Source organism: Streptomyces sp. NPDC088812, from assembly GCF_044750285.1.
GTDB lineage: Bacteria > Actinomycetota > Actinomycetes > Streptomycetales > Streptomycetaceae > Streptomyces.
This window is the reverse complement of record NZ_JBIVJP010000005.1, coordinates 1-115343: the sequence shown is the minus strand read 5'-3', so window position 1 is coordinate 115343 and position 115343 is coordinate 1. Positions and strand designations below refer to the sequence as shown.

Sequence of the window (115343 nt, the reverse complement as noted above, 5' to 3'; positions counted from 1 at the left end):
GGTCGTCGAGGAGCAGCGGGCCCGGCTCGCCTCGCCGTGGGACACCCCGGCGGTGGTGGAGGAGCTGAAGGCCGAGGCGCGCCGGCAGGGGCTGTGGAACCTCTTCCTCCCCGACTCCGAGTACGGCGCCGGGCTGACCAACCTCCAGTACGCCCCGCTGGCGGAGATCACCGGCCGCAGCCCGCAGCTCGCGCCCACCGCGCTGAACTGCTCGGCGCCCGACACCGGCAACATGGAGGTGCTGGCGCAGTTCGGCGACGAGCGGCAGCGCAAGCAGTGGCTGCAGCCGCTGCTGGCCGGGGAGATCCGCTCGGCGTTCGCGATGACGGAGCCGGAGGTGGCCTCCTCCGACGCCACGAACATCACCACGCACATCGAGCGCGACGGCGACGAGTACGTCGTCACGGGCCGCAAGTGGTACATCTCCGGGGCGATGGACCCGGACTGCGCGATCTTCATCGTGATGGGCAAGACGGACCCGGACGGGGCGGACATCCGCCGCCAGCAGTCCATGGTGCTCGTACCGCGCGACACCCCGGGGGTGACCGTGCGGCGCGCGATGAGGGTCTTCGGCTACGAGGACCACTACCACGGCGGCCACGCCGAGGTGGTCTTCGACCACGCGCGCGTGCCGGTGACGAACCTGATCGGCGAGGAGGGCGGCGGCTTCGCCATCGCCCAGGCCCGGCTCGGACCGGGCCGCATCCACCACTGCATGCGCCTGATCGGCATGGCGGAGCGGGCCATCGAGCTGATGTGCCGGCGGGCGGTGTCCCGCACGGCGTTCGGCAAGGCGCTGGCGCAGCAGGGCGTGGTGCACAACTGGATCGCCGACGCGCGGGTGACGGTCGAGCAGCTGCGGCTGCTGGTGCTGAAGACGGCCTGGATGATGGACACGGTCGGCAACCGGGGCGCCCACACGGAGATCCAGGCGATCAAGATCGCCACTCCGCGTGCGGTGGTCGGCATCATCGACCGGGCGATCCAGCTGCACGGCGCGGGCGGGGTGAGCCAGGACTTCCCGCTGGCCGAGCTGTACGCCGGGGCGCGGACGCTGATGCTCGCCGACGGGCCGGACGAGGTGCACCAGCGGTCGCTGGCGCGGCGGGAGCTGAAGAAGTACGTGTGACCGTGCCGGTGGCGACCGTGCCGGTGGCGACCGTGCCGGTGGCGACCGTCCCGGGGGCGACCGTCCCGGGGGCGGCTGGGGGCGGCTGGGGGCGGCCGGGGGTTCCTCGCCCCCGCCGCCCCTACCCGTCCCGTACCTGGGGGCTCCGCCCCCAGACCCCCGTTTCGGCCCTGGACGGGCCTCGTCCTCAAGCGCCGGACGGGCTGTATGCGGACGGGCCTCGTCCTCAAGTGCCGGACGGGCTGTATGCGGACGGGCCTCGTCCTCAGACGCCGGACGGGCTGTACGGCCCCCGGTTACGGGCGCAGGGCGCGCAGCAGGAGGTCGGCCAGGTGGTCGGCGACCTCCTTGGGGCTCATCGGCCCGTCGGGGCGGTACCAGGTCGACAGGTGGTGGACCGAGCCGAAGTGGTAGTCCACGACCAGGTCGGCGGGGGTCGCCGTGGAGAACACCCCGGCCTCCTGGCCCTCCTCGACCAGGGCGCGGAAGCGTTCGTGGTAGCGGCGGCGCTCGGCACGGACCTGCTTGTTCTTCTCGGGGCTCAGGTGGTGCATCGAGCGGAAGAAGATCGACGCGTCGTCGAGGTTCTCGATCGTCGTGACGACGACGTCGGCCGCCGCGTCCCGCAGCCGCTTCTCGATCGGCTCGTCGGCGCCGGCGAAGGCGTCCAGTCGCTCCTGCTGGACGCGCAGCACGCGCGCGTACACCTCGTGCAGGAGGTCGTCCTTGGAGCCGAAGTAGTGGTAGAGCGCCCCCTTGGTGACGCCGGCCGCCTCGACGATCTCCTGCACGGAGGTGCGGTCGTAGCCCCGCTCGGCGAAGAGCCGGGTGGCGGCGGCCAGCAGCCGCTGCGGCACGGGGGTCCCGTCACCGTCCGTCGTCCTGGGCACTGCCGCCACCTGCCTTTCTCGATGCTGTCCCGGCGTCTGGCTCACCGGCTGTCGTGCGCGCGGGAACGCAGTTCCCGACGGAGGATCTTGCCACTCGCCGTCTTGGGCAGGTCGGGCAGGATCTCCACCTGTCGCGGGTACTTGTAGGCGGCCAGTCTCTCCTTGCAGTACACCGCGAGTTCATCCGGGTCCGTGTCGGCGCCCGGGCGCAGGCTGATGTACGCCTTGACGGTCTCCCCTCGGTAGCCGTCGGGCACCCCGACGACGGCCGCCTCGCGCACCGCCGGGTGGGTGTACAGCACGTCCTCGACCTCGCGCGGCCAGACCTTGAAGCCGGACGCGTTGATCATGTCCTTCTTGCGGTCGACGACGTAGAGCCAGCCCTGTTCGTCCATGAAGCCGATGTCGCCGGTGCGCAGTTCGCCGCCGGGGAAGGTGTCGGCGGTGGCGTCGGGGCGCCGCCAGTAGCCGGGCACGACCTGCGGCCCGCTCACGACGATCTCGCCCTGCTCCCCGAAGGGCACCTCCTCGCCCCGGTCGTCGACGATCCGTACGACCGTGTCGGGGCCGGGCACCCCGACCGCGAGCGTCCCCGACACCGGGTCGACCGGCGCCTCCCGGTGCGGCGGGACGGAGGCGCAGGGGGCGGTGCACTCGGTCAGGCCGTAGCCGTTGCGGATGTACGGCCCGAAGCCCGCCCGGAACTTCTCCACCAGGGCCGGCGGCAGCGGGGCGCCGCCGGAGGAGATGTTCACGAAGGAGGAGAAGTGGTCGCGGGTGACGTCCGGGTGGGCGGCCAGCGCCATGAACGCCGTGGAGGGGCCGACGGTGTAGTGCGGGCGGTGCTCGGCGAACGCCTCCAGGACGACGCCCGCCTCGAACCGGTAGGTCAGCACCAGCGTGCCGACGCTGTTCACGCAGGCGGCGAGCTGGCAGACCATGCCGGTGATGTGGAAGAGGGGCGCGAGCGCGTAGTAGACGGGCGCCTCGGGCAGGCGCAGGCCGGTGCGCTGCCGTTCGGCGTTGTGCATGATGTTGGCGTGGGTGTTGACGGCGCCCTTCGGGGTGCCGCTGGTGCCGGAGGTGTAGCTGATCAGCGCGGCGTCGGAGGCGGCCGGGGCGCGGTCCTCGGGCGCCCGGTGGCCGGCGCGGGCGACGGCGGTGAGGTCGTCGGCGTCCGGTGCCTGCGGAAGCCGTTCGAAGGTGAGCACGCGCGTGTCGCCCCGGGTCTGGAAGTCCAGCTCGCAGCCCGTGAGCACGATCCGCACCGGCGAGCCGGCGGCCGTGTCGCGCAGGTACGACTCCCAGGCGCGGTGCGAGCAGACCAGCGCGGTGACCTCGCCGTCCCGCAGGACGTGGGCCACCTCCCCCGCCTTGTACATCGGGTTGACCGGGACGACGGTCGCGCCCGCCTTCCAGGCGCCGAGGACGGCGAGGACGAAGTGCGGGGAGTTCTGGAGCAGGACGGCGACCCGGTCGCCGCGCTCCAGGCCGCGGGCGGCCAGGTGGCCGGCGATCGAGTCGCTCAGCTCGTCCGCCTCGCGGTAGCCGATCCGTCCGTCGAAGTAGGTGAGGAAGGTGCGCTCCGGGGCCTCGGCGACGGCCCGGCGCAGGGCGTGGACCAGGGACGCGTCGGGGTCGACGGGGGCGCGCTGGGCCTCGTCGAGGAGGGCCAGCCAGGGCTGGGCTGCGTAGCGTGACGCGGTCACCGTGCGGTCTCCCACTTCTGCTGGATGTGGTTCATGGTCGCCAGCCAGCGCTCGGGGTCGGCGGCGCGGGCCTGGTAGTACCCGGCGACCTCGGGGTGCGGGAGGATCAGGAAGCGGTCCTCCTCGATGCCCTGGAACAGGGCGTCGGCCACCGCCTGTGGTGCGATCGCGGTCGGCCTGAGCACCAGGTCGCCCGCGCTGCCGGCGGCGTCGAGCATGTCGGTGCGCACGCCCTGCGGGCAGATGGCGTGGACCTTGATCCCGCGGTGGCGGTAGGTCAGCGACAGCCACTCGGCGAAGGAGTACGCGCCGTGCTTGGTGACGCTGTAGGCGGCCGCGCCGATCATGGTGAGCAGTCCGGCGGCGGAGACGGTGGAGACGAAGCGGCCGGCGCCGCGCTCCAGCCAGTCCGGGAGCAGCGCGTGGGCGGCACGGACGTGGGCCATGACGTTGACGTCCCAGGACACCGTCCAGGCGCGCTCGTCGAGCGGCGCGCCGGTGTCGGCGCCGTCGAAGGCGACGCCCGCGTTGGCGCAGTAGACGTCGACGGTGCCGCCGAGGGCGTCCCGGGCCTCGGGGACGATCGCGGAGGCGTCGCCGGGGAGGGCGGTCCCGCCGATCTCGTCGGCGACCGCCTTCGCCCGGTCGGCGTCCAGGTCGTTGACGACGACGCGGGCTCCCTCGGCGGCGAAGCGGCGGGCGAGGGCGGCGCCGATGCCGCCTCCCGCTCCGGTGACGACGACTCCGGCACCCTGCACGGCTTGCACCATCGGTCTCCTTCGGCGCGACTGCGACACGACTGCGGCACGACTGCGGCACGACACGACTGCCGCACTGCACGGCACGGCACGACTGCCGCACTGCACGGCGCACCCGGACGGAGGTACGCGGCGTGGGGTGCGTCGGCCCTGCTGCGGCGTCAGACTAACCGGTCGGTATGTTGCAGGGAAGGGTGGACGCGGGACACATACCTCCATGCGCCTCTCCCGACGGGGTCTCCTCGCCGCCACCGCCGTGGCGTCCCTGCCCGCGTCCGGCGCCGACGCCGCCGCCGAGCGCCACGGGCGACCGAGAACCGGTTTCGAACGCCTCGCCGACGACGGGTACGCCCTGCTGCACGGAGCGCGCGTCGGTGTGGTCACCAACCCCACCGGTGTCACCCGTGACGTCCGGCACGTGGTCGACGTGATGCACGCCGACCCCCGTGTCCGTCTCACGGCCGTCTTCGGCCCCGAGCACGGCTTCCGGGGCACCGCGCAGGCGGGCGGCTCCGAGGGCCGGTACGACGATCCGGCGACCGGGCTGCCCGTGTACGACACGTACCTCAAAAGCGGCCGGCCGCTCGCGGACGTCTTCGCCGCGTCCGGCGTCGACACGGTGGTCTTCGACGTCCAGGACGTCGGCGCCCGCTTCTACACGTACATCTGGACGCTGTACGACTGCATGGCGGCGGCGCGCCTGGCGGGCCTGCGGTGCGTGGTGCTGGACCGGCCGAATCCGGTGACCGGGCGGGCGGCGCTGGGGCCGGTGCTGCGGCCGGAGTACGCGAGCTTCGTCGGGCGGCGGCCGATCGCGCAGGCGCACGGCATGACGGTCGCGGAGCTGGCCCGGCTGTTCAACGGGGAGTTCCTGGAGGCGCCGGTGGAGCTGGACACCGTGGAGATGACCGGGTGGCGGCGGTCGCAGTGGTACGACGCGTCGGGGCTGCCGTGGGTGCCGCCGAGCCCGAACATGCCGACCCCCGACACGGCCCTCGTGTACGCGGGGACCTGCCTGTTCGAGGGGACGAACCTGTCGGAGGGACGGGGCACCACCCGGCCGTTCGAACTGCTCGGCGCGGAGGGGATCGACGGGCGGTGGGCGGCCGCCGTGAACGGGCTGGAGCTGCCCGGGGCGGACTTCAGGGAGGCGTACTTCACGCCGTCCTTCTCCACGTTCCAGGGCCGGACCGTGGGCGGGGTGCAGATCCATGTGCGCGACCGGGACGCCTTCGACCCCGTCCGCACCGGTGTCGCCCTGCTGGTGACGGCCAAGCGGGTCTGGAGCGGCTTCGCGTGGCGCCCGGACCACTGGATCGACCGGCTGACGGGGTCCGCCCGGGTGCGCACGGCGATCGACGCGGGCGCGGGCGTGGACGAGGTGGTGGCGGACTGGCAGGAGGAACTGGCCGCCTTCCGGCGGCTGCGGAAGGAGTACCTGCTGTACGGGTGAGCGGGCCGGGTCCGTACGGACCCGGCCCGGCGTGGGTTCAGCGGTGCGTGGTGAACTCCACGACCTGCTGGTAGGTGGGCCGGTTCTGCCAGCCGACGGCGCCGTGCTCGATGCCGCCGAGGGCGCGCTGGACGATCGAGTCGGCGCACCACTGGTCGCCCGCCGCGCAGAGGTCGTCACCGGGGTAGACCTGGGCCGCGGTCCGGCCGGCCGCCGTCTTCAGCGTGCTGATCAGGACGTCCCGGCAGGCGCTGAGGCTGCCGCCGCCGCAGTACGTGCGCGCCAACGGGCCCTGCACCGGTTCCCCGAGCACCGCCCGGATGTCCTTGTCGACGTAACTCCACCAGCCGTACTGGAAGGCGCTCCCGGCGTGCGCGCCGGTCGGGCCGTGGGCGGCCGACGGGGTCTCGTCGACGGGCAGGTTGGCGGTGAACGCGGTGTACAGCCCGGTGCCGAGACCCGGTTCGAACGCGGCCCGCACCAGCAGCGGCCACCAGGCGTCCAGGACGCGGATCGCGTCGGCGTCGGCGTACGTCTTCGAACCGGCCGTGGTCTCCGTGCGCTTACCGCCGGCCGTCAGCCAGGCCTGGAGCTTGCTCACGGCCGACGCGGCGGTGGTGTCGGTGACCGGCGAGCTGTTGATCAGTTTCAGCAGGTCGGGCAGGACGTCCTCGGCGCGCAGGTCGGTGAGGGCCGCGTCCGCCATGGCCTTCACCAGGGCGGCACGGGTGACGCCGCCGGCCTGGACCAGCTTCTTCACCCGGGTCTCCAGAAGGTTGCCACGGTGCACGGACCCGTCGCCCCAGGGCGCGGTCGCGTAGTCCTCGGCCTGTTTGTTGTTCCAGGAGATGTAGTAGTCCTGGTCGATGGAGTGGGGGTGCGCCGAGGCAGGTGTGTACTCGGCCGTGTTGGTCGCCGGGTCCCAGTTCCGCCACTCGTACGCGGACCGCGCCCAGGCCGGGAGATCGGCGTCGACGCCGGTCGCGCGCACCGGGTTGTCGCCGCTGTTGTAGTACGCGGTGTGGTCGGCGTCGGCGTAGAACCAGTTGAAGGTGTAGTTGATGTGCTGCACCGCGCTCTGGAAGGTCTGCGGGCTCGTGACGTGGTCCGGGTCGTTCAGCATCTGGAAGCCGATGATGGAGTCGACCTCGTGCAGGAAGGACGAGCGCAGGGTGGTGTAGGCGACCTTCGTGCCGCCGACCGTCGCCCGGTGGGTGACAGGGCCGTACGCGGTGCGCCAGACGCGCATCGTGTACGAGCCGGCCGCGGTGCCGTCGGCCGTGGTCGGCGTCCAGGTGTTCTTCTGTTCGACCTTCTCCATCGCCGTGCAGGTGCCGCGGTACAGGTAGTGGTGGTCGTCCTGGCACAGCTCGACGGCGTAGGTGTCGATGACGTCCTGGCCCGAGGTGGTGGCGCTCCACGCGTAGTCCTGGCCGCGGCCGAGCTCGACGTACATGCTCAGGCCCGCGAAGGAGGCGCCGCGGGCGCTGATGCCCGGGCCCTGGAGTTCCTGGAGCAGCAGCAGTTGGGGGGCGAAGTAGCCGGTCTGCGGGCCGAAGACGGCGATCGGGTGGCCGCTCGCGGTGTGGTCGCCGCTGACCACGAGGGCGTTGGACATGCCGCGCCGGGCGGAGGTGAGGGCGGTGGCGGCGGCCGTGGCGGAGGCGGTCGTCGCGCTGGCGGCGGCCGCGCTGCCGGTGCGGTCGTAGACCAGCGGCTCCTCGACCACCGAGCCGGGGTCGGGCAGCGCCAGTCCCTGCGGGTCGTCGGGCCGGACGGCGTAGGGGAAACTGCTGCCGTCGTGGAGGGTCGTGACGGCCTCGGGGTCGTCGCGTTCACGGAAGGACTCCCAGACCTCGGTGCCCTCCTCCACGCCGTACCGTTCCTGCGCCGCCAGCAGGGAGATCGCGTTGGCGACCTCGCCGCCGCCGCCGGAGCCGAAGAGGGCCCCGACCACCGAGGCCAGCGCCACCAGGTCGGTGACGGTGAACCGGGCGATGGTCCCGGCGTTGGTGATGGAGTCCTTGTGGCCGGTCAGGACGTATTCACCGGGGAAGTAGCGGCCGCTGTCGGAGGCGTCGATGTAGGCGTTGATGCCGTCCAGGTAGGCCTTGGCGTCGGCCAGGGCCTGCTGTCCGCGGGCGCCGTTGCCGGCCACGGCGTCGTCGATCTGGGCCTGGAGGTCGGCCTCGGTGTAGGGGGCGTTGCGCCAGAACTGCTGCTCCAGGCCCTGGTTGGAGGCGGCGCCGCCCGCGAAGGAGGTGAGCTGACCGCGGCCGACGTGCCGCAGGACGTCCATGAGCCACAGCCGGTCCTCGGCTGCGGCATAGCCGGCACCGAACTCGGTGCCGTACCTGGTGGTACCGGTGATGTGCGGGACGCCCGTCTTCTTGTCGCGGACGATCGTGACGTCGCCGCGGCCGGCGGGATGGACGGTGGAGGCGACTTGATCGGCGGGAACCCCGAACGACGCGTCGTTGAAGAACGTGTTGATCGTGGCGTTGGTGAGCGTGGAGTGGCCCTTGGCCAGAGCGGCGTAGGGGCCGAGCTGGTCCTCGGCGTGCGCGGGCTGGGTGCCGAACGCCTGGTTGAGAAGGATCTGGGCGAGGGTGGCGTTGCCGTTCTCGCCGGGCGGCAGGATGTCGGAACACTGGCCGCCGCAGTGGTCGTTCGCGGCCGCGGCCACGGCCTCGGTCTCGGCGGCAGCGGCGGAGCGGGGTGCCCCGGCGGCGGCCGCCGCCGGGGAAAGAGGTGTCAAAAGACCGGCCAACAGGACGCATACGGATGCGGTCTTCAGGAACCCGGGGAATCTGCCGGGAGTTCTCAGTTCGTCGAGGGCGGTGCGTGGGATTCGCCGTGGCATCGGCAGCTCCTCGCGACGGGGGTGGCCGGAAGGTTACCGCCGGTATCCCCGGGATTGAAGATGAACATGCGTCACTTTTGGGAGTCGCCTCATCCGGCTTGTGGGACGGCATCGGACATCGGATGGAGCCGAGGGGAGCCGAATCGCGTGTCGATACGTCTATTCGACGACGTCGTGCGAAGTCCGCGCGATGAACGCCGAAGTGACCGAAGTGCAGGTGCAGATGTGACGGAGGTGCAAGGCGATGGCCGGTTTCCGGAGTCTGGCGAGACAGGTGCGCGACCCGCGGTGCGACCTGGCGCTGCGGCGGTATTCACTCCGCAAGTGCCTTGAACGGTTCGCCCCTTACGGGCACAGGGCGACCTGGGACCATCTCTGCTCCCGGGCCGGTTTCGGCCCCGAGGACCGCTCCCCCGATCCGGCGCGGCTCGTGGCCGCGCTGGAGGAGCTGGAGGAGGCGCGGGCGGTGTGGCTGGCCTACGAGGGCGAGTTCGCCGAGCGCCGCAAGAAGGAGAAGCACGACGGGCTGCGCAGGCCCGGCAGTGTGGACGACTGGCACCGGCTGACCTGGGGCGGCTTCGGTGTGGCGTGGTGCGACGACCCGCGGGTCCACCCCCGTGAGCCGCTGGCCGAGGTACTGCGCCGGCTGATCACCGCGCTGGAGCGCGCGCCGGGCTCCGGCTGCCCGGTGTGCGGCGGCGAGCGGCTGGTGTGGAAGTACGGCCTGGACCACGAGCCGTCGGCGGGTCCGGTCTGCACGGACTGCGGGATACTCGTGCCGCGGCCCGTGCTCACGCCCGACGCGCTGGCGTACGCCCGGCGCGGCGGACGACTGCTGGTGTCGGCCTGAGAGGACGACGGGGGTGCGTCGGGGATGCCGCACCCCCTGTGTCACCGTCCGGCATGTCACCCCGCGGCCCCTCGCCGCCGGTCCCCGCCCGGGGTGGCTGTCACCCTCGGGACATGGTGCAGGTATGTCTGAACGGGACGCGGGGCGCGGCCGACGGCACGGCGGTACCGTGGCCCGTGCTGCGGCTGGCGGGACGGCTGGGACTGGCGACCCGGATCGGCCTGGAGGACACCCTGGTCCTGCCGGACGGCCGACGGGCCCTGTCCAACGCTCAGTTGGTGACGGCGGCGCTGCACCGGTACGGATGCGCCCGTCGCCCGTCGTAGGCCAGGACGAGGAGCGCGGAGCGGACCACGAGGCCCTCGAAGACGGTGTGCCGACGCCGGCCAGGACGGCGGCGAGGGTGGCGGCGATCGCGGTGCCGGTCGAGGAAGTCGGTTCCCCGTCGGCACTCCGTGCGCGGCGGCGCGGGCGGCGGCGGAGGGCACCGGCTTCGCCGAGCGGCTCGGTGCGCGGCGGCGGGGTTCGGGGCATCGCGCGGCCCGGCGCCGACGGGGTACCGCCCGCGCCGGACCGCGCGCGTTCGCGCCCGGGTGTGGTGCGGGCTCGCGCTGTCAGGCGCAGCCGTTCGTGGGGGGTGGGGCGGTGTCCGGGGTGTTCTTCCCGCGCTTCTCGGTGTCCGTGGGGCCCACCAGCAGGCTGGAGCCCGACCGGCGTTGGCCGAAGGTGTCGTCGGGGTTGGACAGGACGCAGGTGTCGAGGGAGAGACAGCCGCAGCCGATGCAGTCGGTCAGGTGGTCGCGAAGGCGGTTGAGCCGCTTGATGCGCTCGTCGAGTTCGGCCCGCCAGGCCTCGGAGAGACGGGCCCAGTCCTCGCGGGTGGGGGTGCGCTCCTCGGGGAGTTCGGCAAGGGCCCCGCGGATCGTGGCGAGGGGGATGCCGACGCGTTGGGCGGCCCGGACGAAGGCCACGCGGCGGAGCGTGTCGCGGGAGTAGCGCCGCTGGTTGCCCGGGGTGCGGCGGCTGCTGATGAGCCCCTTGGACTCGTAGAAGTGCAGGGCGGAGACGGCGGCGCCGCTGCGGGCGGCGAGCTGGCCGACCGTGAGTTCGTGGACCTTCTCTGGGATCTGGGGCACCTCTCGAAGCCTACCGACCCGCCGGGCGGCACCCGGGTCCGTTGACAGGTCCCTTCCGACCTACCATGCTAAGCAGTCGCTTAGAGGTGACTTCGTGACGCGAGAGAGGCCGCAGACATGGCAGAGCCGAGGATCTTCACGTCCGCCGACGACCTGAGGGCGGCGGTCGGCGAGCGGCTGGGGTACACGGACTGGCTGGAGATCGACCAGAAGCGGATCGATCTCTTCGCCGAGGCCACCGGTGATCACCAGTGGATCCACGTCGAACCGGAGAAGGCCGCCGCCGGGCCCTTCGGCACCACCATCGCGCACGGCTATCTGACCCTCTCCCTGCTGCCGCTGTTCGGACCGCAGCTGATCTCGGTCGAAGGCGTGAAGATGGGCGTCAACTACGGGACGAACAAGGTGCGTTTCCCCTCCCCCGTCCCGGTCGGCTCCCGGCTGCGGGCCACCGCCGCGGTCACCGCCGTCGACGACGTCCCCGGCGGCGTCCAGGTCACCGTCGCCTTCACCGTGGAGCGCGAGGGCGGGGACAAGCCGGTGTGCGTGGCGGAGTCGGTGTCCCGCTACTACCTCTGAGCCCCCCGCGACGGCTCCGCCGCCCCCACCATCCGCAGCACGAGGTCGGCGTAGAGCGCGCCGACCTCGTCGGGCGTGCGCGGGCCGTTCACGTTGAACCAGCGGGCCACGTCGATGCACAGGGACAGCACGGCGAGGGTGGTGCCGTGCACGTCGAGCACCTCGAACTCGCCCGCCGCGACCCCTTCCTCGATGATCCCGCGCACCTCGGCGTCCACCTGCCGGCGCAGCGCGAGGATCTCGGCACGGGCGTCCGGCCCCAGGGCCTCCAGCTCGTACTGCACGACCCGCGCGGTGGTGCGCCGCCCGGCGTGCCAGCGGACGAAGGAGCCCACCGCGTCCGCGAGCCGCTGCGCCGCACTGCCGTCACCACGGGCCGCGGTGCGCAGGATGTTCAGCGCACGGTCGTGGCCGATGCGGCTGATGCGGTGGAGGAGCTCTTCCTTCGTCTTGTAGTGGATGTAGAGGGCGGCCGGGCTCATGCCCGCGCGCCCCGCGATGTCGCGGGTCGTCGTCGCGTGGTAGCCACGCTCGGCGAAGGCCTCCACGGCGGCGACGAGCAGTCGCCGGGCCGCGTCGGGAGTGACCTCCTCCCACGGCTCGACCTCGCCGCCGGCCGTCTCCTGAGCCGTACTCATCGCTCGTTCGCCCCTCTCGGTACAGGAGCTCCACCATACCGCCGAAGGTGAGCGGTTGCTTAGTGTGCCCGTGTGTGCCGCGGGGGGCGGGACCGGGGTCAGATCTTCTCGGTGAACGGGTCGTGCTCGGCGAGGAGCTTCTCCAGGCGGGCCTGGTCGACGCGGCTGACGATCCGGCCGGCCTCCTGCCGGTCCCGGACCACCTTCGCCAGGGTGAAGGCGGAGGTCACCAGGTACAGGACCGCGATCGCGAGGAACGCCCGCACCCAGGCGTCCGTGTCCAGCCGGTAGATGCCGAGGGCGGTGGCCGCCATGGCGATGGCGAACGAGGCGACGGCCTGGCCGTAGAAGGCGGCCGTGCTCTGCTGCTTGACCGGTGTGTCACTCATGGGGAGAAGCCTCGGCGGACGCGGCCCGCGGCCGCATCCGCCGTCGTACTCAGACGGTGACGAAGGCTACTCAGAAGGCCGAGACCCCCGTCAGCGCGCGGCCGATCACCAGCTTCTGGATCTGGCTCGTGCCCTCGTAGAGGGTCATCACGCGGGCGTCGCGCAGCAGCTTGCCGGCCGGGTACTCGTCGATGTAGCCGTAGCCGCCGAAGACCTGGAGGGCGTTGTTGGCGGCCCGGACGGCGGCCTCCGAGGCGAAGAGCTTGGCCTTGGAGGACTCGACGGCGAACGGCAGCCCCCGGTCGATCAGGTCCGCGACCCGCCAGGTCAGCAGCCGGGCGGCGTCCACGTCGACCGCGATGTCGCTGATCAGCTCCTGCACGAGCTGGTGCCGGGCGATGGCCTTGCCGAACTGCTCGCGCTCACCCGCGTACCGCACGGCCGCGTCCAGCGCGGCCTGGGCTATCCCGACGCAGCCCGCCGCGACCGACATACGCCCCTTGGCCAGCGCCGACATGGCGACGGAGAAGCCCTTGCCCTCCTCGCCGAGCAGCGCGGAGGCGGGCACGCGCACGTCCTCGAGGACCAGCTCGGCGGTGGCCTGGCCGCGCAGGCCGAGCTTGCCGTGCAGGGTGCGGCGGGTCAGGCCCGGGGTGTCGGCCGGCACCAGGAAGGCGGAGACGCCCTTGTGGCCGGGGGCGTCGGTGGAGCGGGCGAACAGCAGCACGACGTCGGCCCAGGTGCCGTTCGTGATGAACATCTTGGTGCCGTTCAGGACGTAGTCGGCGCCGTCGCGGACCGCGCGGGTGGTCAGGTTCCCCGCGTCGGAGCCGGTGCCGGGCTCGGTCAGGCCGAAGCAGCCGACGGACGCGCCGGAGGTGAGCCCCGGCAGCCAGCGCCGCTTCTGCTCCTCGTCCCCCCAGGCCGCGATCGACTTGGCGACCAGCCCCAGGGACACGGAGACGATGCCGCGCACCGACGAGTCGCCGCGCCCCAGCTCCTCCGTGACCAGGCAGTACGCCAGGTGGTCGCCGCCGGAGCCGCCGTACTCCTCGTCGATCGTCAGACCCAGGAAGCCGACCTCGCCGAGTTTCTTCACGATGCCCCGGTCGACCTCCTCGGCGCGGTCCCAGGCGACGGCGTGCGGGGCGATCTCGCGCTCCACGAAATCGCGGGCGAGCCGGCGCACGGCCTCCTGCTCCTCGCTGAGCCCCAGGTACACCACGAGACCACCTCACTTGAAACCCGTACATTTAAATTAGCGCTGCTAGTTTTTGGGTGCAGCCCTACTATGTGCGCCATGGCCCGACCGCGCAAGCCCCTCCTGAACACCGACCGCATCGTCGAGGCGGCCCGCGCGCTCGTCGACGCGGAGGGGCTCGCGGGCCTCTCCACACGGCGGCTCGCCGCCGAGCTGGGGGTGAGCGGGCCCTCGCTCTACAACCACTTCCGGACCAAGGACGAGATCCTCGAGGCCGTCGCCGACTCCGTGAGCGCCCAGGTCGACCTGTCGATGTTCGAGGACGGGCGGGAGTGGCGGACCGCGCTGCACGACTGGGCCGTCTCCTACCGGGCCGCCCTGCGCGACCACCCCAACATCGTCCCCGTCCTCGCGCGCGGCCCCGGCCGCCGCCCGGCCGCGCTGCGGCTCGCCGACGCCGTCTACGGCGCGATGGTCGACGCCGGCTGGCCGCCCGCGCAGGCCACCTCGATCGGCGCGCTGATGCGGTACTTCATCATGGGTTCCGCGCTCGGCTCCTTCGCGGGCGGTTTCGTGGGCGACGCGAGCGCCTACGACCCGGCCGACTACCCCCACCTCGGCCAGGCCCACCTGCTGGCCGAGCAGCAGGAGAAGATCGACGAGCGGGCCTTCGAGGCGGGCCTCACCGCGCTGCTGGACGGACTGGCCCAGCAGTACGAGCAGGTGCGGCGGACGGCGTAGCCGCGGGGCGCGCCGCCGCTCACCGGACAAGGGCGCCCCGGAGAGCGCGGCGGCGGGCACGCTGCGGCGCACGCCGAACCGTCCGTGTCCCATGCTGGGAGCCATGACCACCAGGGACCCCCGGGCACCGCTGCTGGCCCGGCTGGCCGGGCTGATCGCCGACGAGACGCGCGCGGCGTGCCTCCTCGCGCTGCTCGACGGCCGGGCCTGGACCGCGGGCGAACTGGCCCGGCACGCGGGCGTCGCCGCGTCGACGCTGAGCGAGCACCTCGGCAAGCTCGTCGCAGGCGGCGTGCTCACCGAGGAGCGGCAGGGGCGGCACCGGTACGTACGGCTGGCCGGCGCGCGGATCGCCCAGCTGGTGGAGGACCTGGCCGCGCAGGTCGCCCCCGGCGACGTCGCGGGGCCCCGGAGCCTGCGCGCGTCGAGCGCCGGGTCGGCGATGGCCCGCGGCCGCACCTGCTACGACCATCTGGCCGGCCGGCTCGGCATCGCGGTCACCGACGCGCTCACCGCGCGCGGGCTGCTGCTCCAGGACACCGGGTTCGCGCTGACGGACGCGGGACTGCGGTGGTTCGAGGGGGCCGGCATCGCCCTCGACCGCGCGGGCCGCCGCCCGCTGGTCCGGGCCTGCCTGGACTGGACCGAGCGCCGGCCGCACCTCGCCGGCACCGCGGGCGCGGCCCTGTGCCGGCACGCGCTCGACACGGGCTGGTGCGAGCGCATCGGCTCCGAGCGGGCGGTGCGGGTGACGCCGGAGGGCGAGCGCGCGCTGGCCGAACTGCTGGGCATCGACGCGGGAGCACTGCGCTGACGGCGGCATCGCCGACCCCCACCGGCGGCACCGCCCTCTCCGCCCCCGACCGAAGCACCTGGGCGGACCCCACCGGCCCCCGGCGACCCCGGCCCGATCCCACCGACCACTCCGCCCGCCCCCACCGACCACTTCGGCCGCCCCCACCGACCACTCCGCCTGACCCCGTCGACCACTCCGCCTGGCCCACCCGACCACTCCGGCCCGGCCCCACCAGCCCCCGGCGCCCCCGGCCCGATCCCACCGACCTCTCCACCCGACCCCACCGACCTGTCCGCCCGACCCCACCGACCACTTCGGCCCGACCCCCACCAGCCACTCCGGCCCGGCCTCCGGTGGCTCTGGCGCGCTCCATCGGGAGGACCGCACCGAACGGCCCGACCGGGGAGGAGCCGGACCAGCCGTCCGTACCCCGCCGGCCGCCCCATCCCCGGCTTCCTCACCTCAGGAGCGTGATGAACACCTCTCGTCGTCCGGAACTGCTCGCCGCCGGTGCGGCCACGGTCACCGTCGTGCTGTGGGCGTCGGCCTTCGTCTCGGTCCGCAGTGCCGGGCACGTGTACTCCCCGGGCGCCCTGGCGCTCGGCCGGCTGCTGGCCGGGGCGCTGACGCTGGGGGTGATCTGTCTCGTACGGCGGGAGGGGTGGCCGCCGCGGGCGGCGTGGCGTGGGATCGGCGTGTCGGGCGTGCTGTGGTTCGGCCTGTACATGGTGGCCCTGAACTGGGGTGAGCGGGAGGTGGACGCGGGGACCGCCGCCCTGGTGGTGAACGTCGGGCCGCTGCTCATCGCGCTGCTCGGGGCGCGGCTGCTGGGCGACCGGCTGCCGCCGCGGCTGCTGGCCGGCATGGCGGTGTCGTTCGCGGGCGCGGTGACGGTGGGGCTGTCGATGTCGGGCGGGGGCGGTTCCTCACTGCTGGGGGTGGCGCTGTGTCTGCTGGCCGCCGTCGCGTACGCCTGCGGGGTCGTGGCGCAGAAGCCCGCGCTGGGCTCGGCGAGCGCGTTGCAGGTGACGACGTTCGGGTGCCTGGTGGGGGCGGTGGTGTGCCTGCCGTTCGCCGGGCAGCTGGTGCGGGAGGCCGCCGACGCTCCGGTACAGGCCACGCTGAACATGGTCTACCTGGGCGTCTTCCCGACCGCGCTCGCCTTCACCACCTGGGCGTACGCCCTGGCCCGGACGACGGCGGGCCGCATGGGCGCGACGACCTACGCCGTGCCGGCCCTGGTCGTGCTGATGTCGTGGCTGACCCTGGACGAGGTGCCCGGGCCGCTCACGCTGGCGGGCGGGGCGCTGTGCCTGGCGGGGGTGGCGGTGTCCCGTTCGCGGGCGCGGGCGGGAAGGGCCGCGGCGCGGGAGCCGCGGCCCTCCGAGGAGTCCGACGTGGCGCCGTGAGCACCGGGGTGGGCCGGTGAACCGGTGTGCCCGGTGAGCCGGAAGAGCGGGTGCACCCGTGTACCGGGTACACCCGCGCACCTGGTACCCCCGGTGAGCCCGGGGTGGCCGCGGGCATCCGGCGAGCCGTAGGCGCGGCCGGGCTGCGCGGGGCCGGGCCCGGACGGCGGTCAGAACACGACCAGCGCCCGGCCCCCCTTCCCCGCCAGCATGTTCTCGAACGCCGCCGGGATGCCCTCCAGGGCGATCCGCTCCGTCACCAGCGAACCCAGGTCCAGCCGGCCCGCCCGGACGTGGTCGGCCAGGACCGGCAGGTCCCGGACGGGATCGCAGTTGCCGTAGACGCAGCCGGAGAGGGTGCGGCCCCAGTGGAAGAGCTCCAAGGCGTGGAAGGTGACCTGCTGGTCCTTGCCGCCGATGCCGACGACCGTGGTGCGGCCGCCGCGGCGGGTCGACTCCCAGGCGGTCCGGATGGTGACCGCGCGGCCCACGCACTCGACGGCCACGTCCACGCCCTGCTTGCCGGTGAGGGCCCGGATCTCGCGGGCGGTGGTCGCGGAGGCGACGAGGTAGTCGGTGGCGCCCGCCGCGCGGGCCAGGTGCTCCTTCTCGGGGGAGACGTCGACGGCGACGATCGTGGACGCGCCGGCGATCCGGGCCGCCTGGACGGTCGCCAGGCCCACCCCGCCGACGCCGAACACGGCCACCGTCTCGCCGGGCCGGACCTTGGCGGAGTGGTGGACGGCGCCGTAGCCGGTGAGGACGGCGCAGCCGAGGAGGGCCGCGTCCGTGAGGGGGATGCCGTCCGGCAGGGGCAGGGCGCAGGAGACGGGGACGACGGTCTCCTCGGCGAACGCGCCGACGTTCAGCCCGGGGTGCAGCACGGTGCCGTCGTGGGTGCGGGCGTGCACGGCGGCGGACCCGCTGAGGGCGTCGGCGCACAGCCACACCTCGCCCAGCCCGCAGGCGTGGCAGGCGCCGCAGGACGGCGCCCAGTTGAGGATGACGCCGTCGCCGGGCGCGAGGTGGGTGACGTCCTCGCCGACGGACACGACCGTGCCGGCGCCCTCGTGGCCGAGGACGGCGGGGACGGGGACGCGCATGGTGCCGTCGGACAGGGACAGGTCGGAGTGGCAGACCCCGGCGGCGGCGAGCCGGACGCGGACCTGTCCGGGCCCGGGGTCGGGGAGGTCGATCCCGGTGATCTCCAGGGGAGCGCCCACGGCGGGAAGGACGGCGGCTCGAACCACGGAAAAGCTCCTCAGAACTGGAGGGACTTGGTCTGGAGGTACTCGGTGAGGCCGTGCGCGCCGAGTTCACGGCCGACGCCCGACTGCTTGTAACCGCCGAAGGGCGCCAGGGGGTTGAAACGGCCGCCGTTGATGTCGACCTGCCCGGTGTCCATACGGCGGGCGAAGGCCACCGCCTCCGCCTCGTCGCCGGCCCAGACGGCCCCGGCCAGGCCGTAGACCGTGCCGTTGGCGATGCGCAGGGCGTCGTCCTCGTCCTCGTAGCGCAGGACGGACAGCACGGGGCCGAAGATCTCCTCCTGGGCGATGGTCATGTCGGGGGTGACGTCGGCGAAGACCGTCGGGCTGACGAACCAGCCGCGCTCGCGCGGGGCGTCGGGGCCGCCCGCGACCAGGCGGGCGCCCTCGGCGACGCCCTTCTCGATGTACCCCCGCACCCGCTCCTGCTGCCGGGCGCTGACGACGGGGCCGATGCGGTCGCCGTACTTCGCGGCGGCGGCCGCGGCCAGTGCGACGGCCTCGTCGTACCGGTCGCGGTGGACCAGCATCCGGGTCCACGCGCTGCACGTCTGCCCGGAGTTGGACATCACGTTGGCGACGCCGACGTTGACGGCCCGGGCGAGGTCGGCGCTCGGGAGGATGACGTTGGCGGACTTGCCGCCGAGCTCGAGGGCCACCTTCTTGATCGCGGCACCGGCCGTGGCGGCGATCCGCCGGCCGACGGCCGTGGAGCCGGTGAACGAGACCAGGTCGACACCGGGGTGTTCGACGAGGGCCTGCCCGGCGACCGTGCCGAGGCCGGTGACGAGGTTGAAGACACCGGCCGGGACGCCCGCATCGTGCACCGCCTCCGCGAAGAGCTGGGCGGACAGCGGGGTGTTCTCGGCGGGCTTGAGCACGACGGTGCAGCCCGCGGCGAGGGCCGGGGCGACCTTGGCGACGATCTGGTGGAGCGGGTAGTTCCAGGGCGTGATGGCGCCGACCACGCCGATCGGCTCCTGGTACACGGTCGAGTTGCCGACCTTCTCCTCGAAGGGATGGGTCGCGGCCAGCTCGGCGTAGGAGCCGGCGACCGCGATCGGCACGGCCGCGTGGACCGCCTGGGAGAAGGGCAGCGGCGAGCCGAGCTCGGCGGTGACCGTCTCGGCGATCTCGTCCTTGCGGGCCGCCAGCACGTCCCGCAGGGCGGCCAGGCGTGCGGCCCGCTCGGCCGGCGGGGTCGTGGCCCAGGCCGGGAGGGCGGCGCGGGCCGCCCGTACGGCGGCGTCCACGTCCTCGGCGGCGCCGGCCGGGACGCGGCCGACGACCTGCTCGTCCACCGGGTTGACGACCTCGATCACGTCCTGGCCGGCGGCGGGGCGCCAGGCACCGTCGAGGTAGATGCCGTCGTGTGCCTTCATCGTGTTCCCTCCGGGCGGTCGTCGTCGTCCGCGCCCTAAACTAGCGCCGATAGTTTTTGGGCACCAGGGGTACCCTCCGTGCGACGCCTCACGGTGGCACCGGGGGTGCGGCGGTGTCACTTCTGGGGAAGCGGACGGACGGCGATGCCACTCCCAGGGGTGTCCCTTCAGGGGGCGGACGGCGGGCGGACGGCGGGCGCCGGGTCCGGCGGCGTCACTCGTCCAGGTCCGGCAGCCGGTCCGGCGCCGGGCAGATCCGTTCGCCGTGGCGGTCGAAGACGAGCAGACGGGCGAGGTCGACGAGAAGGGGGACCTGCGCGCCGCGCCGCAGGTCGAAGTCGGGGGTGGTGCGGACCACGAGGTCGCCGGGCAGCCGCCCCTGCGGGGAGGCGACCGCGGGATCGGGCGCGGGCAGCGCGTCGAGCGCCGCGCCCGGCCCGGCCGGTGGTCCGCCCGCCCGCCCCGCCCTCGCCCGCAGCCGGTCGAGGACCCCGCTCTCCCGGCGGCGCCGCCGGACCGGCCGGGGCTGCGGGCGGGGCGCCTCCAGCTCGGGCACCACGGCGGGGCGCGATCCGGTGTCGAAGTGGACGAGCGCCTCGTGGCCCTGGAACTCCACGTGCTCCACCAGCCCGGTGATGAGGGTCTCCCCGGGGCGCGCGTCGGCGGACCGGCCGACGCGGACGGCCTCCGACCGCAGCCCGACGATCACCTCCCGGCCCTGCTGCACACGCAGCAGCTTGTGGTCCAGGGACAGGGGTTCGGGCAGCCGCAGCGCCTGCTTGCCGAGGCTGATCGTCATCGCCCCGTCCAGCGGGGCGCGGACCGTGCCGCGCAGGAGGTTGATGCGCGGGGTGCCGATGAAGGCGGCGACGAAGACGTTCCGGGGCAGGGCGTACACCGTGCGGGGACTGTCGAGCTGCTGGAGCACTCCACCGCGCAGGACGGCGACCCGGTCGCCGAGCGACATGGCCTCGGACTGGTCGTGGGTCACGTACACCGTGGTGACTCCCAGCGCGCGGGTCAGGCCGGCGATCTCGGCGCGCAGGTGGTTGCGGAGCTTGGCGTCCAGGTTGGACAGCGGCTCGTCCATCAGGAAGGCCGAGGGGTGGCGGGAGATGGCCCGGCCCATGGCGACGCGCTGGCGTTCCCCGCCGGAGAGCTGGCCGGGGAAGCGGTCGAGGAGGTCCTCGATGCCCAGCATCCGGGCGGTGGCGTCCACGCGGGGGCGCGGATCGGCGCCGGGGTCCTCCAGGCGCAGCGGGAAGCCGATGTTGTCCCGGCCGCTCATGGTCGGGTAGAGGGCGAAGTTCTGGAAGACCATCGCGATGTCCCGCCCGGCGGGCGGCAGGTCGTTGGCGTACTCACCGTCGAGTCGCAACTCCCCCTCGGTGATCCGCTCCAGGCCGGCGATCATGCGGAGCACGGTGGACTTGCCGCAGCCGGACGGCCCGAGCAGCACCAGGAACTCGCCGGGCGCGATGTCCAGCGACAGCCGGTCCACCACCCGGACGCCCTTGTCGAAGACCTTGCTCACGTCGTGCAGGGAGATGGCGCGTGTCATGGGCGGTGTCCCCGGGGGCTCGCTCGGGCATAGGTCCTGTCGTCAAACTCCCGTCGTCCGCCCGAAGGGCGGGCCTGGCGGCGTCAGGTGCGTGCTCCGGGGGTCCCCCCGGCCGAGGGCTGGGGGAGTGCCGGGCCCTGACCCTCGTACTGGATGTACTCGGGTCAGGGCCCGGTGCGGCGAGTGGGGGCACCGCCCACGCCGTTCAGGCAGTGGGGGAGCGTGCATGGCGTCGCAGGGCAGACGGGAATGTGACGACAGGGCCTAGTGCGCGGTCGGGAGCCCCGTACGGTGTCGTACGGGGCTGTGGGTCACGGAAGTTAACGGACCGTGCGCACCCGGGGGAAGACACGGGACGGAATCGGACACGCCGGTCCGCTGAGCGCGGAAACGGACGCGGTGGTTCAGCGGGGCCCCGGCGGGTGGCGGGCCCGGTCCCGGGTGGGCGGGTCAGCGGGTGGGCGGGTCAGCGGATGGCCAGGGCAGCGAGTGGGCGGGTCAGCGGATGGCCGGGACAGCGAGTGGGCGGGTCAGCGGGTGGCCGGGGCAGCGGGTGGCCGGGGCAGCGGGTGGCCGGGTCAGCGGGTGGCGGTCAGGTGGGCGAAGACGACCACGTTGCTGGTGTAGCCGGTCCTGCGGTGGAAGTATCCGCCGCAGGTGAGCACCCGTAGTTCGGGGCGCTTGCGGGCGCCGTACACCTCCTTGTCGGGGAAGCGGTCCTTGTCGAAGACCTCGACCCGGTCGACGGTGTAGACGGCGGTGCGGCCGTCGGCGCGCCGGGCCTCGATCCGGCTGCCGGGGGGCACGCGTTCCAGGCCGGCGAAGACCGCGGGGCCGGTCCGGGTGTCGCGGTGGCCGACGGCGACGGCCGTGCCCGGTTCACCGGGGGTGGGGCCGTCCTCGTACCAGCCGACGAGCCCGGGTCTGTCCAGCGGTGGGGTGCCGAGCTCCCGGCCGGGGCCGAGCCGCAGTCCGACGAGCGGCGCGTCGATCCCCAGGGACGGTACGCGCAGGGTGGTGGCCCGGGAGCGGGGCAGCGGACTCGGCGGGCGTTCCGGGGCCGCGCGGCCGGCCCGGCGGGACCGGCCCTCGCCGTCGGCGGCCGGGCCGGCCGGCCCGTCGTTCCCCCCGCACTGGACACCGACCGCCACCAGGACGGCCACCAGCGCGGCCGTCCTGGTGAGCCGGAAGGCCCGCGTCCGGAACCAGGGCCTGCGTCCGCGCCTACGCGGCACCATGCGTGCGTCGGCGGATCAACCGGACGTAGACCGCGCCGCCGACGGCCACCAGCCCCACGGCGGCGGCCGCGCTCAGCGGCGTGAAGGCCTGCGCGGTGTCGACGAGACCGCCGCCACCGGCGTGGACGCCGCCCTTCGGGGCCTCCCCGCGGCCGCCGGAGCCCTGCCCGTCCTGGCGGTCCTCGATCGGACGGCCCGGGTCCTCCCCCCTGCCGCCGGTGCCGCTCTGCTGCTGGCTCTCGGGGCCCTGCCCCTGGCCCTGCCCTTGACCCTGCCCTTGACCCTGGCCCTGGCCCGGGCCCCCGCCCTGTCCCTCGGCGCCCTGGCGGGGGTCGCCGCAGTCGACGCGGAAGACCTTCTCCCTGGGCCCGGTGCCCCCCGCGACCGTCCACACGAGCCGGTACTGGCCGTCGGCCAGCCCCAGCGTGTCGGTGTGCCCGGCGCCTCCGGCGAGGGTGATGGTGCCGCTCACGGTGGCGGCGGTGGGCAGCGGGGGCTGGGCCTGGATGGTGTACGCGACGCTGGTCACCTCACCGAAGTTGGCGGCGTCGAGGTAGAACCGGCAGACCACGGGGTCGTCCTTCGACACCCCGTAGGGCACGCGCTCATTGTGGACCCTGATGTCGGCGCCGTCCCCGGGAGCGGCCGTGGCGGCCGGTGCCGCGAGCCAGGTGGCCCCGGCCGCGGTGAGGGCCGTGAGGGCGGCGACGCCGAGGCGGCTGCCGGCGGCGTGCGGGAGCATCAACGTGGACATGGACATTCCTCCGAGTCAGACGATTTTCATACAAATCGCGCTTTCACCTGACTCTCTTTCACATCCGGCCCGCGCCGTGCCGGAGCACGGCCCGACGCGCCGTCAGGCGTCCCCCGTCCGGCCCACGCCGGTCCCGGACCGCCGCGGCCGCGGGACGGCCCTGGGCTCCTGACCGCCCCGCGGGCCGCCCGGCGAGCGCAGCGCGACCCCCGACGACAGCAGCAGCAGCGCCCCGAGCATCACGAAGGGCGCGGCCACCCCCGCGACACCGGCGACCAGACCGGCCGCGACGGGCGCGGCGACCTGGCCGAGCCGGTTGCCGGTCAGCCGCAGCGCCAGGGCGGTGGAACGGGCCCCGTCGGGGGCTGCCTGGACGACCGTCGTCATCGACAGCGGCTGCCCCACCCCGAGGCAGAAGCCGAGGGCGACGAGCAGCACGGCGAGCCCCCACACCGGTACCGGCAGCGCGATCCCGGCGCACAGAAGGGCAGCCAGCAGACAGGTCACGGTGAGCAGGGCCCTGCGCCCGAGCAGCCGCAGCAGGGACGTGAGCACCAGGCGGCAGGCGATGGTGGCCGCCGCCCGCAGGCTGAGCAGGACACCGACGACGGCGGGCGCGATGCCCCGGTGTTCGCCGACCACCGGCAGGTAGGCGGTGAGGATGTCGCTCGCGGAGAGCACGGCGAGGCTGACCAGGATGCCGGCGGGCACGCCCCGGGCGCGCAGGATGCGCGCGACGGGCACCCGGTCGCCCGGCCCGGTACGGGACCCGGGTGCCGTGGCGCGGTGTTCCAGGCGCCACAGCGAGGTGAACGCGACCGCGGCGACCGCGCCCGCGCAGAGCAGTGCGAGGGCGCTGCTGCCGGCCATGTCCGGGCCGCCGACGACGAGACCCGCCGCGATCGGGCCGATCAGCTGGCCGAGGGAGGCGCCGATGGTGAAGTGGCCGAAGTTGCGGTCCTGCTCGTGCGGGGCGGACCGGCGGGCCACCAGCGACTGGGCGCCGATGACGAAGCAGAGGTGGCCCAGGCCCATGACCCCGCTCCACAGGGCCATCGTCCACAGGGAGCCGGCCGCGCCGCTGAGCGCGCAGCCGCCGGATATGAGCACCACTCCGACGGACAGCAGGGGCGTGCACCGGCCGTGGTCGGTACGGCGGCCCAGCGGGACCGCGGCGAACAGCGGCAGCAGCGCGTAGACGCCCGCGATGACGCCGACGGCCCGTTCGTCGGCGCCCAGGGCGAGGGCCCGGTAGGAGACGGCGGGCCGGGCCATCGACACCGCCCCCTGCGCGAAGACGAAGGAGATGACAAGGCGGAGCAGCCAGCCGCGGTGCGCGCCGGGCCTCATGGGACGTCCTCCAGGAAGTCGATCAGATGGTGCCGAAGAGGAACGCCGCCCCGAGCACCACCGCCGAGGTCAGCGCCGCCCACTTGACCACGAACCGGGTGTGGTCGCCGAACTCGACCTTCGCCATGCCCACGAGCACGTACACGGCCGGGACCAGCGGGCTCGACATGTGCAGCGGCTGGCCGACGATCGAGGCGCGGGCGATCTCCAGGGACGATACGCCATGGGCCTGTCCCGCCTCGGCGAGGACCGGGAGGATGCCGAAGTAGAAGCCGTCGTTGGACATGAAGTACGTGAACGGGATGCTCAGGACGCCGGTCACGAGCGCCATGTGCGGGCCCATGCCGTCGGGGATGTTGCCCACGACCCACTCGGCCATGTGGTCCACCATGCCGGTGCCCTGGAGGACGCCGGTGAAGACGGCGGCGGCGAAGACCATGCCGGAGACGTTGAGGACGTTCTCGGCGTGGGCGCCGAGCCGGGCCTTCTGGTCCGGCATGTGCGGGAAGTTGACGGTGAGCGCGAGCGCGGCGCCGAGGAGGAACAGCACCGGGATCGGCAGCCACTCCATGATCATGGCGGTGAGCAGGGCCACGGTGAGCAGCGCGTTGAACCAGTACAGCCTGGGGCGCAGGGTGGGCCGGTCCGGGTCGAGGACCCGCACGCCGCCCTCGGGCCCCTCGTCCGCCGCGCCGGTGCCGGGCTGTTCGTCCGCCGCGCCGGTGCCGGGCTGCTCGTCCGCCGCGCCGGTGCCGGACTCCTCGTCCGCCGCGTCGATGCCGGGGCCGGCGTCCGCGCCGCCGGCGGGCGCGCCGGCCCCGCCGGAAGCCTGGCGGGAGGTGTGCGCCGTGCCCGTGCCGGAGGCGGCGCCCACGAGGACCGTCCCGGTCTGCTTCTCCTCCACCAGCACCTCGTCGAGCGTCAGCACGCCGAGCCGCCGGCGTTCGCGCAGGCCGAGCGCGTACGCCAGGGCGAGCACGAAGACCAGGCCCGCGCCGAGGGCGGGGATCATCGGGACGAAGATGTCACTGGCGTCCAGCTTCAGCGCGGTGGCGGCGCGGGCGGTGGGGCCGCCCCACGGCAGGGTGTTCATCACGCCGTTGGCCATGGCGGCGACACCGGTCATCACCACCAGGCTCATCTTCAGGCGCTTGTAGAGCGGGTACATCGCCGAGACCGTGATCATGAATGTGGTCGATCCGTCACCGTCCAGCGAGACGATCGCGGCGAGGACGGCGGTGCCGACGACGATCCGCAGCGGGTCGGCCTTCGCGAACCTCAGGATGCCGCGCACGACGGGATCGAAGAGGCCGACGTCGATCATCACACCGAAGTAGACGATCGCGAACATGAGCATCGCCGCGGTGGGGGCGAGGCTGGTGACGCCGTCGATGACGTAGTCACCGAGCCGGGCGCCCTTCCCGACGAGCACGCAGAACAGTGCCGGGATCAGTACCAGCGCCGCGATCGGCGACATCTTCTTCAGCATGATCAGGACCAGGAAGGTCGCGATCATGGCGAAGCCGAGGATGGTCAGCATGAGTGGAGTACCTAACGTTCGCCCTTGAACATCCCACCTGGGGGTCGGCGGTGCGTTGACGTTAGGACCGCTCGCAGGGTGTTAACAAGATGTCGACGTGCGAGCAATAAGCGCAAAACTCCAGGTCACAGCTTTGCTCAGGTCAGCGGCTCAGGTCCTTCGGCCACCGGGACGAGCTCGACGGGCACTCCGTTGAGGACCGCGTTGCCCGACAGCGGGTCGAGCAGACTGCCGTCGAGGAGCTGGTTGACGTTGACGCCGGGGTCGGCGGCGGCATGGACCGTCCGGGTGCCGGGCCGGTCGTGGCCCCAGCCGTGCGGCAGGCTGACGACGCCCCTGCGCACGCCGTCGGTGATCTCGGCCGGGGCGGTCACCTCTCCCCCGGCGCCCTTCACCCGCACCGGGGAGCCGTCCCGGACGCCCAGCCGCTCGGCGTCCTCGGGGTGGATGTGCAGGGTGCAGCGGTTGGTGCCGCCGGTGAGGGCGGGCACGTTGTGCATCCAGCTGTTGTTGGACCGCAGATGGCGGCGCCCGACGAGGACGGGCCCGGCGGACGGCGCCCGGAGCGCCCGCCGCAGCCGGGGCAGGTCGTCGGCGATCGGCCCGGGCAGCAGCTCGATCCGCCCGCTGCGCGTCCTGAGCGGCTGCGGCAGCCGCGGGCGCAGCGGTCCGAGGTCGATGCCGTGCGGGTGCTCCAGCAGCCGGGCGAGGCTCAGCCCGTCGGGGCGCGCGCCGAAGCCGTCGCCGTAGGGGCCGAGGCGCAGCATCAGGTCCAGCCGGCGTTCGGGGCCGTTCTCCCCGGTGAGCCGGGCGGCCAGCTCCCGCGGGTCGCGGCCGTGCACGGGTGAGTGCGGCTCCTGGACCGCCTTGCCGAGGGTCCGGCCGATGGCCAGGTCGTCGACGGCGGACGGGTCGGCGCCGTGCATCCCGGTCACGGCGAGGATCAGCCGGGCGTGGATCTCGCTCTCGGCCCTCCGGCCGGGTTCGAGGGGGACGGCGGGCCGGGTGTAGCGCACCTGGTGGCGCACGGCGAGGGTGTTGAGCGCGAAGTCGTGGTGCGGACTCTGCGAGGGCGGGGGCGGCGGCAGGACGACATGGGCGTGGCGTGTGGTCTCGTTGAGGTACGGGTCGACGGCGACCATGAAGTCGAGGGAGATGAGTGCCTTGTCGAGCCGGTCTCCGTCGGGCGCGGACAGCACGGGGTTGGCGGCCACGGCGATCAGGGCGCGGACCGGTTCGCCGGCCTCGGTCGCGGTGTCGATCTCCTCGGCGAGCGCGGAGAGCGGCAGCTCGCCCTTGGCCTCGGGGTGCCGGCTCACCCGGGAGTGCCAGCGCCCGAGCGTGAAGCCGCGGCCCGGACCGGCCGGCCGGGGGGTGCGGTCGGTGGCGGCCTGCGGGAAGAGGGCGCCGCCGGGGCGGTCGAGGTTGCCGGTGAGGACGTTGAGGACGTCGACCAGCCAGCTGGCGAGGGTGCCGTGGGGGACGGTGCAGCTGCCGATACGGCCGTAGACGGCGGCGGTGGGGGCGGCGGCGAGGTCGCGGGCGAGGGCACGGGGCACCCCGGCGTCCACGTCGCAGGCCTCGGCGACGGCCTCGGGCGTGAAGTCCGCGAGGGCGGCGCGGAGTTCTTCGACGCCCTGGACGTGCGGCGTGAGTTCCCCGAGGTCCACGAGCCCTTCCTCGAACAGGGTGCGGGCCGTCGCCGCGAGCAGCAGGGCGTCCGCGCCGGGCCGGATCGCGACGTGCCGGTCGGCGAGCCGGGCGGTGCGGGTGCGGCGCGGGTCGATCACCGTGAGGGTGCCGCCGCGGGCCTTGAGCGCCTTGAGCCTGGCGGGGAAGTCGGGCGCGGTGCACAGACTGCCGTTGGACTCCAGGGGGTTGGCGCCGATGAGGAGGAGGTGGTCGGTGCGGTCGAGGTCCGGGACCGGGATGGCGTTCGCGTCCCCGAAGAGCAGGCCGCTGGAGACGTGCTTGGGCATCTGGTCGACCGTGGAGGCGGTGAACAGGCTGCGGGTGCCGAGTCCGGCGAGGAGCAGCGGCGGGTAGAGCGCGCCGGCCACGGTGTGCACGTTCGGGTTGCCCAGGACGACCCCGACGGCGTTCGGCCCGTATCGCTCGACGACCGGCCGGACACCGGCGGCGACCGCGTCGAAGGCCTCCTCCCAGGTGGCCTCGCGCAGTTCCCCGTCCCGGCGCACCAGGGGGGTGCGCAGCCGGTCGGGATCGCCGTCGACGGCCCCGAAGGCGGCGCCCTTGGGGCAGATGAACCCCTTGCTGAACACGTCGTCCCGGTCGCCCCGCGCGCCGGTGACCCGGGTTCCGTCGAGGGTGAGGGTCAGGCCACAGGTGGCCTCGCACAGGGGGCAGATGCGCAGGGCGGTGCGGGACACGGGTCCTCCCGGAAGAAGGCGGCGGCTGTGGCGCTCTCCTCCGGGAGCATACCGACCGGTACGCATGATGGGGAGGGCCCCGGACCGAAGCGACCGGCGGGCGGACGTCAGTCCAGGGACCGGGCGAGATAGGCCCGCAGCAGCTCCCTGGTCTCGCCGATCACCTTCGGGTCCCCCTCCGGGTCCATTCGGAAGGCCAGGTGGACGAGGGTGTCCGCGGTCTCCACGGCGATCAGGAAGGTACGGCGCAGGTCCTCGTCGGGTTCGCGGCCGAGGTAGCCGGAGAGCAGGTCGGTGAGGCGGTCGGCGACCCGGTGGTTGGGTTCGGCGCGGGCTCCGACCGGGATCTGGTTGCCGAAGTCGACGAGGGAGAAGCCGGGCGCGGTGCGCTTCATGGCCAGGTACTCGTCGAGCACGGCGTCCATGGCGGCCCGCCAGTCCCCCCGGCGCCCGGCCCCTCCCGGGCGGGGGCCGTCTTCGCCGCGGGGGCCGCCCTCGCCCGGACGGGAGCCGCCCTCGCCGGCCTCGCCGCTCCCGGCGGGGGCGGCGGCGCGGGCGCCGTTCAGCCGCTCGGTGACGCGCTCGGCGTAGCGTTCGAGGTTGCGCTGGGCCAGCGCGTCGGCCATCTGCCTCTTGTTGCCGAAGAAGCGGTACACGGAGCCGATGGGGACGCCGGCGCGCTGGGCGACCGCGCGGGTGCTCAGGTCGTCGTAGCCGACCTCGTCCAGGAGGTCGGCGCAGGCGTCGAGGATTCTGGTCAGCCGTTCGGCACTGCGCCGCTGCACGGGCGCACGGCGTAGCGATGTCGCATGGGGCACGGGGCTCATGATGCCTTTCCGCCGCGGTCGGGTGAACCTCGCCCCTCGGTACGGAGAAAGGTGCCCGGTGCACTCAGTGCGGAGAGGAGCCCGGCGGAGACGCCGGCGCCCGGCCCCGGGGACGCGCCGGCCGACTTCCGGGACGCGTTGCTCGCCCCGGGGGACGCGCCGGCCGGGCCCGGGGAAGCCCCGGTCGGCGCGGGGGCCGCGGGGGTCGCGCCGGTCGGGCCCGGGGAGGCGTCGTCCGGCTCCGACGCCGTGATGTCCGCCGTGCTCTCCACCGGCTCGCCGTCGACCGCCCACACCGTCCCGTCGTCCGCGTACAGGCGGGCGGTGACCTGGTGGGTGCCGTGCGGGAGGTAGCCGGCGGGGATGTCGTGGGAGGGGCCGCGCAGGTCGGCGACGGCACGGTCGTCCACGAAGAGCCGGGCGATGCCACGGCCGGCGACCGCCCGCGCCGCCGTCCCGGCCGGCGAGAACCGGAAGTTGCGCACCTCGAGCCGGACGTCCCAGCCGCCGCGGGCGTCGGGCTCGACCTCGACCCGTACGTCCGGCGCGTCCTTCTCCCCGACCTCCCGGTAGTGCCGCCCGTCGCCGTCGGTGTCCTCCAGCACCTCGCCCACCGGCTCCGGCGAGACCACCGCCGTCCCGGCCGCCCCGCCCCCCTCGGTGGCGTCACCGGAGCCGCAGCCCGCGGATCCGGTCACCAGCAGGACACAGACCGCGAGCGCGGAAAGGGAGCCACGCGTCCACGACATGCCGGGGAGCGTAGAACACCGGTACGACACACGGATCCCCCTGGGGTCGGGTTCTCGCCACCTCGCGATCACCCACCGCGCGGTCGCCCACCTCGCCATCACCCGCCGCGCGGTCGCCCCGCGCAGTCGCCACCGCGCGATCGTCCTCCGTACGGAGGAGCCCGTCCCCTTGCGCCCCCGAAACCCCAATCCTACGGTGATGCAGAGGAATAGGTGGCCGACAGGGAGCACGCATGGGCAGCGAGGACGCACGCAGGACGGCCGAAGGGCGGCTCCACCCCTCCGCACCTACCGGGCTCTCCGGGCTCTCCGGGCTCTCCGGGCTCTCCGGGCTCTCCGGCTTCGGCAACGAGCACGCCTCCGAGGCCGTGCCCGGCGCCCTGCCCGAGGGCCGCAACTCGCCGCAGCGCGGCCCCCTCGGCCTGTACGCGGAGCAGCTCAGCGGCTCGGCGTTCACCGAACCGCGCGCCCACAACCGCCGCTCCTGGCTGTACCGGATCCGTCCGTCGGCCGCGCACCCGGAGTTCACCCGCACCTCCAACGGCACGCTGCGCACGGCGCCCTTCACGCAGACGGTCCCCGACCCCAACCGGCTGCGCTGGAATCCCCTGCCGGAGCCCGCGCCGGGCACGGACTTCGTGGCGGGCCTGTGGACCCTCGGCGGCAACGGCGACGCCGCTCAGCGCACCGGCATGGCCGTGCACCTGTACCACGCCAACGCCTCCATGGACCGTGTGTTCGGCGACGCGGACGGCGAGCTGCTGATCGTCCCCGAGCGCGGCGGCCTGCTCCTGCGCACGGAGTTCGGGCTGCTGCGCGCCGAGCCGGGCCATGTCGCCCTCGTCCCGCGCGGCGTCCGCTTCCGCGTGGAGCTGCTGGACGAGACGGCCCGCGGCTACGTCTGCGAGAACTACGGCGCCCCGTTCCGCCTCCCCGACCTCGGCCCGATCGGCGCCAACGGGCTCGCCAACGCCCGGGACTTCCTCGCCCCGGTCGCCGCGTACGAGGACGTCGAGGGCCCGGTGGAGGTGGTCAACAAGTTCTGCGGCAACCTCTGGAGCGCGACGTACGACCACTCCCCGCTGGACGTCGTCGCCTGGCACGGCACCCACGTCCCGTACGTCTACGACCTGCGCCGCTTCAACGTGCTCGGCACGGTCTCCTACGACCACCCCGACCCGTCGATCTTCACGGTGCTGACCGCGCCGTCCGACACCCCGGGCCTGGCCGGCGTGGACTTCGTCGTCTTCGCGCCGCGCTGGCTGGTGGGCGAGGACACCTTCCGGCCGCCGTACTTCCACCGGAACGTGATGAGCGAGTACATGGGGCTGATCGAGGGCGCCTACGACGCCAAGACGGCCGGGGAGGGAGGCTTCGTGCCGGGCGGCGGCTCGCTGCACAACATGATGTCGGCGCACGGCCCGGACCGGGAGACGTTCGACCGGGCGAGCGCCGCCGAGCTGACGCCGCACAAGGTCGACGACGGGCTGGCGTTCATGTTCGAGACGCGCTGGCCGGTCGTCCTCACCCCGCACGCGGCCCGCGCCGACCACCGGCAGCAGCACTACGACGACGTGTGGTCAGGGCTGGAGCGCCACTTCCGCCCCGTGCGCTGAACGCCACTTCCGCACCATGCGCCGAACGCCGTTCCCGCCCCGTGCGCCGAACGCCACTTCCGCGCCGTGCGCTGAACACCGTTCCCGCACCATGCGCCGAACGCCACTTCCGCGCCGTGCGCCGAACGCCGTTCCCGCACCGTGCGCCGCACGCCGTTCCCGCACCATGCGCCGCACGCCGCTTCCGCCGCCCCTTGCACCGAGTGTGCTCTCCCGGTACGGATGGCCCCGTGACCTCCTTCGCCCCGGACTCGATCGTCCTCAACCGCAAACTGCCGCTCTGGTACCAGGTGTCGCAGTCGCTGCGCGCCTCGATACTCGGCCGCTCGCCCCGGGACCCGTTGCGCCTGCCCACCGAGGAGCAGCTGGCCGGGCACTACGGGGTGAGCGTGCTGACCATGCGGCAGGCGCTGAAGGAGCTGGAGGACGAGGGGCTGATCAGCCGGCACCGCCGGCGCGGCACGTTCATCGAGCCGGCCGCCCGGCGGGGCACGCCGGTGCGGCTGCTGGGCTCGGTCGACGCGATCGTGGCGCAGCAGTCCGGCATGGCGACGCGGCTGCTCGACCGGGGCACGGCGGCGACCCCGGCGGAACTCGCCGAGTACTTCCCGGACCTGGCGGAGGTGGCGACGTACCACCGGCTGCGCAGCGACGAGAAGACCGGTGAGCCGACCAACCACGCCCGCAACTACGTGCGTCCCGAACTCGCCGCCCTGATCGACCCGGAGGATCTGGGGCGCTGGCCGATGACCAAGGTGCTGCGGGACGTCGTGGGCGCGGACATCGGCCGCATCACCGACACGGTCGAGGCGCGGCTGGCGGACCCGGAGACGGCCCGGCTGCTGGGGGTCCCGCTGCTGAGCCCGATCCTGCACTACACCGGCGTCACCTACGACGCCGGCGGCCGCCCGCTGGACGTGGCCGTCATCCACTACCGCGGCGACCGCTTCTCCTTCACGGTGACCCTGGACGCCACCTGACCCGCGCGCGCGGAGTGCGTCGTACGATGCTCGGCGTGACGCCCGACGACGCTCCGCCGCTCGCGGACCTCATGCCGTGGTCCGTCGCACCGCCTCGGCTCGGCCGGTGGTGGCCGTTGGCTCCCGACCCGGCCGTGCTGAAGGACCGCTGGGCCGCGCTGATCGCGGCGGAGGGGCCGGACCGCGAGGCGCTGTTCGAGCCGACGCGCGCCCGCACCCTGCACACGGCGGTGGGGCAGCTGCCCGGCCGGAGCGCCGGCACGGGGAGGCTGGTCCGCGCCACGGGCCCCTGTCCCGAACCCGTCCGGGTCCTCGCCGCGCCCTTCGACGAGCAGTGGCTCATTCCCGACCATCGCCTCATCGACGCGGCCCGCCCCGAGCTGTGGCGGGTGGCGGACGCGCACCAGGTCTTCGTCGTGGAGAGCCCGGACTCCCCGTTCCCGACGGCCACCTCGCTGTTCCCGCTGCCGCGCGCGGGCCGGGTCCGCCCCCTGTTCCGCCGCCCGGGCGGCACGGAGCCGAACCTGGCGCCGGGGCTGCTGGACCACCTGGGCCACTCCGCCGACCCGCTGGACTTCCTGGCCTGGGTCCTCGCCGCCGTCCGCCCCGACGGCACGGTCCCCCTCACCCGGGACCCCGGGCTCTGGTCGCGGGGCGTGGAACTGGGCCACCGTGTGCTGTGGCTCCTGCGCCGCGACGGCGAACGCCCTCGGCTCCCCGGCGGGCGGCGCCCCTACGTCCGCGCGCCTCTGCCCTCCCTCCCCCGGTCCCACCCGGACGGAGGGACCCCTCTGCTCACCCTCCGCTACGACCGCGAGGAGGAGACCCTCCACCTCGACGGGGGCCGCGTCTCGCCGGTCCCGCCTCAGGCGTGGGACTTCGAGGTGGGCGGGGTCCGGGTCCTGGAGCAGTGGTGCGCGGTCCGGACGGCGGCGGCCGAACCGGGCACCCTGGCGGCGATCCGCCCGGCCGCGTGGCCGCAGAGCTGGACGTCCGAACTCCTCGAACTGATCACGGTGCTGGCCCTGCTGGCCGACGTGCTCCCGCGGCGCGGGGAGCTCGCGGCGGCCGGGCCGACGGCCCCGGTCACGACGGCGGACCTGCGCGAGGCGGGCGTCCTTCCGCCCCCGGCCCGCTCCCGCCGCCCGGCGTCGATCCTGGACCACGCGGAGGAGGGCCCGGAGGGCCAACTCGCCCTCCTCTGAGGGCGCGCGCGGCGCCACCGGGACGCCGACCCGTCGCGTGCGCGGCTGCGGATGCGCGGTGCCGCCAGGGCGCCGCCCTGGAGCGTGCCGCCGCCAGGGCCGGACCAGTGCGCCCGGCTGCCGGGACGGCTGCCGGTGCTCGGTGCCGCCGGAACGCAGGCCCGGCACGCGCAGCCGCCGGCGCGCAGGCCCGGTGCGCGGTGGTCGCGCGCGCCGACCCGGTGCGCGCAGCCGCCGGGGCGCAGGCCCGGTGCGCACAGCCGCCGGAACGCAGGCCCGGCACGCACAGCCGCCGGAACGCAGGCCCGGCACGCACAGCCGCCGGGGCGCCGACCCGGTGCGCGCAGCCGCCGGGGCGCCGACCCGGTGCGCACGGCTGCCGGGGCGCCAGCCGGGTGCTCGGTGCCGCCGGGACACAGGCCCGTGCACGCGCAGCCGCCGGAACGCAGGCCCGGCACACGCGGCCGCCAGGGCTCCGGACCAGTGCGCCCAGCTGCCGGGGCATCGGCCCGGTGCTCGGTGCCGCCGGAACGCAGGCCCCGCACACGCAGCCGCCGGAACGCAGGCCCCGCACGCGGTGGTCGTGTCGGCGGCGGAGCGCCGGTACCCGCGCTTGCGTGCATGACAAACCGCCGGACCGGGGCCATGATCCACCCCATGGACCAGCTCCCCCTGCCCCTGGAGGGCATCACGGTCGTCGCCGTCGAGCAGGCGGTCGCGGCCCCGTTCGCCACCCGGCAGCTCGCCGACCTGGGCGCCCGGGTCATCAAGGTCGAGCGGATCGACGGCGGTGACTTCGCGCGCGGCTACGACACCGCGGCCGGCGGCCTCGCCTCGCACTTCGTGTGGTGCAACCGCGGCAAGGAGTCCGTCGCCCTGGACCTGAAGGACCCGCGCGGCCTGGACACCGTCCGCCGGCTGGTCGCCGGCGCGGACGTGTTCGTGCAGAACCTGGCGCAGGGCGCGGCGGCCCGTCTCGGCCTGGACGCGGCGACCCTGTGCGCGGCACACCCACGCCTGGTCGCGGTGGACATCTCGGGGTACGGGGCGTCGGGGCCGTACGCGGGCAAGCGGGCGTACGACATGCTCGTGCAGTGCGAGGCGGGGCTGGTGTCGGTGACGGGGACGCCGGAGCGGCCTGTGAAGGCGGGCATCCCGGCGGCGGACGTCGCGGCCGCCATGTACGCCTTCTCCGGAGTGCTGGCGGCGCTGCTGCGGCGGGGTGCGACCGGGCGGGGCGGGCCGGTGGAGGTGTCGATGCTGGACGCGCTGGCGGAGTGGATGGGGCATCCGCTGCACCACGCGATGCACGGCGGGACCGCCCCGGCCCGCACGGGTCTCGCGCACGCGGTGATCGCGCCCTATGACGCGTACGTCACCGCCGACGGCGGACGGGTGCTGCTGTCGGTGCAGAACGACCGGGAGTGGCGCCGGCTGGCCGAACAGGTGGTCGGCCGACCGGAGTTGGGGACGGCCCCGGAGTACGCGACGAACGCGGCGCGGGTCGCGCGCCGGGAGGCCACGGACGCGTGGGTGGCGGGGGCGCTGGGCGCGCTGGACACCGACGAGGCGCTGGCGCGGCTGGAGGGCGCGGGCATCGCGTGCGCGCGCCTGAGGGATGTGCACGAGCTGGCGGAGCATCCGCAGCTGGCGGCCCGGGAGCGGTGGCGGGAGGTGGACTCGCCGGTCGGGCCACTGCGGGCGTTGCTGCCTCCGATCACACTGCCGGGTGGGGCGGAGGCACGGATGGGGGCCGTGCCCGCGCTCGGGGAGCACACCGGGGCGGTGCTGCGTGCCGTGGGGATGACGGACGACGAGATCGCAGCGTTGCGCCGGGACGGTGTGGCCGCCTGAGCGCGGGCCTCAGTGCCTGTTGCCGCCGAACAGCGAACGGCGGAGTCGACGCAGCGGCGCGAAGAGCGAGACCCGGCTCACTCGGGCACCCCTGGCGCTGCGGCGGTGGGCGGGCGAACGCGCCGTCAGTTCCCGCATCAGCGTGGTCGCCTCGACCGTCTCCCGCTGCGGTATGGCGGGACCCGCCAGCACCGAGAGATGGCGGTCGAGGCGCGAACTGGTCGCGCTGCTCCCGCAGGTGATCGCAGGGACCCTCGCCCTGCTGCGCACTGTTATCTGTTCCATGACACTCCCCACCCGTACGAGTCCACCCGGCCCGGGCAGGGTAACCCTATCGCCCCGTCGGAGCACCCGTGTATCGCGGTCTCAGGATTCACCTTCCCCATAAGGAGGTTGACGATGCCCGTTCGGTCACTCTCCGAATCCGACCGATTTCAGGGTGAGTTGGACAACCGGCTGCGTAGTGGGCTGCGGTGACCCTCCATCGGGTTCGACGGTCACGGCGAGTGACGTCGACGACTGGTCGAGACCGGTCGCGACCAAGGGCGTGTCGCGGTCGAAGAGCCCGAGGGAGCGCGGTTGCGCGTCAGGACGCATGACCCACAGCTGGTGGCCCTGTCCGCCGGGCGGATCGCCGTATCCGCTCAGCGTGACGACCGCTTCGCCCGCCGAGGCGGAGGCGATCACTCCGATCGTGCGTCCCCGGGCGTCCCTGCCGGTGCTCGCCCTGGCGTCCGGGGCCGCGAGAACGTGGGCGATCTCACGTGCCCGGTCGCGCTCGGCGCCCAGTTGGTCCCGGGTGCGCTCGGCCTGGACCGCGAAGAGCGCGGCGACGACGAGCGCGGCGGCGGCCGTCGCCGTGGCGAACGGCACGAACAGCGGACGGCGCGCACGGGGCGCACGGGTGCGCGGCGGCGGCTGCTTGCCCCAGACGTGCGGCGGCAACCGCGGCTCGTGCTCCCGCACCGGCGCCGCCGCGGGCTCCTGCGGAGTCGTCCGTACGGCGGCCAGGACCCGGTCGCGCAGCGCGGCCGGCGGCGGGGCGGCCGTCGACCAGGCGAGCCGGACGGCGTCCTCGGACAGCGCCCGCACCTCGGCGGCGCACCGGTCGCAGCGCGTCAGGTGCTTGTCGAAGCGCCGTCGTTCGTCGGGGTCGAGGGCGTCGAGCGCGTACGGCGCGGCCAGCGAGTGGAGGTCCTCGCGGCGGAACAGGGCGCGGACGCTCATGCGGCACCTCCCAGGCAGTCGCGCAGCCGCGTGAGTCCGTCACGCATCCGGGTCTTGACCGTGCCCAGCGGCAGGGAGAGCCGCTCGGCCACCTCACGGTAGGTGTAGCCGTCGTAGTAGGCGAGGGTGACGGACTGGCGTTGCAGGGCGGTCAGCCGGTCCAGGCAGCGGCGCACCCATTCGCGCTCCAGTCCGGCCTCGACCTCCTCGGTCACCTGGTCGAAGGCGGGGTGGTGGGCGCGCCGGGCCTCGCGCTGCTCGCGTTCGCCGGCCGCGCGGGCGCTGCGCACCCGGTCCACGGCGCGGCGGTGGGCGAGGGTGAGGATCCACGACAGGGCGCTGCCGCGGCGGGGGTCGAAGCGGCCCGCGGAGCGCCACAGTTCGAGCAGCACCTCCTGGGAGACCTCCTCCGACTGCGCCGGGTCCCGCACCACCCGCCGCACCAGACCGAACACGGGACCGGACACCAGCGTGTAGAGCTGTTCGAACGCCTTCTGGTCGCCCCCCGCCACGAGGAGCAGCAGCTCGTCCGCCTCCATCCGGTCCCCCTCCCTGCGGCCGCACCCGGGCCGTCCCGTCATACCAGGCATTCGCAACGCACACACCTCCGGCAGGGGTACGGATCGCGCGGCCCGGAACGCGGGTGGACAGGAGAGGAAAAGTTTTCGGGTTCCCACCAATCCGGCCCCGCACCCCGCTCCGTATCACTGTCCGTCAGGCAAGTCGGCACCAAGGACGGACGGCATGACAGCTATCTCCAGGAGCGGATCCGGCGGATCCGGACGCAGGGGCGTGGCCGCCCTCGTATGCGGTGCGCTGGCCGCCGGGGGGCTCGCGGCCGCCGGCGTCGCCGCGCTCGAACCCGTGGGGGCCGCCGCCTCCAGCCACCGGGAGGCCCCGCTCATCTCGGGAACACCGCAGTACGACAACACCGACGTGTACGCGTTCGTCAGCCCGGACAAGCCGGACTCGACGACCGTCATCGCGAACTGGACACCGTTCGAGGAGCCCGCGGGCGGCCCGAACTTCTACCCGTTCGCCGAGGACGCCCAGTACGACCTGCACATCGACAACGACGGTGACGCACAGGGCGACCTGCTCTTCCGCTACACCTTCAAGACGCACACGAAGAACGAGAAGACCTTCCTGTACAACACCGGGCCCGTCGAGAGCCTGGACGACCCCGACCTGAACGTGACGCAGACGTACGACCTCGAGCTGATCAAGCTGAAGAAGCAGAAGGCCGTCCACCGGACGAAGCTCGCGGACGACGTGCCCGTGGCGCCGTCGAACGTCGGCAAGGCGTCGATGCCGGACTACGCGGCGCTGCGCGACCAGGCGGTCTACAAGCTCTCCAACGGCGCGCAGACCTTCGCCGGGCAGGCCGACGACCCGTTCTTCCTCGACCTGCGCGTCTTCGACCTGCTGTACGGCGGGAACCTCTCCGAGGTCGGCAACGACACCCTCAAGGGCTACAACGTCAACTCGATCGCCCTCCAGGTGCCGACCGACCTGATCACGCAGTCCTCGCACCAGCCGATCGTGGGCATCTGGTCGACCACCCAGCGCAAGAACGCGCAGGGCCACTTCACCCAGGTGTCGCGCCTGGGCAACCCGCTGGTGAACGAGGTCGTCAACCCCATCGAGGACAAGGACGAGTTCAACGCGTCCGCGCCCTGGGACGACGCCCGGTTCCTGAAGAACGTCACCCACCCCGAACTGCCGAAGCTCATCGAGGCGATCTACCAGATCGAGGCGCCCGACGAGCCGCGCGACGACCTCGTCGACGTGTTCCTGAAGGGCGTCGAGGACCTCAACCAGCCGCCGCACGTGACGCCGTCGGAGCAACTGCGGCTGAACACCTCGATCGAGCCGGCCGCCGAACCCAAGCGGCTGGGCGTGCTCGACGGCGACACCGCCGGCTTCCCGAACGGGCGCCGGCTCACCGACGACGTGATCGACGCCTCGCTCCAGGTCGTCGAGGGAGAACTGCTCGGCGCCAAGAACGACCTGGGCGACGCGGTGGACGAGAACGACAAGGACTTCGAGAAGGCCTTCCCGTACGTCGCCCTGCCCACCGAGGGCTCGCGCGGCCCCCTCGCCGAGGGCACCGGCAGCGGGAACGACGTCCGCAACCAGCTCGGCGACGCCCTCCAGCCGGCCTCGTCCTGGACCGACGGCGACACCGGTCTGATCGCCGCCTCCGCGGGCGCCGGCGCGGCCGGGATCCTGCTGATCGGCGGCGGCCTGATGTGGTGGCGCCGGATGCGGGGCCGGGCCTACTAGGCCGTCGGGGCCTGCTCAGCCCCGGCCGGGGGGATCCTGCGCCCCCGGCCCGCACCACCCCCGACCGGCGCGGCCCGCGCACCCATTCCCCCACGGCGCGGGCCGCGCCTCCCCCACCCGCAGGACGGACCACCCCAGGCGACCGAGGAGAGGGCATGCCCCCGCGTACGAACGACCGTGAACCGGAGCGCGAGCGGCCGGCCTCCGGGCCGGGCCCCGGACACCCCGCCGAGCAGGACGGCCGGCCGGAGGGCCGGGCCGATACGGGCTCGTCCCACCCCGCCGAGCAGGACGGCCGGCCGGAGGGCCGGGCCGGTACGGGCTCGTCGCGGCCGACCGGAACCGGCGACGCCCCCGCCCCGGGCGACACCGGGGACCGCGACGCCGTCGGGGAGCCCCGGGGCACGACCGCCCCTCGGGACGCCGAGACCCGCGGGAGCGCCCGCGAGGGCGAAGGTGCCGTGGCCGGCCGGGCCGCCCCTGAGGGCGGCACCACCACAGCCGACGGAAGCACCCGCGAGCGCGGCACCGCCGAAGCCCACGAGAGCACCCGCGAAGGCCCCAGCGCCGAGGCCGACGAAAGCATCCACGAAGCCGGCACCCCCGAAACCCGCCAAGGCCGCACCCCCGAAACCCGCGAAGCCGGCACCCCCGAAACCCGCCAAGCCGGCACCGCCGAAACCCGCGAAGGGACCCGCGAAAGCGGCGACGTCGAGGCCGACGGCCCGGACCCGGCCGTCGGTTCCGGCGAGGTCGGTGTGCGGGTCGTCGCCGTGCGCCGGGTGGGGGCCGCGGGCCGCCGGTGGCGGGCCGTCCATCTGGGGGCCTGTGCGGCGATGCTGTCCGTCGCCCTCACCGCGGGGGCGGTCGCGTTCGGCGCGGTGCGCGACGGCGGCGGGCCCCCGGTCGTCGCGGCCGCCGCGGTCTCCCCGGGGCTGCTGTCCGGGGCCGGTCTCGACGCCGTCGTCGCCTCGCTCCAGGCCCACTTGCGCGCCCAGCCGCGCGACGCCGACGGCTGGGCCTCGCTCGGGCTCGCCTACGTCGAGCAGGCCAGGACCAAGGGCGACCCCTCCCGCTATCCGCAGGCCGAGCGGGCCCTGAAGCGCTCGCTGGAACTGCGGCCCGGCAACGACCAGGCCCTGTCCGGCCGGGCCGCCCTCGCCGCCGCCCGCCACGACTTCGACGGCGCCCTGAGGTACGCCGACCGCGCCCTGGAGCGGAACCCCTACGGCGAACGCGCCCTGTGCACCCGTATCGACGCGCTCGTCGAACTCGGCCGGTACGAGGAGGCGGCGCGGGCCGCGCGGACCGCCGACGAACGGCGGCCGGGCGTACCGGTGTTCACGCGGTACGCGTACGTCCACGAACTGCGCGGCGACGTCACCACCGCCCGCCGGGTGCTGGAGCAGGCCCTCACCGCCTCGGTCACGCCCGGCGACATCGCCTACGTCGCCACCCAGCTCGGCAACCTCTCCTGGAGCCAGGGCGACCACACCACCGCCCTCGCCCACTACGCCCGCGCCCTGGCCGCCGACGAGACGTACCTGCCGGCGCTGGAGGGCCGCGCCCGCGCGCAGGCGGCCGGCGGCCGACAGGCCGAGGCGATCGAGGGCCTGGAGGACGTCGTCGCCCGCTTCCCGCTCCCCGGTCCGCTCGTCGCGCTGGGCGAACTGTACGAGGCCCGCGGCGGGCAGGGCGACGCGGCGAAGGCGCGGGAGCAGTACGCGCTCGTCGACGCCTGGACGGCCCTCGCCCGCGCCAACGGCGTCGACGCCGACCTCGACACCGCGCTCGCCGCCGCCGACCACGGCGACCGGACGGCGGCCCTGCGCGCGGCCCGCGCGGAGTGGGCCCGCCGCCGCACCGTGCACACCGCGGACGCCCTCGCCTGGGCCCTGCACGTCAACGGCAGGGACGAGGAAGCCCTCCCCTACGCCCGCCGGGCCACGGCCACGGGCTACCGCAACGCGGTCTTCCTCCACCACCTCGGCATGATCGAACGCGCCACCGGCCGCACCGCCGACGCCCGCGCCCACCTCACGGCGGCCCTCGACCTCAACCCGGGCTTTTCCCCGCTGGGCGCCCACGAGGCCCGTGCCGCGCTGAAGACGCTGACGGCGCTGACGGCGCTGACGACACCGAAGCCGCTGAAGACAACGGAGGGCTACCGGTGATCCCCCGTCGTGCGTTCGCCTCCTGCGCGGCCGTCCTGACGGCCGGGTGCGCACTCGCCCTGGGCCCTTCCGCCACCGCGAGCGCACACCCCCTGGGCAACTTCACCGTCAACCGCTACGACGGTCTGATCGCCGCCCCCGGCCGGCTCCTCGTCGACCACGTCGAGGACCTCGCCGAGATCCCCGCGACCCAGGCGAGGCCGGACGTCGAGCGGCTCGGTCTCACCGAGTGGGCCCGGCGGCGCTGCGCCACGGCCGCCGCCGGCAGCGCGCTGACGGTGGACGGCCGCCCGGTCACCCTCACGTCCACCGCCGCCGAGGCGGCCGTGAGGCCGGGGCAGGCCGGTCTGGACACCCTGCGCGTGGAGTGCCGGCTGACGGCACCGCTGCCCGAGGACGGCACGGTCTCCGTCGGTTTCCGGGGCGCGGGCGGGTCCGCCGGGCCGGGCTGGCGGGAGATCACCGCGCGGGGCGACCGCATGACGCTCACCGCCTCGGACGTACCGGCCGAGTCCGTGTCCGGTGAACTCACGGACTACCCACAGGAGTTGCTCTCCTCCCCGGCCGACACCGCGACCGCGTCCCTGCGGGTGCGGCCGGGCGGCGCGGCCCTCGCCGACGGGGAGCGCGAGGCGCCCGCCGCGTCCGTCCTGCCGCGCGGCGCCGACCGCTGGACACGGGCCCTGGACCGGCTGGTCGCCCGGCAGGACCTCACCGTCGGTTTCGCCGCCCTGGCCCTGCTCCTCGCGGTCGGGCTCGGCGCGCTGCACGCGGTCGCCCCCGGGCACGGCAAGACCCTGATGGCCGCGACGGCGGCCGCCCGGGGCGGCCGGGCCCGGATGAAGGACGTCCTGCCGCTGGCGGCGTCGGTCACGGTCACCCACACCCTGGGCGTGGTCGCCCTGGGGCTCCTGGTCACCGCGGGTTCGGCCGCGGCCCCGTCGGTGCTCTCCTGGCTGGGTCTGGCGAGCGGCGCCCTCGTCCTCGGCGCGGGCGCCGTCCTGGTCCGCCGGGCCCGGCACGACCGGCGGCACGCGCCCACCGCTCCTCACCCCACTCCCCCCACCCACGAGCACGCGAAGCCACCCGTCCGCGCACTCGCCCTGTCCGGCGCCCCCACCCGGCACCCCCATGACGACCACGACCACAGCCACCACCAGGGGCACGAGCACACGCACGACGGCCACGACCACCACCATCACGGCCACCCCCACCCCCACCCCCACAACCACGACCATCACGGCCACCACCGCCGCACCCACACCCACACCCACACCCACGGCGGCTCCACCCACACCCACTCCACCGCCCCCACCCTGCGCGGCACGATCCTCCTCGGCTTCGCCGGGGGGCTCGTCCCCAGCCCCTCCGCCGTCGTCGTGCTCGTCGGCGCGGCGGCGCTCGGGCACGCCTGGTTCGGGCTGCTGCTCGTCGTGGCGTACGGCGCGGGCCTCGCGCTGACGCTCACCGCCGCCGGATTCGCCGTGGTCAGGCTGGGGGCGGCCGCGGCCCGGTTCCTGGACCGGAGCGCGCGCCGGCCCGCGCACCCGGTCGTGGCGCTGGTCCGCCGGAACGTGCCGCTGTGGTCCGCGCTCGTCGTCGTGGCCCTCGGGACCGCACTGGTGCTCAAGGGGGCCGCATCCCTCGTCGCCTGAGCTACGTTTGTGGGGGTGTCCGCCCGGATGCGAAGGGGGCGCGGTGTCCGAACGACCGGGCAGTGAACGTCTGATCGCGGGACGCTACCGGCTGCTGTCGCCGCTCGGCGAGGGCGGCATGGGGACGGTGTGGCGGGCCCGGGACGAGGTCCTGCACCGCGAGGTCGCCGTCAAGGAGGTGCGCGCCCCCACCGGACTGCCGGCCGCCGACGTGGAACGGATGTACGCCCGGCTGGAGCGCGAGGCCCGGTCCGCGGCCCGGATCGCGCACCGCAACGTCGTCACGGTGTACGACGTGGCCGTGCAGGACGGCCGGCCGTGGGTCGTCATGGAGCTGGTGCGGGGCCTCTCCCTCGCCGACCTGCTGGACGCCGAGGGCCCGTTGGAGCCGGCGCGGGCCGCGCGCATCGGCGCCGAGGTGCTGGCCGCGCTGCGGGCGGCGCACGCGGCGGGCGTGCTGCACCGGGACGTGAAACCGGCCAACGTGCTGCTGGCGAACGACGGCCGGGTCGTGCTCACCGACTTCGGTATCGCGACCGTCGAGGGCACTTCCGCGCTCACCATGACCGGCGAGCTCATCGGCTCCCCCGAATTCCTCGCCCCCGAGCGCGCGCTGGGGCGCACGCCGGGGCCCGGGTCGGACCTGTGGTCGCTGGGCGTGCTGCTGTACACGGCGGTCGAGGGCGCCTCCCCCTTCCGGCAGGACACCCCGCTGAGCACGCTGCGCGCCGTCGTCGACGAGGAACTGCCGCCGCCGCGCCGGGCGGGGCCGCTCGCCGCGGTGATCGAGGGGCTGCTGCGCAAGGAGCCGGCCGAACGGCTGCCCGCGGAGCGCGCCGAGCGGGACCTGAGGCTCGTCGCGGCCGGGGGTACCCCCTCCGGGGGAGGCGCCCCGTACGCCGGCACCGTCCGGGGGACGCCGTACGCGCCGACGGTGGCGGGCCTGCCGTCGGCGGCGGACACGGAACCGCTGCCGCCGCGGCGACCGGAGCCCCCCGCGCCCCCTTCGGGTACGGGCCCCGCGCCTGCCGCCCGGGACGAACGGGACGGCAACCGGCGCGCCGCGGGCGTCCTGGTGGCGGGCGTGGTGGCGCTCGCGCTGGCGGTCGCCGGGCTGACGTACGCGCTGCTCGACCGGGACGACGGGGGCGACGGCACCGGCGGTGGTGGTGCCACCGGTGCCACCTCCTCCGGCCGGTCGCAGGGCGCGAGTGCGTCCGCGTCAGCTCCCGCGTCGCCGGCGGAGAGCGGAAGCGGGGCGGAGTCCTCGCCGAGTCCCGACAGGAGCGGGAGCGAGGGCGGGAGCGGGCAGACCGCCGGGGAGACTCCGGCGCAGTCCGTCGCGGTCGGTGTCACGGGCACGCACACGGAGTACTCCGGTGCCTGTCCGCCGGGGGACGCGGGGGCGCCCGCCTTCACGGCGACCATCACGGTGGGCCGGCTGCCCGCGCAGGTGTCCTACCGCTGGGTGGCGGAGGAGGGTGAACTCACCGACTCGGGCTGGCGGACGCTCGACTTCCCGGCCGGCGGGGGCACCACGCGGCAGGACCGGGTGACCGTGACGACGTACGCGGAGAGCGGGACGTACCGGAACGCGATCGGGGTCGAGGTGCGCGCGCCGCTGCGGACGACGTCGAACTCGGTGCCGTTCTCGGTGACGTGCGAGACGGAGGCCCCGTCGGGCGAGGCCTCCCCCTCCGCGTCACCCTCGTGAGGGACCGCTCAGGCCGCGCCGTTGAGCACGGGCAGGTAGCCACCCGACTGACCGGACGCGGTCGGGTGGTAGGACTCGCCGATGTCGAGCCAGTTGACGCTGTGCAGCCAGGAGCTGCCGGAGCAGATCTCATGGCCGGAGAAGGTCGTGCGGACGTCACCGAAGACGAAGCCGTGGGCCGCGGCCCGCGCGGCGATGGCGGTGTTCAGCTGGTCGGAGGCGGCGTTGATGGCGGAGCGCTTGGTCTCGGACAGGCCGACACAGGTGGTGCCCAGCTTGTAGAAGCGGGGGTAGCCGATGACGACGACGCGGGCGTTGGGCGCCTTGGAGCGGATCGCCGAGTAGACGCTGTCGAGCTGGCCGGGGAGCGTGGAGTCGACGTACGCCCGGGCCGTGTTGATGCGGGACACGCACGTGCTGTCGGAGCTGGTGACGCAGGTGGTCATGACGTCGGCGAAGCCCGCGTCGTTGCCGCCGACGGTGAGGGAGACCAGCCCGGTGGCGGAGCTGAGCGGGCTGAGCTGACCTGAGAGGACGTCACCCGTCCGGGCGCCCGAACAGGCGGTGAACGCGAACGACGACGGGGCGTTGGCGGCGTTCCACAGGTAGGGGAAGGACTTGGTGCTGCGCTTGCAGTCGCCGCTGGAGCTGTCGTAGCTGCCGGCGCCGACTCCGGAGGAGTAGGAGTCGCCGAGGGCCACGTAGCCGCCGGTGGCGGCGAGTTGGGCGCCCTGCGCCGAGGTGGCGCCGGTGAGTGCGGCACCGGCGGCCAGGAGGAGGGAACTGACGATTACGGCAATTCGGGAACGTCTCATGGAACCTCCCTTTAGCAGCATCTCTGCCACAACCGTGGTAGCAGCTACGCGTGTTGACAGGAAGTGTTCATGCCAAGTCTTTTCGTGTCGTGTCGCGATTGATCACGCCCGATTTGTTACGTGGCCATGCCAAATTTGTTGACAGGCTTTCAAGTCCCTTGTTCTACCCCTGTAGATGACCCAAGCTTTGCAACAGCTGAGAGCGGTACGCCGCGACGCTCGACGCCGTGCGCGCGACTCCGCGCGCAGCCCCCACAGACGCGCGCCCCCATCCGGGCACGCGCCGCCTAGAGGAGGACTCCCTCGTAATGGCACACCTTCGCAGCACCAAGCTCCGCGTCACCGCCGCCGCCACCGTGGCGGCCGCCGCCCTCGTCGGCGGGCTCACCGCGCTCCCCGCCCAGGCCGCACCGGCCGAGGGCAAGGTCCTCGCGGCCGGCTCCCCCACCGCCGTCAAGGACAGCTACATCGTCACTTTGAAGAAGGACGCGGGCTTCAAGGCGTCCTCGGCCACGGGCAAGGACCTCGTCAAGGAGTACGGCGGCACGGTGAAGAAGACGTTCGGCGCCGCGCTGAACGGCTACACCGCCACCCTCTCCGCCGCCGAGGCCCGCAGACTCGCCGCCGACCCGTCGGTCGCCGCCGTCGAGCAGAACCAGACCGTCCAGCTCGCCGACACCACGCAGTCGAGCGCCCCGTGGGGCCTGGACCGCATCGACCAGGCCGCGCTCCCGCTCTCCGGCACCTACACCTACCCGGACACCGCCGGCGGCGGCGTGACCGCGTACGTCATCGACACCGGCGTCCGCATCACGCACTCCCAGATCAGCGGCCGCGCCTCCTACGGCTACGACGCCGTCGACGGCGACACCACCGCCTCCGACGGCAACGGCCACGGCACCCATGTGGCCACCACCATCGCCGGCTCCACCTACGGCGTGGCCAAGAAGGCGAACATCGTGGCGGTCCGGGTGCTGAACAACAGCGGCTCCGGCACCACGGCGGGCGTCATCGCGGGCATCGACTGGGTGACCGCCAACCACTCCGGCCCCTCGGTCGCCAACCTGTCGCTCGGCGGCTCCGCCTCCACCTCGCTGGACACCGCGGTCGCCAACTCCATAGCCAGCGGCGTCACCTACGCGGTCGCGGCCGGCAACAGCAGCGCCAACGCCTCCTCGTACTCCCCGGCCCGCGTCGCCGCCGCGATCACCGTCGGCGCCACCACCAGCACCGACGCCAAGGCCAGCTACTCCAACTACGGCTCGGTCCTGGACATCTTCGCCCCGGGCTCCTCCATCACGGCCGGCTGGAACACCAGCGACACCGCCACCAGCACCATCTCCGGTACGTCGATGGCGACCCCGCACGTCGCGGGCGCGGCCGCGATCTACCTGGCGAGCCACACCTCGGCCACCCCGGCCCAGGTCGCCTCGGCCCTGACGAGCGGCGCGACCACCGGCGTGGTGACCAGCGCCGGCACCGGTTCCCCGAACCGGCTGCTGAAGATCGTGCCCTGACGTTCCCCCTGCTCCTGACCCTGCTCTTCCCCCTGCTCTTCCCCCCGGCTCACGTCCCTTGAGACGGTGATGAGCCGGAGCCGTTCCCCGGAGGCCCCGCGCCTCCGGGGAACACTTCTGTCAGGCCCCTGACCACCTTTGTCGTCCCGCCGACCGGACGACCCGCTGTGTAACGGTCAAACGAACAAAAAGGTGAGGTCTCTTTCCAGGTCTTGCCATACGGGTGCAATCGTCAATACCGTCATACATCTCACCCGCATCGGACCGTCGGCAAGCGGCTCTAGGGGAGGGCTCAAGGACCGCCTCGACGGCGTCCGGCGCGGGAGCGCGGTAGGGGGGTGCCGAGCTCGGTCAGCGCATTGTGTGACCGGGCCGTGCCGCGCGGTCGGCCGCCGTTCTCCGGGGCCGTCCAGTTCTGCCAGCTCACCCGGCGTGCGCGGAGAAGTCCTCCGCCATGCCGTGCCGGACGTGTCGCGGAGAGGTCCTCCGTCGTGCCGTGCGGCCGCGGGTGGGAAACAACCCCCCTTTCGAACCGGACGTAGATCCGGGCCGCCCAGGGGCGGGCGGCCCACCGGACGAGAGGGAACCAGACTCATGAGTTCCGTGCTGCAGCCGGCGACATCGGGCCAGGATCTCCAGGCTCCGTCCACCGCCGGAAAGTACCGGCCCATCACCTCTCACCTGGCCATCACACCGCCGGTGAGCGTCGTGATCCCCGCGATGAACGAGGCCGAGAACCTCCCGTACGTCTTCAAGACCCTGCCGGACTGGATCCACGAAGTGGTCCTGGTCGACGGCAACTCCACCGACGGCACCGTCGAGGTCGCGCGTGAGCTGTGGCCCGGTGTCAAGGTCGTCGGGCAGCAGGGCCGGGGCAAGGGCGACGCCCTGATCACCGGCTTCGAGGCGTGCTCCGGCGACATCATCGTGATGGTCGACGCGGACGGCTCGGCCGACGGCAACGAGATCGTGTCGTACGTCTCCGCCCTCGTCTCCGGCGCGGACTTCGCCAAGGGCTCCCGCTTCGCCAACGGCGGCGGCACCGACGACATGACCTTCGTCCGCCGACTGGGCAACCGGGCCCTGTGCGCCGTCGTCAACCGCAAGTTCGGCGCCCGCTACACCGACCTGTGCTACGGCTACAACGCCTTCTGGCGGCACTGCCTGGACAAGATCGAACTCGACTGCACCGGCTTCGAGGTGGAGACCCTGATGAACATCCGGGTCGTCAAGGCCGGGCTGAGGGTGCAGGAGATCCCCAGCCACGAGTACCTGCGCATCCACGGCGTCAGCAACCTGCGGGCCGTCCGCGACGGGCTGCGGGTGCTGCGGGTGATCCTCGCGGAACGGTCCAACCGCCGGGCGCTGCGCCGCCGCGGACACCGGTCGCCGATGCTCGACACGGTCCGGGGAGAGGCGTCTTGAGCTCGAACGGCACCACGAACAGCAGCACTGCCGACAGCGCCGACGGCAGCATGAACGGCACACCGGCCGGACAGGCCGCGCGCGACGGCTCCGCCGGCATCTCGGTCGTCGTCTGCGTCTACACCGAGAACCGCTGGGAGGACATCCTCGCGGCCGTCGCCTCCGTGCGGGCGCAGACCCGGCCCGCCCTGGAGACCCTGCTCGTCGTCGACCACAACCCGGTCCTCCTCGACCGGCTGGCCGAGGAGTACCGGCAGGCGCCCGACGTACGGGTGCTGCCCAACGCGGGCCCGCGCGGCCTGTCGGCCGGCCGCAACACCGGCGTCGCGGCCTCGCACGGCGCGATCGTCGCCTTCCTCGACGACGACGCCGTCGCCGAACGGGACTGGCTGCGCCGCTTCGCCGACGCCTACGCGGACCCCCGGGTCATGGCGGTCGGCGGGCGGACCGTACCGGCCTGGTCCTCCGGCCGGCGACCCGCCTGGTTCCCCGAGGAGTTCGACTGGGTGGTGGGCTGCTCCTACCTGGGCCTGCCGCCCGGCCTGGTCCGGGTGCGCAACGTCCTCGGCGGCAACGCCTCCTTCCGGCGGGAGGCGTTCGCCGTCGCGGGCGGCTTCGCCACCGGCATCGGCCGCGACGGCGACAAGCGGCCGCTGGGCGGCGAGGAGACCGAGCTGTGCATCCGGCTCAGCCGCGCGAGACCCGACGCGGTCCTGCTGGTCGACGACCGCGCGGTGATCCACCACAAGGTGCCCGAGACCCGCGAGCACTTCGCCTACTTCCGCACCCGCACCTACGCCGAGGGCCTGTCCAAGGCGCTCGTCGCCCGCAGCGTCGGCGCCGGCAAGGGCCTGGAGTCCGAACGCCGGTACACCACCCGGGTACTGCCGGCCGGCGTCGTCCGGGGCCTGCGCGACGGGCTCCTGGGCCGCGCCGGGGGCGCCCGCCGCGCCGGCGCGATCGTCGCCGGCGTCCTGACCGCCGTCGGCGGCTACCTGGTGGGCACCGCCCGCGCCCGCCGCGACGGCACGACCTTCGCGGTGGTCCGGATCGCTGGGCCCGGGACGAGCGGCGCGCCTCCGGAGAGGCGGCCCGGAACGGAGGGCGCGATCAGGGACACCGGGACGTCCGAAACGGCCGACAGCGCCGCACCGTCCGGCGATCCCGGCGATCCCGGCGATCCCGGCGACCTGGGGGACCGAGGCGGCCGCGGGAGCGGCGGGGCGGCCGGCACGGCCACGGGTACCGGGGCGGCCTGCACGGCCACGGGTACCGGGGCGGCCGGTGCCGCCGCGGGTACCGGGGCGGCCGGTGCCGCCGTGGGTACCGGGGCCGCCTGCACGGCCACGGGTACCGGGGCGGCCGGTGCCGCCACGGGTACCGGGGCGGCCGAAACCGTCGGGGCCGTCGTGCCGTTCCGTGACGGCGGAAACCGCGGAAGCACAAGGGCCGGCGGCACGGTCGCGGACGCCGGAACGACCGATGCGGTCGCGGACGCCAGGACGGCCGGGGCGGTCGCCGACACCGCAGCGGCCGGTGCCGCCGCGGGTACCGGGGCGGCCGAAACCGTCGGGGTCGTCGTGCCGTTCGGTGGTCCCGGGGGCCGCGGGAGTGGCGGGGCGGGCGGCGTGGGTGAGGCCGGCGGTGGGCGGGGCGTGCCGCGGGCGGAGGGCGCCGTATGACGGAAGCTCGGGTTCCGATCCTGATGTACCACGCGGTCGCCGCCGAGCCGAACGGCGCCACCCGCGCCCTGTCGGTCACACCGGAGGCGTTCGCCGAGCAGATGGGGCTGATCGCGGACCGGGGGCTCACCCCCCTCACCACGGCCGGCCTGGCCGCCCGCTGGCGGTCCGGACGGCCCCTGCCCGACCGGCCCGTCCTGATCACCTTCGACGACGGCTACGAGGGCGTGCACCGCCACGCCCTCCCCGCCCTGGCCCGGCACGGCTTCCCGGCCACGCTGTTCGTGTCCACCGGCTGGATCCGGGGCGCGTACGACACCGGCGGCGGCCTGGACACCATGCTGGACTGGCCGCAGGTACGCGAACTGGCGGACGCGGGCGTCGAGATCGGCGGCCACAGCCACACCCACCCGCAGCTCGACCAGGTCGACGACGGCACGCTGCGCGCCGAGCTGACCCGCTGCCGGGACATCGTCGCCGACGAACTGGGCGCCCTGCCCGTCTCCTTCGCCTACCCGTACGGCTACTCCAGCCGGCGGGTGCGCACGGCGGTGCGGGAGAACGGGTTCGCCCAGGCCCTCGCCGTCGGCAACCGCCTCGCCCGCCGCACGCAGGGACCGTACGCCCTGCGGCGGGTGACCGTCCGGCGCGGCACGGGCGCCGAGGAGTTCGAACGGCTCCTCGACGGCCGGGCCGTCACCCGCGCCTTCGCCCGGGACCGCGCCCTGACCAGGGGGTACGCGGTGGTCCGCAGGACCCGGCAGATCCACCGCAGGGCCGTCGGGGCGCTCGTCTGAGCCGACGGGCTACGGCCGGGGCGGTCGAACCGCCCCGGCCGGGCCCGCGGTGCCGACGCGATACGCATCTTATGCACCCGATTGCCCTGAAACAGTCAGAAATGCTGTAGCCACCTCCGACACACCGCCGCGCAGTGCGGAAACCCGGTGCGCGCGGGCCCCGTGTGCCGGATCATGGCGGCATGTCCGCGCACCCACACGACGCCCTGCCGATCCGGCTCACCGTCGACGACTCCGACTCCCCGTCCGATGTCGTCGACGCGCTGTTCCTCGGCCGGTTCGCGACGGGCGAGCAGCCGTACTCGCACGCCGCGAACATCGACCGCGTGCGCTCCGGCGCGAACCTGATCCCGCCGGACGCACGCGTGCTGCGCGTCGCCCGGGACGACGACCGCAGCGCGACGCTCGCCGAGGGCGACGGCTGGACCCTGCTGGTCTCCCGCTGGAACCGCGGCGCCGACGTCACGGTCACCGCGACCAGCGCCGAACTGGCCACGAAGGTGCTCAACGCGGCCACCGACGGCGCGGCGGACGAGCCCGAACCCCAGCCGGAGAACGTGACCATGGGCTTCTGGTACGTCTCCCCGAGGCGCGGCCCGCACCGCACCACCCGGCAGATCTCCGCGGGCACCTGGGACGAGATCCGCCCCAACTACACGGCCCCGGTCGCCGAGGCGATGGACCATCTGATGGGGACGACCCCGGACGACATCGCCGGCCGGCTGCTGCTCCTGCACGGCCCGCCCGGCACCGGCAAGACCTCGGCGCTGCGCACCCTGGCCCGCTCCTGGCGTGACTGGTGCCAGGTGGACTGCGTCCTGGACCCCGAGCGACTGTTCTCCGACGTCGGCTATCTGATGGACATCGCGATCGGCGAGGAGGACGGCACCGGCAAGGGACGGTGGCGGCTGCTGCTCCTGGAGGACTGCGACGAGCTGATCCGCGGCGAGGCCAAGCACACCGCCGGCCAGGCGCTGTCGCGGCTGCTGAACCTGACCGACGGTCTGCTGGGCCAGGGCCGCAACGTCCTGGTGGGGGTGACCACCAACGAGGATCTGGAGCGTCTGCACCCGGCGGTGGTCCGCCCGGGCCGCTGCCTCGCCCGGATCGAGGTCGGCCCGCTGACCCGCCCGGAGGCGGTGGACTGGCTCGGCACCGACGAGGGGGTCGGCCGGGAGGGCGCGACCCTGGCGGAGCTGTACGCGCTGCGGCGGGGCACCTCCCCGACCTCACTGCCGGAGCCGCGGGGCGGGGCGGACGCGGGGCTGTACCTGTAGTGCTTTGATGGAGCCATGACCCTGTTCGTCGGCACCTCGGGGTGGCAGTACAAGGACTGGAAGGACGTCCTGTACCCGGCCGACGTCCCCGTGCGGCGATGGCTGGAGGAGTACGCGGCACGGTTCGCCACCGTCGAGATCAACAACGCCTTCTACCGGCTGCCCTCACGGGAGACCTTCGCGTCCTGGGGCGAGCGCGTGCCGCCGGACTTCGTCGTCGCGGTCAAGGCCAGCCGCTATCTGACCCACATCAGACGGCTGCGGGAACCTGAGGAGCCGGTGCACCGGCTGATGAGCCACGCGGCCGGCCTCGGCTCCCGGCTCGGCCCGGTGCTGCTCCAGCTGCCGCCGACCCTGCGCGCCGACCCGGGCCTGCTGGACACCTGCCTGGCGTGCTTCCCGGCCGGGACCCGGGTCGCCGTCGAACCCCGCCACGACTCCTGGTGGACACCGGCGGTCCGCGAGGTCCTGGAGTCCCGGGGGGCGGCCCTGTGCTGGGCCGATGTCCTCTCCCGCCCGGTCACCCCGCTGTGGCGGACCGCCGGCTGGGGCTACGTCCGCTTCCACCAGGGCCGCGCCCACCCCTCCCCGCACTACGGCCGCCGTGCCCTGGAGACCTGGCTCGACCGCGTGGCGACGACCTGGCCGAGCGACGCCGAGGTGTACGCGTACTTCAACAACGACCCCGGGGGCGCGGCCGTGCGGAACGCGGTCATGTTCGGCAGGACGGCGGAGCGGGCGGGCCTGCGGCCGACCCGCGTCCCCGACCGCCCATCCCTCGCCCATCGGTGACCCCCGCACCCCACACCCGCCCCGGCCCAGGTCACCCACCCGGCCCCGCACCCCCGCCCCCGGCCCAGGTCACCCACCCAGGGGCGCGGGGAACTGCGCGACCAGCCACGACGGCCCCGCAGCCGCCCGCCGGACCGGCAGCCCCCCGCACACGCGGCAGGCCACGCACACGTGGCAGACCCCGCACACGTGTCAATCTCGCCGCAAACGCCCATCACTCCTGGTAGGCGGCCCGCAAAGCGTCCCGGACCGCGGCCAGGGCCTCGTCCTGAGTGAGCCCCAGCCGCCGCGCCCGTTCCCCGTAGGCCCGCGCGGCAGCAGCCAGCTCGCGTGCCGCCGCCGAACCCGCGGCGGCGACGTACGTGCCGTGGCGGCCGCGTGTCTCGATCACGCCGTCCGCCTCCAGGGCCCGGTAGGCCTTGGCCACCGTGTTGGCCGCCAGCCCCAACGACTCGGCGAGGCCCCGGACGGTCGGCAGCCGGTGGCCCACGGGCAGCTCGCCGGACCGGGCCTGCTCGGCGATCTGGGCCCGCACCTGCTCGTACGGCGCGGCCCCCTCAGCGATGTGGATCTTCAAGGTCACGGACCCGATTGTCCCGCACCCGCCGGAAAAGGGGAGGCGCATCGAAGGCTTCCCCGCCTAGCCTGCGCCCCATGACCGTCAGCGTGCGCGACCTGCGCCCCGAAGCTGCGCAACGGAGGTGCGGTATGTCCGCGAACTCGACCGACCCCGCCGGCTCCCCGGGCCGGGTGGACGTGGTCCTCGTCAAGGGCGGCCGGACGAAGATCCGCTACCCCGCCGGGCTGCTGTCCGACGACGGCACCAGGATCGCCGTCCGGGCCGCCTGGGCGGGCGACGGCGTACGGGACTTCGGCTTCGTACGGTTCGAGCCGGGCGACGTCTTCACGGAGTACTACTGGCGCGACCGCTGGTACGCGGTGAAGGAGGTCCGCGACGCGTCGGGGGCGCTGAAGGGCTGGTACTGCGACGTCACCCGCCCCGCCACGCTCACCGGCACCGACCTGGTCGTCGAGGACCTCGACCTGGACCTGTGGTGCTCCGCCGACGGCAGCGACGTACGGCGGCTGGACGAGGACGAGTTCGCGGAGAGCGGGCTGGCCGAGCGGGATCCGGGGGCCGCGGCCGCCGCCCTCGCCGCCCTCGACGAGCTGGAGGTGTCCGCCGGCGCGGAGGGCGGCCTCGAGTCACTGCTGGCGTGAGGTCGTCACCTCGTCCGGTGTGAGGTCGTCACACCGTCGGGCGTACGGCGTCCCGCCGGCCGGCGGGAGGCGTCACACCGTCGCCACCACCGCGTACCGCTCGTCCCGCACGTCCTTCCCCCACAGCTCGGGGGCGTCGGAGAGCCGCTCCACGCGCGCGTGCCCGGTGAGCGGGGCCAGCAGGGCGGTGAGACGGTCCGCGGGTATGCCGACGGGGGCGACGGCGCCCCACACGCCCTCGACCAGCACCAGCCGTCCTCCGGGCCGCAGCAGCCCGCACCAGTGGCGCAGGGCGCGGGCCGGGTCGGGCAGGGCCCACAGCACGTGCCGGACGAGGACGGTGTCGAAGCGCCGGTCCCCGACCGGGGGTGCCGCAGCGTCGCCGAGGAGGACCACCGCGGCGCGTCCGGCGAGCTTGGTCCGGGCCCGGTCGACCATGGCCGGTGAGAGGTCGACCCCGGTGACGCGGTGTCCCTGCTCGACGGCGAGGAGGGACAGGCTGCCCGTGCCGCAGCCGAGGTCGAGCAGGTCACCCGGGGTCCCCGGCAGCCAGCCGCGCAGCCGCCCCGCCCAGGCGGCGCGCACATCGGGGTCGCGCAGGCCGTGGTCGGGCTCCTGGTCGAAGGCGGCGGCCGCCGCGTCCCAGTCGACACACGGCGAAGTCGTCCCGTCACTCCGGTTTGCCATGCCCCAAGGGTGACACCCACCACTGACAATCGAATCGTGACAGCCGCCACTGACAGAACAGGTGGCGATGAGGAACTCTCCCCTAACGGGTCTATCTCCGTGAAACCACGGAACTCGGTAGCACCCCGAGGAGGCAGCCATGCGCCGCACGACCGTGCAGAAGCCCCTGAAGAAGACGGACTCGCGCCGGATCCGCGAGGAGGCCGACGCGCGCCCCTCCGGACGCCCCGAGGTACGCAAGGACATCGCCCGCACCTGGTGGCCGGACGGGTAGGACCGGCCCGGCCGCCCGGCCGGAGCGCGCCTCGGGCCGGCCCGCCCGCCCCTGTCCGATCCCGGCCTGAGCGCTTCCTTCCTGATCCCAGCCTGAGCGCTTCCTTAAGGCGACCCTAAAGATCGTCCGCGACCGCCCTCAGCAGGCGTTTTCACGGTTTCTTGGTTCCGGCACACATCAGCACCGGTTCCTAGGAGACCTCCATGTCCGCACGCCGCAAGGCCGCCGCCGTCGCCGCCCTGGGCCTGACCCCGCTGGCCCTGACCGGGCTGTCCGCCGCACCCGCGGCCGCGCACGGCTCGATGGGGGACCCGGTCAGCCGGGTCTCCCAGTGCTACGCGGAAGGCCCCGAGAGCCCGACGTCGGACGCCTGCAAGGCGGCTGTCGCGGCCGGCGGGACACAGGCGCTGTACGACTGGAACGGCATCCGCGTCGGCGACGCCGGCGGCCGCCACCAGGAGGTGATCCCGGACGGCAAGCTGTGCAGCGCGAACAACGACGAGTTCAAGGGGCTCGACCTGGCCCGCGCCGACTGGCCGGCGACGAGCGTGAGCGCCGGCTCGTACACCTTCAAGTACCGGGTGACCGCCCAGCACAAGGGCACCTTCACGGTGTACCTCACCCAGGCCGGCTACGACCCGGCGCAGCCGCTGGCCTGGTCCGACCTGGACCTGGAGCACCCGGTGGCGACGGTCACCGACCCGGTCGCGGCGGACGGCTTCTACACGTTCTCCGGCGCCCTGCCCGAGCGCTCGGGCCGGCACGTGCTGTACGCGGTGTGGCAGCGCTCGGACAGCCCCGAGGCGTTCTACTCCTGCTCGGACGTCGCCTTCGGCGGGGACGGCAGCACCGGCACCACGGGGGAGAGCGACACCGGCACCGGCACCGGCACCGGCACCGGAGAGAGCGACACCGCCACCGGAGGCAGCGACACCGCCGAGCAGGACGACAGTGCCGCGCCCGAGGCGTCCGCTCCCTCCGACGAGCAGATCGAGGCCGGTGCCGACAAGTCGACGGTCGAGCACCACGGCCACGGCGACCAGGACGCCACCACGACGACGGACGCCACGCCCGCGAGCGAGGCGTCGCAGACCGCCGCGGCCGGCGGCGCCAACCGCCCGAAGGCCGCCGGCAGCACCACGAACCTCGCCGAGACCGGCGGCGACGGCAGCACGCCGTACATCGCGGTCGGGGGCGCCGGCGTCCTCGCGCTGGGCGCGGCCGTGCTCTTCGCGTCGGTCCGCCGGCGCGCGGTGAGCGGCGGCCGCCACAGCCGCTGAGCGCACGGACCCCGGGGCCTGAACGGCGGCTCAGGCCGGTCAGGCCCCGGCGCACGCCCCCGGTGACCGGCCGCCCGCCGGCACCCGGGAGTGGCGTACGCCGGGCCGGGACGGGATCGCGCCCCCCCCGAGCCGGCCTCCCCGTCGACGGGATCGCGTCACCAGGGCCGAACTCCCCGCGGCGCGCTCACGTCACCCATGGCGGGCCTCTCCGTCGACGGGCTCACGCCGCCAGCGTCCCCAGCATCACCGCCCTCGGGCCGAACTTCGCCCGTGCGCGGTCGGCGACCTCCTCGATGCGGCGGGCCTTCTCGTCCACCGGGTCGAAAGTGAGCTGGTGGGTGGCCTGTTCGGCGGAGGTGAGGCTCTCGGCGCGCAGGGCGAGCGCGCGGACGCGGGCGCGCTGGAGGCCGAGCGCCTCGTAGAGGTCGTACGCGGTCCGGGTGAGCTCCGGCGAGTGGGCGGTCGGCTCCCGCAGGGTGCGGGTGCGGGTGGTGGAAGAACGGTCGGCGTAGCGCACGGTGAGGGTGAGGGTGCGGCAGACCTTGTCCAGGGCGCGGAGCCGGGCGCCGAGTTCCCCGGCGGCCGAGAGCAGGGCGCGGCGGTGCCGGTCGGGGTTCAGCTCGTCGCGGGTGAAGGGGCGTTCGGTGGCCAGGATGGGGGTCCCCCCGCTCGAGCGAAGCCGAGAGTGGGGGAGCGAGACGCCGTTGGGGACGACCCGGCCCCGGTCGACGCCGTTCGCCCGCTCGTGCAGGTCCCGGCCCGTCCTCGCCCCGACCAGCCGCTGGAGCGTGGACAGGGGCGCGGCGGCGACCCGGCCGAGGGTGTCGAGGCCGTACTCGCACAGGATGCGGGCGGTCGCGGTGCCGATGCCGGGCAGGGCGACGACGGGCCTCCCGGCGAGGAACTCCCCCACCGCCTCCTCGGGCACGGCGCACGTCACGCCGGGCCGGGCCTCCCGCATCGCCATGCGGGCCAGCATCGGGCCCGGTCCGGCGCCGATCGCGCAGTCGACCCCGTGCAGCGCGAGGGCGCGGACGCGGATCACCGAGGCCAGTTCGACGGCGTCGCGCCCGAAGTAGCGTTCGGCGCCCCGCAGATCGGCCAGCGCCCCGTCCGGCGGCAGCGCCTCGACGACCGGGGTGAAGTCCTCCAGGAGCCCGAGCAGCCCCGGCAGGGCGGTCTCGTGCGCCGACGGCAGCTGGAAACGTACGCAGAGGATGGTCATCCCGCACTCCCCGGACTCTGGTGCCACAACTTCCTTCCCACCGCGGGCCCTTCGCCCGCGGGGCGCAGATCGGCCCAGGGGTGCATCCGGTACCCCGTGGGCATGCGGATGTGCCGCCGCTCCATCGCGTCCTGGGCCGCGGACCCGGCCGGCGCGGGCAGCCCGTCGGAGCCGGCGAGCCGTCTGCGTGCCGGGCCGTCGGCGCCGGCGGGCGCGGAGCCCTCGGCGGGCGTGGAGCCGCCGACCGCCGTGGAACCGTCGGCGGGCGCGGAGCCGTCGACGGGCGCGGAGCCGGCCGGTTCGGCGAGCCGGGCCGCGACGCCCTCCAGCCCCTCCTCCCGCCGTACCTCCAGCAGCTCGGCGAGGTTCCAGGCGGCGGCTCCCACCACGCTGAGGCTGCGCGGGCCGCGCCGCTGCACCACCCCGCGCACCAGCAGCAGCCAGGAGTGGAAGACGGTGTGGGCGCAGGCGTCGTGGGAGTCGTCGAAGAAGGCCAGGTCGACCAGGCCGGTGCCGTCGTCCAGGGTGGTGAAGATGACCCGTCGGCCGGAGCGGACCGGCGGGGTCTGGGTGGCCGCCTTGGCGCCCGCGACCAGCACCGTCCCGCCGTGCCGCGCCTCGCGCAGCCGACGCGCCGACACCACGCCCAGCTCGCGCAGGAACTCCCGGTGGTCGTCCATCAGATTGCGCGAGGCGTCCATGGACAGCACGCCCAGCTCGGCGCTGAGCCGCTCCTCGGAGGTGAGGTCGGGCAGCCCCGCCGGGGCCGTCCCGCGCCCGCCGGCCAGCGGGAGCTGGCCGCCGCCCGCGCCCCGGGAGCCGCGGTGCAGCTCGGTCAGGTGCAGTTGGAGGTCGCGCCGGTTGGCGCCGAAGTCGTCCAGCGCGCCCACCTGCGCGAGGCGCTGCGCGAGCGGCCGGCTGGGCCGGGCCCGTTCCCAGAAGTCGAGCAGCGAGGCGTACGGCTGCCCGTCCTCGATCCGCCGCGCCTCGGCCTCGCTGATGCCGTGCACGTCGGAGAGGGCCAGCCGGAGACCCCACCGGCCGGGGTTCCCCGGAATCCCCATGGACTCCCTGGATTCAGACACCAGTTCGATCCGGTGGGCGGCTCCCGACCGGTTCACGTCCAACGGCAGGACCGGCACCCCGCGCCGCCGCGCGTCCGCCAGCAGCAGCCGCTTCGGGTACATCCCGGGGTCGTGCGTGAGCAGCCCCGCGTAGAAGGCGGCCGGGTGGTGCGCCTTCAGCCACGCCGACTGGTACGTCGGGACGGCGAAGGCCACCGCGTGCGCCTTGCAGAAGCCGTACGAACCGAAGGCCTCGACGATCCCCCAGGTCCGCTGAATCGTTTCCGCGTCATAGCCGTTCGCCGCCGCGCGCTGCGCGAACCAGACCTTGATCCGCCCCTGCGACCCCGGGTCGGACAGCCCGCGCCGCACCCGGTCCGCCTCGCCCCGGCCGCAGCCCGTCATGACGGCGACGATGTCGATGACCTGCTCGTGGAAGACGACGACCCCGTACGTCTCCTTCAGCGGCCCCTCCAGGTCCGGATGCGGGTACCGCACCGGTGCCCGCCCGTGCCGCGCCGCGATGAACGGCCGCACCATGTCGGCGGCGACCGGCCCCGGTCGGAACAGCGAGATGTCGACGACCAGGTCGTGGAAGGTGCTCGGCTGGAGCCGCCCGACCAGGTCGCGCTGGCCCGGCGACTCGATCTGGAAGCAGCCCAGCGTCTCGGCGGACCGGATGAGCCGGTACGTCGCCGGGTCGCCCGGCGGCAGGGCGTCCAGGTCGACCTCGGCGCCCGTCGCCCGCCGCACCTCCGCGACCGCGTGCGCCATCGCCGACTGCATCCGCACGCCCAGCACGTCCAGCTTGAGCAGCCCGAGGTCCTCCACGTCGTCCTTGTCGAACTGGGACATGGGCAGGCCCTCGCCGCTGGTCGGCACCACCGGCGTACGGGTGAGCAGGGAGGCGTCGGAGAGCAGGACCCCGCAGGGGTGCATGGCGACACCGCGCGGCAGGGCGTCGAGGGCCTCGACCAGCTCCCACAGCCGCCCGTACGTCTCCTTCCGCTCGGCGAGCGCCCTGAGTTCGGGCAACTCCTCCAGCGCCGCGCGGGCGTCGCGCGCCCGGATGTGCGGGAAGGACTTGGCGAGCCGGTCGATCTCGGCGGGGTCCATGGACAGGGCCGCGCCGACGTCCCGGATCGCGTGACGGACCCGGTACGTCTCCGGCATCGCGACCGTCGCGACCCGCTCGGCGCCGAACCGGCCGATGATCGCCCGGTAGACCTCCAGCCGGCGTGCGGACTCCACGTCGATGTCGATGTCGGGCAGCACCACCCGCTCCTTGGACAGGAAGCGCTCCATCAGCAGCCCGTGCTCGACCGGGTCCGCGTGCGCGATGCCGAGGAGGTGGTTGACCAGAGAGCCGGCGCCGGAGCCGCGCGCGGCGACCCGGATGCCCATCTCCCGGACATCGTCCACGACCTGGGCGACCGTCAGGAAGTAGGAGGCGAAGCCGTGGTGGGCGATGATGTCCAGCTCGCGGTGCATCCGCTCCCAGTACGCACGCCGCCCGGCGTAGCCGTGCAGCACCATTCCCGCCGCCGCCCGCGAGGCCAGCGCCCGCTGGGCGGTCCGGCGTCCGGCGCCGACGAGGTGCGGCTCGGGGAAGTGGACGGTGCCGATGCCCAGGTCGTCCTCGGGGTCCACCAGGCACTCGGCGGCCGTCGCCCGGGTCTGCTCCAGCAGGCGGTGGGCGGCCTCGCGCCGGAAGCCGGCGGCCTCCACGATCCGCTCGGCCGCCCGCAGCATGGCGTCCGGGTCCTTCAGCCAGGCCTCGCCGGAGTCCCGTTCCCCTGCCGGGTCGATCGGCACCAGGCGGCGGGCGGCGTCCAGGACGTCGGCGACCGGGCCCTGGCCCGGGTCGGCGTACCGGACGGCGTTGCTGAGCACCGGGCGGATCCGCTGTTCGGCGGCGAAGCCGACGGTACGGGCGGCCAGGCGCAGGGAGCCGGGCCCGGTGCCGGCGCGGCCGTGCCAGACGGCCTCCAGCCGCAGGGCGTCGCCGTGGACCTCCCGCCAGGGGGCGAGGAGCCGCGCGGCGCGGTCCGGGCGGCCGGCGGCGAGGGCCCGGCCCACGTCGGAGTCGGGGCCGAGCAGGACGGTCAGGCCGTCGCCGTGCTGGTCCGCCCAGGACAGCAGGGGTGTGTCCGCCGCGGTGTGGGCGGCGGTGACGAGCCGGCACAGACCGGCCCAGCCCCGGGCGCCGTCCCGGGCGAGGAAGGTGACGCGGGGGGCCGACTCGTCGACGAAGGCGCCTCCGCGCACCGGGGTGCGGCGCCTCTCCCGCCGTACGGCCCCGTCCCCGCGGACCGGCTCGGGGGGCGCCACCGCCAGATCCACCCCGAACAACGGCCGCACGCCCGCCTTCGCGCAGGCCTTGGCGAAGCGGACCGTGCCGGCGAGGGTGTCGCGGTCGGTGAGGGCGAGGGCGTCCATGCCGCGTTCGCAGGCGCGCTCGGCCAGCCGCTCCGGGTGCGAGGCGCCGTGGCGCAGGGAGAACCCGGAGACGGTGTGCAGATGCGTGAAGTCCGGCATCCACACCTCCCGCTATCGAACATCAGTTCAAAACTGCCTCACCCCCACCATAGACCAATTCCCGAACACATGTACGACACCCGTTCGGACGCCGCCCACCTGCGCAAACGCCCGCCACCCCCGGGCCACGGGGACATGACACAGGCCACCGCCGCCCCCCACCGGGACCGGCGGCACGGGCCGGGTGAGGCCGCCGTCAGCCGATGCGGGTGCCCGTCGCCGACAGCGCCTCCGTCACCGGCTGGAAGAACGTCTCCCCGCCCGAGGCGCAGTCACCGCTGCCGCCGGAGGTGAGGCCGATCGCGCTGCCGCCGGAGAAGAGGGAGCCGCCGCTGTCGCCGGGCTCGGCGCAGACGTCGGTCTGGATGAGGCCGTCGACGATCTCGCCGTTGCCGTAGTTCACGGTGGCGTCCAGGCCGGTGACCGTGCCGGAGCGCACCCCGGTCGTCGAGCCGCTGCGGGTGACGCCCATGCCGACGGTGGCCTCGGCGGCACCCGTGATCGCCTGCGCCGAGCCGTCGTAGAGGTTCACCTCGCCGGGGTGGGGGACGCCGGCGGTGTACTTGACGAGGCCGTAGTCGTCGCCGGGGAAGCTGGAGGCCTCGGTCGTGCCGATGACGGTGCCGGAGGAGTCCGACCAGGTCGAGGCGGACTCGGTGCAGTGCCCGGCGGTCAGGAAGTACGGCTCGCCGCCCTTGACCACGTTGAAGCCGAGCGAGCAGCGACCGCCGCCGCCCGTGATGGCGTCGCCGCCGGCGACGAAGGGCGTGAACTCCCCCCGGGTGCGCCGGAGCCGTGCCGTGGGGCCGAGGCCCTCGACGACCTCGGCGAGCCGGGCCCACTCGGCGTCGGAGACCGTGCGGTCGGCGGTGACGACGACCTCGTTGGCGGTCGGGTCGGTCACCCAGGAGGTGCCGGGGACGGCCGCGTGCTTCCGGAGCGCCGTACGGGCGCCGCGCAGCTCGGCGAGGGAGTTCTCGACGAGTCTGGCCCTGGCGCCGGCCGCCTCGACGGTCCTGGCCGCGGCCTCGTCGAGCACGTTCACCACGAGGCTCCCGCTCTCGGCGTCGTAGTAGCTGCCGGCCGCGTCGGCGCCGAGGTCCGCACCGAGGGCCGAGGCGAGCTTTCCGGCCGCCGGGACGGAGAGCGGCCGGGGCTCGGGAGGGCCCGCGGCCTCACTCGCGTTCGCAGTCCGGAAGGTGACTCCCGCGACGACGAAGGCGACGACACCCGCTCCCGTGAGGACGGCCCGCCGTCCGGACATGCGTCGGTACTTCAACTCGCGTCCTCCTGTGGGGGGGCCGGGATGGTCGTGGAGACCGCCGCGAGCCGGAAGGACCCGGGCGACGGGCGCCCACTCTCCCGAACCCCCCAGGGAGCACACAAGGTCGCCTTGCCGACGCGCACACGGTGACCGCAACGCGCCCCACGCGCCTTCACCACCCCCCTCACGCCGCACGGTTCGCACTGCAAACGCCACGCGTGACGCACCGGACACCGGGCGGCGAGGTCCGGACCTGACGCGATGTCGCCGGTGCTCGCGGCATCACCGAGGGCGCCGTCGTGCGCTGCGGCGGACCGACCCGGCAGGGGTGAGCCCCCGCACGCCGTCGCGCGCGGGGGCTCACCCGCCGACCGGTGGCGGCCCGGGGCGCACACCTGGGCGGCCACGGGATCAGAAGACGCTGACCCCGTAGGCGTTCAGGGCCTCCACCACGGGCTGGAAGAAGGTCGTGCCACCGGAGGTGCAGTCTCCGCTGCCGCCGGAGGTCAGACCGTAGGCCACGCCGTTGGTGCCGTACAGCGAGCCCCCGGAGTCACCGGCCTCGGCGCAGACCGTGGTCTGGATCATGCCGTAGACGATGTCGCCGCTGCCGTAGTTCACGGTGGCGTTCAGGGCGGTGACGCGGCCGCTGTGGATGCCGGTGGTCGAGCCGTCGCGGTAGACCGTGGTGCCCACGCTCGGGGTGCCCGCGCTGGTGATGTCCGTGTTGCCGGCGGTGCCCGACTTGGTGACCGACGTGTTGGTGTACCGGACGATGCCGTAGTCGTTCGTCGGGAAACTGGAGCCCGCCGTGGTGCCGAGCGTGGTGGTGTGGGAGGAGTTGGACCACCACGTGCCCGCGCCGTCGGTGCAGTGACCGGCCGTCAGGAAGTAGTAGTTGCCCGAGCCGTCGACGACGTTGAAGCCGAGGGAACAGCGCCAGCTGCTCGCATAGATGGCGTCGCCGCCCGCGATGTACTTCCGGAACGTGCCCTCGGTGCGCTTGATCGTCAGAGCGTCGGCGTTGGCGCCGGCCTGCTCCTTGATCTTCGCGATCTCGGCCTGGGACACCGTGCTGTCGACGGTGACGACGACGCGGTTGGTCTTGCTGTCGACCGCCCAGGCGGTGCCCGGGACGTCGGCCTCGAGCACCGAGGCTCCGGCACTCTTGAGTTCGGCGGCGCTGAACGGGGTGGCGTCGGCCGCACTCGCGTGGGGCATGGCGACGGCCGCCGCGGCCACGAGTCCGGTGGCCACGGCGGTCAGCCGGGTCCGTCTCGTGATGCCGCTGGTGGGGGTGGTGCGCTTGATCCTCACGTTTCGTTCCCTCCCGGGGGAAGTCGGGGGCCCGCGTGGGGTCGGGGCCCGTGAGGCGCAGTCAAAGGGCGGCCCGGGCGTCCGGATTCCGGACACGCCGTGCCCCTGACAAGCGCTGAGGGGGAGTATTCGGCCGAACGGACGGTCGGCGCAAGGGCACCTTTCGGCCGTCAATCTTGGAACGGACTGTGCGACTTGGGCCTCATGAGCGTACGCGCCGAACCCCTGCGGCCCCGGCGAGGACGCGGCCGGGCGGCCCGGAAGTCGGCCGGACACCCGGGACCCGGCGATCGCCGTCCCCTCTTCCCGTTGTCCTGGGCCTTGGCGGTCACACCCGCCCCCGCACCCGCACCCGCCCCCGCACCCGCCCCCGCAGCCGCAGCCGCAGCCGCAGCCGCAGCCGCCTAACAGTCACACCCGCAGCCGTCGCAGCAACAGCCGTCACCGCAGCAGCCGTCACCGCAGTTCCCGCAGCAGTCACAGCACTCGCAGCAGTCGGAGCAGTCGTCGCAGCGCGAGCAGTACCCCTCTTTACGCTCCCGCGTCCACGGGTCGTCGTACTCGCCGCAGCACATCTGGCACGTGCAGGCGAGCCCCGCCCAGACCAGGCAGCCGGCGAGGAGGCCGCGCCGGTCGCGGTGCGGCGGCTGCGGGGGCGCGGGCGGGCCTCCGGGGCCGGAGGGCGCGTACGGATTGCCCGGCGGGGGCCCGTACTGCTGCGCCGGGTGCCCGCACGAGGTGGTGCCGAAGGCGCGGTCGACGGAGGCGCGCAGCTCGTGCACGAGCAGCACATGGGCCAGCTTCGTGTCGCCGAACTCGGCCTCGCGCAGGGCGAGCCGGATGCCGTGCACGGCGTCGTCGGCGAGCCGCCGGGCCTCCTCGAGCGGCGTCCCGGTCGCGGTGAGCGGGTTCCACGCCCCCGACGCGGCGTCGGCCGCCCTGTCCTCGACGGCGTCCAGGAGGTGCGCGAGCCGCCCGAAGAGGCGCCCGGCCTCGGCGAGGGGTTCGGCGTTGCCCGGCCGTCCGGCCAGGACCGCGGTGTGCGCGAAGGCCGCGGCCGTCGCGGTCTCGGTCGGTTCGGTGACCGTCAGGATCGGCGTGCCGGGCCCGGCGAGCGCCTCGAGGCCGACCTGCCGGTCGACGGCGTCGACGAGGACGGCGGTGTCGAACCCGACCGCGGCCCCGCTGCGGGCGCCCGCCGCGCCCCAGCTCGTGGCGACCCGGCGCGCGGCGAGCGCCACCGGCCGCCGGGCCAGCCAGCCGTCGCCGTCGGCGACGTGGTCGCGCACCTTGGCGGAGGCCAGCACCAGCGAGACGGCGGCCGCGAGCCGCGAGCCCTCGCCCTGCGCGACGGACGCGCTCCGCATCCCGCGCAGCGGGCACGGCCCGGCCGTGCGCCGCCCTCCGCCGTCCCCGCCGACGGCCTGAGCCTCCGTCAGGACGGATATCAGCAGTCCGTCGTAGTTGGTGACGACCCGCGCGAACTGTCCGTGGTCCCGGCGCAGCGCGAGGCACAGCCCGCACAGGTGTGCCATCCACTGGGTCCTGAGTCCCTCACCGAGCCGGTGACGGCACGGCCTGACGATTCCGAACACGACGATCCCCCCGTGGTCCGTACGACGTTGAGCTGCGACGACCTGCGGAGAACCACCGTGAACCGCAGCACGCCGCCGCATCGTATCGACGGATCATCACACTGGAGCGGCCCGCCTGATTCACTCGCACGGCCCGCCCCTCACTCGTACGCCATGAAGAATCATATTTCACTCTCAGTCAGCAGCCGTGTGGGGCGGGACCCTTGGGGCACACGGACTCTCGACGGATCGACTGTGCACCAGTACCGTCACAAACCCCCCGCGCGGCGTCTATCCACTTGGCGCGACATCCGCATCATGGACGACCATGGGGAAGCGGAACGGAAGAAAGACCGCTGTGAGAGGAGGCGTCCATGGGATCGGTACGCAAGGCGAGTGCCTGGCTTGGCCTCGTCGACGACAACGATGACGAGCGTTACTACGACGACGACTATTCCGAGGGGACCGACTCCGGGGACGCCTGGGTCACCGACCCGCGGGTGAGGGTCGCCGCCGACACGGCCGAGGAGAAGGGCCGGCGGATCGGCACGGTGACCCCGGACGGCTTCCGGGACGCGCGGGTGATCGGCGAGCTGTTCCGCGAGGGGGTTCCGGTCATCATGAACCTGACGGCCATGGAGGCCGGCGACGCCAAGCGCGTCGTCGACTTCGCGGCCGGGCTGATCTTCGGTCTGCGCGGTTCGATCGAGCGGGTGTCGACCCGCGTATTCCTTCTCACCCCGGCCGACACGGAGATCGTCAACGGCGATCCGGCCGCGCGCCGCACGGACGGCTTCTTCAACCAGAGCTGAGGCAGGGCCGTTCACCGGCCCTGCCCCCCGGGGTCAGCGGAAGGCGTCGAGTCCGGTGAGCGCCTTGCCCAGCACGAGCTGGTGCATCTCGACGGTGCCCTCGTAGGTGAGGACCGACTCCAGGTTGGTCGCGTGCCGCATGACGGGGTACTCCAGGGAGATCCCGTTGGCGCCCAGGATCGTCCGCGCCGTCCGGCAGATCTCGATCGCCTCCCGCACGTTGTTGAGCTTGCCGAAGCTGACCTGCTCGGGACGCAGGCGGCCGGCGTCCATCCGCCGCCCCAGGTGATGGGCGAGCAGGATCCCCTTGTGCAGTTCGACCGCCATGTCGGCGAGCTTGGCCTGGGTGAGCTGGAACCCCCCGATCGGCCGCCCGAACTGCTCCCGCGTCCGCGCGTACGCGACGGCGGCCTCGAAGCAGGCGCGCGCCGCGCCCATCGCCCCCCATACGATCCCGTAGCGGGCGTGCGACAGACAGCTGAGCGGGCCCTTCAGCCCGACGACCCCGGGCAGGACCGCGTCGGCGGGCAGCCGCACGTCGTCGAGGACGAGCTCGCTGGTGACACTGGCCCGCAGGGACCACTTGTGCTTGATCTCGGGCGCGGAGAAACCCGGGACGCCGGCGGGCACGACGAAGCCCCGGACCCCCTCCTCGGTCCGGGCCCACACCACGGCGACGCCGGCGACGGACCCGTTGGTGATCCACATCTTCCGCCCGGTGAGGATCCAGTCGGAGCCGTCCCGCTTGGCGTACGTCCGCATCGAGCCGGGGTCGGACCCGTGATCGGGCTCGGTCAGCCCGAAGCACCCGATGACCTCGCCGGAGGCCATCCGCGGCAGCCACGTCCGCTTCTGCTCCTCGCTGCCGAAGCGGTGCAGGGCGTACATGGCGAGGGACCCCTGCACCGAGACCAGGGACCGGATGCCGGAGTCGGCGGCCTCCAGCTCCAGACACGCCAGCCCGTACTGCACGGCGCTCGCCCCGGCGCACCCGTACCCCTCGAGCGACATCCCGAGGGCGCCCAGCGCGCCGAGTTCGCGGGCCAGCTCCCGGATCACGGGCAGCTCCCCCGTCTCGTACCACCCGGCCACGTGCGGCACCACCCGGTCCGCGGCCCACGCCCGCACGGTGTCCCGGACGGCGCGGTCCTCGTCCGTCAGCAGGTCGTCGAGGCCGAGCGGGTCGGCGGGGTCGAACGGGGGCAGGGCGGAAACGGACATCGAACCCTCCGGAACAGGAAAACTAGCACCGCTAGTCACGGACTCCGGCGCCCCACGTTACGGCGTTCTCCCCCGGGCGTCACGCGGTGACGCGGGCCTCCGTGGCCTCCCGGGGACCGGGCAGCTCCACCGGCGGGGTCTCGTACTGCATGGCCCGCGGCAACCGCAGCGCCATCACCGCCCCCAGCGACAGCAGCCCCGCGCTCACCAGCAGCGTGACGTGCAGCCCGTGCACGAAGCAGTCCCGGGCCGTGCGCCGCAGGGCGTCGCCCGCCGCTCCCCCGAGCCGACCGGCCACCTCGTACGCCTCGCCGAGCGAATGCCCCGCCGCGGCGGAGTCCGCGGCCGGCACCCCCGGCACCGAGGACAGTCCGGGCGCGTACGCCGCGTTCATGACACTGCCCAGGAGGGCGATCCCGATCCCGGCCCCCAGCTGGTACGAGGTCTCCCCGATCGCGGCCGCCCCGCCGGCCCGCTCCGGCGGGGCCTCGCTCAGCATCGACTCGTACGCCCCGAACAGCGTCGTCTCCAGCCCGAGGCCGAGCAGCACGAACCCGCACAGCAGCAGCCCCGCGTCGTCCGTGCCGCCCAGCGCGGTCAGCGTCACCACCGCGGCCGCCGTGAGGCAGAACCCGCCGCACACCATCCGCCGTGGCCCGAACCGCCGCAGCAGCCGCGCCCCGGCCAGCCCCGCAGCCATCGCCGCGACCGTCAGCGGCAGCAGCCGCAGCCCCGTCTGGAGCGGGGACAGCTCCAGCACCAGTTGCAGGTACTGCGCCGCGATCAGCTCCAGACCCACCAGCGCCAGCATCGCCAGCACGATGCACCCCACCGACGTGCTGAACGCCGGCCGGGCGAACATCCGCAGGTCCACCAGGGGATGCGCGCGCCGCCGCTGCCGCCGTACGAACAGCGTCATCAGCGCGGCGCCCGCGAGCAGCGGCAGCGCGGTGAGCGCGTCGGTCTCCCCGCCGCCCAGCCGCTTCACGCCCAGCACGACGCAGAACAGGCCGACGGCGGCCATCAGCGCGCCGACCACGTCCCACGGCCCGTCCCCCGCGCCGCGCGACTCCGGCAGCAGCAGGCGCCCCACCGGGAGGCTGACCAGCATCAGCGGAATGTTGACCAGGAAGACCGAACCCCACCAGAAGTGCTCCAGCAGGAAGCCCCCGAGCAGCGGCCCCACCGCCGCGCCGACCGCGGCCACCGCGCTCCAGACGCCGATCGCGACCGCCCGCTCCCGCCGGTCGGGGAAGACCTGCCGCAGGATCGACAGTGTCGCCGGCATGATCATCGCGCCGCCGACCCCGAGGAGCGCCCGCGCCACGATGAGCACCTCGGCGCTCCCCGCGAGCGCGGCCAGCGCGGAGGCGACGCCGAACAGGCCGTATCCGAGCAGCAGCACGCGTCTGCGGCCCACCTTGTCACCGAGCGTGCCGAAGAGGATCAGCAGCGAGGCGCACACGAGCGGATAGGTGTCGACGATCCAGAGCAGTTCGATGGCCCCGGGCCGGAGGTCCTCGGTGACGGCGGGCACCGCGACGTGCAGCACGGTCGCGTCGACGGCGACCAGGAGCAGGCTGACGCACAGGACCACGAGCACGATCCAGCGGTTGGCACCGGCCCCGGCCGCCCGACGGCGCAGCCCGACGGCGGCCGTGGTCGTCCCGGACATGTACGTACCTCCCAGGTGTTCCTCGGGTTCGGCGGGCTCGCGGGGCGGGGACTCCCCGCGACTCGGGCGGAGGGAAGCGGTGTCCCCCGGCCCGCGCGCGGACGAACGGCGAGAGACACGCAGCGTACGCGAGTTCGTGGCTCGTCCACGTGGCGGACCTCTCAGACCTCCGGGGAACCCGTGTGGCGTACACCACTCTTTCCACCGTCCCGGGCGCCCCGGCGCGCCCCGCCCCGGCGCGCCCGGCCGATAATCGGGCCCGTGACCGATCTTGGAACGCGCGGGGCGCTCCCCGGCTCCGCGGCCCTGCGCCGGGCGGCCCCGGCGCTGGCGGGGTACGCGGCCGCCCGCGCCGTGGGTCTGCTCGCCCTCACCGTGTGGAGCGCCGCACGGGACAAGAGTGCGTACACGTTGTTGACGGCGCGCTGGGACGCGCTGTGGTACACGCGGGTCGCCGAGCTGGGGTACGGCTACGAGGTGCGTCTGCCCAACGGTGACGTGCATTCCAACCTGGCCTTCTTCCCGCTGCTGCCGTGGCTGGAGCGCCTGCTGCACGCGGTGACGCCGCTGTCGTACGCCGGGGCCGGTCTCGCCGTCTCCCTGGTCGCCTCGCTCGCCGCGGCCTGGGGGATCTTCGCGGTCGCCGACCTGCGGTACGGGCGCCGGGCCGGCGTCTGCGCGGTGCTGCTCTGGGCGGTGCTGCCGGTCGGGGTGGTGCAGTCGATGGCGTACAGCGAGTCGCTGTTCACCGCGCTCGCCGCCTGGTCGCTGTACGCGGTGCTCACCGGCCGCTGGGTGAGCGCGGGCGTACTGGCGGCGCTGGCGGGTCTGACCCGGCCGGTGGGACTCGCCGTGGTCGCGGCGGTGTGGACGGCCGGTGCGTTCTCGTTCGGGGGACACCGGGGCGCGGAGCCCGGGGAGAGCGCGCGTGTGGAGGTGCGCGCCCCTAGGCCTTCCCCCCACCCCTTAACCCGGCGTGAACACACCATCAGGGGCGCGCACAGGACGAGACGCGCCCTCGGTCTTCTCCTCGCCCCCCTCGGGACGGCCGGCTACGTCCTCTGGGTGGGCCATCGCACCGGCCGCGGCCCCCTCGGCTATCTCGACGTCCAGGCGGGCTGGCGCAACGGCTTCGACGGCGGATACGCCTTCGCCCGCTTCATCATGGACAAGTTCACGTCCATTCCGTCGGCCGTCGCCGGTGTGGCACTGATCGCCGGCGTGGCCCTGCTCCTCCTGCTGTACGCCGTCTGCGTACGGCAGCGCCAGCCGCTTCCGCTGCTGGTGTACACGGGTGCGGTCCTGGCGCTCGCGCTGTGCGCGTCGAGTTACTTCGGCTCGAAACCCCGTCTGCTGCTGCCCGCGTTCCCCCTGCTGTTCCCCCTCGCCCCGGCCCTCGCCCGGTTGCGGACGGCACGGTCCGCGCTGGTGGTGACGGGTGCCGCGGTGGCATCCGCACTCTACGGGGCGTGGTGGCTGAACGGCTCCGGTCCTCCATGATCGACTCCGTACCGTCGGTGAGCGCGCAGTGAATGGACGGTCCGCCATTCGGTGAACCCATTCATAAGTTCCCTAAAACTACCCCCCAGAATGATCAAAGGAATTGAAGGGAACGGCACGGACGGATTGCGGAATCCGGAGGAATAAGAGCCGTCCTGAGAGCAATCCCACATCACATCGTCATCACAAACCCGTGGATTCGGCCGAGAACTGAGCTCACTCGCTGTAACGTCGATTGGGTGCGTACCGAACAAAACCTCACCCGTCTGGACCGGGTGTTCGCCAGGCTGGACCGCGAGCCGGAACGGCCGACCCACATCGACGTGCCGAGGATGAGCAGGCACCGGGTCGCGCTGTTCGCCGCGACCTTCGCCTTCTACCTGGCGATCGTGTGGCTCGTGGTGATCACCTCGTGGCTGGTCCGCCTCGACTGGCAGGTCATGTTCTTCCGGCCGTACCAGCAGTGGTCGGAAATCCACTGGTTCGTCGACTACTACGTGGTCCTCGGCCAGCGCGGCCCGACCGCCGTGATGGTGGCCGCCTGGCTCGGCTGGAGATCCTGGCGCCAGCACACCCTGCGCCCGCTCCTCACCCTCGGCACCTCACTGCTGCTGCTGAACGTCACCGTCGGCGCCGCGAAGATCGGCATGGGCCGCCTCGGACCGCACTACGCCACCACCATCGGCTCGAACGAGATGGGTCTGGGCGGCGATATATTCCCCAGCGGCCACACCGCCAACGCGGTCGTGACCTGGGGAATCCTGGCCTATCTGGCCTCCACGCCGAGAGCCCGCCGCTGGCTGTCCGCCCTCTCCGCGGTCACCTCCCTCGGCGTCGGGCTGGCCACGGTCTACCTCGGTACGCACTGGCTGAGCGACGTGGTCCTCGGCTGGGCCGCCGGTCTGCTGATCCTGCTGGCACTGCCCTGGTTCGAGCCGCTGATCGCCCGCGCCGAGGTGGGGATCCTCGCCCTGCGCGACCACTGGCGCGACCGCCGCACCGGCACGGTGCCCGTGCCCGCCCCGGTCCCGGTGCCCGTGCCGCTCAAGCCGCGCGCCGCGTCCCAGGACGAGACCACCGCCGCCCGCTCCCCCCGGACGCCGGTCTACCTCGCCCCCGGCCCGCACACCGTCCGCTCGGAGCGCACCCCGGTCACTCCCGTCGGCAGCCGCCGCCCACCGCACTCCGACCGGCTGCCGCGCGGTACGACCACGTCCACCACGGCCCGCCCGCTGACGGGCGGCTGACCGACCGCGGGGCTTCGCGGTACGCACAGACCCGCCCCGCACCCCGAGGGCCCCGGTTCCTGTCCCCAGGAGCCGGGGCCCTCGGCGTCGCGGCGCGGCGGGGGCGGCAGGAGTGCCGGGGGACGCGGTGGGGGCGGGGGCGGAGCGGGGGGGCGCGGCGGGGGCGCGGCGGGGGCGCGGCGGAAACCCCGCCGGGCCGCTCAGCCCTTCCAGGCCCGGCTGACGCGCCCGCCCCGCACCTCGAAGTTCAGCCGGCCCACCCGGTACTCCATGGTGATGACCGTCCCGGGCGCCAGCGAGCGCACGGTCGACCACCCCCGTTCCCGGGCGAGCCGCTCGGCGCGCGCGGCCTCGAGGCCGACATATCCGTCCGGATCGTCCTGGGGCTCCGCCTGCGGAGCGGGAATCGGTGCCATACCGCCACGCTAGGCCGAGGAGGCCGTCCCCGGAACCCCGGAACCGAGATGTGGATCACTCCGGTCACACTTCTGTCACAGGACCACGACAGGCGTTTCGGTGTATGTCCGTCACACGTACGAGCGGTTCACTACGCCTTCCGCGCGCATTCGAACGTAATTTCCGCGTGTCGTCCGGGCCCCTCGAATAACCCATCGGAAAGTTCCCGGAGAACCGTCCCCGGAACCCGTTCCTTTCCCCTCCCGCACCGCACCTCGAGACCTCGCATTCCATAGGAAATGCACTGCTCGCCCACACGGCCTCCGCACGCCCCCTGTCGGTGCGGCGGCGGCGCGAGCATCATGGCGGCGACCGGTGGGCACCCGTGCGGCGCGGGCACCCGTGCGCCGCGGGCACCCCTGCGGCACGGGCGGCGGCGGGCCCGGGGCGACGAGGGAAGGGCGAGCGATGGGGACGCAGACCGTACCGGCGGCGGCACGAGCCGTCCGGGCCAGACGGGGCGGCCGGGTGGTCGTCGACTGGCTGACCACCACCGACCACAAGAAGATCGGGCACCTCTACCTGATCACGTCGTTCGCGTTCTTCCTGGTCGGCGGTGTGATGGCGTTGATCATGCGGGCCGAGCTGGCCCGGCCCGGACTCCAGATCGTCGACAACAACCAGTTCAACCAGCTCTTCACCCTGCACGGCACGATCATGCTGCTGCTCTTCGCGACGCCGAGCTTCGCGGGCTTCGCCAACGAGCTGATGCCGTTGCAGATCGGCGCCCCGGACGTGGCCTTCCCCCGGCTGAACATGCTCTCGTACTGGCTGTTCCTGTTCGGCGGCCTGATCGTGCTGGGCTCGCTGCTGCTCCCGGACGGACCGGCCGCCTTCGGCTGGTTCGCCTACGCGCCGCTCAACGACGCCGCCCACTCCCCCGGCCTCGGGCCGGACCTGTGGATCATGGGCCTGGCGCTGGCCGGGTTCGGCACGATCCTCGGCGCGGTCAACTTCATCGCCACCATCATCGGGATGCGCGCGCCCGGCATGACGATGTTCCGGATGCCGATCTTCACCTGGAACACGCTGTTCACGTCGATCCTGATCCTGATGGCGTTCCCGGTGCTCGCGGCGGCGCTGCTGGTGCTGGAGTCGGACCGGCGGTTCGGCTCTCAGGTGTTCCAGGCGGCCAACGGCGGCGCCCTGCTGTGGCAGCACCTGTTCTGGTTCTTCGGGCATCCCGAGGTGTACATCATCGCGCTGCCGTTCTTCGGGATCATCACGGAGATCATCCCGGTCTTCAGCCGCAAGCCGATCTTCGGCTACCTCACGCTGGTCGGGGCGACGATGGCGATCACCGGCCTCTCGGTGGTGGTGTGGGCCCACCACATGTTCGCGACCGGCGCCGTGCTGCTGCCGTTCTTCTCCTTCATGTCGTTCCTGATCGCGGTGCCGACGGGGGTGAAGTTCTTCAACTGGACCGGCACCATGCTGAAGGGGTCGGTGTCCTTCGAGACGCCGATGCTGTGGGCGACGGGCTTCCTGGTGACGTTCCTCTTCGGCGGCCTGACCGGGGTGATCCTGGCGTCGCCGCCGATGGACTTCCACGTCACCGACTCGTACTTCGTGGTGGCGCACTTCCACTACGTCGTCTTCGGCACCGTCGTCTTCGCGATCTTCGCGGGGTTCTTCTTCTGGTGGCCGAAGTTCACCGGCAAGCTCCTCGACGAGCGGCTCGGCAAGATCCAGTTCTGGACGCTGTTCGTCGGCTTCCACACCACGTTCCTGGTGCAGCACTGGCTGGGTGCGGAGGGCATGCCCCGCCGGTACGCGGACTACCTGGCCGCGGACGGCTTCACCGCCCTGAACACCGTCTCCACGATCGGCGCGTTCCTGCTCGGCCTGTCGACGCTGCCGTTCCTCTACAACGTCTGGAAGACCGCCAAGTACGGCCGGAAGGTCGAGGTCGACGACCCCTGGGGCTTCGGCCGCTCCCTGGAGTGGGCGACCTCCTGCCCGCCGCCCCGGCACAACTTCACCGCGCTGCCCCGGATCCGCTCGGAGTCCCCGGCGTTCGACCTGCACCACCCGGAGTACGCGGCCGAGATCCCGCAGCCCGAGCCGAAGAAGCACCAGGCCCGCGGGTCGTCCTGACCGTCCCCGGGCGCGGTCGGCGCGCGGGGACGGAAAAGGGCCCGGGGAACGCGGCCGCGCTCCGCCCTTCCCGCACGACGGCGGGCGGCCCCGCCCGGCGGTTCTCACCCGGCGGGGCCGTCGGCGCGGGGCCGGGTCAGAGGCTCAGGCGCAGGCCCGGCATGATCAGATCGGGATTTCCGCCGATGGCGGCCCGGTTGGCGGCGTAGATCCGCTGCCAGGTGGTGCCGTGCCGGGCGGCGACGGTGCTGAGGGTGTCCCCCGCGCGGACCGTGTAGTCGCCGCCGGAGCCACCGCGGGAGACGCGGTCCGCCGAGCGACCGGACGCCGTCGCCGACGCCTTCGCCGACGTCTCCGCGGAGCCTCCGGCGGACGAGCCGGACCCGGTCGAGCCCGACCCGCTGGAGGCTGAGCCGCTGGAGGCCGAGCCGGACGAGGGAGCGTCAGGTGCGCCGCCGGACGCCCCGGCGCGCGCCGAGCAGGTGGGCCACGCGCCCCACCCCTGCGCCCGCTGGACCCCGGTGGCGACGGAGATCTGCTGCTCCCGGGTGGCCCGGTCGGCGGTGGGCGCGTAGGCGGTGCCGCCGTACGCGCGCCAGGTGGAGGCGGAGAACTGGAGCCCGCCGTAGTAGCCGTTGCCGGTGTTGATGTGCCAGTCGCCGCCGCTCTCGCACTGGGCGATGCGGTCCCACACCCCGCTGTCCGCCGCCGCGGCGTTGCCCGTCGCGGCCAGCAGTCCGAGGGGGGCGAGGAGCGCCGCCCCGGTGAGGACAGCCGTGGTCCGCGCCTTGCCGGCGCGGGTGTCGACGCGGTGGTCGACGCGGGTGTTGTCGGCACATTCGGACATGTAGATCCCTCTCTACGGACCCGGGCTCCCCCCGAACGGGGCGCGAACGTCCGCGCGGTCGCGCGGTCGTCGTGCTCCGTCCCGTCCGCCGACGGTCGTGCTGCGCGTTGTCTGGCTCTGCGCGGCCGGCGGACGTACCCGAGCGGTGCTCTGTGCACACGGCGGAGGAATGTAGGGATTTTGACGAACCGTTATCAAGCAACTTCCCGTTCCTCCAGGCCAGTTGCCTGTTACCGCCGGTAGCGACGAAATCCGGCCACCCACTTCATACGCCGATTTCCGGATTTGTCGACCCGCACCCGCGATGGACTGTGGCCCACCTCACGCAACCAACTTCCTTACGGCACTTCGGACTTGACAGTGAGTGCCCGATTCCGCACAGGTCGTGACCGTACGCGCAGGGCGATGCGATTCGGTTCACCGAGCAGCGTGACCCTGGCCACAGATCGCCCGTTGTCTTCTTCATGAGCCGGGAGCCACCCGGCCCCGCCAACGCACCGCATTCCGAGGGAGTCACCCGTGCCGCGCATGCTCGACGTCAGCGACGAGGTACGCGCCGAGATCGGCGACGAAGAAGCCAACCGGCTGCTCGCCGGAGAGAACGCCCCGGGCAGTTACGACTGCACGTCCTGCCGCACCCCGGGCGACTCCGAGCACGAGCGCACCAGCACCGTCCTGTTCATCGGGGACGAGACCGCGGTCCTCGCCTTCGCCCACGCCACCTGCCTGCCCTCCCAGGTCGTCCAGGTGACCGAGGAGCAGCTCCAGGGAGCCGTGCGCTCGATCAGCGGCGACACCGTCGACCTGGACCCCGCGAAGGTCGTGCCCGAGCAGGCCGTGCTGGGCGTCACCAGCGGACTCGTCCTGATCGCGGGGGAGCTGCACCCGGCCCTGGTCGTCGAGCCGACCGCCCCCATCGTGCGCCCCGGCACGACGGGCGCCGGCGACGACTTCCTGCCGCTCCTCATCGAGCAGGGCTTCATGCCGGTGACCGAGCTGTCCGAAGTGCCGCCGGTGCAGCACGGCTGGTCGGTGCTGCTGGCGATGGGCCAGCTGCACGCCGTGCTCCAGCCCTCGGCGGGCGGCGGCCAGCCGGTCGCGTGGTGGCAGGCGCACCAGCCGCTCCAGGTGACGGAAGGGTGGCGGGCGGCCGCCAACAAGCACCAGCAGGTGCTGATGTTCGCGGCGCCGGTGGGGTCGATCGGCCGCCAGCCGCGGGAGGACCTGCTGCGGGACGCGCTGGACAAGGCGGCGGCCGGCGGCAAGCTGGTCGGGGCGGCGCTGCCCCTCGCGGGCACCTGAGCAGCACCGCGACGGGGAGCTGCCGGCGACCGGCGGCCGCGGGAGGTCCGCGGCCCGTCGCGCCCGCGCGGCGGGCCGCACATCGACGCGGCCCCGCGCTCCTTCGGGGCGCCGCCCGGCCGCATCCCTTCCCGTCCGGCCTCGTTTGGACATACGTGCACACCTACGACGTTCCGCGCCGCCAGGCCTACCAGTCGCTCCCGTCCGCGCGGCCGGTACACGAACCCCAGGGCGGCCCCTCGGCCACGCCGATCTACGACGCGCTCTACGCCGAGTACGTCAAGTCGTTCCGTTCCCTGCCCGGGGACCGCAGCGGGGAGGACGATCTGGGGTTCACGGCCTTCGGGAACATCCCGCACGGTACGGGGTCGTTCAGCAGCTCGTACACCAGCACCTACAGCGCGTACAGCGCGGGCGCGCACAGTGCGCGCAGCGGGCTCGGGCAGCAGTCGCAGTCGCAGTGGCAGCGGGTCGGGCCGCTCGGTCCGGTGGGCCGGCAGCACGCGCCCTCGGGAACGCACCACGTCCCGGCGGCCCTGCCCCCGGCGCCGCGAAGAGGCCTGTGAGGCACGGCGGTTCCGCGGAACGTCCGGAGGGCGGCACCCCGTTGCGGGTGCCGCCCTCCGGACGTCGTGTCACTTCTTCTTGCCGCGCTTCTCGCGCACCCGCACCGAGATGTGGATCGGGGTGCCCTCGAAGCCGAACTCCTCCCGCAGCCGTCGCTCGACGAACCGCCGGTAGCCCGCCTCGATGAAGCCGGAGGCGAACAGCACGAACCGAGGCGGCTTGGTGCCGGCCTGGGTGCCGAAGAGGATGCGCGGCTGCTTGCCGCCCCGGATCGGGTGCGGGTGGGCCGAGACCAGCTCGCCGAGGAAGGCGTTCAGACGGCCGGTGGGGACCCGGGTCTCCCAGCCGTTCAGGGCCGTCTCGATCGCGGGGACCAGCTTCTCCATGTGCCGTCCGGTGCGCGCCGAGACGTTCACCCGGGGCGCCCAGGCGACCTGGGCGAGCTCGGTCTCGATCTCCCGCTCCAGGTAGTAGCGGCGCTCCTCGTCGAGGGTGTCCCACTTGTTGTAGGCGAGGACGATCGCGCGGCCCGCCTCGACCGCCATGGTGACGATGCGCTGGTCCTGGACCGAGATGTTCTCGGAGGCGTCGATCAGGATCACGGCCACCTCGGCCTTCTCGACGGCGGCCGCGGTCCGCAGCGAGGCGTAGTAGTCGGCGCCCTGCTGGAGGTGGACCCGCTTGCGGATGCCGGCCGTGTCGACGAACTTCCAGGTGACGCCGCCCAGCTCGATCAACTCGTCGACCGGGTCACGGGTGGTGCCCGCCAACTCGTTGACGACGACGCGCTCCTCGCCGGCGACCTTGTTCAGCAGCGAGGACTTGCCGACGTTCGGACGGCCGATGAGCGCGATACGGCGGGGGCCGCCGACCACCGTGCCGAAGCTCTGCTCGGGCGCCTCCGGCAGCGCCTCCAGGACGGCGTCCAGCATGTCGCCGGTGCCGCGGCCGTGCAGCGCGGAGACGGGGTGCGGTTCGCCCAGGCCCAGGTTCCACAGGTAGGCCGCGTCCGCCTCGCCGCTGGGGCCGTCGACCTTGTTGGCGCACAGCACGACCGGCTTGCCGGCCTTGCGCAGCAGGCGGACGACCGCCTCGTCGGTGTCGGTGGCGCCGACCTTGGCGTCGACGACGAAGACGACGGCGTCGGCGGCCTCGATCGCGTACTCGGCCTGCGCGGCGACGGAGGCGTCGATACCGAGGACGTCCTGCTCCCAGCCGCCGGTGTCGACGACCTTGAAGCGGCGGCCCGCCCACTCGGCCTCGTAGGTGACGCGGTCCCGGGTGACGCCGGGCTTGTCCTCGACGACGGCCTCGCGGCGCCCGATGATCCGGTTCACCAGGGTCGACTTGCCGACGTTCGGACGGCCGACGACGGCGAGCACGGGCAGCGGCCCGTGACCGGCCGCCTCGATGGCGCCCTCGACGTCCTCCAGGTCGAAGCCCTCGACCGCGGCGAGCTCCATGAACTCCGCGTACTCGGCGTCGCCGAGCGCCCCGTGATCGTGCTCGAAGGCGTCCGAGCCGTCGGGCTGGATGTGGTCGTTCATGAAGTCCGTACCTCGTCGTTCATTCGTGGTGGTCGGTGGACCGCCCGTTTTCCCCGGTCGATCCACTACTCGGTGTCGCCCGGCGCCCGTCGGGGTGCCGGGCGTTCTCGGCCCGCTGCCCGTCAGTCCCCGGCCGTCCGCCGGCCGGTGAGCCGTCTGGCGTGCTCCAGGTGTGCGGCCAGGTGCTTCTGGATGCGCTCGGTCGCCTCGTCCAGCGCCTTGCGCGTACGCCGTCCGCTGCCGTCGCCCGCCTCGAACGGGTCACCGAAGACGACGTCGACGCGGGAGCGCAGCGGGGGCAGCCCCTTCATCAACCGTCCGCTCCGCTCGGAACTTCCCAGAACCGCGACGGGCACGATCGGCGCCCCGCTGCGCACCGCGAAGTAGGCGAGGCCGGCGCGCAGCGAGGCGAAGTCGCCCTCGCCCCGGGTGCCCTCCGGGAAGATCCCCAGGACCCCGCCGCTCTCCAGCACGCCCAGCGCGCGGGTGATCGCCGTGCGGTCGGTGGTCTCGCGGTCCACCTTCAGCTGGCCGATGCCGGTCAGGAAGGGGTCGAGGGGGCCGACGAACGCCTCCTTCTTGATCAGGAAGTGCGTCGGCCGGGGCGCCACGCCCATCACCATCGGGCCGTCGATGTTGTGGGAGTGGTTGACGGCGAAGATCACCGGACCGGCCGCCGGCACCTTCCAGGCCCCCAGCACCCGCGGCCGCCACAGCCCGTACATCAGGCCGACGCCGATGCGCCGCCCGACCTCCGCGCCCCGCTCGGAAGGCAGCTCGCTCACCGCGCGGCCCGCTTCTCCTCGACGAGGGTGACGACGCACTCGATGACCTGGGCCAGCGTCAGCTCGGTGGTGTCCACCTCGACGGCGTCGTCCGCCTTGGCGAGCGGCGAGGTCTTGCGGGAGGAGTCGGCCGCGTCGCGCTTGATCAGCGCCTCGCGGGTGGCGTTGACGTCCACGCCCTTCAGCTCGCCGCTGCGGCGGGCGGCGCGGGCCTCGGGCGAGGCGGTGAGGAAGATCTTCAGGTCGGCGTCCGGCAGCACGGTGGTGCCGATGTCGCGCCCCTCGACGACGATCCCGCGCTCGGCCGAGGCCGCCAGCGACCGCTGGAGCTCCGTGATCCGGCTCCGCACCTCCGGGACCGCGCTGACCGCGCTCACCCGGGAGGTGACCTCCTGGGTACGGATCGGCCCGGACACGTCGGTGCCGTCCACCGTGATCGTCGGGTCCACCGGGTCGGTGCCGGAGACGATCTCCGGCTTGCCCGCGACGGCGGCGATCGCCGAGGGGTCCTCGATGTCGATCCCGTTGTGCACCATCCACCACGTGATCGCCCGGTACTGCGCCCCGGTGTCCAGGTAGCTCAAACCGAGCTGCGTGGCCACGGCCTTCGACGTGCTCGACTTGCCCGTGCCGGAGGGGCCGTCGATGGCGACAATCACGGGCTGGGCGGCGCCGTTTTCCACGGGGGGACACCTTCCTGGTGCGAGGCGGTGGGCTGCGGGGCGACACTGTGCCCCGCACAAGGTTACTGGGTGCGGGTCACTCGTCCGGCCGCACACCGATGCCGTGCCGACGCCGGTCAGGGCGGTTCAGCCCGTCCGGCGCCTGAGGACGGGGCCCGTCCAGGGCCGAAGCGGGGGCCCGGGGCGGCAGCCCCCGGCGAGGCGGTCCGGCAGGCAGGGCCGCTACTGCCGGATCGCCCAGCCCCGCTCCCGCAACGCCGCCGCCAGCACCACCGCGCTCTTCGGCTCGACCATCAACTGCACCAGACCGGCCTGCCGCCCCGTCGCGTGCTCGATCCGCACGTCCTCGATGTTGACCCCGGCCAGCCCCGCGTCGGCGAAGATCCGGGCCAGCTGCCCGGGCTGGTCGTCGATCAGCACCGCGACGACCTCGTACACCCGCGGCGCGGACCCGTGCTTGCCGGGGACGCGGACCTGCCCGGCGTTGCCGCGGCGCAGGATGTCCTCGATGCCGTCGGCGCCCGTGCGGCGCTTGTCGTCGTCGGCGGACTGCAGGGCCCGCAGCGCCCGGACGGTCTCCTCCAGGTCGGCGGCGACATCGGTGAGCAGGTCGGCGACCGGCCCGGGGTTCGCGGACAGGATGTCGATCCACATCCGGGGGTCGGAGGCGGCGATGCGGGTCACGTCCCGGATGCCCTGGCCGCACAGCCGTACGGCGGCCTCCTCGGCGTGCTCCAGACGGGCGGCGACCAGGCTGGAGAGCAGGTGGGGCATGTGGGAGACCAGGGCGACCGCCCGGTCGTGGGCGTCCGCGTCCATGACGACGGGGACGGCCCGGCAGTGCGAGACCAGTTCCAGGGCGAGGTTGAGCACCTCGGTGTCGGTGTCCCGGGTCGGGGTGAGCACCCACGGGCGGCCCTCGAAGAGGTCGCCGCTCGCGGCCAGCGGTCCGGACTTCTCCCGGCCCGACATGGGGTGCGTGCCGAGGTAGGCCGAGAGGTCGAGGCCGAGGGCCTCCAGCTCGCGGCGCGGTCCGCCCTTGACGCTGGCCACGTCGAGGTAGCCGCGGGCCGCTCCCCGGCGCATGGCGTCGGCGAGCACGCGGGCGACATGGGCGGGCGGGGCGGCGACGATCGCGACGTCGACGGGCCCGTCGGGGGCCTCGTCGGTGCCGGCGCCCAGCGCGGCCGCCGTACGGGCCTGCTCGGGGTCGTGGTCGTCCAGGTGGACGACGACGCCGCGCTGGGCGAGGGCCAGGGCCGCGGAGGTGCCGATGAGCCCGGTTCCGATGACGAGCGCGGTCCTCACTGGGCGATGTCCTTGCGCAGGGCCGCGGCGGCGCCGAGGTAGACGTGGCTGATGTCGGCGCGGGACCGGTCGGACTCGATGTGCGCGAGGACGCGCACCACCCGCGGCATGGCGCCCCGGATGTCGAGTTCCTGGGCGCAGATCAGCGGGACGTCGACGATGCCGAGCTTGCGGGCCGCGGCCGCCGGGAAGTCGCTGTGCAGGTCGGGCGTGGCCGTGAACCAGATGCTGATCAGGTCGTCGGTGCCGAGGGAGTTCCGCTCCATGATGGCGGTGAGCAGGGCCCCGACCTGCTCGTCCATGTGTCCGGCCTCGTCCCGCTCCAGCTGGACCGCTCCCCGGACCGCTCGTACCGCCACGGCACCGCTCCTTGCTTCCCGTACGTTTCGGCTCTTCGCGTCCAGCGTAGTCAGGCCGGGCCCCGGCGGTGCGCCGCGCCCGCCCGCTGAGACGGTGTGCGCAGGGGCGACGCCGCGATACGCCGCCGCACGCCGGGCGTGGATCAGACGGGTCGCAGGAGTGTTTTGTGGCAGTCTTTCCTGAATCGCCGATCCCGCATCGCTGATCCCGTGGGGCCGTCCGTACCGGGACACCGCCGGCCGGCCCCCTCGCCTCTGGTTCTTCCGCATCCTCGGAGTGACGACATGACCCACACCGCCTCGCGCCGGACGGTTCTCCTCGCGACGGGCGCGACGGCGCTCGCCGTCGGCTGCAGCGACAACGACGACAACGGCGGCTCCGCCTCCGCCACCACGTCCTCGGCCGCGGTGGGCGACGCCCGGGTGCTGGCGCGGACGGCCGACGTCCCCGTCGGCGGCGGCAAGATCTTCAAGGACGAGAAGGTCGTCGTCACGCAGCCGACCGAGGGGGACTTCAAGGCGTTCTCGGCGGTCTGCACCCACCAGGGGTGCACGGTCGCGAGCGTCGCCGACGGCACCATCAACTGCCCCTGCCACCGGAGCAGCTTCAAGATCTCCGACGGCGCGCCGACCGGCGGCCCGGCGACCACCCCCCTGCCCGCCGAGCGGATCACGGTCCAGGGCGACAGCATCGTGCTGGCGTAGGTCAGAGGTCCCAGAGCGCCCCGAGGGTCACCAGTTCCCCGCCGTACTCGATCCGGTCCGCCCACTGCGTCGGCCACGCCTCGGCCCCGGCGTGGGCGCCCGCGAAGGCGCCCGCCAGGCAGGCGACGGAGTCGGAGTCGCCGGACGAGCAGGCGGCCCGGCGCAGGGCGGTGACCGGCTCGTCGGGGAAGAGCAGGAAGCACAGCAGACCGGTCGCCAGTGCCTCCTCGGCGATCCAGCCCTCGCCCGTGGCCAGGCAGGGGTCGGTCTCGGGCGAGGGGGCGCGCAGGGCGTCCCGGAGGCGCTCCAGGACGGCCAGGCACTCGTCCCAGCCGCGCGCGATGAAGTGCTCGGGGGTCGGGTCCTGGCCGCGGGTCCACAGGTCGCCGAGCCAGCGCTCGTGGTAGCGGCTCCGGTTCTCCAGGGCGTACGAGCGCAGCAGTCCGACCAGCCCCCTCGGCTCGGCGCCCTGGGTGAGCAGCCGTACGGCGTGGGCGGTGAGGTCGGAGGCGGCGAGCGCGGTGGGGTGGCCGTGGGTGAGGGCGGCCTGGAGCTGGGCGGCGCCGGCGCGCTGCTCGTCGCTGAGGCCTGGGGCGAGGCCGAGGGGCGCGACGCGCATGTTGGCGCCGCAGCCCTTGGAGTGGATCTGGCTGGCGTCCTGCCAGGGGCGCCTGTCGTCCTCCAGCAGGCCGCAGGCGGTCAGGCAGGTCCGGCCGGGGGCCCGGTTGTTCTCGGGCGACCGGTACCAGTCCACGAACTCCGCGCGCAGCGGCTGCTCCAGCCGCTCCGGCAGCAGCAGACCGCGGTCCATGGCCGTGCGCAGGGCGCGGCCCACGGCGAGCGTCATCTGGGTGTCGTCGGAGACGAAGGCACGTGCCGGCAGGTCCATCTGCCGCCACGGTCCGCACTTGGCGAGGATCGACGGGACGTCGTCGAACTCCGTGGGGAACCCGAGCGCGTCCCCCAGCGCGAGGCCCACCAGGGACCCGGTCGCGGCGCGTTTCCTGACGGTGGTGGTGGTCATGCGGGGCGTCCTTCCCGGGGCGGTCGCAGCAGCGGCGGATGGAGGGTGGTGGCGGTGCCGGCGCGGTACAGGGCGGCCGGTTTGCCGCGGCCGCCGGTCAGGCGTGCGGCTCCGCCGGGGACGGGCTCGACGAAGCCCGGGGTGGCGAGCACCTTGCGGCGGAAGTTGGGCCGGTCCAGGCCCGTGCCCCACACGGTCTCGTAGACCCGCTGGAGCTCGCCGAGCGTGAACTCGGGCGGGCAGAAGGCGGTGGCGAGGCAGGTGTACTCGAGTTTGGCACCGACCCGGTCGTGGGCGTCGGCCAGGATCCGGTCGTGGTCGAAGGCGAGCGTCCGCACGTGGTCGTACGGCTGCCAGCGGGCCTGGGCCGCGTCGCCGCCGCCGTGCGGCTCGGGCGCGTCGGGCAGCAGTGCGGCGAAGGCGACGGAGACGACCCGCATCCGCGGGTCGCGGCCGGGTTCGCTGTAGGTACGCAGCTGTTCCAGGTGGAGTCCGGAGACGTCCGCGAGGCCGGTCTCCTCGGCGAGTTCGCGCCGGGCCGCGGTCTCGGCGGACTCGTCCGGCAGCAGAAAGCCTCCCGGCAGCGCCCACCGGCCGGCGTACGGCTCCTGCCCGCGCTCGACGAGCAGGACGTGCAGCGCGCCCGCGCGCAGGGTGAGGACGGCGAGGTCGACGGTGACGGCGAAGGGTTCGAAGGCGTACTTGTCGTAGCCCTGCATCCACCCCACCCCCCTTAATGGTCTTGACGACTATAAACCGCTCGGGGGTGCGGACACAACAGAGCGGCCGGTCCGGAGGTTCCGGACCGGCCGCTCCACGGGGCACGGCGCCCTACAGCTCGACCTCCTGCATCAGCATGCCGACCTCGGTGTTCGACAGCCGCCGCAGCCAGCCCGACTTCTGGTCGCCCAGGGTGATCGGGCCGAAGGCCGTGCGCACCAGCTTGTCGACCGGGAAGCCGGCCTCCGCCAGCATGCGGCGCACGATGTGCTTGCGGCCCTCGTGCAGGGTGACCTCGACGAGGTAGTTCTTGCCGGTCTGCTCCACGACGCGGAAGTGGTCCGCGCGCGCGTAGCCGTCCTCCAGCTGGATGCCGTCCTTGAGCTTCTTGCCCAGGTCGCGCGGGATGGGACCGACGATGTGCGCGAGATAGACCTTCTTCACGCCGTACTTGGGATGGGTCAGCCGGTGCGCCAGCTCGCCGTGATTGGTGAGCAGGATGACGCCTTCGGTCTCGGTGTCGAGCCGACCGACGTGGAAGAGCCGCGTCTCCCGGTTGGTGACGTAGTCGCCGAGGCACTGCCGGCCCTCGGTGTCCTCCATCGTCGAGACGACACCGGCGGGCTTGTTCAGCGAGAAGAACTGGTACGACTGCGTGGCGACGGTCAGGCCGTCGACCTTGACCTCGTCCTTTTCCGGGTCGACCCGCTTGCCCTGCTCCAGGACGATCTCGCCGTTGACCTCGACCCGCGCCTGTTCGATCAGCTCCTCGCAGGCGCGCCGGGAGCCGTAGCCCGCGCGGGCGAGGACCTTCTGGAGCCGCTCGCCCTCCTGCTCGGCGCCCGGGAAGGTCTTCGGCAGCTTGATGTCCTTCTTGCCCGCGTACCGCTCGCGGTTGCGCTCCTCGGTCCGTGTCTCGTACTCGCGCGAGCGCGCCGGAGCCGTACGGCCGCCCTGCTGGGGCCTCTTCGGGCCGCCCTTGGCGCCGCCGCGGGCCGCGCCGCCGCGCCCCGCCTTCGGGCCGTCCGGGGAGGCGCCGGGGCCCACGTCGTAGCGGCGCTCCTCGGGGCGGGGCTTGCGGGGACGGCCCTGGCCCTGCTTCTGGTCCCTGTCGTTGCCGGCTCCGCGGTAGTTACCGCGCCCACCGCTCTTGCCGCTACCGCTGCCGCTGCTTCGCATCAAAGTTCCGTCGTTGTCCTAATCGGGCATGTCCGTCGGGGGACCGTCGTCCGGCTCCGGGGCGTCCGGATCGAACGACGGTACGCCTTCCTGGGTCTCGGCCTCGATCGCCTCCGCCTCCGGGAGGAAGGGCGCGAGCTCCGGGAGCTCGTCCAGACCGCGCAGGCCCATCCGCTCCAGGAAGTAGTTCGTCGTCCCGTACAGGATCGCACCTGTTTCGGGTTCCGTGCCCGCCTCCTCGACCAGTCCGCGCTGGAGGAGGGTGCGCATCACACCGTCGCAGTTCACTCCGCGCACCGCGGAGACCCGGCTGCGGCTGACCGGCTGGCGGTAGGCGACGACGGCGAGGGTCTCCAGCGCGGCCTGGGTGAGCCGGGCCTGCTGCCCGTCCAGGACGAAGCGCTCGACGGCCGGGGCGTACTCGGCGCGGGTGCAGAACCGCCAGCCGCCGGCCACGAACCGCAGCTCGAAGCCGCGCCGCTGCACGGTGTACTCGTCGGCCAGCTCGCGCAGGGCGTCCGCGACCTGCCGGCGCGGGCGCTCCACGATCTTCGCGAGGTGCTCCTCGGTCGCGGGCTCGTCCACCACCATCAGGACGGCTTCCAGGGCGGGCTTGAGACCGAGGTCCGCGACGGTGCCCGTCGCGGCCGGTACCCCGGCGGTCTGCTCCCTCACGGTTTCCTCTCCTTCTCCGGCTGCTCGGGCGGCCGGTCGAACTCGTCGGTCACCCTCGGTGCCTCGTCACCCTCCCCGCCCGTCCAGCGCACGAGCAGCTCGCCGAGCGCGCTCTCCTGGTCGAGGGCGACGGCCTTCTCCCGGTACAGCTCCAGCAGGGCCAGGAAGCGCGCCACGACGGTGAGGGTGTCGCCGGTGTCCTCGACGAGCGTGCGGAAGCTGACCTCGCCGAGCTCGCGCAGCCGCGCGACCACGATCCCGGCCTGCTCCCGCACACTGACCAGGGGCGCGTGGATGTGGTCGACGTACACCTGCGGCTTGGCCCTGGGCTGCATCGCCTTGACCGCGAGCTTCGCGAACCCTTCCAGGCCGATGCTGATGACGACCTCGGGCAGCAGTTCGGCGTGGTGCGGTTCGAGGCCGACGGTACGGGGGTATCGGCGGGCCTCCTCGAGGAGCCTGCCGTGGAAGATGTCGGCGACCTGCTTGTAGGCGCGGTACTGGAGCAGCCGGGCGAACAGCAGGTCGCGGGCCTCCAGCAGCGCCAGGTCCGCCTCGTCCTCGACCTCCGCCTGCGGCAGCAGCCGGGCCGCCTTCAGGTCGAGCAGGGTCGCGGCCACGACCAGGAACTCGGTCGTCCGGTCGAGGTCCCAGTCCGGCCCCATGGCCCGGATGTACGCCATGAACTCGTCGGTGACCTTCGACAGCGCCACCTCGGTGACGTCCAGCTTGTGCTTGGAGATCAGCTGGAGGAGCAGGTCGAACGGGCCCTCGAAGTTGGCGAGCCGAACCTGGAAGACCCCGCCTGCGCCGGCCGCTCCGGCATCCGCCCCGACCGCCCCGGGCCGCCGCCCGCCCGCATCCGCTCCGGCGTCCTCTGCCGCGGCACTCCCGGCCCGCCCCTCGGCACCCGGCACGACGTCTGCCGAGCCGATGGTCCCCGCCCGTGCGCCGGCACCCGGCACAGCGTCCTCCCGCACGACGGTCCCAGCGGACCCGCCCGCCCCCGATCCGGCAGCCTCAGCGGACCCGTCCGCACCCGGCGCGACGCTCTCAGCCGGCCCCCGCGCCCCTGGTCCGACGGCCTCCGCCACCTCCGCCGTCCCGAGCCGCCCGCCCGCCCCCGATCCGGCAGCCTCAGCAGGCCCGTCCGCACCCGGCGCGACGCTCTCAGCCGGCCCCCGCGCCCCTGGTCCGACGGCCTCCGCCGCCCCCGCCGTCTGGAGCCGCCTGTCCGTCCGCGGTGCGACGGTTTCCGCCCCGGCCGCCGTCCTCCTGGCAGGCGCGGCCTCGGGCTCCGGCGGGTCGACCGGTACAGGCGGTGCAGAGGGCACCGGCGGTACGGGCTGTACCGGCGGTACCGGCTGTGCGGACGGCACCGGCGGTTGCTCGGGTCCCGCCACCGGTTCGGGCCGCGGCCCGTTCGCGCCCGGTCCTCGTCCCAGCGCGCGCCGACGGCCACCGGCTGCGGGGCCGGGGCCGGGAGCGGGAACGTCCTTCGGGGTCATGGCCCCCGCAGGCTACCGCTACCGCCCGCGCAGCCGTCGTACCAGGATGCTGGCGTCCCCGCGGGTCTCCAGGTCGGCGAGGACGACGGCGACCGCCTCGCGGACGATGCGGCCGCGGTCGACGGCGAGTCCGTGCTCACCGCGGAGCACCAGACGCGCGTGTTCGAGGTCCATCAGCTCCTCGGCGGACACGTACACCGTGATCTTCTCGTCGTGCCGCTCCCGGCCGCTGGGCCGGCGCGCGGACGACCGCCCGCGCTTGCGCGGCTGGGCGGCCGCGGCCGCCGCGGCAGAGCCTTCCGGCGCCTCCTGGCGCCGCGCGGCGCGCTCCGCGCCGGCGGTCCGGCTGCGGGACTCACCGGCGTCGGCCCGTTCGGTGTCCGCCGCCACGTGCTCGGCGCCCTCGCCGTCGCCGCCCTGCGCGGGCACCGCCTGCGGCACGTCCGCACCGGAGGCGGCCGCCACCGCGTCGCTCTCGCCCGCCGGCGCGGGCACCCGGGCTTCGCCGCCCGCCTGGCGCCGGGGTGCGGACGGCTGGAGCGCCGTCCCCCCTGTCGTACGGAAGAGTTCGTCGGCCCCCGGCAGACTCACTCGGCGTGACACCGGGCGAGCACCTCCCTGGCGAGCTGGCGGTAGGCGGCGGCGCCGACGGAGTTGGAGGCGTACGTGGTGATCGGCTCACCGGCGACCGTGGTCTCCGGGAAGCGGACCGTGCGCCCGATGACCGTGTGGTAGACGTGGTCGTCGAACGCCTCGACGACCCGCGCGAGCACCTCACGGCTGTGCACGGTGCGCGAGTCGTACATGGTGGCCAGGATCCCGTCGAGTTCCAGCTCCGGGTTGAGCCGTTCCTGGACCTTCTCGATGGTCTCGGTCAGCAGCGCCACACCGCGCAGGGCGAAGAACTCGCACTCCAGCGGGACGATCACCTTGTGCGCGGCGGTCAGCGCGTTGACCGTGAGCAGGCCGAGTGAGGGCTGGCAGTCGATGACGATGTAGTCGTAGTCGTCCATCAGCGGCTTGAGGGCACGCTGGAGCGTGGACTCGCGGGCGACCTCGGAGACCAGCTGGACCTCGGCGGCGGACAGGTCGATGTTGCTGGGCAGCAGGTCCATGTTGGGGACCGCCGTCTTCAGGAGCACCTCGTCCGCGGACATGCCCCGCTCCATGAGCAGGTTGTAGACGGTGAGGTCGAGCTCCATCGGGTTGACGCCGAGACCGACCGACAGCGCGCCCTGCGGGTCGAAGTCCACGAGCAGCACCCGGCGTCCGTACTCCGCGAGCGCGGCACCCAGGTTGATGGTCGACGTGGTCTTGCCCACGCCGCCCTTCTGGTTGCACATCGCGATGATCGTCGCGGGACCGTGGTTCGTCAGCGGTCCCGGGATCGGGAAGTACGGCAGCGGGCGACCGGTCGGGCCGATGCGCTCACGGCGCTGGCGGGCAGCGTCGGGCGCGAGCGTGGCCGCGTACTCGGGGTCGGGCTCGTACTCGGCGTCGGGGTCGTAGAAGTGCCCGTCGGGCAGTTCGTCGTAGTCGGCGAAATGGTTGTGGGGCGCGCCACTTCCGTCGCCGGCCATGGCGTTCACGTGATGGCCATCCATGCTCTGGTGTGCTGACAGAGCCGTATGGGGGCTTCTCTGGCTCTGATGGGCTGCGAAGGTTCGGACAGCGACGGAGCCGACAGCCTCGAGCCCCGTGGAGCCCTGGCCCCGCGTAGGCATTCCTGGTTGAGCACCCCCGGGAGCAAATGTCGACTCATTCACAAGTCGTCTTACCTCCTTGGTGACCAGGAAACTTCTAGACAAGGTCAGCGTGGCACCATGCCGACGACTGGCGACTCTATGGCGTGTCGGGCGTCCGCAGCAACACAATCCGCCGGACCCGGCCCGATGTGTCGGCAATGAAACAAGTCGCTGTCAAGGGCGTACGGCCGTCGCACAGCAGGTTTCACCGGTGTACGAATCGGTCGAACGGTTACGTTCGAGGCGAGTTGTCCGAGCATCGCAAAGTGACCATACACACATCCGGCCGGACCTTGTCGGGCAAGGTCCGGCCGGGTGCGCGCGGTTGACGCGCCGAGTTGACGTATCGCCTTTACGAAAAGGTGATTTGGCCGTACGGCGAGGTGTTCGGCCGGCGTGATCAGCCGAGGAGCGAGTCGAGCTCCACGTGCTCCAGGCCGTGCGCCTCGGCGACCTCGCGGTAAACGACCTTGCCGTCATGGGTGTTGAGGCCCTTGGCCAGCGCGGCGTCGCGGCGCAGCGCCTCCGCCCAGCCCCGGTTGGCGAGTTCGACGATGTAGGGCAGGGTCGCGTTGGTGAGCGCGTAGGTGGAGGTGTTGGGGACCGCGCCGGGCATGTTGGCGACGCAGTAGAAGATCGAGTCGTGGACCTGGAAGGTCGGCTCGGCGTGGGTGGTGGGCCGGGAGTCCTCGAAGCAGCCGCCCTGGTCGATCGCGATGTCGACAAGGACACTTCCCGGCTTCATGCGCGAGACGAGCTCGTTGGTGACCAGCTTCGGGGCCTTGGCGCCCGGGATGAGGACGGCGCCGATGACGAGGTCGGCCTCGAGGCAGGCCTTCTCCAGCTCGAAGGCGTTGGAGACGACCGTCTGGATCTTCGTGCCGAAGATCTTGTCCGCTTCCTTGAGCTTGTTGATGTCCCTGTCGAGCAGGGTCACGTGGAAGCCCATGCCGATGGCGATCTGTGCGGCGTTCCAGCCGGAGACGCCACCGCCGATGACGACGGCCCTGGCGGCCAGCACGCCCGGGACACCGCCGGGCAGGACACCGCGCCCGCCGTTGGCGCGCATCAGGTGGTAGGCGCCGACCTGCGGGGCGAGCCGGCCGGCCACCTCGGACATCGGGGCGAGCAGCGGCAGCGCGCGGTTCGCCAGCTCCACGGTCTCGTAGGCGATCGCCGTGGTACCGGACTCCAGCAGGGCGTCGGTGCACTCCCTGGAGGCGGCCAGGTGCAGGTAGGTGAAGAGCGTCTGGTCCTTGCGGAGGCGGTGGTACTCCTCGGCGATGGGCTCCTTGACCTTCAGCAGCAGGTCGGCGGCGGCCCACACCTCGTCGGCCGTCTCCAGGATCTGCGCGCCGGCGGCCAGGTACTCGTCGTCCGTGATCGACGAGCCGACACCGGCGTTGCGCTCGACGACGACCTGGTGGCCGTGGCGCACCAGCTCGTGCACACCGGCGGGGGTGATGGCCACCCGGAACTCGTTGTTCTTGACCTCGCGGGGGATGCCGACCTTCACGTCGATCACGGTCCTTGGCTCAGAGGGTGTGGGGGTATAGCAGCAGATACCCGGAGGCAACGGGCACACCGGGATACACCGCAGGAGAACGTGCGGCAGAGCCAGTCTAATGAAGGTGTTCCCGCTGTCTAGCCTTTCAAAGCATCAATCTTCAGCGGGTGTACTGCGGATTTCGTAGGCGTTAGCACGGTGTTCCAGCCCTGGATCACTGTCGGGGGCCTCCTCTCCCAGAATGCGCTCGGCCGCGCCCCGGTGCAGCAGGGCCGCCGCCGGGTCGCCGAGGTGCTCCAGGGTGTCGGCCAGCCGCAGCTGCACCGCGGCCTGCAGCCGTACGTCCTGCGCGCGCCGCGCCCACTCCACCGCCTCCTGGCAGGTGCGCAGCGACTCCTCCGGGCGGCCCGCGTACTCCTGGACCCGCGCCAGCTCGCTCAACGCCCGCGCGTAGGCGCCCAGATCGCCGTTCTTGCGGTGCCCGGCCGCCGCGGCCCGCCAGCCGCGCTGCGCCTCGCCGTAGCGGCCCGCGTAGGTCTGCGCGGTGGCGATCCGGCCGTACAGCCGGGCGGCGTCCGCGCGCTCGTCGCGGGCCAGCCGCTGGGCCAGGGCCCTGCCGAACCAGTCGGCGGCGCGCTCGTAGTCCCCGAGTTCCTGGTGCGCGCCGCCTACGGATTCCATCGCGCGCCCGGTCGCATACGGGTCGTTCGCCTCGCGTCCGGCGTCCAGCGCCGCCCGGTACCGCACCAGGGCGTCCGCCGTCCGCCCGGTCCGGGCGTCGACGTCGGCGAGGTTCAGCAGGGCCGCGGCCTTCTCGCGGGGCAGGTCGCGCCGCTCGGCCACGTCCAGGACGAGCTGGTGGACGCCGTACAGGTCGGGGGCGGCGCCCTGGGTGCCGAAGTGCGCGACCATCGCCCTGACCAGCTGGGACATCAGCCGCCTGGCCAGGGTGTCCAGCTCCCCGTCCGCGACCGCGAGACGTGCGGAGGCGAGCAGGGCCGGCCGTCGGACACGCAGCCAGTCGGCGGCCGCGCGGGGGCTCGAAAAGCGCAGGGCCCGGGGCATGCCCTGGAGCCTGCCGCGGGTCTCGGGGTCGTCGGTCTCCGTGATCGCCCGGCAGGACTGCAGCAGCCGTACCGTGCGCTCCAGCATGCGGGCGCGCGCCAGCTGGAGCTCGCCCGGGCGCTCGTGGGTCTCGGCGGCGGCCCGCAGCAGGGGGTGCAGACAGGCGGGGACCTCGTACTGCGGCAGCGGTGCTTCCACCACCCGCAGCAGGCCGAGGGCGACGAAGCCGTCCAGGGTGGTGCGGGCGGTGTCGATCGAGCAGCCGGCGAGCGCGGAGGCGGTGTGCGGGTCCACCAGGCCGGCCGGGGCGAGGGAGAGCAGGCGCAGGATCCGGGCGGAGGCCGCGGGCAGGGAGTCGTGGGTGAGCCGGAAGACGCGGCCGAGGGGACTGGTGTCGGCGCCGTCGTCGCCGGTCTCGGCGTGCATCTGTTTGGCGAGGTCGGCGACGGTCGCCTGGGAGCGGGCGGCGAGCCAGCCGCCCGCGAGGATCAGCGCGGCGGGATGGCCCTGGCAGGCCTCCACGAGCCCCTCCGCGGCGCGGGGGTCGACGGTGATGCGGACCGATCCGGTGTAGCGGGTGATCAGTTCGAGGGCGGACTTGGTGTCCAGGCCGCCCAGCGTGCAGGGACGCACGTCCGAGATCCCGGTGAGCGGGCCCGCGGAGACGGCGACGACCAGGCATTCCGGGGAGTCCGGGAGCAGCGCGTCGACCTGGTCGGCGCCCGCCGCGTCGTCGAGCAGGAGCAGCATCCGCCGCTCGGCGAGCGCCTCGCGCAACGTGGCCGAGAGGTCCTCCTCGCCGGCGCCCGGCGGGATGGGCAGGCCGAGGGCGGCGAGCAGGTCGCGGGCGGCGCGCTCGACGGGCACGGGGGTGCCGTCCGGCTCCCCGAGACGGGCGCGCAGCACACCGTCGCGGTAACGGTCCGCGACCTGGCGGACCAGTTCCTCGGCGAGCGCCGTGCGTCCGGAGCCGGGCCGGCCCGCGATGAGCAGCACGCGCGCGCGGGGCGCCTTCTTCCCGGACAGCGTGTCCAGCCCCGCGCGCGCGATGTCGGCCCGCAGTTCCTTCAACTCCCGGGCCCGGCCCAGGAAATGGCCCTCCGTCGCAGCGTGTCCCGACAGCTGCACGCCGTCTGTGTCCACTGCCTGTTCCGTCACGGGCCACACTCCCGTCCCACCGCGCGCGCAAGCCCGCCGGGTCTCCGGACCGGGCGATTCCAGAGCCTAGTTCACGCTCTGCGACGTTCCGGGAGGAGCACGGCGGTGGCGTCGCCCGATCGGATCAGGCGATCGTCACACTGGACGGTGGGGACTCACGGGCATCCTGCCGATCACGCCTCGAAGGGACGCGCCGGCCACGGCGCCTGAGCCGGCCGCAGCGCGTCGAGCCCGTCGCCGCCGCGAGCGGCGACCAGGGAGAGGACGCCGACGACGAGGCAGTTGTTGTGCAGGTCGCCCGCGAGCACGCCCCGGACCAGTTCGTCGAGCGGCACGCGCGCGTGCTCCATGTCGGCCTCCTCGTCCTCCACCGCGAAGCGCTCGCCGTCGGCCTCGGACAGATCGCGGGCGAGGAAGATGCGCACCGCCTCGTCACAGCCTCCGGCGGTCGTGTACACGTCGGTGAGAACCCGCCAGTCCTCGGCCTTGACGTGCGCCTCCTCGTACAGCTCGCGCTGGGCGGCGTGCAACGGGTTCTCGCCCGGCACGTCGAGCAGGCCCGCCGGGATCTCCCACAGCTTCTGCCGCACGGGGTGGCGGTACTGCTTGATGAGCAGGACGCGGTCGTCGGCGTCGAGGGCGAGGACGGCCACGGAGCCCGGGTGGACCTGGTAGTCGCGGCGGACCACCGAGCCGTTCGGCATGACCACCTCGTCCGTGCGGACGGAGGTCTTGTTGCCCACGAAGGGGGTCTTTGTCGCCCGGATCTCCCACGCCTCGGGGGTGTCCTTGATCGTCATGCCCTGTCCTTCCACACGTACGCGAGTGACCGGCCCGCACGCGGCGAAGGGACCGGCCGAAAGAGAACCGGGGTGCCCACCTTTGCAGGTATGCACCCCGGCCACCGTACAACTGGTGTGTTACTCCGCATTCGCCTCCGCGGCGACCTGCCGCTCCACGGCCGCCTTCACCAGGCCCGCGAACAACGGGTGCGGACGCGTCGGCCGCGAGCGCAGCTCGGGGTGCGCCTGCGTGGCGACCAGGTAGGGGTGGACGTCCCGCGGGTACTCGACGTACTCGACGAGCTTGCCGTCCGGGGAGGTGCCGGAGAACAGGATGCCCGCCTTCTTCTCCAGCTCCGCGCGGTAGGCGTTGTTCACCTCGTACCGGTGACGGTGCCGCTCCTCGACGTACTCCTTGCCGTCGTACACCTCGCGGACGATGGAGCCCTCGGCCAGCTTGGCCGGGTACATGCCCAGGCGCATCGTTCCGCCCATGTCGCCCTCGCCGGCGACGATGTCGAGCTGTTCGGCCATGGTGGAGATGACCGGGTGGGCGGTGGCCGGGTCGAACTCGGTGGAGTTGGCGTCCGAGACACCGGCGAGGTTGCGGGCCGCCTCGATCACGATGCACTGCAGGCCGAGGCAGAGGCCGAGCAGCGGGATCCGGTTCTCGCGGGCGTAGCGGATCGCGCCGACCTTGCCGAGCACACCGCGGTCGCCGAAGCCGCCGGGGATGCAGATGCCGTCGACGTCGGCGAGCTGGGCCGCGGCGCCGGCCGGGGTCTTGCAGTCGTCGGAGGTGACCCACTTGATCTTGACGCGGGCCTTGTGGGCGAAGCCGCCGGCGCGCAGGGCCTCGGTGACCGAGAGGTAGGCGTCGGGCAGGTCGATGTACTTGCCGACCAGGGCGAGGGTGATCTCGTGGTCGGGGTTGTGGACGCGGTCCAGCAGGTCGTCCCAGGTCGTCCAGTCCACGTCGCGGAACGGCAGGTCCAGCTTGCGGACCACATAGGCGTCCAGGCCCTCGCCGTGCACGGTCTTCGGGATGTCGTAGATCGAGCGGGCGTCGGGGCAGGCGACCACCGCGTCCTCGTCGACGTCGCACATCAGCGAGATCTTGCGCTTGATGGCGGTGGGGACCTCGCGGTCGCAGCGCAGCACGATGGCGTCCGGCTGGATACCGATGTTGCGCAGGGCGGCCACGCTGTGCTGGGTCGGCTTGGTCTTCAGCTCCCCCGAGGGGCCGATGTAGGGAAGGAGGGAGATGTGGACCACGAAGACGTTGTCCCGGCCGACCTCGTGGCGGACCTGGCGGACGGTCTCCAGGAACGGCAGCGACTCGATGTCGCCGACCGTGCCGCCGACCTCGGTGATCACGACGTCCACCTCGTCCGTCGCCATGCGGCGGATGCGGTGCTTGATCTCGTTGGTGATGTGCGGGATGACCTGCACGGTGTCACCCAGGTACTCGCCGCGGCGCTCCTTGGCGATCACCGTGTTGTACACCTGGCCGGTGGTGACGTTGGCCGAGCCGTCCAGGTCGCGGTCGAGGAAGCGCTCGTAGTGGCCGATGTCCAGGTCGGTCTCGGCGCCGTCGTTGGTGACGAACACCTCACCGTGCTGGAACGGGTTCATCGTGCCAGGGTCGACATTGAGGTACGGGTCGAGCTTCTGCATCACGACGCGCAGGCCCCGCGCCTTGAGCAGCATCCCGAGGCTGGAGGCCGTCAGACCCTTGCCGAGAGAGGAGGCGACACCCCCGGTGACGAAGATGTGCTTGGTCGTCGTGGATTTGGGCGGCATGGCCAAGAGGGGGCTCCCGTGGTCGCGGTCTGGGGGTGCGGTGCGGCGTCCGGAGGCTCTCACCAGCGGTTCGGGCCGGATTTCTCCGGGGGCGCCGTCGCTGCGGTTCGGGGGTTTCGAGCCCACCGGTCCACGGGCTACCAGGGTATCAGCGCCTCGGGGAGATGGCTTCCGGCCACGCTCCGCACACGTCCCGACACGGACTCGCGGGTCCACACTGGTTTCTCACCCGGTGCTCACCCGTTCGGCCCACCCGCGTTGCCCGGAGCGGCACACAGATCATCTACGTGCGTCGTATCCTGCTCGGACACTCGCTGCCGAGCCCGGCCGGCCGACACGGCACCACCCCCGTCCGTATCCACCGGAACAACGAGAGCTCGTCAGTTCGTTGAGCAAGAATTGGCGTTTTGCCAACACGGCTGAGCGACTGCTTTGCTTCACCGCTCAACGACGCAGGACAACAACCCCCTTGACCGCACTAGCGACAGCCCCCTCATGGGGGTGACGTGGCCGTTCGACTGGAGTTGCACGTGGCCGGGCGCATCGAAGACTACGCACTCATCGGAGACATGCAGACCGCCGCACTGGTCTGCCGTGACGGGACCGTGGACTGGCTGTGCCTGCCCCGCTTCGACTCGCACGCGATCTTCGCAGGGCTGCTGGGCACCGAGGAGCACGGCTTCTGGCGGCTCGGGCCCGCCTACGGCTCCGACCAGGAGCCACCCACCGCCGCCCGGCGCGCCTACCGGGGCGACTCACTGATCCTCGAATCCGAGTGGGACACCCCGCGCGGCACGGTCCGGGTGACCGATTTCATGCCCCCGCGTGACGGCGCCCCCCAGCTGATCCGCATCGTCGAGGGCGTCTCCGGCCGCGTCCCCATGCGCTCGGCCCTGCGGATGCGGTTCTCCTACGGGCGCGTCGTCCCCTGGGTGCACCGGCACGAGGGGCGCACGGTGGCGGTCGCGGGACCGGACTCCGTGTGGTTCGACACCGACTGCGAGACCTACGGGAAGTCGCTGACGACCTACGCCGACTTCACCGTCGCCCCCGGCGAGCGCATCGCCTTCACGATCTCCTGGCAGCCGTCGCACAAGGAGCCGCCGCCCCTGCCCGAGCCGGAGCAGTCGCTGGAGGCGACGGAGGAGTTCTGGCGCGAGTGGGTCGAGCACTGTACGTACCACGGCCCCTACCGCGAGGCCGTGATCCGCTCGCTGATCACGCTGAAGGCGCTGACCTACGCCCCCACCGGCGGGATCGTCGCCGCCCCCACCACCTCCCTCCCGGAGGACATCGGCGGCGTGCGCAACTGGGACTACCGCTACACCTGGCTGCGCGACGCGGCCATCACCCTGTCCTCGCTGCTGCGCACCGGCTACCGCGAGGAAGCCCGCGCCTGGCGCGAGTGGCTGCTGCGCGCGGTCGCCGGCGACCCGGAGAACCTCCAGATCATGTACGGCATCGCCGGCGAGCGGGAGCTCGGCGAGGCGGAGCTGGACTGGCTGCCCGGCTACGAGAACTCCGCACCGGTCCGGGTCGGCAACGGCGCCGCGCACCAGCTCCAGCTGGACGTGTACGGCGAGGTCACCGAGGCCCTGCACCTGGGCCACATGACGGGCCTGGCCCGCAACGACTACGCCTCCCTCCTCCAGCTGAAGCTGATCCGCTACCTGGAGAAGCACTGGGACACGCCGGACGAGGGCATCTGGGAGGTCCGCGGTCCGCGCCGGCACTTCGTGCACTCCAAGGTCATGGCCTGGGTCGCGGTCGACCGCACGATCAAGCTGATCGAGTCCGGCGACGCGGACGGCCCGCTGGAGCGGTGGCGCGAGCTGCGCGACGACATCCACCGGGACGTGTGCGAGAAGGGCTACGACAAGGAGCGCAACACCTTCACCCAGTCCTACGGCTCCAAGGAGCTGGACGCGTCCTTGCTGCTCATCCCGCAGATGGGCTTCCTGCCCCCGGACGACAAGCGGGTGATCGGCACGATCGAGGCGATCCAGCGGGAGCTGTCCACGCCGGACGGCTTCATCCTGCGCTATCCCACCCAGGGCGACCACGAGGGCGTGGACGGCCTCCCCGGCGACGAGGGCGCCTTCCTGGCGTGCTCGTTCTGGATGGCGGACGACCTCGCGATGATCGGCCGCGTGGACGAGGCCCGCAAGCTCTTCGAGAAGCTGCTCTCGCTGCGCAACGACCTCGGACTGCTCGCCGAGGAGTGGGACCCGCGCCTGCAGCGCCAGGTCGGCAACTTCCCGCAGGCGTTCAGCCACGTCCCGCTGATCGACACGGCGCTGCGCCTGACGGCGTCCGGCGCGTACGGCGGCTGAACCGGTGCCGGGCGGCTGAACCCGCCCGGCACGCCCCGCCCGCCTACGCTGGGAGGCATCGGCCCCGGCACCGGAAGGGGGCGCGGCCCATGGCTCCCCCGTCGAAGGCGGGCGCGGCCCTCGCCGCGCTGCGCGAGGATCTGGCCGGCGACGTGTTCGCCCCGTGGGACGTGGGGTACGACGAGGCCCGGACGGTGTTCAACGCGATGATCGACCGCCGTCCGGCGGTGATCGCGCAGTGCGTGGACGAGGCCGACGTCGTACGGGCCGTGCGGTTCGCCCGTGACCTCGACCTGAAGGTCGCGGTGCGCGGCGGCGGACACAGCGTGGCGGGCATGGCGGTGAACGACAACAACCTGGTGGTCGACCTGCGGCACATGCGCGCGGTCGCCGTCGACCCCGCGGCGCGGGCGGTGCGGGTCGCGGGCGGCGCCACGATGAGCGACCTGGACCGCGCCACCCAGCCCCACGGTCTGGCCACGACCGGCGGCCGGGCCTCCACCACCGGCGTCGGCGGCTTCGTCCTCGGCGGCGGCACCGGCTGGCTCGACCGCCGCTGCGGACTCGCCGTCGACAACCTGCTCGGCGTCGACCTCGTCACCGCCGACGGCGACCGGCTCCACGCGAGCCCCGACGAACATCCCGACCTGTTCTGGGCCCTGCACGGCGGCGGCGGCAACTTCGGCGTCGCCACCGCGCTCACCCTGCGGCTGCACGAGCTGCCCGAGTTCGCCATCGCGCTGCTGCTGTACCGCCCGGAGTCGGGCCGCGAGGTCACCCGCGCCTACCGCGACGTGATCGAGTCCGGCCCCGACGAGGCGGGCGGCGCCGTCCTCTACCTCACCGGCCGGCCCGCGGAGTTCGTCCCGCCGCACCTGGTCGGCACGCTGGTGTGCGCCGTGCTGCTGACGTACGCCGGGCCGGAGGCCGGTCTGCGCGAGGTGGCCGAGCCGCTGCTGGCGCTGCCCCACGAGGCGGAGATCGTCGGGCCGATGCCGTACGCCGACGTGCAGTGCATGATCGACGAACCGCCCGGGATGCGGAACCACTGGTCGGCGGAGTACCTGTCGGGCGCGCCCGACGACCTCGTGGACGTCTTCTGCGCCCGGGGGGAGGCGCTGCCCGTGCCGACCGGCTCGATGCACGCCCTGTTCCCGCAGGGCGGGGCGATCGCCGCCGGCCCGCACGGGTTCCCGGTGCCGTACCGGGACGCGCCGTGGGCCGTGCACCCCTTCGGGCTGTGGGAGGACCCCGCGGACGACGAGCGGTGCGTGCGGTGGGTCCGGGGCGTGCGGCCCGAGGTGGGGCCGTGGAGCACGGGCGCGGTCTACCTCAACTTCATCGGCGACGAGGGCGCCGGCCGGGTCGTGGCCGGTGTGGGCGCCGGGAACACCCGGCGGCTCGGGGACCTGAAGCGACGGTACGACCCCGACAACGTCTTCCGCTTCAACCACAACATCAGACCGATCTGAGCGACGCGTCCGTCCGGGACCCGGGGGACCGAGCACCGAGGGGGCGGCTCGGGGCGCGCGGCGTCCCCCGGCACACCCACACCCCGGAGGCCGCCGACGGTGATCGTCCCCGTCTCCGGCGGAGCTGTCGCCGGGACGTCTGCGCAGGTAGCGTCCGCTGCATGGACAGCCGCACGGACCACCGATACGACAGTCAGGGCGCCGGCATCACCGTGCGGCGCGCGCTGGAGCTGCCCGGCCTGCGCAGCGGGCTGCCGGAGATCCTCGCGGGCGCGGAACGGCTGGGCCGCACGGTGCGCTGGGTACACGCGGGCGAGGTCCCCAACATCGCCTCCCTGCTCAAGGGCGGCGAGCTGCTGCTGACCACGGGCTACGGCCTGGGCACCCGGCCGGCCGACCAGCGGGCGTTCGTACGGACCCTGGCCGAGCGGGGCATCGCGGCCCTGGTGATCGAGCTGGGCCCGCGCTTCACCCGCCTGCCCTCAGCGGTGGTCGAGACGGCGCGGACGGCGGGTCTGCCACTGGTCCAGCTCCACCGCGAGGTGCCGTTCGTGACGGTGACCGAGGAGATCCACACCGAGATCGTCAACGGCCACTACGCGCTGCTCCAGCGGGCGGAGGAGGTGCACCGCCGCTGTACGCAGGCCCTGCTGGGCGGGGGCGGGGTCCCGCAGGTGCTGGAGATCCTGGCGGAGTTCTGCGGCAACCCGGTCTTCCTGGAGACGACCGAGGGCCGGCTGCTGTACGCCGCCGGGGCCGGGCCCGCGGGAGCCGATCCGCTCCAGGTGTGGGAGGGGTTGCGCGGACCGCACAAGGACGCGCCGCCGCCCGCCGGTTCGGTGCTGGTGGACGTGCCCGGCGGCGGGCCGGGTGCGGGCTCGGTGCGGGCCCGGCTCGTGCTGCTGCCGGTGCGCGCCGCGCTGGCTCCGGTGCACCGCATGGCGGTCGAGCGGGCGGCCGGGGTCCTGGCCGTGGTGCTGATGCAGGCGCGTCAGGAGGAGGAACTGGCGGCGCGGGGCAGGGGCGACTTCCTGACCGACCTCGCCGAGGGGCGGATCGCGGCGCAGGACGCCCCGGCGCAGGCACGTGTGCTGGGTTTCAAGCCGGGCGACAGCCCGCTGCTGCCGGTCGTCATGCGGCTGGGCGACGCGCTCTCCCCGGGCGGGGGCTGGGCGGTGCTGGCGCGTGCGGTGGCGGAGGAGCTGGCGTCGGTCGGGGTGCCGGTCCTGCTCGGCGTACGCCCGGTGGAGGGCCGGGTGCCGCTGCTGCTCGGCCTGCGCGCGGAGTCGGAGCGATCGGCGGTGGCGGACCGGGTCGCGGCGGCGCTGCGGGCCGGCGCGGAGCGGGCCGGCATGCGGCGGCCGGGAGGCCGGCCGCCGGTCGTGGTCGTCGGCGTCGCGGGGGGCTGGGCGGCCGCGTCGGCGGGCCTGCGGCACGCGGCGGAGACGGCGACCGCCGCGCAGGGACTGTCGGACCGGCCCTGGTACGACGCCCGCCGCCTCGACATCGACCTGCTCCTGTGGCGCCTGCGCGACCATCCCGACCTGGCGGCCTTCGTGGACCGCGCGATCGGCCCGGTCCGTGACCACGACCAGCGCTCCAGGCCGCCCCTGCTGCCCACCCTGGAGACGTACCTCGCCCACGCCGGCCGCAAGGCGGAGACCGCCCGTGAACTCCACCTCAACCGCCAGACCCTGTACAACCGCCTCGCCCGCATCGGCGAGCTCCTGGGCACGGACCTGGACGACCCGCAGACGGTCCTGGCACTGAGCCTCGCCCTGCGGGCCCGCCGACTGGTGCCGTGAACCGTCCGGCGGGACGGCGAGCGCGGCAAACCGGCAGCGTGCCCCACCGTACCCTGCCGTGCCACCAGGCGGGATACCGCGCCCGGTGGCACCCCGCCGCGATCCGGTCGAGGCCGGCTCAGATCAACGGCTGGGGCTGCGTCAGCTCGTCGTAGACGCTGAGGACCTGGGCGACGGTCTCGTCCTCGGTGGGCCACATGGCCGCCTGCCGGGTGCCGAGGTCGCGGAGCCGCTCGCACCGTCCGGGGTCGTCGAGCAGCCGGGCGACGGCGTCGCCGAGCGCGTCCGCGTCGCCGGGCGGGACGAGTTCGGCGGCGTCACCGACGAGTTCGCGGACGCCGCCGGTCCGGGCGGCGACGAGCGGCACGCGCGCGTGGAGCGCCTCCTGCGCCGCGACGGACCGCGCCTCCTCCTCGCCCGCCAGCACGGCGAGATCGGCCGCGGCCAGCAGCTCGCCCACGTCGTCCCGAAGCCCGATGAGCCGGACGGGCAGTTCCTCGTCCTCGATGCGCCGCTGGAGATCCGCCCGCAGCGGTCCCTCCCCCACCACCACGACCAACGGCACGGGATCCAGCAGGCGCCACGCGCGCGAGGCGTCCAGCAGGACGTCGTAGCCGCGGTGGCGCTCCAGCGAGCCGACCGCCATCAGCAACGGGCGCCCGATCGCGCCGAGTTCGGCACGCACCTTGGCCCGCGGCCGCTCAGGGTCCTCCTCGGCGGGGCGGACTCCCGGCAGTGCCACGGGGGCGAGCCGCGCGTCCCGCGCACCCGTCCGGCGCGCCCGGTCCACCAGACCGGACGTCGTTCCCAGCACCACGGAGGCCGCCTTGGCCACCCTCCGCTCCAGCAGGCGCAGCAGATGGGCGCGGGCGCCCTCGGCGTACGCCCGGTCGTGCCAGGTGACGACGAGCGGGGTACGCCGGCCGCCGAGCGCCAGCACCGCCCGGAAGGAGGCGTGCAGTCCGTGCGCGTGGACGAGATCGGCGTCCGTGCAGGCCGCCCGCAGCACCTTCACGGACGCGGGGTCGCTGCTGCGCGGGACGGGCACGTGTTCGGCTCCGGTGCCCGTGAAGTCGTAGGTGTGATCGGCCTCCGTGGGGGCGCACACCGTCACCCGCACGCCCCGTGCGACGAGCCCCGCGGCCAGGGAGCGCACGTGCGCGCTGCTGGTGGCGTTGCCACCGCCCAGCACCTGCACGGTGCGCAGCGGCGACTGGCCGTGCGGTGAGTGGATGCTCACGTGGCCGGGGCTCCTGGTTCGGCGTCGGACGGTCACGAAGGAACGTGCGGAAGGGGGCCGGACGGAGGGGTGGACCGCTCGGGCTCCTCCCTCTCCTACGTCAAGGATGCCAGCACGTACGGGTGTTCCGTGCCGTCGAGCACCCGAGGCTCCGGCAACACGGCCCCGCATATCACTCACACGAGTGAAGGAGGTCGGGGTTCCGTTCGAGTGGGTCAGGCCTTCGGGCAGATCGGCGACCGTGTGCCCCCACTCCCCCGCCGCCCGCACGCACACCCACCACTCCCCCGCCGCACGCACGCACACCCACCACACCGACGGCGCACGCACGCACACCCACCACGCCGACGGCGCGCGCCGGTCCACGACACCCCCGCCCGCCCGTCGCCGGCCTCGACCGCCCCACCGGGAGCGCGCCCAGCACGTGCGCCGCGCGCCCCGCCGTCCCCGGGGACCCGCGCGAGCACCACGGCACCCACCCGGCCACGCACGAGGGGCGATGACCCCAAGGTCACCGCCCCTCGTGCGCTCCTCCGCCTCGCGGGACACGGGCCACGGCCCGGCCCCGGTCGGCCCGGCGCTACCCGTCCGCCCGCGCCGCCGCCAGCAGTTCCTCCGCGTGTGCCCGGGCCGTCTCGGAGTCCTCCTGTCCGGCGAGCATCCGGGACAGTTCCCGGACCCGCTCCTCGCCCTCGAGGACCTTCACGCCGGACCGGGTCACGGACCCGTCGTTCGTCTTCTCCACCAGCAGCTGCCGGTCGGCGAAGGCGGCGACCTGCGGGAGGTGCGTGACCACGACGACCTGCGCGGTCTTGGCGAGCCGCGCCAGCCGCCGCCCGATCTCGACCGCGGCCTTGCCGCCCACGCCCGCGTCGACCTCGTCGAACAGATACGTCGGCACGGGATCCGTCCCGGCGAACACGACCTCCACGGCGAGCATCACCCGCGAGAGCTCACCGCCGGAGGCACCCTTGGCGATGGGCCGAGGCGGCGCGCCCGGGTGCGGGGCGAGCAGCAGCTCGACCTCGTCGGCACCGGACGGCCCGTAGGCGACCGTCCGCCCGCCGACCGCCACGCCCTCGGGGTCCGGCGTCTGCCGGATCTCGAACGACACGCGCGCGTGCGGCATGGCCAGCGACGCCAGCTCGGCGGTCACGGCGGCGGCGAACCGCTCGGCGGCCTCGGCCCGCGCGTCCGTCAACGCCTGCGCCAGTCCGCCCAGTCCGGTCCGCAGCGCGTCCCGTTCGGCGGTCAGCTCGTCGATCCGCTCGTCGTCGCCGTCCAGCTCGGTCAGCCGCGCGGCACCCCGCTCGGCCCACGCGAGGACGCCGGCGACGTCCTCCCCGTACTTCCGGGTCAGCGCGGTGAGCGCGGCCCGCCGCTCCTCCACGGCGGCCAGCCGCAGCGGGTCGGCGTCGAGGTCGTCGGCGTACCCCGCGAGCTCTCCCGCCACGTCCCCCAGCAGGATCGCGATCTCCCCGATCCGGTCCGCGAGCGCGGACAGCGCCGGATCGTGTGCCCGCACCGCCTCCAGGGCCCGCTGCGCGCCCGCCACGAGCGTCGCGGCGTCGATGCCCTCGGGGTCCTCCGGATTGCCCGCCAGAGCGGCGTGGGCGGCCGTGGCGGCCGAGGACAGCGCCTCCGCGTGCCCGAGCCGCTCCGCCTCCTCCGCCAGCTCCCCGTCCTCCCCGGCGCGCGGTTCCACGCCGGCGATCTCGTCGAGCCCGTAGCGCAGCATGTCGGCCTCCTGGGCCCGCTCACGCGCGCGCGTGGTGATCTCGTCGAGCTCGACGGACACGGCCCGCAGCCGCCGGTAGGCCTCGGTGTACTTGGCCAGCGGCACGGCGACGGCGTCCCCGGCGTACCGGTCGAGCGCCTGCCGCTGCCGGGACAGCTTCAGCAGTCCCTGTTGGTCGGTCTGCCCGTGCACGGCCACCAGCTCGTCGGCCAGCTCGGCCAGCACGCCCACCGGCACACTGCGCCCGCCGACGTGCGCCCGCGAGCGCCCCTCGGCGGAGACGGTACGGCTGATCAGCAGCGCCCCGTCGTCGAGCTCGGCCCCGGCCTCCTCGGCCCGCACGACCACCGAGGCGTCCGCGGGCACGGCGATCCGCCCCTCGACGACCGCCTTCTCGGCGCCGATCCGCACGAGCGCGGCGTCGGCGCGCCCGCCCAGCAGCAGCCCGAGGCTGGTGACCACCATGGTCTTGCCCGCGCCCGTCTCACCCGTGACGGCGGTGAAGCCCGGCGACAACTCGACGACCGCGTCGTCGATGACTCCGAGCGACCGTATCCGCATCTCCTCCAACACGGACACGACCTTACGAGGTCCGGGAGGAGAAGTGCGAGGCACCCTGTCACCCGGGCGGGTGGAGGTGTCCCGGGGACGCGGCACCGCGCCGATGTGCGGCCCCGCCGCGTGGACGCGGCCGGCCATGCGCGGCCCGCGGCCCCGGCGGTCCCCGACCACCCCTGCGAACGGCTAGTGCCGGGCCCCTCGCCACCCCGAGACGGGCAGCGCGAACTTCGCCACCAGCCGGTCGGTGAACGAGGCGTGGTGCAGTCGCGCGAGCCGCACCGGCACGGCCCCCCGCCGCACCTCGACCCGCGCCCCAGGAGGCAGCTCGAAGGTCCGCCGCCCGTCGCACCACAGCACGCCCGGCGGAATGTGCGGCAGCAGCTCCACCGCGAGCACCGAGTCCGGCGAGGTCACCAACGGCTTGGCGAACAGCGCGTGCGCGCTGATCGGCACCATGAGCAACGCCTCGACCTCCGGCCACACCACCGGCCCGCCGGCCGAGAACGCGTAGGCGGTGGACCCGGTGGGCGTCGACAGCACGATGCCGTCGCACCCGAAGCCGGTGACCGGCCGCCCGTCGATCTCCAGCACGACCTCCAGCAGCTTCTCCGCGCCGGCCTTCTGCACCGCCGCCTCGTTCAGCGCCCAGTCGGTGTGCACGATGTCCCCGTTGCGGTGCACGACGACATCGACGGTCATGCGCTCCTCGACCTCGTACGCCCGCGACACCACCCGGTCGACGACCTTGTCCAGGTCGTCCCGCTCGGCCTCGGCCAGGAAGCCGACGCTGCCCAGGTTCACGCCGAGCATCGGCACGCCGGACGCCCGCGCGAACTCCGCGCCCCGCAGCAGCGTGCCGTCACCGCCGAGGACGATGAGCAGTTCGCAGCCCACCAGGCACTGCGGGGTGGCCTCGGCGACCAGTTCCACCTCGTCCGGCAGGGGCAGGTCGGCCGCCTCGTACTCCAGGACGCGCACGCCGATGCCCTCGCGCAGCAGCCCCTTCACGACCAGCTCCGCGCTGCGGATCGCGGCGGGCCGGCCCGTGTGGGCCAGCAGGAAAACAGTACGAGCTCGGTTCTGCGTCAACGCGGCCCCTCCGCCACTGCACGGTCAACATCCGCCGGGTCCAGGGCGGGCGCCCCGGCCCGGAGCCACAGAAAATACTCGACGTTGCCCGAGGGCCCGGGCAGCGGACTGGCGGTGACACCCCTCACCCCGAGCCCGAGGTCCCACGCCTTCGCGGCCACGCCACGGACGGCCTCGGCGCGCAGTTGCGGGCTGCGGACGACACCCCCGCTGCCGAGCCGTTCCTTCCCCACCTCGAACTGCGGCTTGACCATCATCACCAGGTCGGCGTCCGGCCCGGTGCACCGCGCCAGGGCCGGCAGCACCAGCCCGAGCGGAATGAAGGACAAGTCCCCCACGACAAGATCCACTGGCTCCCCATCGATCGCTTCGAGCGTCAACTCGCGTACGTTCGTACGGTCCTTGACGGTGACGCGTTCATCGCTCTGCAGGGACCAGGCGAGCTGTCCGTACCCGACGTCGACGGCGACGACGTGCGCGGCGCCCGCCCGCAGCAGGACGTCGGTGAAGCCCCCGGTGGACGCGCCGGCGTCCAGCGCCCGCCGTCCCTCGACGACCAGCCCCTGCGGCACGAACGCCGTCAGCGCGCCCGCCAGCTTGTGCCCGCCGCGCGACACGTACTCGGGATCGCTGTCGTCGGTGGCGACGACGATGGCCGCCGCGGTCTCCACCTGTGTGGCCGATTTGGTCGCGACGGTCTTCCCGACGGTGACCCGCCCCGCGGCGATCAGCTGGGCGGCGTGCTCGCGCGAGCGCGCGAGCTTCCGGCGCACCAGCTCCGCGTCCAGACGACGACGTGCGACTCCTGCCACGTTCGGTTCAGCTCCTACCGGTCTACGTCGAGGGGGGCGCCGGAGGTCCCGGGCGGGCGTCGAGCGCGGTGAGCGCGTCGCGCAGCCCCCGGTGTACATCCTCGTACACCTCCAGGTGGGCGTCCGTGCCGAGGTGGTCGGCGTCGGCCAGCCGCTCCAGGCGGGCGTCGACCTCGTCGTTGCCGGTGGGCGTGCGGGGGACGTGCAGGGGCGCGGGGGCGGCGGGGTCGTCGCCGGGTCCGTCAGCTCCCCCGGACCCGCCAGGTCCGCCAGGTCCGCCGGATCCGCCGGATCCGCCGGATCCGCCGGATCCGCCGGATCCGCCGGGCACGGCGTCGGCGCCCGAGGGGGTCTCGGCATCCCGCGCGACGCCCGGGCCCGGCACGGGCCCCTCGCCCTGCGGGAGCCCGGCGTGCCGTGCGGGCCCGGTGCCGGGCGCGGACCCGGTGTGCGGCGCGGACCCGACGCCCGGCGCGGACCCGTCGTCCGGCGCTGTGTCGCTCATGCCCCGACGCTACCGCGAACCGCTGGGGTACCGTCGGGCGCGATGGCCACGATCGAGGAGTGCCGCGCCGCACTGGAGAAGTTCTCGGAGAACCTGGGGGGCACCCGGGGCGACGCCCGCGAGGCCGTCTCCCTGAACCGCTCGGTGAGCTGCCGCCTCACCGATCTGGACGTCACCTTCGTCGGCCGCCTCACCGGCGGCCGCATCGAGGTCGACGACACCGTCCAGGGCCCGCCGCCGCAGAAGGCCCAGATACGTCTCACCATGACCGGGGACGACCTGGTGGCGATGGTGGACGGCGACCTGGCCTTCGCGAGGGCCTGGGGTTCGGGCCGGGTGAGGCTGGAGGCGGGCCTGCGCGACCTGTTCCGGCTCCGGAAGCTCCTGTGAGGCCCCCTGGAAGGGTTCCGGAAGCTCCTGTGAAGCCCCGGAAGGGCTCCGGAAGCTCCGGTGAAGCCCCGAAAGGGCTTCGGTGGCCTCAGGAGGCCTCCGCGGCCACGACCTTCCGCACGTCGGTCCGCGCCTTGCGCGCCGCCGGCACCACCAGCGGCGTCCCCGTCTCCGGGTCGTCGATGACCTGGCAGCGCAGCCCGAAGACCTCCTCGACCAGCCCGGCCGTGACGACGTCGTTCGGCGCGCCCTGCGCGATGACCTCACCGCCCCTCAGCGCGATGAGGTGGGTCGCGTACCGGGCCGCGTGGTTGAGGTCGTGCAGGACGGCGACCAGGGTGCGGCCCTGTTCCTCGTGCAGCTCGGCGCAGAGGTCGAGGACGTCGATCTGGTGCTGGATGTCGAGGTAGGTGGTCGGCTCGTCGAGCAGCAGCAGCGGGGTCTGCTGGGCGAGCGCCATCGCGATCCACACCCGCTGCCGCTGACCGCCCGACAGCTCGTCGACGTACCGGTCGGCGAGCTCGGCGACGCCGGTCTGCGCCATGGACTCCTGGACGACCCGCTCGTCCTCCGTCGACCACTGGCGCAGGATGCCCTGGTGCGGGTAGCGGCCGCGGCCCACCAGATCGGCGACGGTGATGCCGTCGGGCGCGATCGAGGACTGCGGCAGCAGGCCCAGCGTCCGCGCGACCTTCTTGGCGGGCATCGACTGGATGACCTGCCCGTCGAGCAGCACCTGGCCCTGGCTCGGCTTCAGCATCCGCGACAGCGCCCGCAGCAGCGTCGACTTGCCGCAGGCGTTGGGGCCGACGATCACGGTGAAGGAGTTGTCGGGGATCTCCACCGACAGCTGTTCGGCGATGACCCGCTGGTCGTAGGCGAGGGTGACGTTCTCGGCGGACAGGCGGTTCACGGTGCTCCTTTGGTTGTTCAGCCCGTGGCTGACACGGGTGGTGGCGCTCATGTCCCGGCCGGACTCCCTGTCCCGGCCGGGCGTCATATGCGGCCCGACCGGCGCTCGGTGACCAGCAGCCACAGCAGGTAGACGCCGCCGAGCACACCGGTGACCACGCCCACGGGCAGCTGTCCGTCGCCGAAGAGCCGCTGCGCGGCCCAGTCGGCGGTGACCAGGAGGGCGGCGCCCATGCACAGCGCGGGCAGCAGGTTCGGGCCGGGCGAGCGGGTCAGGCGCCGGGCGAGCTGCGGCGCGGTGAGCGCCACGAACGCTACGGGCCCGGCGGCGGCGGTGGCGGCCGCGGTGAGCAGCACGGCGGCGACCATCAGCAGCAGCCGTACGCGCTCCACCCGCACACCCAGGGCGTTGGAGACGTCGTCGCCCATCTCCATCATCCGCAGCCCGCGCGCGTTGGCGAGGACGAGCGGGACGAGCACACAGGCCAGCACGAGCAGCGGCCAGACCTGCTTCCAGTCCCGCCCGTCGAGCGAGCCGGTCATCCACACGACCGCGCGGGCCGCGTCGACCAGGTCGGCCTTGGTGATGAGGTATCCGTTGACCGCGGTCGCGATGGCCGACACGCCGATGCCGACCAGCACCAGCCGGTAGCCGTGCACGCCCCGCTTCCAGGCGAGCAGGTAGATGGCGGCACCGGTGACCAGACCACCGACGAGCGCCCCGACGGCGACCTGGTTGGCGGACCCGGACATCAGCACGATCACCACGAGCGCGCCGGCCGTCGCCCCCTGCCCGAGCCCGAGCACGTCCGGACTGCCCAGCGGATTGCGGGACACCGCCTGGAACACGGCGCCGCCGAGTCCGAGCGCGGCACCGGCGAGCAGCCCGACGAGGACGCGCGGCAGCCGCAGCTCGTTGACGATGAACTCCTGGCCCGCGGTGCCGTTGCCCGCCAGCGTCTTCAGCACGTCGCCGGCCGGGATCGGGAAGTCGCCGGTGCCGATCAGCACCACACTCGCGGTGAGCGCGGCGGCCACCAGCAGCACGACGACGACGAGGGCACGCGCGTCCACCCGCAGGGAGAGCCCCCCGGGCGTGCGCAGGGCGCGGGGCGTCCCCGGTGTACGGGCGCCCGTGCGGCCGGTCTCCCCGGGCCGCCCGGTCCCCTCCGCAGGGGTCCGCCCCGAGGTCTCCGCCGCGGTCTTGGATGCGGTCTTCACAGCTGGGCCGTCCTCCGCCGTCGTACGAGAAAGATGAAGACCGGGCCGCCGATGACGGCGGTGATGATGCCGACCTGGACCTCCGACGGCCGGGCGACGACCCGGCCGATCACATCGGAGCCGAGCAGCAGCACCGGCGACAGCAGGGCCGCGTACGGCATGATCCAGCGCAGGTCGGGGCCGGTGAAGGAGCGGACGACGTGCGGGACCATCAGCCCGACGAACACGATCGGCCCGCAGGCGGCGGTCGCGGCACCGCACAGCACGGTGGCGGCGAGCATGGACAGCGCCCGGGTGCGGCCGAGGTGGGCGCCGAGCGCCTTGGCGGTGTCGTCGCCCATGGCCATGGCGTTGAGCGGCCGCGCGAGCAGGAACGCCAGCAGCGTGCCGACCACCAGGAAGGGCAGCACCTGCCGGATCGTCTCGTCGGTCGCGGAGGCCAGCGAACCGACCGTCCAGAAGCGCATCCTGGCGAGCGCCGCCTTGTCCATGATCATGACGGCCTGGACGTAGCCGAAGAGCGCGGCACTGATCGCGGTGCCGGCCAGCGCGAGCCGCACCGGCGTGGCGCCGCGGCTGCCGCCGAGGAACCACACCAGCGCACCGACCGCGGCCGCTCCGAAGAAGGCGAACCACACATAGCCGGTCAGGCTGGTGACGCCGAGGTAGGTGATGGCGGTGACGACCGCGGCCGAGGCGCCCGCGTTGATGCCGAGCAGTCCGGGATCGGCCAGCGGGTTGCGCGTGAGGGCCTGGAGCACGGCTCCGGAGAGCCCCAGCGCGGCACCGACCAGCAGCCCGAGCACCGTCCGCGACAGCCGCTCGCCCACGACGACGTCGCCGTAGGTCCCCGTGTCCTGGAACAGGCCGTGCCAGACCTGTTCCAGGGAGAGTTCCTTGGCCCCGATGGCGACGCTCGCCACTGCCACCACCACCAGGACCGCGAGGGAGACGAGCAGCCCAAGGGAACGGCCCGCCCGGCGGGTTGGAGGCGCGGGGGCGGTCTCCGCGCGCTGTTCTGGAACACTGTCGACCAACACGCAGTTAGGTTAGCCTACCCTCCTCACCTGGCTCGATGTCCTGACCGACCCCGTTGCGGCGACTTTTTCGCGTCCACGCCACCGCGGGCGGCCGGTTCACAGCCCGAGCCGCGCCAGCGCCTTCTCCCCGTCCAGCTCGCACACACCGTCGCCCGCCGCCGTCCAGGCGGCCGCGCACAGCGCCCTCAGCCCGTCCGGCGCGTCGCCGTCGCCCTCGAGGCGCAGCCGCTCGGCCCCGGCCTTCGCGGTCCATCCACCGCACCGGAAGCCGTCCCCGTCGGCCGTCACCTCGGGCTGTCCGGTGAGCAGACCCCGCAGGTCCGCGTCGACGTAGGTCGGCCGGTGCTGCGGCGGCGCGGCGAGGAGTCGGGCACCGTCGGTCACCCCGGTGAGGACCAGCAGCGAGTCGACCTCCCCGTTGAACGCCCCCTCGATGTCGGTGTCCAGCCGGTCCCCCACCACCAGCGGCCGCTCGGCGCCGGTGCGCAGGATCGTCTCCCGGTGCATCGGGGGCAGCGGCTTGCCCGCGACCTGCGGCTCGGCCCCGGTCGCGATCCGCACGACCTCCACCGCGGCCCCGTTGCCCGGGGCGATCCCCCGCCCGCTGGGAATGGTCAGGTCGGTGTTGGACGCGAACCACGGCACCCCGCGCGCGACGGCGTACGACGCCTCCGCGAACCGCCCCCACGGCAGGTCCGGCCCGCCGTACCCCTGGACGACGGCCGCCGGGTCGTCGTCCGCCGACTCCACCGGCACCAGACCCCGCTCCCGGAGCGCGACCCGCAGCCCGTCCCCACCGATGACGAGCACCCGTGCCCCGGCCGGCACCTGCTCACTGATGAGCCGGGCCACCGCCTGCGCCGAGGTGATGACGTCCTGCGCTCCGGTCGGTATCCCCAGCTCCGTCAGATGCGTGGCCACGGTGTCGGGCGTCCGCAGCGCGTTGTTGGTGACGTACGCGAGATGCATCCCGCCCTCCCGCGCGGCGGCCAGGGACTCGACGGCGTGCACGATCGCGCTCCCGCCCGCGTACACCACCCCGTCCAGGTCGAGCAGCGCCGTGTCGTACGCCTCGCTCAGGGCCTGTCCACTGCCGTCGGGACCCGTCCTCACGCTCGGGCTCATTGCGCATCGCTCCTCGTTCGCTCGCTTTCCTCGATCATCCCGCATGCCACTGACACACGTACGATGCCGGGATGAACTCAGCGGGTCACTCGGAAGCAACGGCGCCCCGAGGCCTGGAACTCACCCCGTTCCGAGGCCTGCGCTACGACCCCGACCGGGTCGGCAGTCTCGCCGCCGTCACCTCCCCGCCGTACGACGTCGTCGTCCGCCCCGACGGTCTGCACCACCTCCAGGACGCGGACCCCTACAACATCGTCCGGCTGATCCTTCCCCAGGCCGGCACGGCAGCCGCCCGCAACGAGCAGGCCGCGGCCACCCTGCGCCGCTGGCTCTCCGAGGGCGTCCTGGCGGCCGACCCCGAACCGGCCCTGTACGTCTACGAACAGCGGCACTCCGACGGCGTCCTCCAGCGTGGCGTCATCGGCGCGCTGCGCGTCTCGGAGCCCTCGGCGGGCGTGGTCCTCCCCCACGAGGACGTCATGCCGCACGTCGTCGCCGACCGCGCGGCCCTGATGCGCGCCACCCACGCCAACCTCGAACCCCTGCTCCTCACCTACCGGGGCGACGGCGCCGCGGCGGAGGTCGTGGACCGCTCCACCGAACGGCCCCCGCTGCTCTCCACCGCCACGGAGGACGGCTACCACCACCGCCTCTGGTCGATCACCGACCCCACCGAGGTGGCCCGTGTCCAGGCCGGCCTCTCCCCTCACCAGGCCCTGATCGCCGACGGCCACCACCGCTGGGCGACGTACCGGCGCCTTCGCGCGGAGCATGGCTCCCCCAGTCCCTGGGACCACGGCCTGGTCCTCCTGGTCGACACGGCCCGCTATCCCCTGCGGGTCCGTGCCATCCACCGCCTGCTGCACGGCCTGCCGGTGGCGGACGCCCTGTCCCGCGTCGAGGGCCTGTTCCGCGTCCGCCGCCTGCCGGGACCGCTGCCGGAGGCACTCGACGCCCTGGCCGACGCCGCCTGCGCCGGCAACGCCTTCCTCCTGGGCGGCGACGGCGCCTTCCACCTCCTCGACCGCCCTGATCCGGCCCTGCTGGCCCGCACGGTTCCCGCCGACCGCCCGGCGGCCTGGCGCTCCCTGGACGCCACAGTCCTGCACATGACACTCCTGGCCCATGTGTGGCACGTCCCGGACGACGACCCGTCCCGCATCGCCTACATCCACGACACGGCCGCGACGGTGGAGAAGGCGCAACGCGACGGCGCGACGGCGGTGCTGCTGCACCCGGTCCGCGAGGACGTGGTCCGCGATCTGGCCCGCCAGGGCGTCACGATGCCCCGCAAGTCGACGTCCTTCGGTCCGAAGCCGGCTTCGGGCCTGGTGCTGCGCGCCCTGGACCTGTGACCTTCCGTACGGCGAAGGGGCGGGATCCCGGCTTCCACCGGGATCCCGCCCCTTCGTCTTTCACTGACGTGTGTCAGTCCTGACCATTGCTCTGGCCGTCGCTCTGGCCGTCGCTCTTGCCATCCATCTTGCCATCGGTCGTGTCCTCGGCCGGCTCGCCGTCGGCCGCGTCCTCGTCCTCGTTCAGCGCGTCGACGAACTCCACGCCGTCCAGTTCCGCCAGCCGGTCCGAGGCATCCGTGCTGCCGTCGCGGTCGGCCTCGACGGCCTTAGCGAACCATTCCCGCGCCTCGCTCTGCCGTCCGGCGGCCTGGAGGGCGTCCGCGTACGCGTAGCGCAGTCGGGCGGTCCACGGCTGCACGGAGTGGGAGGCCAGCTCGGGGCTCTGCAGCGTCACGATGGCCGCGTCCAGCTGCCCCATGTCCCTGCGGGCGCCGGCCGCGACGAGCCGCATCTCGACCTGCCCGGCCTTGTCGAGCTTGTGCACCTCGGGTGCCCCGGCCATGTCCAGTGCCTTCTCGGGACGGCCGAGCCCACGCTCGCAGTCGGCCATGACGGGCCACAGCTCCACCGACCCGGTCATCCGCCGGGCGGCCCGGAACTCGGCAAGTGCCTCGCTGTACTTCTGGCTGGCGTACGCGGCGAATCCGGCGGCCTCCCGCACGGCGGCGACCCTCGACGCCAGTCGCAGCGCTACCTTGGAGTATCCGTAGGCCCCCTCCGGGTCCTCGTCGATCAGCCGCGCCACCATCACCAGGTTCTTGGCGACGTCCTCGGCGAGCGTCTTCGGCAGGCTCTGGAGCTCCTGCCGTACGTCCTTGTCGATCTCGTCGCCGGTGACGTCCTCCGGGATCGGCAGCCGCTTGATCGGCTCGCGGTCCCGGTCACGGTCCCGCTCGTCGCGGAACCGTCCGCCGCCCCGGCGGTCGTCCCGTCCGTCACGGCCCCGGAAGCCACCGGGCCTGCCGCCCCGGTCGTCCCGACGCGGGCCGCGCCCACCGCGGTCGTCCCGCCCACGGAATCCGCCGCGCTCGCCACCTCGGCTGTCCTCCCGACGGTCGTCGCGCCGGAATCCGCCCCGATCTCCACGGTCATCGCCCCGACGGTCGTCACGGCGGTCGTCACGACGGAACCCACCACGGTCCCCACGGTCGTCGCGCCGGTCGTCCCGACGGTCGTCGCGCCGGAATCCGCCCCGGTCCCCACGGTCATCGCCCCGACGGTCATCGCGGCGGTCGTCGCGGCGGTCATCGCGCCGGAACCCACCACGGTCCCCACGGTCGTCGCGCCGGTCGTCCCGACGGAAACCACGGTCGTCACGGCGGCCGTAGCCGCTGCGTGAGTCGTCACGACGGTCATCACGCCGATCGTCCCTGCGGTCGTCGCGCCGGTCGTCCCTGCGGTCGTCATGGCGGAAACCGCCCCGGTCGTCACGGCGGCCGTGACCGCCGCGTGAGTCGTCACGGCGGTCATCACGCCGGCCGTAGCCGCTTCGCTGATCGTCGCGCCGGAAGGCGGGCCGGTCACCACGATCCCCGCGATCGTCCCGGCGTGCCCCACGGTCGCGGTCGTCCCGCTGGAATCCGGGACGCGCCCCCCGGTCGCCTTCACGGCGGTCGTCACGCCGACCGTAGCTCCCGCGATCGCGATCGCCGTATCCCCCACGGTGGTCGCCCCGCCTGTCGTCGCGCTGATCATCACGGCGGTCGTCACGGCGGTCGTCACGGCGGAATCCTCCGCGGTCGCCGCGGTCCCGGTCGTCACGGCGGTCGTCACGGCGGAATCCTCCGCGGTCGCCGCGGTCCCGGTCGTCACGTCGACCGTGACCGCCGTACCCACCGCGGTCGTTGTCGCGGCGGAAACCGCCGCGGTCACCTCGCTCGCCACGGTCCCCGCGGAAACGGCTGCCGTCGCCGCGCTCACCGCGATCCCCACTGTCCCGTCGCCGCTGGTCGCGCTCCGGTCGGTCGTCGGGAGAGTTGGTGGACATGGTGACTCCTGTCTTCGGTACCGCAAGTCATTCTCGCGCAACCGGGTACCCGGCGCGCTCCGGAAAAACAAAAAGGACCCCTGGTCCCAGCTGAACGCTGGGACCAGGGGTCCTTCCAAAGATTGTTCGGCGGCGTCCTACTCTCCCACAGGGTCCCCCCTGCAGTACCATCGGCGCTGTAAGGCTTAGCTTCCGGGTTCGAAATGTAACCGGGCGTTTCCCTCACGCTATAACCACCGAAACCCTAATGGTTTCGAGCGAACAAGCACACTTTTCACTTGTTTTCACTCAAAGCCGGCAACGGTCGTTGCCTCAGAACTAACACAGTGGACGCGAGCAACTGAGGACAAGCCCTCGGCCTATTAGTACCGGTCACCTCCACACGTTACCGTGCTTCCAGATCCGGCCTATCAAC

Annotated in this window: 95 protein-coding genes, 2 rRNA genes and 2 pseudogenes (1 of these 99 running past the window's edge); 37 read left to right on the top strand and 62 right to left on the bottom strand. The window is 73.6% G+C overall.

What is annotated here, in order from left to right:
• Window positions 1–1129 carry the 3' portion of an acyl-CoA dehydrogenase family protein gene (locus ACIP67_RS10770; protein WP_401690543.1) on the top strand. 86 nt of this gene lie to the left of the window's left edge, so the window shows 1129 of its 1215 coding nt (coding positions 87–1215); its start codon lies beyond the left edge, outside the window; the stop codon is at window positions 1127–1129.
• A gap of 296 nt (window positions 1130–1425) precedes the next feature.
• Here the strand turns inward: ACIP67_RS10770 and ACIP67_RS10765 are convergent, their stop codons facing one another.
• The 3 genes from ACIP67_RS10765 to ACIP67_RS10755 are packed head-to-tail and all read right to left on the bottom strand — an operon-like array spanning window position 1426 to window position 4498.
• The gene (locus ACIP67_RS10765) at window positions 1426–2019 is read right to left on the bottom strand and encodes a TetR/AcrR family transcriptional regulator (protein ID WP_385066881.1); all 594 of its coding nucleotides are present in this window, start codon (window positions 2017–2019) and stop codon (window positions 1426–1428) included.
• Between the two features lie 41 nt (window positions 2020–2060).
• Window positions 2061–3728, bottom strand: a complete 1668-nt coding sequence (locus ACIP67_RS10760) for a class I adenylate-forming enzyme family protein (protein ID WP_401690540.1) — start codon at window positions 3726–3728, stop codon at window positions 2061–2063.
• A complete protein-coding gene (locus tag ACIP67_RS10755; protein WP_401690538.1) occupies window positions 3725–4498 on the bottom strand; it encodes an SDR family oxidoreductase in 774 nt (257 codons plus the stop codon). Before ACIP67_RS10755 ends, ACIP67_RS10760 begins: the two co-directional genes overlap by 4 nt.
• 205 nt (window positions 4499–4703) lie before the next feature.
• Here ACIP67_RS10755 and ACIP67_RS10750 point away from each other — a divergent pair, with 205 nt between their 5' ends.
• Window positions 4704–5939: an exo-beta-N-acetylmuramidase NamZ domain-containing protein gene (locus tag ACIP67_RS10750; RefSeq protein ID WP_401690536.1), complete on the top strand. Its 1236-nt coding sequence runs from the start codon at window positions 4704–4706 to the stop codon at window positions 5937–5939.
• Window positions 5940–5976: 37 nt separating this feature from the next.
• Here ACIP67_RS10750 and ACIP67_RS10745 read toward each other — a convergent pair whose 3' ends face one another.
• Window positions 5977–8802, bottom strand: a complete 2826-nt coding sequence (locus tag ACIP67_RS10745) for a penicillin acylase family protein (RefSeq protein WP_401690534.1) — start codon at window positions 8800–8802, stop codon at window positions 5977–5979.
• 244 nt (window positions 8803–9046) lie between these two features.
• On the opposite strand from ACIP67_RS10745, the gene ACIP67_RS10740 reads away from it, so the two are divergent.
• Complete coding sequence (locus tag ACIP67_RS10740; protein WP_401690532.1) at window positions 9047–9652, top strand: hypothetical protein; 606 nt, start codon at window positions 9047–9049, stop codon at window positions 9650–9652.
• 113 nt (window positions 9653–9765) lie between these two features.
• Window positions 9766–9978 (top strand): 3-keto-5-aminohexanoate cleavage protein, encoded by a 213-nt coding sequence (locus ACIP67_RS10735; protein ID WP_401690530.1) that lies wholly within the window; start codon window positions 9766–9768, stop codon window positions 9976–9978.
• Window positions 9979–10266: 288 nt separating this feature from the next.
• Here the strand turns inward: ACIP67_RS10735 and soxR are convergent, their stop codons facing one another.
• Window positions 10267–10788 (bottom strand): redox-sensitive transcriptional activator SoxR, encoded by a 522-nt coding sequence (soxR, locus tag ACIP67_RS10730; RefSeq protein WP_401690528.1) that lies wholly within the window; start codon window positions 10786–10788, stop codon window positions 10267–10269.
• Between the two features lie 117 nt (window positions 10789–10905).
• Between soxR and ACIP67_RS10725 the strand changes: the two genes are divergently transcribed.
• Window positions 10906–11367 (top strand): MaoC family dehydratase, encoded by a 462-nt coding sequence (locus ACIP67_RS10725; RefSeq protein ID WP_401690526.1) that lies wholly within the window; start codon window positions 10906–10908, stop codon window positions 11365–11367.
• Here ACIP67_RS10725 and ACIP67_RS10720 read toward each other — a convergent pair.
• From ACIP67_RS10720 to ACIP67_RS10710, 3 genes are all read right to left on the bottom strand, one after another.
• Window positions 11358–12005, bottom strand: coding sequence for a TetR/AcrR family transcriptional regulator (locus tag ACIP67_RS10720; protein ID WP_401690524.1), 648 nt, complete (start codon window positions 12003–12005; stop codon window positions 11358–11360). The two genes, ACIP67_RS10725 and ACIP67_RS10720, sit on opposite strands and share 10 nt — an antisense overlap.
• 98 nt (window positions 12006–12103) lie before the next feature.
• Window positions 12104–12394, bottom strand: a complete 291-nt coding sequence (locus ACIP67_RS10715; RefSeq protein ID WP_401690522.1) for a YiaA/YiaB family inner membrane protein — start codon at window positions 12392–12394, stop codon at window positions 12104–12106.
• A gap of 70 nt (window positions 12395–12464) precedes the next feature.
• The gene (locus ACIP67_RS10710; protein ID WP_401690982.1) at window positions 12465–13616 is read right to left on the bottom strand and encodes an acyl-CoA dehydrogenase family protein; all 1152 of its coding nucleotides are present in this window, start codon (window positions 13614–13616) and stop codon (window positions 12465–12467) included.
• 78 nt (window positions 13617–13694) lie between these two features.
• Here ACIP67_RS10710 and ACIP67_RS10705 point away from each other — a divergent pair, with 78 nt between their 5' ends.
• The 3 genes from ACIP67_RS10705 (at window position 13695) to ACIP67_RS10695 (ending at window position 16541) form a co-directional block, all read left to right on the top strand.
• Window positions 13695–14336, top strand: a complete 642-nt coding sequence (locus ACIP67_RS10705; RefSeq protein ID WP_401690520.1) for a TetR/AcrR family transcriptional regulator — start codon at window positions 13695–13697, stop codon at window positions 14334–14336.
• A gap of 103 nt (window positions 14337–14439) precedes the next feature.
• Window positions 14440–15150 carry an ArsR/SmtB family transcription factor gene (locus ACIP67_RS10700; protein WP_401690518.1) on the top strand — a complete coding sequence of 237 codons (711 nt, stop codon included), beginning with the start codon at window positions 14440–14442 and terminating at the stop codon, window positions 15148–15150.
• Window positions 15151–15605: 455 nt separating this feature from the next.
• Entirely contained in the window at window positions 15606–16541 is a 936-nt protein-coding gene (locus ACIP67_RS10695; RefSeq protein ID WP_401690516.1) for a DMT family transporter, read from the top strand.
• Between the two features lie 170 nt (window positions 16542–16711).
• Here ACIP67_RS10695 and ACIP67_RS10690 read toward each other — a convergent pair whose 3' ends face one another.
• The 10 genes from ACIP67_RS10690 to ACIP67_RS10645 form a co-directional block, all read right to left on the bottom strand.
• Window positions 16712–17791, bottom strand: coding sequence for a Zn-dependent alcohol dehydrogenase (locus tag ACIP67_RS10690; protein ID WP_401690514.1), 1080 nt, complete (start codon window positions 17789–17791; stop codon window positions 16712–16714).
• Window positions 17792–17802: 11 nt separating this feature from the next.
• Window positions 17803–19191 carry an aldehyde dehydrogenase family protein gene (locus ACIP67_RS10685; RefSeq protein WP_401690512.1) on the bottom strand — a complete coding sequence of 463 codons (1389 nt, stop codon included), beginning with the start codon at window positions 19189–19191 and terminating at the stop codon, window positions 17803–17805.
• A 214-nt stretch (window positions 19192–19405) separates the two neighbouring features.
• Window positions 19406–20752 (bottom strand): ABC transporter ATP-binding protein, encoded by a 1347-nt coding sequence (locus ACIP67_RS10680; RefSeq protein ID WP_401690510.1) that lies wholly within the window; start codon window positions 20750–20752, stop codon window positions 19406–19408.
• Between the two features lie 578 nt (window positions 20753–21330).
• On the bottom strand, window positions 21331–21990 hold the full coding sequence (locus ACIP67_RS10675) for a class F sortase (protein WP_401690508.1): 660 nt from the start codon (window positions 21988–21990) through the stop codon (window positions 21331–21333).
• A complete protein-coding gene (locus tag ACIP67_RS10670) occupies window positions 21977–22744 on the bottom strand; it encodes a hypothetical protein (RefSeq protein WP_401690506.1) in 768 nt (255 codons plus the stop codon). The genes ACIP67_RS10675 and ACIP67_RS10670 overlap by 14 nt, the downstream gene beginning before the upstream one ends.
• Before the next feature lie 102 nt (window positions 22745–22846).
• On the bottom strand, window positions 22847–24094 hold the full coding sequence (locus ACIP67_RS10665; protein WP_401690504.1) for an MFS transporter: 1248 nt from the start codon (window positions 24092–24094) through the stop codon (window positions 22847–22849).
• A 22-nt stretch (window positions 24095–24116) separates the two neighbouring features.
• A complete protein-coding gene (locus ACIP67_RS10660; protein ID WP_401690502.1) occupies window positions 24117–25634 on the bottom strand; it encodes a CitMHS family transporter in 1518 nt (505 codons plus the stop codon).
• A gap of 137 nt (window positions 25635–25771) precedes the next feature.
• On the bottom strand, window positions 25772–28024 hold the full coding sequence (locus ACIP67_RS10655) for a molybdopterin oxidoreductase family protein (protein WP_401690500.1): 2253 nt from the start codon (window positions 28022–28024) through the stop codon (window positions 25772–25774).
• A gap of 107 nt (window positions 28025–28131) precedes the next feature.
• Window positions 28132–28851 (bottom strand): TetR family transcriptional regulator, encoded by a 720-nt coding sequence (locus ACIP67_RS10650; RefSeq protein ID WP_401690498.1) that lies wholly within the window; start codon window positions 28849–28851, stop codon window positions 28132–28134.
• Window positions 28848–29600: a hypothetical protein gene (locus tag ACIP67_RS10645; protein ID WP_401690496.1), complete on the bottom strand. Its 753-nt coding sequence runs from the start codon at window positions 29598–29600 to the stop codon at window positions 28848–28850. Before ACIP67_RS10645 ends, ACIP67_RS10650 begins: the two co-directional genes overlap by 4 nt.
• Window positions 29601–29833: 233 nt before the next feature.
• Between ACIP67_RS10645 and hmgA the strand changes: the two genes are divergently transcribed.
• The 4 genes from hmgA to ACIP67_RS10625 all read left to right on the top strand — a co-directional run bounded on the left by hmgA (window position 29834) and on the right by ACIP67_RS10625 (window position 35255).
• Complete coding sequence (gene hmgA / locus ACIP67_RS10640; RefSeq protein ID WP_401690494.1) at window positions 29834–31216, top strand: homogentisate 1,2-dioxygenase; 1383 nt, start codon at window positions 29834–29836, stop codon at window positions 31214–31216.
• A gap of 230 nt (window positions 31217–31446) precedes the next feature.
• A complete protein-coding gene (locus tag ACIP67_RS10635) occupies window positions 31447–32196 on the top strand; it encodes a GntR family transcriptional regulator (RefSeq protein ID WP_401690492.1) in 750 nt (249 codons plus the stop codon).
• A 26-nt stretch (window positions 32197–32222) separates the two neighbouring features.
• The gene (locus tag ACIP67_RS10630) at window positions 32223–33401 is read left to right on the top strand and encodes a type ISP restriction/modification enzyme (RefSeq protein ID WP_401690490.1); all 1179 of its coding nucleotides are present in this window, start codon (window positions 32223–32225) and stop codon (window positions 33399–33401) included.
• A gap of 657 nt (window positions 33402–34058) precedes the next feature.
• Window positions 34059–35255 (top strand): CaiB/BaiF CoA transferase family protein, encoded by a 1197-nt coding sequence (locus tag ACIP67_RS10625; RefSeq protein WP_401690488.1) that lies wholly within the window; start codon window positions 34059–34061, stop codon window positions 35253–35255.
• A 9-nt stretch (window positions 35256–35264) separates the two neighbouring features.
• On the opposite strand, the gene ACIP67_RS10620 is transcribed toward ACIP67_RS10625, so the two are convergent.
• From ACIP67_RS10620 to ACIP67_RS10610, 3 genes are all read right to left on the bottom strand, one after another.
• Complete coding sequence (locus tag ACIP67_RS10620; RefSeq protein WP_401690486.1) at window positions 35265–35540, bottom strand: hypothetical protein; 276 nt, start codon at window positions 35538–35540, stop codon at window positions 35265–35267.
• Window positions 35541–35666: 126 nt separating this feature from the next.
• Window positions 35667–36482, bottom strand: coding sequence for an anti-sigma factor domain-containing protein (locus ACIP67_RS10615; protein ID WP_401690484.1), 816 nt, complete (start codon window positions 36480–36482; stop codon window positions 35667–35669).
• On the bottom strand, window positions 36479–37021 hold the full coding sequence (locus ACIP67_RS10610) for a sigma-70 family RNA polymerase sigma factor (RefSeq protein WP_401690482.1): 543 nt from the start codon (window positions 37019–37021) through the stop codon (window positions 36479–36481). Before ACIP67_RS10610 ends, ACIP67_RS10615 begins: the two co-directional genes overlap by 4 nt.
• A gap of 205 nt (window positions 37022–37226) precedes the next feature.
• Here ACIP67_RS10610 and ACIP67_RS10605 point away from each other — a divergent pair, with 205 nt between their 5' ends.
• The 4 genes from ACIP67_RS10605 to ACIP67_RS10590 all read left to right on the top strand — a co-directional run bounded on the left by ACIP67_RS10605 (window position 37227) and on the right by ACIP67_RS10590 (window position 44311).
• Complete coding sequence (locus ACIP67_RS10605; protein ID WP_401690480.1) at window positions 37227–38768, top strand: DUF4331 domain-containing protein; 1542 nt, start codon at window positions 37227–37229, stop codon at window positions 38766–38768.
• Window positions 38769–38923: 155 nt separating this feature from the next.
• The gene (locus tag ACIP67_RS10600) at window positions 38924–40942 is read left to right on the top strand and encodes a tetratricopeptide repeat protein (RefSeq protein WP_401690478.1); all 2019 of its coding nucleotides are present in this window, start codon (window positions 38924–38926) and stop codon (window positions 40940–40942) included.
• Window positions 40939–42597 (top strand): nickel transporter, encoded by a 1659-nt coding sequence (locus tag ACIP67_RS10595; RefSeq protein WP_401690476.1) that lies wholly within the window; start codon window positions 40939–40941, stop codon window positions 42595–42597. Before ACIP67_RS10600 ends, ACIP67_RS10595 begins: the two co-directional genes overlap by 4 nt.
• Before the next feature lie 43 nt (window positions 42598–42640).
• Entirely contained in the window at window positions 42641–44311 is a 1671-nt protein-coding gene (locus ACIP67_RS10590; RefSeq protein ID WP_401690474.1) for a serine/threonine-protein kinase, read from the top strand.
• An 8-nt stretch (window positions 44312–44319) separates the two neighbouring features.
• Here ACIP67_RS10590 and ACIP67_RS10585 read toward each other — a convergent pair whose 3' ends face one another.
• Window positions 44320–45126, bottom strand: a complete 807-nt coding sequence (locus ACIP67_RS10585) for an SGNH/GDSL hydrolase family protein (RefSeq protein ID WP_401690472.1) — start codon at window positions 45124–45126, stop codon at window positions 44320–44322.
• 308 nt (window positions 45127–45434) lie between these two features.
• On the opposite strand from ACIP67_RS10585, the gene ACIP67_RS10580 reads away from it, so the two are divergent.
• From ACIP67_RS10580 to ACIP67_RS10555, 6 genes and pseudogenes are all read left to right on the top strand, one after another.
• Window positions 45435–46643: a S8 family peptidase gene (locus tag ACIP67_RS10580; protein ID WP_401690470.1), complete on the top strand. Its 1209-nt coding sequence runs from the start codon at window positions 45435–45437 to the stop codon at window positions 46641–46643.
• Between the two features lie 594 nt (window positions 46644–47237).
• A complete protein-coding gene (locus ACIP67_RS10575; RefSeq protein ID WP_401690468.1) occupies window positions 47238–48068 on the top strand; it encodes a glycosyltransferase family 2 protein in 831 nt (276 codons plus the stop codon).
• Between the two features lie 50 nt (window positions 48069–48118).
• Window positions 48119–49126: pseudogene (locus tag ACIP67_RS10570) on the top strand (glycosyltransferase family 2 protein); the annotation flags it as partial.
• 620 nt (window positions 49127–49746) lie between these two features.
• The gene (locus tag ACIP67_RS10565) at window positions 49747–50547 is read left to right on the top strand and encodes a polysaccharide deacetylase family protein (protein WP_401690466.1); all 801 of its coding nucleotides are present in this window, start codon (window positions 49747–49749) and stop codon (window positions 50545–50547) included.
• 182 nt (window positions 50548–50729) lie between these two features.
• Window positions 50730–51824: a DUF5925 domain-containing protein gene (locus tag ACIP67_RS10560; RefSeq protein WP_401690464.1), complete on the top strand. Its 1095-nt coding sequence runs from the start codon at window positions 50730–50732 to the stop codon at window positions 51822–51824.
• Between the two features lie 15 nt (window positions 51825–51839).
• A complete protein-coding gene (locus tag ACIP67_RS10555) occupies window positions 51840–52616 on the top strand; it encodes a DUF72 domain-containing protein (protein ID WP_401690462.1) in 777 nt (258 codons plus the stop codon).
• Between the two features lie 214 nt (window positions 52617–52830).
• On the opposite strand, the gene ACIP67_RS10550 is transcribed toward ACIP67_RS10555, so the two are convergent.
• Window positions 52831–53199 carry a GntR family transcriptional regulator gene (locus tag ACIP67_RS10550; protein ID WP_401690459.1) on the bottom strand — a complete coding sequence of 123 codons (369 nt, stop codon included), beginning with the start codon at window positions 53197–53199 and terminating at the stop codon, window positions 52831–52833.
• A gap of 125 nt (window positions 53200–53324) precedes the next feature.
• Here ACIP67_RS10550 and ACIP67_RS10545 point away from each other — a divergent pair, with 125 nt between their 5' ends.
• Window positions 53325–53837, top strand: a complete 513-nt coding sequence (locus ACIP67_RS10545) for a DUF402 domain-containing protein (RefSeq protein WP_401690456.1) — start codon at window positions 53325–53327, stop codon at window positions 53835–53837.
• Window positions 53838–53909: 72 nt separating this feature from the next.
• Here the strand turns inward: ACIP67_RS10545 and ACIP67_RS10540 are convergent, their stop codons facing one another.
• Window positions 53910–54524, bottom strand: coding sequence for a class I SAM-dependent methyltransferase (locus ACIP67_RS10540; protein ID WP_401690453.1), 615 nt, complete (start codon window positions 54522–54524; stop codon window positions 53910–53912).
• A 139-nt stretch (window positions 54525–54663) separates the two neighbouring features.
• On the opposite strand from ACIP67_RS10540, the gene ACIP67_RS10535 reads away from it, so the two are divergent.
• Both ACIP67_RS10535 and ACIP67_RS10530 read left to right on the top strand, forming a co-directional pair.
• Entirely contained in the window at window positions 54664–54798 is a 135-nt protein-coding gene (locus ACIP67_RS10535; protein ID WP_401690450.1) for a hypothetical protein, read from the top strand.
• A 203-nt stretch (window positions 54799–55001) separates the two neighbouring features.
• A complete protein-coding gene (locus ACIP67_RS10530; protein WP_401690447.1) occupies window positions 55002–56078 on the top strand; it encodes a lytic polysaccharide monooxygenase in 1077 nt (358 codons plus the stop codon).
• Window positions 56079–56301: 223 nt separating this feature from the next.
• On the opposite strand, the gene ACIP67_RS10525 is transcribed toward ACIP67_RS10530, so the two are convergent.
• The 5 genes from ACIP67_RS10525 to ACIP67_RS10505 all read right to left on the bottom strand — a co-directional run bounded on the left by ACIP67_RS10525 (window position 56302) and on the right by ACIP67_RS10505 (window position 65084).
• Complete coding sequence (locus ACIP67_RS10525) at window positions 56302–57306, bottom strand: DNA polymerase thumb domain-containing protein (protein ID WP_401690444.1); 1005 nt, start codon at window positions 57304–57306, stop codon at window positions 56302–56304.
• Window positions 57303–60908, bottom strand: coding sequence for a DNA polymerase III subunit alpha (locus ACIP67_RS10520; RefSeq protein ID WP_401690441.1), 3606 nt, complete (start codon window positions 60906–60908; stop codon window positions 57303–57305). Before ACIP67_RS10520 ends, ACIP67_RS10525 begins: the two co-directional genes overlap by 4 nt.
• A gap of 196 nt (window positions 60909–61104) precedes the next feature.
• Window positions 61105–62187, bottom strand: coding sequence for a S1 family peptidase (locus ACIP67_RS10515; RefSeq protein ID WP_401690438.1), 1083 nt, complete (start codon window positions 62185–62187; stop codon window positions 61105–61107).
• Window positions 62188–62583: 396 nt separating this feature from the next.
• Window positions 62584–63489, bottom strand: a complete 906-nt coding sequence (locus tag ACIP67_RS10510) for a S1 family peptidase (RefSeq protein ID WP_401690435.1) — start codon at window positions 63487–63489, stop codon at window positions 62584–62586.
• 404 nt (window positions 63490–63893) lie between these two features.
• Entirely contained in the window at window positions 63894–65084 is a 1191-nt protein-coding gene (locus ACIP67_RS10505; RefSeq protein WP_401690432.1) for a DUF5685 family protein, read from the bottom strand.
• Window positions 65085–65437: 353 nt separating this feature from the next.
• On the opposite strand from ACIP67_RS10505, the gene ACIP67_RS10500 reads away from it, so the two are divergent.
• A complete protein-coding gene (locus ACIP67_RS10500) occupies window positions 65438–65875 on the top strand; it encodes a cell division protein SepF (RefSeq protein WP_385071007.1) in 438 nt (145 codons plus the stop codon).
• 33 nt (window positions 65876–65908) lie between these two features.
• Here the strand turns inward: ACIP67_RS10500 and ACIP67_RS10495 are convergent, their stop codons facing one another.
• Window positions 65909–67096 carry an acyl-CoA dehydrogenase family protein gene (locus ACIP67_RS10495; protein WP_401690428.1) on the bottom strand — a complete coding sequence of 396 codons (1188 nt, stop codon included), beginning with the start codon at window positions 67094–67096 and terminating at the stop codon, window positions 65909–65911.
• Between the two features lie 79 nt (window positions 67097–67175).
• A complete protein-coding gene (locus tag ACIP67_RS10490; RefSeq protein WP_401690425.1) occupies window positions 67176–68771 on the bottom strand; it encodes an MFS transporter in 1596 nt (531 codons plus the stop codon).
• A 261-nt stretch (window positions 68772–69032) separates the two neighbouring features.
• On the opposite strand from ACIP67_RS10490, the gene ACIP67_RS10485 reads away from it, so the two are divergent.
• Complete coding sequence (locus ACIP67_RS10485; protein WP_401690422.1) at window positions 69033–70271, top strand: mannosyltransferase family protein; 1239 nt, start codon at window positions 69033–69035, stop codon at window positions 70269–70271.
• Window positions 70272–70510: 239 nt separating this feature from the next.
• On the top strand, window positions 70511–71518 hold the full coding sequence (locus ACIP67_RS10480) for a phosphatase PAP2 family protein (protein ID WP_401690419.1): 1008 nt from the start codon (window positions 70511–70513) through the stop codon (window positions 71516–71518).
• 200 nt (window positions 71519–71718) lie between these two features.
• Here the strand turns inward: ACIP67_RS10480 and ACIP67_RS10475 are convergent, their stop codons facing one another.
• Complete coding sequence (locus ACIP67_RS10475) at window positions 71719–71934, bottom strand: I78 family peptidase inhibitor (RefSeq protein ID WP_401690416.1); 216 nt, start codon at window positions 71932–71934, stop codon at window positions 71719–71721.
• Between the two features lie 448 nt (window positions 71935–72382).
• Between ACIP67_RS10475 and ctaD the strand changes: the two genes are divergently transcribed.
• Window positions 72383–74071 carry a cytochrome c oxidase subunit I gene (gene ctaD, locus ACIP67_RS10470; protein WP_401690413.1) on the top strand — a complete coding sequence of 563 codons (1689 nt, stop codon included), beginning with the start codon at window positions 72383–72385 and terminating at the stop codon, window positions 74069–74071.
• A 136-nt stretch (window positions 74072–74207) separates the two neighbouring features.
• On the opposite strand, the gene ACIP67_RS10465 is transcribed toward ctaD, so the two are convergent.
• Complete coding sequence (locus ACIP67_RS10465; protein WP_401690410.1) at window positions 74208–74918, bottom strand: transglycosylase family protein; 711 nt, start codon at window positions 74916–74918, stop codon at window positions 74208–74210.
• Window positions 74919–75437: 519 nt separating this feature from the next.
• Between ACIP67_RS10465 and ACIP67_RS10460 the strand changes: the two genes are divergently transcribed.
• Both ACIP67_RS10460 and ACIP67_RS10455 read left to right on the top strand, forming a co-directional pair.
• Window positions 75438–76220: a hypothetical protein gene (locus ACIP67_RS10460; protein WP_401690407.1), complete on the top strand. Its 783-nt coding sequence runs from the start codon at window positions 75438–75440 to the stop codon at window positions 76218–76220.
• 155 nt (window positions 76221–76375) lie between these two features.
• Window positions 76376–76786, top strand: a complete 411-nt coding sequence (locus ACIP67_RS10455) for a hypothetical protein (protein WP_401690405.1) — start codon at window positions 76376–76378, stop codon at window positions 76784–76786.
• A 69-nt stretch (window positions 76787–76855) separates the two neighbouring features.
• On the opposite strand, the gene der is transcribed toward ACIP67_RS10455, so the two are convergent.
• The 5 genes from der to aroH form a co-directional block, all read right to left on the bottom strand.
• The gene (gene der, locus ACIP67_RS10450) at window positions 76856–78334 is read right to left on the bottom strand and encodes a ribosome biogenesis GTPase Der (RefSeq protein WP_401690402.1); all 1479 of its coding nucleotides are present in this window, start codon (window positions 78332–78334) and stop codon (window positions 76856–76858) included.
• Between the two features lie 122 nt (window positions 78335–78456).
• On the bottom strand, window positions 78457–79119 hold the full coding sequence (locus ACIP67_RS10445) for a lysophospholipid acyltransferase family protein (protein WP_401690399.1): 663 nt from the start codon (window positions 79117–79119) through the stop codon (window positions 78457–78459).
• Window positions 79116–79802 (bottom strand): (d)CMP kinase, encoded by a 687-nt coding sequence (gene cmk / locus ACIP67_RS10440; RefSeq protein ID WP_401690396.1) that lies wholly within the window; start codon window positions 79800–79802, stop codon window positions 79116–79118. The genes ACIP67_RS10445 and cmk overlap by 4 nt, the downstream gene beginning before the upstream one ends.
• A 222-nt stretch (window positions 79803–80024) precedes the next feature.
• Complete coding sequence (locus ACIP67_RS10435; RefSeq protein WP_401690393.1) at window positions 80025–81110, bottom strand: prephenate dehydrogenase; 1086 nt, start codon at window positions 81108–81110, stop codon at window positions 80025–80027.
• Window positions 81107–81469, bottom strand: coding sequence for a chorismate mutase (gene aroH / locus ACIP67_RS10430; RefSeq protein ID WP_401690390.1), 363 nt, complete (start codon window positions 81467–81469; stop codon window positions 81107–81109). Before aroH ends, ACIP67_RS10435 begins: the two co-directional genes overlap by 4 nt.
• Before the next feature lie 285 nt (window positions 81470–81754).
• Between aroH and ACIP67_RS10425 the strand changes: the two genes are divergently transcribed.
• The gene (locus ACIP67_RS10425) at window positions 81755–82174 is read left to right on the top strand and encodes a Rieske (2Fe-2S) protein (protein WP_401690387.1); all 420 of its coding nucleotides are present in this window, start codon (window positions 81755–81757) and stop codon (window positions 82172–82174) included.
• A gap of 1 nt (window position 82175) precedes the next feature.
• Here the strand turns inward: ACIP67_RS10425 and ACIP67_RS10420 are convergent, their stop codons facing one another.
• The 11 genes from ACIP67_RS10420 to ACIP67_RS10370 form a co-directional block, all read right to left on the bottom strand.
• On the bottom strand, window positions 82176–83198 hold the full coding sequence (locus ACIP67_RS10420; RefSeq protein ID WP_401690384.1) for an ADP-ribosylglycohydrolase family protein: 1023 nt from the start codon (window positions 83196–83198) through the stop codon (window positions 82176–82178).
• Window positions 83195–83917, bottom strand: coding sequence for an NUDIX domain-containing protein (locus tag ACIP67_RS10415; RefSeq protein ID WP_401690980.1), 723 nt, complete (start codon window positions 83915–83917; stop codon window positions 83195–83197). The genes ACIP67_RS10420 and ACIP67_RS10415 overlap by 4 nt, the downstream gene beginning before the upstream one ends.
• A 112-nt stretch (window positions 83918–84029) precedes the next feature.
• Complete coding sequence (locus ACIP67_RS10410) at window positions 84030–85097, bottom strand: pseudouridine synthase (protein WP_401690381.1); 1068 nt, start codon at window positions 85095–85097, stop codon at window positions 84030–84032.
• An 18-nt stretch (window positions 85098–85115) separates the two neighbouring features.
• On the bottom strand, window positions 85116–85772 hold the full coding sequence (scpB, locus tag ACIP67_RS10405; protein WP_401690378.1) for an SMC-Scp complex subunit ScpB: 657 nt from the start codon (window positions 85770–85772) through the stop codon (window positions 85116–85118).
• Window positions 85769–86752 carry a segregation and condensation protein A gene (locus tag ACIP67_RS10400; protein ID WP_401690375.1) on the bottom strand — a complete coding sequence of 328 codons (984 nt, stop codon included), beginning with the start codon at window positions 86750–86752 and terminating at the stop codon, window positions 85769–85771. The genes scpB and ACIP67_RS10400 overlap by 4 nt, the downstream gene beginning before the upstream one ends.
• A 546-nt stretch (window positions 86753–87298) precedes the next feature.
• Window positions 87299–87883, bottom strand: coding sequence for a hypothetical protein (locus ACIP67_RS10395; protein WP_401690372.1), 585 nt, complete (start codon window positions 87881–87883; stop codon window positions 87299–87301).
• The gene (locus tag ACIP67_RS10390) at window positions 87868–89004 is read right to left on the bottom strand and encodes a ParA family protein (RefSeq protein ID WP_389520039.1); all 1137 of its coding nucleotides are present in this window, start codon (window positions 89002–89004) and stop codon (window positions 87868–87870) included. Before ACIP67_RS10390 ends, ACIP67_RS10395 begins: the two co-directional genes overlap by 16 nt.
• A 421-nt stretch (window positions 89005–89425) precedes the next feature.
• A complete protein-coding gene (gene ald, locus ACIP67_RS10385; RefSeq protein ID WP_401690369.1) occupies window positions 89426–90550 on the bottom strand; it encodes an alanine dehydrogenase in 1125 nt (374 codons plus the stop codon).
• A gap of 135 nt (window positions 90551–90685) precedes the next feature.
• On the bottom strand, window positions 90686–92755 hold the full coding sequence (locus ACIP67_RS10380; protein WP_401690366.1) for a tetratricopeptide repeat protein: 2070 nt from the start codon (window positions 92753–92755) through the stop codon (window positions 90686–90688).
• Between the two features lie 173 nt (window positions 92756–92928).
• The gene (locus ACIP67_RS10375; RefSeq protein WP_401690363.1) at window positions 92929–93555 is read right to left on the bottom strand and encodes an NUDIX domain-containing protein; all 627 of its coding nucleotides are present in this window, start codon (window positions 93553–93555) and stop codon (window positions 92929–92931) included.
• A gap of 120 nt (window positions 93556–93675) precedes the next feature.
• Entirely contained in the window at window positions 93676–95340 is a 1665-nt protein-coding gene (locus ACIP67_RS10370; protein WP_401690360.1) for a CTP synthase, read from the bottom strand.
• A gap of 530 nt (window positions 95341–95870) precedes the next feature.
• On the opposite strand from ACIP67_RS10370, the gene ACIP67_RS10365 reads away from it, so the two are divergent.
• From ACIP67_RS10365 to ACIP67_RS10355, 3 genes are all read left to right on the top strand, one after another.
• Window positions 95871–97673, top strand: coding sequence for a glycoside hydrolase family 15 protein (locus ACIP67_RS10365; protein WP_401690978.1), 1803 nt, complete (start codon window positions 95871–95873; stop codon window positions 97671–97673).
• Window positions 97674–97762: 89 nt separating this feature from the next.
• Window positions 97763–99145 carry an FAD-binding oxidoreductase gene (locus ACIP67_RS10360; RefSeq protein ID WP_401690357.1) on the top strand — a complete coding sequence of 461 codons (1383 nt, stop codon included), beginning with the start codon at window positions 97763–97765 and terminating at the stop codon, window positions 99143–99145.
• Window positions 99146–99306: 161 nt separating this feature from the next.
• Window positions 99307–100950: a PucR family transcriptional regulator gene (locus tag ACIP67_RS10355; RefSeq protein WP_401690354.1), complete on the top strand. Its 1644-nt coding sequence runs from the start codon at window positions 99307–99309 to the stop codon at window positions 100948–100950.
• Between the two features lie 118 nt (window positions 100951–101068).
• Here ACIP67_RS10355 and ACIP67_RS10350 read toward each other — a convergent pair whose 3' ends face one another.
• The 5 genes from ACIP67_RS10350 to ACIP67_RS10330 all read right to left on the bottom strand — a co-directional run bounded on the left by ACIP67_RS10350 (window position 101069) and on the right by ACIP67_RS10330 (window position 106775).
• The gene (locus tag ACIP67_RS10350; RefSeq protein WP_401690351.1) at window positions 101069–102190 is read right to left on the bottom strand and encodes a glycosyltransferase family 4 protein; all 1122 of its coding nucleotides are present in this window, start codon (window positions 102188–102190) and stop codon (window positions 101069–101071) included.
• A gap of 580 nt (window positions 102191–102770) precedes the next feature.
• Complete coding sequence (recN, locus tag ACIP67_RS10345; RefSeq protein WP_401690976.1) at window positions 102771–104489, bottom strand: DNA repair protein RecN; 1719 nt, start codon at window positions 104487–104489, stop codon at window positions 102771–102773.
• A gap of 183 nt (window positions 104490–104672) precedes the next feature.
• Entirely contained in the window at window positions 104673–105578 is a 906-nt protein-coding gene (locus tag ACIP67_RS10340; RefSeq protein ID WP_401690348.1) for an NAD kinase, read from the bottom strand.
• Complete coding sequence (locus tag ACIP67_RS10335) at window positions 105575–106390, bottom strand: TlyA family RNA methyltransferase (protein WP_401690345.1); 816 nt, start codon at window positions 106388–106390, stop codon at window positions 105575–105577. Before ACIP67_RS10335 ends, ACIP67_RS10340 begins: the two co-directional genes overlap by 4 nt.
• 22 nt (window positions 106391–106412) lie before the next feature.
• Window positions 106413–106775: a hypothetical protein gene (locus tag ACIP67_RS10330; protein ID WP_401690974.1), complete on the bottom strand. Its 363-nt coding sequence runs from the start codon at window positions 106773–106775 to the stop codon at window positions 106413–106415.
• Window positions 106776–106937: 162 nt separating this feature from the next.
• On the opposite strand from ACIP67_RS10330, the gene ACIP67_RS10325 reads away from it, so the two are divergent.
• On the top strand, window positions 106938–107285 hold the full coding sequence (locus tag ACIP67_RS10325; RefSeq protein ID WP_401690342.1) for a sterol-binding protein: 348 nt from the start codon (window positions 106938–106940) through the stop codon (window positions 107283–107285).
• Between the two features lie 88 nt (window positions 107286–107373).
• On the opposite strand, the gene ACIP67_RS10320 is transcribed toward ACIP67_RS10325, so the two are convergent.
• From ACIP67_RS10320 to ACIP67_RS10305, 4 genes are all read right to left on the bottom strand, one after another.
• On the bottom strand, window positions 107374–108249 hold the full coding sequence (locus ACIP67_RS10320; protein WP_401690339.1) for an ABC transporter ATP-binding protein: 876 nt from the start codon (window positions 108247–108249) through the stop codon (window positions 107374–107376).
• Window positions 108250–108281: 32 nt separating this feature from the next.
• Window positions 108282–109301, bottom strand: a complete 1020-nt coding sequence (locus ACIP67_RS10315) for a FecCD family ABC transporter permease (protein ID WP_401690972.1) — start codon at window positions 109299–109301, stop codon at window positions 108282–108284.
• A 113-nt stretch (window positions 109302–109414) separates the two neighbouring features.
• Window positions 109415–110458 (bottom strand): FecCD family ABC transporter permease, encoded by a 1044-nt coding sequence (locus ACIP67_RS10310; protein WP_401690336.1) that lies wholly within the window; start codon window positions 110456–110458, stop codon window positions 109415–109417.
• A gap of 96 nt (window positions 110459–110554) precedes the next feature.
• The gene (locus ACIP67_RS10305; RefSeq protein ID WP_401690333.1) at window positions 110555–111583 is read right to left on the bottom strand and encodes an HAD hydrolase-like protein; all 1029 of its coding nucleotides are present in this window, start codon (window positions 111581–111583) and stop codon (window positions 110555–110557) included.
• A 71-nt stretch (window positions 111584–111654) separates the two neighbouring features.
• Here ACIP67_RS10305 and ACIP67_RS10300 point away from each other — a divergent pair, with 71 nt between their 5' ends.
• Window positions 111655–112938: a DUF1015 family protein gene (locus ACIP67_RS10300; protein ID WP_401690330.1), complete on the top strand. Its 1284-nt coding sequence runs from the start codon at window positions 111655–111657 to the stop codon at window positions 112936–112938.
• 73 nt (window positions 112939–113011) lie between these two features.
• Here ACIP67_RS10300 and ACIP67_RS10295 read toward each other — a convergent pair whose 3' ends face one another.
• The 4 genes and pseudogenes from ACIP67_RS10295 to ACIP67_RS10280 all read right to left on the bottom strand — a co-directional run.
• The gene (locus ACIP67_RS10295) at window positions 113012–113797 is read right to left on the bottom strand and encodes a hypothetical protein (protein WP_401690971.1); all 786 of its coding nucleotides are present in this window, start codon (window positions 113795–113797) and stop codon (window positions 113012–113014) included.
• A 174-nt stretch (window positions 113798–113971) separates the two neighbouring features.
• A pseudogene (locus ACIP67_RS10290) lies at window positions 113972–114928 on the bottom strand (hypothetical protein); the annotation flags it as partial.
• Window positions 114929–115052: 124 nt separating this feature from the next.
• Window positions 115053–115169: ribosomal RNA gene (gene rrf, locus ACIP67_RS10285) — 5S ribosomal RNA — on the bottom strand.
• Between the two features lie 101 nt (window positions 115170–115270).
• Window positions 115271–115343, bottom strand: a 23S ribosomal RNA gene (locus tag ACIP67_RS10280); the annotation flags it as partial.

Excerpts from the sequence above, each read along its gene's own strand:
- ACIP67_RS10675 (WP_401690508.1), bottom strand. The coding sequence starts at position 21,990 with ATGGTGCCGCGTAGGCGCGGACGCAGGCCCTGGTTCCGGACGCGGGCC.
- ACIP67_RS10495 (WP_401690428.1), bottom strand. The coding sequence starts at position 67,096 with ATGTCCGTTTCCGCCCTGCCCCCGTTCGACCCCGCCGACCCGCTCGGC.
- ACIP67_RS10755 (WP_401690538.1), bottom strand. The coding sequence starts at position 4,498 with ATGGTGCAAGCCGTGCAGGGTGCCGGAGTCGTCGTCACCGGAGCGGGA.
- ACIP67_RS10720 (WP_401690524.1), bottom strand. The coding sequence starts at position 12,005 with ATGAGTACGGCTCAGGAGACGGCCGGCGGCGAGGTCGAGCCGTGGGAG.
- ACIP67_RS10610 (WP_401690482.1), bottom strand. The coding sequence starts at position 37,021 with ATGGAGGCGGACGAGCTGCTGCTCCTCGTGGCGGGGGGCGACCAGAAG.
- ACIP67_RS10520 (WP_401690441.1), bottom strand. The coding sequence starts at position 60,908 with ATGCCGGACTTCACGCATCTGCACACCGTCTCCGGGTTCTCCCTGCGC.
- ACIP67_RS10735 (WP_401690530.1), top strand. The coding sequence starts at position 9,766 with ATGGTGCAGGTATGTCTGAACGGGACGCGGGGCGCGGCCGACGGCACG.
- ACIP67_RS10305 (WP_401690333.1), bottom strand. The coding sequence starts at position 111,583 with ATGAGCCCGAGCGTGAGGACGGGTCCCGACGGCAGTGGACAGGCCCTG.
- ACIP67_RS10500 (WP_385071007.1), top strand. The coding sequence starts at position 65,438 with ATGGGATCGGTACGCAAGGCGAGTGCCTGGCTTGGCCTCGTCGACGAC.
- hmgA (WP_401690494.1), top strand. The coding sequence starts at position 29,834 with ATGGGCAGCGAGGACGCACGCAGGACGGCCGAAGGGCGGCTCCACCCC.
- ACIP67_RS10320 (WP_401690339.1), bottom strand. The coding sequence starts at position 108,249 with ATGAGCGCCACCACCCGTGTCAGCCACGGGCTGAACAACCAAAGGAGC.
- ACIP67_RS10680 (WP_401690510.1), bottom strand. The coding sequence starts at position 20,752 with ATGACACGCGCCATCTCCCTGCACGACGTGAGCAAGGTCTTCGACAAG.
- ACIP67_RS10745 (WP_401690534.1), bottom strand. The coding sequence starts at position 8,802 with ATGCCACGGCGAATCCCACGCACCGCCCTCGACGAACTGAGAACTCCC.
- ACIP67_RS10530 (WP_401690447.1), top strand. The coding sequence starts at position 55,002 with ATGTCCGCACGCCGCAAGGCCGCCGCCGTCGCCGCCCTGGGCCTGACC.
- ctaD (WP_401690413.1), top strand. The coding sequence starts at position 72,383 with ATGGGGACGCAGACCGTACCGGCGGCGGCACGAGCCGTCCGGGCCAGA.
- ACIP67_RS10740 (WP_401690532.1), top strand. The coding sequence starts at position 9,047 with ATGGCCGGTTTCCGGAGTCTGGCGAGACAGGTGCGCGACCCGCGGTGC.
- ACIP67_RS10605 (WP_401690480.1), top strand. The coding sequence starts at position 37,227 with ATGACAGCTATCTCCAGGAGCGGATCCGGCGGATCCGGACGCAGGGGC.
- ACIP67_RS10630 (WP_401690490.1), top strand. The coding sequence starts at position 32,223 with ATGCTCGGCGTGACGCCCGACGACGCTCCGCCGCTCGCGGACCTCATG.
- ACIP67_RS10555 (WP_401690462.1), top strand. The coding sequence starts at position 51,840 with ATGACCCTGTTCGTCGGCACCTCGGGGTGGCAGTACAAGGACTGGAAG.
- ACIP67_RS10525 (WP_401690444.1), bottom strand. The coding sequence starts at position 57,306 with ATGACCATCCTCTGCGTACGTTTCCAGCTGCCGTCGGCGCACGAGACC.
- ACIP67_RS10660 (WP_401690502.1), bottom strand. The coding sequence starts at position 25,634 with ATGCTGACCATCCTCGGCTTCGCCATGATCGCGACCTTCCTGGTCCTG.
- ACIP67_RS10585 (WP_401690472.1), bottom strand. The coding sequence starts at position 45,126 with ATGAGACGTTCCCGAATTGCCGTAATCGTCAGTTCCCTCCTCCTGGCC.
- der (WP_401690402.1), bottom strand. The coding sequence starts at position 78,334 with ATGAACGACCACATCCAGCCCGACGGCTCGGACGCCTTCGAGCACGAT.
- ACIP67_RS10540 (WP_401690453.1), bottom strand. The coding sequence starts at position 54,524 with ATGGCAAACCGGAGTGACGGGACGACTTCGCCGTGTGTCGACTGGGAC.
- ACIP67_RS10410 (WP_401690381.1), bottom strand. The coding sequence starts at position 85,097 with ATGCGAAGCAGCGGCAGCGGTAGCGGCAAGAGCGGTGGGCGCGGTAAC.
- ACIP67_RS10700 (WP_401690518.1), top strand. The coding sequence starts at position 14,440 with ATGACCACCAGGGACCCCCGGGCACCGCTGCTGGCCCGGCTGGCCGGG.
- ACIP67_RS10300 (WP_401690330.1), top strand. The coding sequence starts at position 111,655 with ATGAACTCAGCGGGTCACTCGGAAGCAACGGCGCCCCGAGGCCTGGAA.
- ACIP67_RS10705 (WP_401690520.1), top strand. The coding sequence starts at position 13,695 with ATGGCCCGACCGCGCAAGCCCCTCCTGAACACCGACCGCATCGTCGAG.
- ACIP67_RS10580 (WP_401690470.1), top strand. The coding sequence starts at position 45,435 with ATGGCACACCTTCGCAGCACCAAGCTCCGCGTCACCGCCGCCGCCACC.
- ACIP67_RS10560 (WP_401690464.1), top strand. The coding sequence starts at position 50,730 with ATGTCCGCGCACCCACACGACGCCCTGCCGATCCGGCTCACCGTCGAC.
- ACIP67_RS10575 (WP_401690468.1), top strand. The coding sequence starts at position 47,238 with ATGAGTTCCGTGCTGCAGCCGGCGACATCGGGCCAGGATCTCCAGGCT.
- ACIP67_RS10415 (WP_401690980.1), bottom strand. The coding sequence starts at position 83,917 with ATGCAGGGCTACGACAAGTACGCCTTCGAACCCTTCGCCGTCACCGTC.
- ACIP67_RS10535 (WP_401690450.1), top strand. The coding sequence starts at position 54,664 with ATGCGCCGCACGACCGTGCAGAAGCCCCTGAAGAAGACGGACTCGCGC.
- ACIP67_RS10665 (WP_401690504.1), bottom strand. The coding sequence starts at position 24,094 with ATGAGGCCCGGCGCGCACCGCGGCTGGCTGCTCCGCCTTGTCATCTCC.
- ACIP67_RS10490 (WP_401690425.1), bottom strand. The coding sequence starts at position 68,771 with ATGTCCGGGACGACCACGGCCGCCGTCGGGCTGCGCCGTCGGGCGGCC.
- ACIP67_RS10670 (WP_401690506.1), bottom strand. The coding sequence starts at position 22,744 with ATGTCCACGTTGATGCTCCCGCACGCCGCCGGCAGCCGCCTCGGCGTC.
- ACIP67_RS10420 (WP_401690384.1), bottom strand. The coding sequence starts at position 83,198 with ATGACCACCACCACCGTCAGGAAACGCGCCGCGACCGGGTCCCTGGTG.
- ACIP67_RS10425 (WP_401690387.1), top strand. The coding sequence starts at position 81,755 with ATGACCCACACCGCCTCGCGCCGGACGGTTCTCCTCGCGACGGGCGCG.
- recN (WP_401690976.1), bottom strand. The coding sequence starts at position 104,489 with ATGCGGATACGGTCGCTCGGAGTCATCGACGACGCGGTCGTCGAGTTG.
- ACIP67_RS10620 (WP_401690486.1), bottom strand. The coding sequence starts at position 35,540 with ATGGAACAGATAACAGTGCGCAGCAGGGCGAGGGTCCCTGCGATCACC.
- ACIP67_RS10645 (WP_401690496.1), bottom strand. The coding sequence starts at position 29,600 with ATGTCGTGGACGCGTGGCTCCCTTTCCGCGCTCGCGGTCTGTGTCCTG.
- ACIP67_RS10545 (WP_401690456.1), top strand. The coding sequence starts at position 53,325 with ATGTCCGCGAACTCGACCGACCCCGCCGGCTCCCCGGGCCGGGTGGAC.
- ACIP67_RS10360 (WP_401690357.1), top strand. The coding sequence starts at position 97,763 with ATGGCTCCCCCGTCGAAGGCGGGCGCGGCCCTCGCCGCGCTGCGCGAG.
- ACIP67_RS10565 (WP_401690466.1), top strand. The coding sequence starts at position 49,747 with ATGACGGAAGCTCGGGTTCCGATCCTGATGTACCACGCGGTCGCCGCC.
- ACIP67_RS10725 (WP_401690526.1), top strand. The coding sequence starts at position 10,906 with ATGGCAGAGCCGAGGATCTTCACGTCCGCCGACGACCTGAGGGCGGCG.
- ACIP67_RS10390 (WP_389520039.1), bottom strand. The coding sequence starts at position 89,004 with ATGCCTACGCGGGGCCAGGGCTCCACGGGGCTCGAGGCTGTCGGCTCC.
- ACIP67_RS10355 (WP_401690354.1), top strand. The coding sequence starts at position 99,307 with ATGGACAGCCGCACGGACCACCGATACGACAGTCAGGGCGCCGGCATC.
- ACIP67_RS10465 (WP_401690410.1), bottom strand. The coding sequence starts at position 74,918 with ATGTCCGAATGTGCCGACAACACCCGCGTCGACCACCGCGTCGACACC.
- ACIP67_RS10715 (WP_401690522.1), bottom strand. The coding sequence starts at position 12,394 with ATGAGTGACACACCGGTCAAGCAGCAGAGCACGGCCGCCTTCTACGGC.
- ACIP67_RS10375 (WP_401690363.1), bottom strand. The coding sequence starts at position 93,555 with ATGACGATCAAGGACACCCCCGAGGCGTGGGAGATCCGGGCGACAAAG.
- ACIP67_RS10750 (WP_401690536.1), top strand. The coding sequence starts at position 4,704 with ATGCGCCTCTCCCGACGGGGTCTCCTCGCCGCCACCGCCGTGGCGTCC.
- ACIP67_RS10625 (WP_401690488.1), top strand. The coding sequence starts at position 34,059 with ATGGACCAGCTCCCCCTGCCCCTGGAGGGCATCACGGTCGTCGCCGTC.
- ACIP67_RS10600 (WP_401690478.1), top strand. The coding sequence starts at position 38,924 with ATGCCCCCGCGTACGAACGACCGTGAACCGGAGCGCGAGCGGCCGGCC.
- ACIP67_RS10615 (WP_401690484.1), bottom strand. The coding sequence starts at position 36,482 with ATGAGCGTCCGCGCCCTGTTCCGCCGCGAGGACCTCCACTCGCTGGCC.
- ACIP67_RS10695 (WP_401690516.1), top strand. The coding sequence starts at position 15,606 with ATGAACACCTCTCGTCGTCCGGAACTGCTCGCCGCCGGTGCGGCCACG.
- ACIP67_RS10685 (WP_401690512.1), bottom strand. The coding sequence starts at position 19,191 with ATGAAGGCACACGACGGCATCTACCTCGACGGTGCCTGGCGCCCCGCC.
- ACIP67_RS10325 (WP_401690342.1), top strand. The coding sequence starts at position 106,938 with ATGGCCACGATCGAGGAGTGCCGCGCCGCACTGGAGAAGTTCTCGGAG.
- ACIP67_RS10650 (WP_401690498.1), bottom strand. The coding sequence starts at position 28,851 with ATGAGCCCCGTGCCCCATGCGACATCGCTACGCCGTGCGCCCGTGCAG.
- ACIP67_RS10370 (WP_401690360.1), bottom strand. The coding sequence starts at position 95,340 with ATGCCGCCCAAATCCACGACGACCAAGCACATCTTCGTCACCGGGGGT.
- ACIP67_RS10475 (WP_401690416.1), bottom strand. The coding sequence starts at position 71,934 with ATGGCACCGATTCCCGCTCCGCAGGCGGAGCCCCAGGACGATCCGGAC.